Annotated in this window: 89 protein-coding genes and 2 pseudogenes (2 of these 91 only partly in view); 42 read left to right on the top strand and 49 right to left on the bottom strand. The window is 71.9% G+C overall.

Going from position 1 to position 115,343, the window contains the following annotated elements:
* Both F8R89_RS29775 and F8R89_RS29770 read left to right on the top strand, forming a co-directional pair.
* Positions 1-395, top strand: partial view of a hypothetical protein gene (locus tag F8R89_RS29775; protein WP_151786843.1) — the final stretch only. It extends 556 nt beyond the left edge of the window; 395 of the gene's 951 nt are visible here — the last part of the coding sequence; its start codon lies off the left edge, out of view; it ends in the stop codon at positions 393-395.
* A gap of 53 nt (positions 396-448) precedes the next feature.
* Positions 449-829 carry a hypothetical protein gene (locus F8R89_RS29770; protein WP_151786842.1) on the top strand — a complete coding sequence of 127 codons (381 nt, stop codon included), beginning with the start codon at positions 449-451 and terminating at the stop codon, positions 827-829.
* A 191-nt stretch (positions 830-1,020) separates the two neighbouring features.
* Here the strand turns inward: F8R89_RS29770 and F8R89_RS29765 are convergent, their stop codons facing one another.
* Entirely contained in the window at positions 1,021-2,430 is a 1,410-nt protein-coding gene (locus tag F8R89_RS29765; protein ID WP_151786841.1) for a DEAD/DEAH box helicase, read from the bottom strand.
* A gap of 223 nt (positions 2,431-2,653) precedes the next feature.
* On the opposite strand from F8R89_RS29765, the gene F8R89_RS29760 reads away from it, so the two are divergent.
* The 7 genes from F8R89_RS29760 (at position 2,654) to F8R89_RS29735 (ending at position 8,366) form a co-directional block, all read left to right on the top strand.
* Positions 2,654-3,724 carry an aromatic ring-hydroxylating dioxygenase subunit alpha gene (locus F8R89_RS29760; protein WP_151786840.1) on the top strand — a complete coding sequence of 357 codons (1,071 nt, stop codon included), beginning with the start codon at positions 2,654-2,656 and terminating at the stop codon, positions 3,722-3,724.
* On the top strand, positions 3,721-3,891 hold the full coding sequence (locus F8R89_RS36355; protein ID WP_192806270.1) for a hypothetical protein: 171 nt from the start codon (positions 3,721-3,723) through the stop codon (positions 3,889-3,891). The genes F8R89_RS29760 and F8R89_RS36355 overlap by 4 nt, the downstream gene beginning before the upstream one ends.
* Positions 3,888-4,826, top strand: coding sequence for a PDR/VanB family oxidoreductase (locus F8R89_RS29755; RefSeq protein ID WP_151786839.1), 939 nt, complete (start codon positions 3,888-3,890; stop codon positions 4,824-4,826). Before F8R89_RS36355 ends, F8R89_RS29755 begins: the two co-directional genes overlap by 4 nt.
* 163 nt (positions 4,827-4,989) lie before the next feature.
* Positions 4,990-5,958, top strand: coding sequence for an ABC transporter substrate-binding protein (locus tag F8R89_RS29750; RefSeq protein WP_151786838.1), 969 nt, complete (start codon positions 4,990-4,992; stop codon positions 5,956-5,958).
* A 13-nt stretch (positions 5,959-5,971) separates the two neighbouring features.
* Positions 5,972-6,745 carry an ABC transporter permease gene (locus F8R89_RS29745; protein WP_151786837.1) on the top strand — a complete coding sequence of 258 codons (774 nt, stop codon included), beginning with the start codon at positions 5,972-5,974 and terminating at the stop codon, positions 6,743-6,745.
* On the top strand, positions 6,742-7,521 hold the full coding sequence (locus tag F8R89_RS29740; RefSeq protein WP_151786836.1) for an ABC transporter permease: 780 nt from the start codon (positions 6,742-6,744) through the stop codon (positions 7,519-7,521). The genes F8R89_RS29745 and F8R89_RS29740 overlap by 4 nt, the downstream gene beginning before the upstream one ends.
* 20 nt (positions 7,522-7,541) lie before the next feature.
* Entirely contained in the window at positions 7,542-8,366 is an 825-nt protein-coding gene (locus tag F8R89_RS29735; protein WP_151786835.1) for an ABC transporter ATP-binding protein, read from the top strand.
* 203 nt (positions 8,367-8,569) lie between these two features.
* Here F8R89_RS29735 and F8R89_RS29730 read toward each other — a convergent pair whose 3' ends face one another.
* The 13 genes from F8R89_RS29730 to F8R89_RS29675 all read right to left on the bottom strand — a co-directional run bounded on the left by F8R89_RS29730 (position 8,570) and on the right by F8R89_RS29675 (position 21,097).
* The gene (locus tag F8R89_RS29730; protein WP_151786834.1) at positions 8,570-10,171 is read right to left on the bottom strand and encodes an alpha-amylase family glycosyl hydrolase; all 1,602 of its coding nucleotides are present in this window, start codon (positions 10,169-10,171) and stop codon (positions 8,570-8,572) included.
* 54 nt (positions 10,172-10,225) lie between these two features.
* Positions 10,226-11,086, bottom strand: coding sequence for a carbohydrate ABC transporter permease (locus tag F8R89_RS29725; protein ID WP_151786833.1), 861 nt, complete (start codon positions 11,084-11,086; stop codon positions 10,226-10,228).
* Positions 11,083-12,039 carry a carbohydrate ABC transporter permease gene (locus tag F8R89_RS29720; protein ID WP_151786832.1) on the bottom strand — a complete coding sequence of 319 codons (957 nt, stop codon included), beginning with the start codon at positions 12,037-12,039 and terminating at the stop codon, positions 11,083-11,085. Before F8R89_RS29720 ends, F8R89_RS29725 begins: the two co-directional genes overlap by 4 nt.
* A 6-nt stretch (positions 12,040-12,045) precedes the next feature.
* Positions 12,046-13,395, bottom strand: coding sequence for an ABC transporter substrate-binding protein (locus F8R89_RS29715; RefSeq protein WP_151786831.1), 1,350 nt, complete (start codon positions 13,393-13,395; stop codon positions 12,046-12,048).
* A gap of 144 nt (positions 13,396-13,539) precedes the next feature.
* On the bottom strand, positions 13,540-14,538 hold the full coding sequence (locus F8R89_RS29710; protein ID WP_192806269.1) for a LacI family DNA-binding transcriptional regulator: 999 nt from the start codon (positions 14,536-14,538) through the stop codon (positions 13,540-13,542).
* A 44-nt stretch (positions 14,539-14,582) separates the two neighbouring features.
* Complete coding sequence (locus F8R89_RS29705; RefSeq protein ID WP_151786830.1) at positions 14,583-15,287, bottom strand: GntR family transcriptional regulator; 705 nt, start codon at positions 15,285-15,287, stop codon at positions 14,583-14,585.
* Positions 15,288-15,375: 88 nt separating this feature from the next.
* A complete protein-coding gene (locus tag F8R89_RS29700) occupies positions 15,376-16,377 on the bottom strand; it encodes a proline racemase family protein (protein WP_151786829.1) in 1,002 nt (333 codons plus the stop codon).
* A 6-nt stretch (positions 16,378-16,383) separates the two neighbouring features.
* Positions 16,384-17,280 carry a dihydrodipicolinate synthase family protein gene (locus F8R89_RS29695; protein WP_151786828.1) on the bottom strand — a complete coding sequence of 299 codons (897 nt, stop codon included), beginning with the start codon at positions 17,278-17,280 and terminating at the stop codon, positions 16,384-16,386.
* Positions 17,277-18,725, bottom strand: a complete 1,449-nt coding sequence (locus tag F8R89_RS29690) for an NAD(P)/FAD-dependent oxidoreductase (protein WP_151786827.1) — start codon at positions 18,723-18,725, stop codon at positions 17,277-17,279. Before F8R89_RS29690 ends, F8R89_RS29695 begins: the two co-directional genes overlap by 4 nt.
* Complete coding sequence (locus F8R89_RS36350; RefSeq protein ID WP_192806268.1) at positions 18,718-18,858, bottom strand: hypothetical protein; 141 nt, start codon at positions 18,856-18,858, stop codon at positions 18,718-18,720. Before F8R89_RS36350 ends, F8R89_RS29690 begins: the two co-directional genes overlap by 8 nt.
* Positions 18,851-19,153 (bottom strand): (2Fe-2S)-binding protein, encoded by a 303-nt coding sequence (locus tag F8R89_RS29685; RefSeq protein WP_151786826.1) that lies wholly within the window; start codon positions 19,151-19,153, stop codon positions 18,851-18,853. Before F8R89_RS29685 ends, F8R89_RS36350 begins: the two co-directional genes overlap by 8 nt.
* Positions 19,150-20,301, bottom strand: a complete 1,152-nt coding sequence (locus F8R89_RS29680; protein WP_151786825.1) for an NAD(P)/FAD-dependent oxidoreductase — start codon at positions 20,299-20,301, stop codon at positions 19,150-19,152. The genes F8R89_RS29685 and F8R89_RS29680 overlap by 4 nt, the downstream gene beginning before the upstream one ends.
* Before the next feature lie 133 nt (positions 20,302-20,434).
* Complete coding sequence (locus tag F8R89_RS29675; RefSeq protein ID WP_192806267.1) at positions 20,435-21,097, bottom strand: hypothetical protein; 663 nt, start codon at positions 21,095-21,097, stop codon at positions 20,435-20,437.
* A gap of 223 nt (positions 21,098-21,320) precedes the next feature.
* Here F8R89_RS29675 and F8R89_RS29670 point away from each other — a divergent pair, with 223 nt between their 5' ends.
* From F8R89_RS29670 to F8R89_RS29660, 3 genes are all read left to right on the top strand, one after another.
* Positions 21,321-21,971 carry a helix-turn-helix domain-containing protein gene (locus F8R89_RS29670; protein WP_151786823.1) on the top strand — a complete coding sequence of 217 codons (651 nt, stop codon included), beginning with the start codon at positions 21,321-21,323 and terminating at the stop codon, positions 21,969-21,971.
* Positions 21,972-22,009: 38 nt separating this feature from the next.
* The gene (locus tag F8R89_RS29665; protein WP_151786822.1) at positions 22,010-22,534 is read left to right on the top strand and encodes a toxin-antitoxin system, toxin component; all 525 of its coding nucleotides are present in this window, start codon (positions 22,010-22,012) and stop codon (positions 22,532-22,534) included.
* A 129-nt stretch (positions 22,535-22,663) separates the two neighbouring features.
* The gene (locus F8R89_RS29660) at positions 22,664-22,894 is read left to right on the top strand and encodes a hypothetical protein (protein ID WP_151786821.1); all 231 of its coding nucleotides are present in this window, start codon (positions 22,664-22,666) and stop codon (positions 22,892-22,894) included.
* A gap of 20 nt (positions 22,895-22,914) precedes the next feature.
* Here F8R89_RS29660 and F8R89_RS29655 read toward each other — a convergent pair whose 3' ends face one another.
* Entirely contained in the window at positions 22,915-23,589 is a 675-nt protein-coding gene (locus tag F8R89_RS29655; RefSeq protein WP_151786820.1) for a 4'-phosphopantetheinyl transferase family protein, read from the bottom strand.
* Entirely contained in the window at positions 23,586-24,455 is an 870-nt protein-coding gene (locus F8R89_RS29650) for a metallophosphoesterase family protein (protein ID WP_151786819.1), read from the bottom strand. Before F8R89_RS29650 ends, F8R89_RS29655 begins: the two co-directional genes overlap by 4 nt.
* Positions 24,456-24,729: 274 nt before the next feature.
* Between F8R89_RS29650 and F8R89_RS29645 the strand changes: the two genes are divergently transcribed.
* Both F8R89_RS29645 and F8R89_RS29640 read left to right on the top strand, forming a co-directional pair.
* On the top strand, positions 24,730-25,857 hold the full coding sequence (locus F8R89_RS29645; protein WP_151786818.1) for an ATP-grasp domain-containing protein: 1,128 nt from the start codon (positions 24,730-24,732) through the stop codon (positions 25,855-25,857).
* A gap of 158 nt (positions 25,858-26,015) precedes the next feature.
* A complete protein-coding gene (locus F8R89_RS29640; RefSeq protein ID WP_151786817.1) occupies positions 26,016-27,701 on the top strand; it encodes a carbohydrate binding domain-containing protein in 1,686 nt (561 codons plus the stop codon).
* Positions 27,702-27,924: 223 nt separating this feature from the next.
* On the opposite strand, the gene F8R89_RS29635 is transcribed toward F8R89_RS29640, so the two are convergent.
* Genes F8R89_RS29635 through F8R89_RS29625 form a run of 3 tightly spaced genes read right to left on the bottom strand, consistent with a single transcriptional unit; the run spans position 27,925 to position 33,106 of the window.
* Complete coding sequence (locus F8R89_RS29635) at positions 27,925-30,972, bottom strand: alpha-mannosidase (RefSeq protein ID WP_151786816.1); 3,048 nt, start codon at positions 30,970-30,972, stop codon at positions 27,925-27,927.
* Between the two features lie 32 nt (positions 30,973-31,004).
* Positions 31,005-32,345: a 6-phospho-beta-glucosidase gene (locus F8R89_RS29630; RefSeq protein WP_151786815.1), complete on the bottom strand. Its 1,341-nt coding sequence runs from the start codon at positions 32,343-32,345 to the stop codon at positions 31,005-31,007.
* Complete coding sequence (locus F8R89_RS29625) at positions 32,342-33,106, bottom strand: DeoR/GlpR family DNA-binding transcription regulator (protein WP_151786814.1); 765 nt, start codon at positions 33,104-33,106, stop codon at positions 32,342-32,344. Before F8R89_RS29625 ends, F8R89_RS29630 begins: the two co-directional genes overlap by 4 nt.
* A 148-nt stretch (positions 33,107-33,254) precedes the next feature.
* Between F8R89_RS29625 and F8R89_RS29620 the strand changes: the two genes are divergently transcribed.
* The 6 genes from F8R89_RS29620 (at position 33,255) to F8R89_RS29595 (ending at position 41,390) form a co-directional block, all read left to right on the top strand.
* Complete coding sequence (locus F8R89_RS29620) at positions 33,255-34,274, top strand: carbohydrate kinase family protein (protein ID WP_151786813.1); 1,020 nt, start codon at positions 33,255-33,257, stop codon at positions 34,272-34,274.
* A gap of 59 nt (positions 34,275-34,333) precedes the next feature.
* Complete coding sequence (locus F8R89_RS29615) at positions 34,334-35,620, top strand: ABC transporter substrate-binding protein (RefSeq protein WP_151786812.1); 1,287 nt, start codon at positions 34,334-34,336, stop codon at positions 35,618-35,620.
* Positions 35,620-36,579 (top strand): carbohydrate ABC transporter permease, encoded by a 960-nt coding sequence (locus F8R89_RS29610; RefSeq protein WP_151786811.1) that lies wholly within the window; start codon positions 35,620-35,622, stop codon positions 36,577-36,579. Before F8R89_RS29615 ends, F8R89_RS29610 begins: the two co-directional genes overlap by 1 nt.
* A 12-nt stretch (positions 36,580-36,591) precedes the next feature.
* Complete coding sequence (locus tag F8R89_RS29605) at positions 36,592-37,431, top strand: carbohydrate ABC transporter permease (RefSeq protein WP_151786810.1); 840 nt, start codon at positions 36,592-36,594, stop codon at positions 37,429-37,431.
* Positions 37,428-40,373 (top strand): glycoside hydrolase family 2 TIM barrel-domain containing protein, encoded by a 2,946-nt coding sequence (locus tag F8R89_RS29600; protein WP_151786809.1) that lies wholly within the window; start codon positions 37,428-37,430, stop codon positions 40,371-40,373. The genes F8R89_RS29605 and F8R89_RS29600 overlap by 4 nt, the downstream gene beginning before the upstream one ends.
* A gap of 123 nt (positions 40,374-40,496) precedes the next feature.
* Positions 40,497-41,390: an alpha/beta fold hydrolase gene (locus tag F8R89_RS29595; protein WP_151786808.1), complete on the top strand. Its 894-nt coding sequence runs from the start codon at positions 40,497-40,499 to the stop codon at positions 41,388-41,390.
* 12 nt (positions 41,391-41,402) lie between these two features.
* Here F8R89_RS29595 and fxsT read toward each other — a convergent pair whose 3' ends face one another.
* From fxsT to F8R89_RS29575, 4 genes are read right to left on the bottom strand one after another with little or no spacing between them, the layout of a single operon-like run.
* Entirely contained in the window at positions 41,403-45,467 is a 4,065-nt protein-coding gene (gene fxsT / locus F8R89_RS29590; protein ID WP_151786807.1) for an FxSxx-COOH system tetratricopeptide repeat protein, read from the bottom strand.
* Positions 45,454-46,746 (bottom strand): TIR-like protein FxsC, encoded by a 1,293-nt coding sequence (locus tag F8R89_RS29585; RefSeq protein ID WP_225994666.1) that lies wholly within the window; start codon positions 46,744-46,746, stop codon positions 45,454-45,456. The genes fxsT and F8R89_RS29585 overlap by 14 nt, the downstream gene beginning before the upstream one ends.
* Positions 46,747-46,804: 58 nt before the next feature.
* Positions 46,805-47,638: an aminoglycoside N(3)-acetyltransferase gene (locus F8R89_RS29580; RefSeq protein ID WP_225994532.1), complete on the bottom strand. Its 834-nt coding sequence runs from the start codon at positions 47,636-47,638 to the stop codon at positions 46,805-46,807.
* Complete coding sequence (locus F8R89_RS29575; protein ID WP_225994531.1) at positions 47,635-49,773, bottom strand: FxsB family cyclophane-forming radical SAM/SPASM peptide maturase; 2,139 nt, start codon at positions 49,771-49,773, stop codon at positions 47,635-47,637. Before F8R89_RS29575 ends, F8R89_RS29580 begins: the two co-directional genes overlap by 4 nt.
* A gap of 593 nt (positions 49,774-50,366) precedes the next feature.
* Between F8R89_RS29575 and F8R89_RS29570 the strand changes: the two genes are divergently transcribed.
* Together F8R89_RS29570 and F8R89_RS29565 are read left to right on the top strand one after the other, a co-directional pair.
* A complete protein-coding gene (locus F8R89_RS29570) occupies positions 50,367-51,152 on the top strand; it encodes an IclR family transcriptional regulator (RefSeq protein WP_192806401.1) in 786 nt (261 codons plus the stop codon).
* Positions 51,153-51,369: 217 nt separating this feature from the next.
* The gene (locus tag F8R89_RS29565; RefSeq protein WP_151786805.1) at positions 51,370-52,770 is read left to right on the top strand and encodes a glycoside hydrolase family 16 protein; all 1,401 of its coding nucleotides are present in this window, start codon (positions 51,370-51,372) and stop codon (positions 52,768-52,770) included.
* A 75-nt stretch (positions 52,771-52,845) separates the two neighbouring features.
* Here F8R89_RS29565 and F8R89_RS29560 read toward each other — a convergent pair whose 3' ends face one another.
* Both F8R89_RS29560 and F8R89_RS29555 read right to left on the bottom strand, forming a co-directional pair.
* Positions 52,846-53,256 (bottom strand): GerW family sporulation protein, encoded by a 411-nt coding sequence (locus F8R89_RS29560; RefSeq protein WP_151786804.1) that lies wholly within the window; start codon positions 53,254-53,256, stop codon positions 52,846-52,848.
* Between the two features lie 94 nt (positions 53,257-53,350).
* A complete protein-coding gene (locus tag F8R89_RS29555) occupies positions 53,351-54,271 on the bottom strand; it encodes a helix-turn-helix transcriptional regulator (RefSeq protein WP_151786803.1) in 921 nt (306 codons plus the stop codon).
* 177 nt (positions 54,272-54,448) lie between these two features.
* Here F8R89_RS29555 and tkt point away from each other — a divergent pair, with 177 nt between their 5' ends.
* The 7 genes from tkt (at position 54,449) to F8R89_RS29520 (ending at position 64,295) form a co-directional block, all read left to right on the top strand.
* Entirely contained in the window at positions 54,449-56,524 is a 2,076-nt protein-coding gene (gene tkt, locus F8R89_RS29550) for a transketolase (RefSeq protein ID WP_151786802.1), read from the top strand.
* A gap of 18 nt (positions 56,525-56,542) precedes the next feature.
* Positions 56,543-57,688 (top strand): transaldolase, encoded by a 1,146-nt coding sequence (gene tal / locus F8R89_RS29545; RefSeq protein ID WP_151786801.1) that lies wholly within the window; start codon positions 56,543-56,545, stop codon positions 57,686-57,688.
* Positions 57,685-59,214, top strand: coding sequence for a glucose-6-phosphate dehydrogenase (zwf, locus tag F8R89_RS29540; protein ID WP_151786800.1), 1,530 nt, complete (start codon positions 57,685-57,687; stop codon positions 59,212-59,214). The genes tal and zwf overlap by 4 nt, the downstream gene beginning before the upstream one ends.
* Positions 59,211-60,146, top strand: a complete 936-nt coding sequence (opcA, locus tag F8R89_RS29535; protein ID WP_151786799.1) for a glucose-6-phosphate dehydrogenase assembly protein OpcA — start codon at positions 59,211-59,213, stop codon at positions 60,144-60,146. Before zwf ends, opcA begins: the two co-directional genes overlap by 4 nt.
* The gene (gene pgi, locus F8R89_RS29530; RefSeq protein WP_151786798.1) at positions 60,139-61,821 is read left to right on the top strand and encodes a glucose-6-phosphate isomerase; all 1,683 of its coding nucleotides are present in this window, start codon (positions 60,139-60,141) and stop codon (positions 61,819-61,821) included. Before opcA ends, pgi begins: the two co-directional genes overlap by 8 nt.
* 1 nt (position 61,822) lies before the next feature.
* Positions 61,823-62,698, top strand: a complete 876-nt coding sequence (gene gnd / locus F8R89_RS29525; RefSeq protein ID WP_062666305.1) for a phosphogluconate dehydrogenase (NAD(+)-dependent, decarboxylating) — start codon at positions 61,823-61,825, stop codon at positions 62,696-62,698.
* 127 nt (positions 62,699-62,825) lie between these two features.
* Positions 62,826-64,295: a membrane-associated oxidoreductase gene (locus F8R89_RS29520; RefSeq protein ID WP_151786797.1), complete on the top strand. Its 1,470-nt coding sequence runs from the start codon at positions 62,826-62,828 to the stop codon at positions 64,293-64,295.
* Positions 64,296-64,299: 4 nt separating this feature from the next.
* On the opposite strand, the pseudogene F8R89_RS36940 reads toward F8R89_RS29520, so the two are convergent.
* Positions 64,300-64,389: pseudogene (locus F8R89_RS36940) on the bottom strand (VOC family protein); the annotation flags it as partial.
* 390 nt (positions 64,390-64,779) lie between these two features.
* On the opposite strand from F8R89_RS36940, the gene F8R89_RS29505 reads away from it, so the two are divergent.
* Complete coding sequence (locus F8R89_RS29505; RefSeq protein ID WP_151786796.1) at positions 64,780-66,012, top strand: serine hydrolase domain-containing protein; 1,233 nt, start codon at positions 64,780-64,782, stop codon at positions 66,010-66,012.
* A 66-nt stretch (positions 66,013-66,078) separates the two neighbouring features.
* Here F8R89_RS29505 and ribA read toward each other — a convergent pair whose 3' ends face one another.
* Positions 66,079-66,747 (bottom strand): GTP cyclohydrolase II, encoded by a 669-nt coding sequence (gene ribA / locus F8R89_RS29500; RefSeq protein ID WP_151786795.1) that lies wholly within the window; start codon positions 66,745-66,747, stop codon positions 66,079-66,081.
* A gap of 41 nt (positions 66,748-66,788) precedes the next feature.
* Here ribA and F8R89_RS29495 point away from each other — a divergent pair, with 41 nt between their 5' ends.
* Complete coding sequence (locus F8R89_RS29495) at positions 66,789-67,577, top strand: creatininase family protein (protein ID WP_151786794.1); 789 nt, start codon at positions 66,789-66,791, stop codon at positions 67,575-67,577.
* A gap of 146 nt (positions 67,578-67,723) precedes the next feature.
* Here the strand turns inward: F8R89_RS29495 and F8R89_RS29490 are convergent.
* From F8R89_RS29490 to F8R89_RS29470, 5 genes and pseudogenes are all read right to left on the bottom strand, one after another.
* Positions 67,724-68,701 (bottom strand): annotated as a pseudogene (locus tag F8R89_RS29490) (lysylphosphatidylglycerol synthase transmembrane domain-containing protein); the annotation flags it as partial.
* Positions 68,698-69,657 carry a class I SAM-dependent methyltransferase gene (locus tag F8R89_RS29485; RefSeq protein WP_413251275.1) on the bottom strand — a complete coding sequence of 320 codons (960 nt, stop codon included), beginning with the start codon at positions 69,655-69,657 and terminating at the stop codon, positions 68,698-68,700. The gene F8R89_RS29485 and the pseudogene F8R89_RS29490, both read right to left, overlap by 4 nt.
* Positions 69,658-69,773: 116 nt before the next feature.
* Positions 69,774-70,973 carry a glycosyltransferase family 4 protein gene (locus tag F8R89_RS29480; RefSeq protein ID WP_151786792.1) on the bottom strand — a complete coding sequence of 400 codons (1,200 nt, stop codon included), beginning with the start codon at positions 70,971-70,973 and terminating at the stop codon, positions 69,774-69,776.
* Positions 70,970-71,368 (bottom strand): 6-pyruvoyl trahydropterin synthase family protein, encoded by a 399-nt coding sequence (locus F8R89_RS29475; RefSeq protein WP_055619267.1) that lies wholly within the window; start codon positions 71,366-71,368, stop codon positions 70,970-70,972. The genes F8R89_RS29480 and F8R89_RS29475 overlap by 4 nt, the downstream gene beginning before the upstream one ends.
* Before the next feature lie 152 nt (positions 71,369-71,520).
* Positions 71,521-72,501: a zinc-dependent alcohol dehydrogenase gene (locus F8R89_RS29470; RefSeq protein WP_151786791.1), complete on the bottom strand. Its 981-nt coding sequence runs from the start codon at positions 72,499-72,501 to the stop codon at positions 71,521-71,523.
* Between the two features lie 108 nt (positions 72,502-72,609).
* Between F8R89_RS29470 and F8R89_RS29465 the strand changes: the two genes are divergently transcribed.
* A complete protein-coding gene (locus tag F8R89_RS29465) occupies positions 72,610-73,386 on the top strand; it encodes a CDP-alcohol phosphatidyltransferase family protein (protein WP_151788335.1) in 777 nt (258 codons plus the stop codon).
* 46 nt (positions 73,387-73,432) lie between these two features.
* Complete coding sequence (locus F8R89_RS29460) at positions 73,433-74,038, top strand: HD domain-containing protein (RefSeq protein ID WP_151786790.1); 606 nt, start codon at positions 73,433-73,435, stop codon at positions 74,036-74,038.
* Positions 74,039-74,050: 12 nt separating this feature from the next.
* On the opposite strand, the gene betT is transcribed toward F8R89_RS29460, so the two are convergent.
* The 3 genes from betT to F8R89_RS29445 are packed head-to-tail and all read right to left on the bottom strand — an operon-like array spanning position 74,051 to position 79,342.
* Positions 74,051-76,174, bottom strand: a complete 2,124-nt coding sequence (gene betT / locus F8R89_RS29455) for a choline BCCT transporter BetT (protein WP_151786789.1) — start codon at positions 76,172-76,174, stop codon at positions 74,051-74,053.
* Between the two features lie 60 nt (positions 76,175-76,234).
* Entirely contained in the window at positions 76,235-77,806 is a 1,572-nt protein-coding gene (locus F8R89_RS29450) for a GMC family oxidoreductase (protein ID WP_151786788.1), read from the bottom strand.
* 54 nt (positions 77,807-77,860) lie between these two features.
* Positions 77,861-79,342, bottom strand: coding sequence for an aldehyde dehydrogenase family protein (locus F8R89_RS29445; protein WP_151786787.1), 1,482 nt, complete (start codon positions 79,340-79,342; stop codon positions 77,861-77,863).
* A gap of 206 nt (positions 79,343-79,548) precedes the next feature.
* On the opposite strand from F8R89_RS29445, the gene F8R89_RS29440 reads away from it, so the two are divergent.
* From F8R89_RS29440 to F8R89_RS29420, 5 genes are all read left to right on the top strand, one after another.
* Positions 79,549-79,794, top strand: a complete 246-nt coding sequence (locus F8R89_RS29440; protein WP_151786786.1) for a hypothetical protein — start codon at positions 79,549-79,551, stop codon at positions 79,792-79,794.
* 193 nt (positions 79,795-79,987) lie between these two features.
* Positions 79,988-80,380: a WXG100 family type VII secretion target gene (locus F8R89_RS29435; RefSeq protein WP_151786785.1), complete on the top strand. Its 393-nt coding sequence runs from the start codon at positions 79,988-79,990 to the stop codon at positions 80,378-80,380.
* Between the two features lie 106 nt (positions 80,381-80,486).
* Positions 80,487-82,082: a peptidoglycan-binding protein gene (locus F8R89_RS29430; RefSeq protein WP_151786784.1), complete on the top strand. Its 1,596-nt coding sequence runs from the start codon at positions 80,487-80,489 to the stop codon at positions 82,080-82,082.
* A 12-nt stretch (positions 82,083-82,094) separates the two neighbouring features.
* Positions 82,095-82,568 (top strand): protease inhibitor I42 family protein, encoded by a 474-nt coding sequence (locus F8R89_RS29425; RefSeq protein WP_151786783.1) that lies wholly within the window; start codon positions 82,095-82,097, stop codon positions 82,566-82,568.
* Complete coding sequence (locus F8R89_RS29420) at positions 82,565-82,978, top strand: hypothetical protein (RefSeq protein ID WP_151786782.1); 414 nt, start codon at positions 82,565-82,567, stop codon at positions 82,976-82,978. The genes F8R89_RS29425 and F8R89_RS29420 overlap by 4 nt, the downstream gene beginning before the upstream one ends.
* Positions 82,979-83,022: 44 nt before the next feature.
* Here F8R89_RS29420 and F8R89_RS29415 read toward each other — a convergent pair whose 3' ends face one another.
* Genes F8R89_RS29415 through F8R89_RS29400 form a run of 4 tightly spaced genes read right to left on the bottom strand, consistent with a single transcriptional unit; the run spans position 83,023 to position 87,620 of the window.
* Complete coding sequence (locus tag F8R89_RS29415) at positions 83,023-84,387, bottom strand: GH1 family beta-glucosidase (RefSeq protein ID WP_151786781.1); 1,365 nt, start codon at positions 84,385-84,387, stop codon at positions 83,023-83,025.
* A 41-nt stretch (positions 84,388-84,428) separates the two neighbouring features.
* Positions 84,429-85,313 (bottom strand): carbohydrate ABC transporter permease, encoded by an 885-nt coding sequence (locus F8R89_RS29410; RefSeq protein WP_151786780.1) that lies wholly within the window; start codon positions 85,311-85,313, stop codon positions 84,429-84,431.
* Positions 85,306-86,295, bottom strand: coding sequence for a carbohydrate ABC transporter permease (locus tag F8R89_RS29405; RefSeq protein ID WP_151786779.1), 990 nt, complete (start codon positions 86,293-86,295; stop codon positions 85,306-85,308). Before F8R89_RS29405 ends, F8R89_RS29410 begins: the two co-directional genes overlap by 8 nt.
* A gap of 5 nt (positions 86,296-86,300) precedes the next feature.
* Complete coding sequence (locus F8R89_RS29400; protein WP_151786778.1) at positions 86,301-87,620, bottom strand: ABC transporter substrate-binding protein; 1,320 nt, start codon at positions 87,618-87,620, stop codon at positions 86,301-86,303.
* Positions 87,621-87,826: 206 nt separating this feature from the next.
* Between F8R89_RS29400 and F8R89_RS29395 the strand changes: the two genes are divergently transcribed.
* A complete protein-coding gene (locus F8R89_RS29395; RefSeq protein WP_151786777.1) occupies positions 87,827-89,647 on the top strand; it encodes a coagulation factor 5/8 type domain-containing protein in 1,821 nt (606 codons plus the stop codon).
* A gap of 103 nt (positions 89,648-89,750) precedes the next feature.
* Here the strand turns inward: F8R89_RS29395 and F8R89_RS29390 are convergent, their stop codons facing one another.
* Entirely contained in the window at positions 89,751-90,236 is a 486-nt protein-coding gene (locus F8R89_RS29390; protein WP_151786776.1) for a CbrC family protein, read from the bottom strand.
* A 171-nt stretch (positions 90,237-90,407) separates the two neighbouring features.
* Here F8R89_RS29390 and F8R89_RS29385 point away from each other — a divergent pair, with 171 nt between their 5' ends.
* On the top strand, positions 90,408-92,318 hold the full coding sequence (locus F8R89_RS29385; protein WP_151786775.1) for a TerD family protein: 1,911 nt from the start codon (positions 90,408-90,410) through the stop codon (positions 92,316-92,318).
* A 71-nt stretch (positions 92,319-92,389) separates the two neighbouring features.
* On the opposite strand, the gene fusA is transcribed toward F8R89_RS29385, so the two are convergent.
* A complete protein-coding gene (gene fusA, locus F8R89_RS29380) occupies positions 92,390-94,465 on the bottom strand; it encodes an elongation factor G (RefSeq protein ID WP_151786774.1) in 2,076 nt (691 codons plus the stop codon).
* A 605-nt stretch (positions 94,466-95,070) separates the two neighbouring features.
* Here fusA and F8R89_RS29375 point away from each other — a divergent pair.
* Complete coding sequence (locus F8R89_RS29375; RefSeq protein WP_151786773.1) at positions 95,071-96,480, top strand: MFS transporter; 1,410 nt, start codon at positions 95,071-95,073, stop codon at positions 96,478-96,480.
* Positions 96,481-96,641: 161 nt separating this feature from the next.
* Complete coding sequence (locus tag F8R89_RS29370) at positions 96,642-97,520, top strand: ABC transporter substrate-binding protein (protein ID WP_225994529.1); 879 nt, start codon at positions 96,642-96,644, stop codon at positions 97,518-97,520.
* Between the two features lie 18 nt (positions 97,521-97,538).
* Here the strand turns inward: F8R89_RS29370 and F8R89_RS29365 are convergent, their stop codons facing one another.
* From F8R89_RS29365 to F8R89_RS29330, 8 genes are all read right to left on the bottom strand, one after another.
* Positions 97,539-100,340 (bottom strand): SpoIIE family protein phosphatase/ATP-binding protein, encoded by a 2,802-nt coding sequence (locus F8R89_RS29365; protein ID WP_151786771.1) that lies wholly within the window; start codon positions 100,338-100,340, stop codon positions 97,539-97,541.
* Positions 100,341-100,491: 151 nt separating this feature from the next.
* Complete coding sequence (locus F8R89_RS29360) at positions 100,492-102,252, bottom strand: Hsp70 family protein (protein WP_151786770.1); 1,761 nt, start codon at positions 102,250-102,252, stop codon at positions 100,492-100,494.
* A complete protein-coding gene (locus F8R89_RS29355) occupies positions 102,249-103,313 on the bottom strand; it encodes a hypothetical protein (RefSeq protein WP_151786769.1) in 1,065 nt (354 codons plus the stop codon). Before F8R89_RS29355 ends, F8R89_RS29360 begins: the two co-directional genes overlap by 4 nt.
* Positions 103,310-105,052 carry a hypothetical protein gene (locus F8R89_RS29350; protein ID WP_151786768.1) on the bottom strand — a complete coding sequence of 581 codons (1,743 nt, stop codon included), beginning with the start codon at positions 105,050-105,052 and terminating at the stop codon, positions 103,310-103,312. Before F8R89_RS29350 ends, F8R89_RS29355 begins: the two co-directional genes overlap by 4 nt.
* On the bottom strand, positions 105,052-110,517 hold the full coding sequence (locus F8R89_RS29345) for a DEAD/DEAH box helicase (protein WP_151786767.1): 5,466 nt from the start codon (positions 110,515-110,517) through the stop codon (positions 105,052-105,054). The genes F8R89_RS29350 and F8R89_RS29345 overlap by 1 nt, the downstream gene beginning before the upstream one ends.
* Positions 110,514-111,506, bottom strand: coding sequence for a hypothetical protein (locus tag F8R89_RS29340; protein ID WP_151786766.1), 993 nt, complete (start codon positions 111,504-111,506; stop codon positions 110,514-110,516). Before F8R89_RS29340 ends, F8R89_RS29345 begins: the two co-directional genes overlap by 4 nt.
* Positions 111,503-113,563: a hypothetical protein gene (locus F8R89_RS29335; protein ID WP_151786765.1), complete on the bottom strand. Its 2,061-nt coding sequence runs from the start codon at positions 113,561-113,563 to the stop codon at positions 111,503-111,505. The genes F8R89_RS29340 and F8R89_RS29335 overlap by 4 nt, the downstream gene beginning before the upstream one ends.
* 521 nt (positions 113,564-114,084) lie before the next feature.
* Positions 114,085-115,343, bottom strand: partial view of an RNase H family protein gene (locus F8R89_RS29330; RefSeq protein WP_151786764.1) — the 3' portion only. Its footprint extends 361 nt past the window's final position; the window shows 1,259 of its 1,620 coding nt (coding positions 362-1,620); the start codon falls outside the window, past its right edge — the gene reads right to left on this strand; the stop codon is at positions 114,085-114,087.

The raw sequence follows: 115,343 nt of genomic DNA, 5'->3' as shown, positions 1-115,343 counted from the left end.
TCAGCCTCCAGGTCACCGGCGTGGCCGTGCTCGTGGCCTCGCTGGCCGCGGGCGGGCTGCTGCTGTCGCAGACCGCCTACCGGGGCGGCCTCGGCGCCCCGCTCGCGGTCGTCACCCTCGCGAACCCGCTCGCGGCGGCCGTGATCGGCCTGGTCCTGCTCGGCGAACGGCTGCGGGGCGGCCCGGCGGGTGTCCTGGCGGCACTGGCGGGGGCGGGCCTGGCGTCCTGGGGAGTGGTACTCCTCACCCGCGCCACCCCCACGCCGTCCGCACCGGAACCCGCTCCCGAGGCCCACCCGGTGGCCGCCGTCCTGGCCCTGAACCACGAACAGGCGACCCCCGAGCGAGTGGTGGTCCCCCGGCAACGGGACCGGGGACGCCTGACTCGCCTCTGAACCGGGGCCGGCCACGGGGTGAACGTGACCGGGCCGCTCACACCGGGCCGACCGTGATCGGTGCTGCCTCACCACGCCGAGCCCGCGACCGGGCCGGAACCGCGCGGACCTGGCGCACCACGGTGGCCGCCGCCCTGGCCATCGAACGCGGGAAGGCGCTGCCGAGCGCGGGTGGTCGTGCCCGCCGGCCCGCCCCAGGGCACCTCGCTCCCCTGCGAACCGGACGCGGCTACACGGCCGGCGTCGCCGGGGCACCCGTTCCCGGTACTCCTCACCGCGCCGCGCCCGGGTCGGCCGCCCCCGCGACCACGGCGGTGCCCACGGACGACGAGCACCGCGTGGCCGCCGTCCTGGCTCTGGACCGCGAGCAGACGACCCCCGAGCGAGTGGTGGCACCCCGGCAACCCGACCCGGGACGCCTCACTCGCCTCTGAACCCGCCCCGGCCACGGGGTGAGCGTGGCCGGGCCGCTCACCTGGACCCACCCGCGCCCGCGCCGGGCCCCCTGGACCTGGCGCACCGGGGCCGCCGCCCCGCCCCGGAACCCGAGTCCGCTACGCAGTGCGCGTCGCCGGGTCGCTCTCCGGACGGCGCCCCTCCTGAGCGCGGCCCAAAGACTCCGGGCTCAGCCGCCGCGCCGTACCCGGGCGGCCTGCCGGGCCTCCGCCAGCTTGCGGGCCTCGCTGCTCCTGCGGGACGGTCTGCCGCCGGAGCCGCCCTTCGCGTCCTTGGTGGTGCCGAGGCCACGGAACGGGGCGTTGTGGTTCTTGGGGCGTGGCGCGGCCGCCCCGCCGTCGAGAGGCTGTCCGGAGGGGGCCTTGGCGCCGGTGATCCGGCTGAGCTCCGCCTCGCCGGACCGCACCTTGACGACCTTGGGTGCGACGCCGGCGTCCGCCATGACCTGGCTGGTCTCGCGGCGCTGTCCCGACAGGACGAGCGTCACGACGGTGCCGGAGCGGCCGGCCCGCGCCGTCCGGCCCGCCCGGTGCAGATAGTCCTTCGGGTCGGTGGCCGGATCGACGTTGACCACGAGGTCGAGGTCGTCGACGTGCAGGCCGCGTGCGGCGACGTTCGTCGCCACCAGTGCGGTGACCTGCCCGTTCTTGAACTGGGCCAGGGTCCTGGTGCGCTGCGGCTGGGCCTTGCCGCTGTGCAGGGCGGCGGCCGCCACACCGCTGGCGCGCAGATGCCGCGTGAGCTGGTCGACGCCGTGCTTGGTGTCGAGGAACAGCAGGACGCGTCCGTCGCGGGCGGCGATCTCCGTGGTCACGGCGTACTTGTCGGGGCCGTGCACGACGAAGACGTGGTGCCCGATCGTCGAGACCGCGCTGGACGACGGGTCCACGGAGTGGACGGCGGGGTCGCGCAGACGGTCCCGCACCAGCTGGTCGACGTCGCGGTCCAGGGTGGCGGAGAACAGCATGCGCTGCCCGTCGGGACGCACCTGGTCCAGGATCTCCGTGACCTGCGGCAGGAACCCCATGTCACACATCTGGTCGGCCTCGTCCAGCACCGTGATCCGCACCCGTCCCAGCCGGCAGGCCTTGCGGTCGACGAGGTCGTGCAGCCGGCCGGGCGTGGCGACGACGATCTCGGCGCCGTCCCGCAGCTCGGCGGCCTGCCGTCCGAGGGACACTCCGCCCACCACGGTCGTGAGGCGCAGCCGCAGCGCCTCCGCGTACGGGGTGAGCGCCTCACCGACCTGCTGCGCGAGCTCCCTGGTGGGTACCAGCACGAGCGCCAGCGGCTCCTTGGGCAGGGCGCGCCGACCGGCCGTCCGGGCGAGCATCCCCAGGCCGAAGGCGAGCGTCTTGCCGGACCCGGTGCGGCCCCGGCCCAGGACGTCCCGTCCCGCGAGGGCGTGGGGCAGGGCCGCCGCCTGGATCGGGAAGGGGACGGTCACACCCTGCTCGGCGAGCACCCGGAGCATCGCGGCCGGAAGCCCCAGCTCCGCGAAGGACGCCGCCGGGGGCGGCGCCTCGGTGCCGCCCGGCACCTCGTCCTGCCGGGCATCGGCACGTACTGACTCGTTCATGGGAAAGCCTTCCTCGAAAGGGACCGTACCGAGGAAGGCGCGGCAGGGAGGGGGTCGCCGGTCAGGGGCCCCGCACGGGGCACCGACACGGCGACGCTGCAAACGCTCCACGCTAGCACGGAGCCGGTATCCGGCGTCTTCCGTGAGACGGAAGACGTATTGCGCCCCCGGGCGGCCGGTATCGACGATGGGCGCCACTGCCTCGACGTCGGGAGCCGCCGCCATGCCGCACATGACCGCGTTCGCCAGGAACCAGTGGTACGTCGCCGCCTACAGCCACGAGGTGGGGCGGGAGTTGCTCGGGAGGAGTGTCTGCGGGGAGACGCTCGTGCTCTACCGCACCGAGGACGAGGGGACGCCGGTCGTGCTGCACGACCGGTGTGTGCACCGCCGGTATCCGCTCTCCGAGGCGCCGACGCGGCTCGACGGGGACCGGATCGTGTGCGGGTACCACGGGTTCACGTACGACACGACCGGGACGTGCGTGTACGTGCCGGGGCAGAAGCGCGTCCCGCGCACCGCGCGCGTCGCCTCGTACCCGGTGGTCGAGCAGGACTCGCTGATCTGGGTGTGGATCGGCGACCCGGAGCCGGCCGACCCGGCCGGCATCCCGCGCGCCCGGCACCTGGACGCGCCGGGCTGGGTCACCGTGCGCGGGATGGAGCCCATCGCCTGCGACTACGGCCTGCTGGTCGACAACCTCCTCGACCTCTCCCACGAGACGTATCTGCACGGCGGGTACATCGGCACCCCCGAGGTCGCCGAGACGCCGATCACCACCGAGGTGGACGAGGGCGCGGGCATCGTGCGGGTGAGCCGGCACATGGACGACGCCGAGTGCCCCCCGTTCTACGCCCGTTCGACCGGCATCGAGGGCCGCATCACCCGCTGGCAGGACATCGAGTACCGGGCCCCCTGTCTGTACGTGCTGCACAGCCGGGTCGCCCCGGTCGGTGTGCTGCCCCGGCCGGACGGCAGCGACCCGGACGCCTTCCACACCGAGGTCACCTACGCCATCACGCCCTCCGGGGACGGCACGGTGTACGACTTCTGGGCGGTGTCGCGGGACTGGGCGACCGGCGACGAGGAGGTCACCGAGTTCCTGCGCGCCAGCAACCACACCGTGGTGAGGCAGGACGTCGACGCCCTGGACCTGCTGCAGCGCACCCTCGGCACCGAGCGGCACGGCTACCAGGAGCTCAGCATCAACATCGACACCGGCGGGCTGGCCGCGCGCCGCATCCTCGCCCGGCTGGTCGAGGAGGGGGCCAAACCCGAGGAGCAGGTCCGGTGAGCGGGGGCACCGGGGAGGTGTACCGCGTCGACTGGGTGCCGGGCACCGACCTGCTGCACGGCACCTGTCACTGCGGGCGGGAGCACCGGGCCGAGGACCCGGTGCGGATGTGGGAGTGGATGCTCGCCCACCCCCAGGGGCACCGGCTGCCGGAGGACGACGCGTGACGGAGACGTACGAGACCGAACTCGTCGTCGACCGGGCGGAGTTCGCGGCCGACGGCGTGCTCGTCCTCCTCCTGCGCCACCCGCGGGGCGAGGCGCTGCCCGCCTGGGAGCCCGGCGCCCACGTCGATCTGCTGCTCGGGCCGGGGCTCGAGCGGCAGTACTCGCTGTGCGGCGACCCGGCGGACCGGACACGGTGGCGGATCGCCGTCCTGCGGGAGCCCGCCGGGCACGGCGGGTCCGCCCATGTGCACGAGCGGCTGGGAAACGGCGAGAGGGTGCGCGTACGCGGCCCGCGCAACCACTTCCGGCTGGAACCCGCCCGCGCCTACCGGTTCGTCGCGGGCGGCATCGGCATCACCCCGATCCTGCCCATGCTGGCCGCGGCCGAGGCGGCGGGCGCCGAGTGGAGCCTGCTGTACGGCGGACGCACACGCCGTTCCATGGCGTTCACGGCGGAGTTGGCCGCGTACGGCGGACGGGTCACCCTGGCGCCGGAGGACACGTGCGGGCTGCTCGACCTCGGCCCGGTGCTCGACGGGCTCCCCGAGGGCACGCTCGTCTACTGCTGCGGTCCCGGTCCCCTGCTGGACGCCGTCGAGGAGCGTTGCCCGCCGGGCGCCCTGCGCGTCGAGCGTTTCGAGCCGAAGGAGCAACCAGCCACGGTCGATGGGGAGTTCGATGTCGAGCTGGCCCGCAGCGGGCTGACCGTCACGGTCGGGCCCGGCGTCTCCGTGCTGGACGCCGTGCGGGCCGCGGGGGTCGAGGTGCTGTACTCCTGCACCGAGGGCACCTGCGGCACCTGCGAGACCGACGTCCTCGACGGCACACCCGACCACCGGGACTCGGTGCTGACCTCCGAGGAACAGGCGAGCGGCGAGACGATGATGATCTGTGTGTCCCGGTGCCGGGGCCGGCGGCTGCTCCTCGATCTGTGAACTCGCCTGCGAAACAAGGGTGTTCGGATTCCGGCCGCTGACCTGGACGCCGTCGCGATGGTGGAATCTTCTACCTTCCCGCTGGGCGAGGTCGGGCACTACTGTGCGCGGTGCGCACAACCTGTCGGAACACCGTTGCACCGTTGTCTGCACAGGAGGAGCCATGCGTCGTCTGTCCGCCGGTCTCACCGCCGGCGCCCTGCTGCTCGTCGCGACGGCCTGTGGCTCGTCCGGCGACGAACCGTCGAAGGGCGGCGGATCGTCCGGCGGGGTCACCACCGTGAAGGTCGGACTCATCCCCATCGTCGATGTCGCCCCGCTGTACCTCGGTCAGAAGAAGGGCTTCTTCGAGAAGCAGGGGCTGGAGCTGGAGTTCACCACGGCCCAGGGCGGCGCGGCGATCGTGCCGGGGGTGGCGAGCGGTCAGTTCCAGTTCGGGTTCAGCAACGTGACGTCCCTGATGGTCGCGCAGTCCAACGGTGTTCCCGTGCGGGCCGTCGCCAACGGCATCGCCTCCACCGGCAAGGAGGGCGAGGACTTCGGCGCCCTGATGGTCAAGAAGGGCAGCCCGCTGACGTCCCCGAAGGAGCTGGAGGGCAGGAAGGTCGCCATCAACACGCTGAAGAACATCAACGAGACGGCCGTGCGCGCCTCGGTGCGTGACGCGGGCGGCGACCCCGACGAGGTGGAGTTCGTCGAGCTGCCCTTCGACCAGATGCCGGCCGCCCTGGACAAGGGCCAGATCGACGCCGCCATGGTGGTGGAGCCGGCGACGGCCACGATCAGGAACCAGGACGGCGTCGAGATCGCCTCCCCGCTGGTCGACGTGGCGCCCGACCTCACCGTGGCCCTGTACTTCACGTCGGCGCGGTACGCGGACCGCAACCCCGAGATCGTGAAGAAGTTCCAGAAGGCGACCGCGCAGTCCCTGGCCTATGCCGACGCCCACCCGGACGAGGCACGCGAGATCATCACGACGTACACGAAGATCCCGGCGGACGTGCTGGCCAAGGTCACCCTGCCGAAGTGGCCGGCCGAGGCGAACCGGTCCTCCATCATGGCCCTGATGAAACTCGGCCAGTCGGACGGCCTGTTCAAGAACCCGCCGGACCTCGACGAGCTGCTGCCGTGAGGGACGCGGACCGGTGAGGGGCACGAACGCCGCGCTCGGCGTGGCGGGGCTCGCCGGCTTCCTGGCCCTCGCCGAGGCGGTGCCGCGACTCGGCCTGGTGGACGACGACTATCTGCCGCCGGCCGGCCGGATCGCCGTCGCGCTCGGGGACGAGGCCGCCGACCCCGCGTTCTGGACCGCGCTCGGCGACACGCTCACCGGCTGGGCGCTGGGCCTCGCGCTCGCGTCCGGCGCGGGGATCGTGCTCGGCGTCGTCCTGTCGGTCGTGCCGTATCTGCGGCAGGCCACCGCCTCCACCGTCGAGTTCCTGCGGCCCATCCCCTCCGTCGCCCTCATCCCGCTCGCGGTGCTGCTCTACGGCTCCGAACTGCGCTCGGTACTCCTGCTCGTCGTCTACGCGTCCTTCTGGCAGGTGCTCATCCAGGTCCTGTACGGCGTCCAGGACGTCGACCCGGTCGCCGAGGAGACGGCGCGGTCGTACGGTCTGGGCCCCTGGGCGCGCATCCGGTACGTGCTGTGGCCGACCGCGCTGCCCTATGTGATGACGGGCGTGCGGCTCGCGGCGGCCGTCGCGCTGATCCTCGCCGTCACCGCCGAACTCGTCATCGGGGCGCCGGGGCTCGGGCAGCGCATCGGCGTGGCGCAGACCTCGCAGGCGGTGCCCGAGATGTACGCGCTGATCGTGGTGACGGGCCTGCTGGGGCTCGTCATCAACGTGGGGGCGCGTGCGGTGGAGCGCCGGGCGCTGGCCTGGCACCAGTCGGTGCGCGGAGAGGTGACGGTGTGAGACGGGTGCTGCTGCGGCTGGTCCTGGCGTGCGCGCTGCCCGCCGTGCTGGTCACCGTCTGGTGGGTGGCGTCGGCCGGCAGCACGGACGTGTACTGGCCGCCGCTGCGGACGATCCTCACGGCGTTCCCGGACGTGTGGACGGCGGACCGGCTGCGCGGCGACGTCCTGCCGAGCGTGTGGCGGCTGGCGGCCGGTTACGCGCTGGCGGCCGTCGCCGGGGTGGCGCTCGGCACGCTCATCGGCTCCCACCGGCGGGTGCGGGCGGTGTGCGAACCGGTCCTGGAGTTCCTGCGCGCGATACCGCCGCCCGTTCTGGTGCCGGTCATCATGCTGTTCGCGGGGATCGGCGACACGATGAAGGTCGCGGTGATCGCGAGCGGCTGCGTCTGGCCCGTGCTGCTGAACACCGTGGAGGGCGTCCGCGCGGTGGACCCGGTGATGGCGGAGACGGCCCGGTCCTACGGGATCTCGGGGGCGGCCCGGCTGCGGAGCCTGGTGCTGCCCTCGGCGGGCCCGCAGATCTTCGCGGGACTGCGCCAGGCCCTGTCCATCGGCATCATCCTCATGGTGATCAGCGAGATGTTCGCCGCCAGCAACGGGCTCGGCTTCACCATCGTGCAGTTCCAGCGGGGGTTCGCGATCCCCGACATGTGGACCGGCATCCTCCTCCTCGGGACGCTGGGCGTCGTGCTGTCGCTTGTCTTCCGGCTGGTCGAGCGGCGGGTGCTCGGCTGGTACCACGGTCTGCGCGCCTCGGCCCGGCGGTCGCCGTGAACTTGCAGAAAGGGCGTTCCATGCTGGACGTACGGGGTCTGCGGAAGGTCTACGAGGCCTCGGGACGGCGGGTGGAGGCGGTCCGCGACCTGACCTTCACCGTCGACCCGGGCGAACTGGTCTGCCTCGTCGGCCCGTCGGGCTGCGGCAAGACCACCCTGCTGAAGTGCGTGGCCGGGCTGCTCGCGCCGACCGGCGGCGAGGTGCTGCTGGAGGGGCGGCGGGTCGACGGGCCGCCGCCCGCGATGGCGTTCGTCTTCCAGGAGTACGGCCGCAGCCTGTTCCCGTGGATGCGGGTCGGCGAGAACGTCGAACTGCCGTTGCGGCAGAAGAAGGACCTGGGCAGGGCCCGGCGCCGGGCGCTGGTGCGGGACGCCCTGGAGTCGGTGGGTCTCGCGGACGCGGCCGGCGCCTATCCGTGGCAGTTGTCGGGCGGGATGCAGCAGCGGGTCGCGATCGCCCGGGCGCTGGCGTACGAGCCGCGGGTGCTGCTGATGGACGAGCCGTTCGCCGCCGTGGACGCGCAGACCAGGGCCGATCTGGAGGACCTGGTGCGGGGGTTGTGGGGGGAACGCGGCATCACGATCCTCTTCGTCACCCATGACATCGACGAGGCCGTCTATCTCGGGGAACGGGTGATCGTGCTGTCCGCGTCCCCGACGGTCGTCCGGGAGCAGCTCACGGTCGATCTGCCCGCCGGACGCGACCAGTTGCGCACCCGCGTCGACCCGCGCTTCGCCGCCCTGCGCACCCGTGTGTACGAGCAGATCCAGGCGGCGAAGCGCGGGGACGTGCCGAAGGCCCCGGACGCCCTCACGAAGTCGAGTACGCCTCCACCTCGCTGAACTAGTCTTCTGCGGGCCGGTGTTGGCGCTCACCGACAGCCGGGGATGCTGCTGGGTGGTGCCGGCGGTGCTGCCCAGGACGGTGACGGTGAAGGTGCCCGACCCGGCCGACGCCCGCGGCACCCGTATGGGTCGCTGTCACCCTTCGGTGGGGTGCTTGGGCTGATCCCTTCGTGGGGATGGCGGGAGAGCGAGGGGCGGTCTCAGGTGCGCAGCCAGACCGCGGTGTCCTGGGGCAGCCGGCCGTCGGGGTCCAGCGGCCCGCTGCCGAGCAGGAGTTCGGTGTGCGGGGGCAGGTCGGCGGGCGTGCCGGACAGGTTGACCACGCAGAGGGTGCCGGGGGCCCGGGTGAAGGCGAGCACACCGTCGGGCGACGGCACCCAGGTCAACGGCCCTTCGCCGAACTCCGGTCGCAGCGCGATGGCCCGGCGGTACAGGGTGAGCAGGGAGCCGGGGTCGGCGGCCTGCCGGTCGGCGGCGTACGCGGCCCACCCCTCGGGCTGCGGCAGCCAGGGCTCCACCCGGGCGCCGAAGCCGGCGTACGGCTCCCCGGCCGCCCAGGGCAGCGGCACCCGGCAGCCGTCGCGGCCCGGGTCGGTGCCGCCGGAGCGGGCGTGCATGGGGTCCTCGATGCGGTCGAGCGGGATGTCCGCCTCGGGCAGGCCCAGTTCCTCGCCCTGGTAGAGGTAGACGGAGCCGGGCAGCGCCAGGGAGAGCAGCGCGGCGGCGCGGGCGCGGCGGGTACCGAGGGCGAGGTCGGTGGGGGTGCCGAACGCCTTGGTGGCGAAGTCGAAGCCGGTGTCGGCGCGGCCGTACCGGGTGACCGTGCGCGTGACGTCGTGGTTGCACAGCACCCAGGTGGCGGGGGCGCCTACGGGGGCGTGCTCGGCGAGGGTGGTGTCGATCGACGTCCGCAGCCGCTCCGCGTCCCACGGGCAGGACAGGAACGAGAAGTTGAAGGCGGTGTGCAGTTCGTCGGGGCGCAGATAGCGGGCGAACCGCTCGGGGTCGGGCAGCCAGACCTCGCCGACGAAGACGCCGTCGTACTCGTCGGCGACGGCCCGCCAGGAGCGGTAGACGTCGTGGAGTTCGTCGCGGTCGACGTAGGGGTGCGGGTCGGGGGCGGAGGCGAGGTCGGGCAGCTCCGGGTCCTTGGCGAGCAGGGCGGCGGAGTCGATGCGGACGCCGGCGACGCCCCGTTCGAACCAGAAGCGCAGGATGTCCTCGTGTTCCTGGCGGACGGCCGGGTGGGCCCAGTTGAGGTCGGGCTGTTCGGGGGTGAACAGGTGCAGGTACCACTCGCCGTCGGGCAGCCTCGTCCAGACGGGGTCGGTGGAGCCGACGAACTCCGACGGCCAGTCGTTGGGCGGGAGGGAGCCGTCGGGGCCGCGTCCGGGCCGGAAGTGGAACAGTTCGCGCTCGGGGCTGCCGGGTCCGGCCTCGCGGGCGGCGCGGAACCAGGGGTGCTGGTCGGAGACGTGGTTGGGCACGATGTCGACGATCGTGCGGATGCCCAGCTCACCGGCTTCCGCGATCAGCTTCTCCGCCTCGGCGAGGGTGCCGAAGGCCGGGTCGATCGCCCGGTAGTCGGCGACGTCGTAGCCGCCGTCCTTCAGCGGGGAGACGTACCAGGGGGTGAACCACAGGGCGTCCACGCCGAGTTCGGCGAGGTACGGCAGCCGGGCGCGGACGCCCGCGAGGTCGCCGGTGCCGTCGCCGTCGCCGTCCGCGAAGCTGCGGACGTAGACCTGGTAGATGACGGCGGAGCGCCACCACGGTGCGGCGGCAGGACGGGACTGTGCCACGGTGTGGCCCTTTCTGTCGGGAGGGGGAGGGCGTCCGGAGGCGTTCCGGGGACATCAGCCCTTGGTGCTGCCCGCGCCGATGCCCGCGATGATGTGCCGCTGGAAGGCGAGGAACATCGCGACCATGGGGATGCTCGCGATGACCATCGCGGCGATGAGCACGGTCAGCGGGATGTTCTGCGACAGCTGGACGAGCGCGACGCTGATGGGCTGTTTGTCGGTGTCGGAGAACACCATCAGCGGCCAGAGGAAGTCCTGCCAGACGGCGACCAGGGCGAAGATCGACACCACGCCGAGGACCGGCCGGGACATCGGCAGCACGATCGACCACAGGGTGCGCAGCCGGCCGGCGCCGTCCATCTCGGCGGCCTCCAGCACATCGCGCGGGAGCTGGTCGAAGAACCGCTTGAGCAGGTAGAGGTTGAAGGCGTTGGCGACGGCCGGCAGCCAGATCGCCACGGGGTCGTTGAGCAGCCCGAGGTCGGCCACGGTCAGGTACTTCGGCACGACCAGTGCCTGGGCGGGGACCATGAGGGTGGCGAGGATGCCGCCCAGGATCACCTTGCCGAAGGCGGGCCGCAGCTTGGACAGGGCGTAGGCGGCGGCCGTGCAGAACACCAGCTGGCACAGCCAGGCGCCGGCGGCCTGGACGACGGTGTTCCACAGGTGTTCGGGCAGCTGCATCAGGTCCCAGGCGTCGGTGTAGCCGCTGACGTGCCAGCGTTCCGGGACCAGGGTGGGCGGGGTCCTGGCGACCTCGTCCGCCGACTTCATCGCGCCGGTGACCATCCAGTAGACGGGGAAGAGGAACGCGATCACGAACAGCAGGACGGTGCCGGTGAACACGGTCCAGTAGACGGCCTTGCCGCGCGGCCGGGCCAGGGCGGCCGGCGAGAGGAGGGTCCGGGTGCTCATGCGCTCTCCCCTTCCGTGCGGGTCAGTCGCAGGTACGCGGCGGAGAAGGCGCCGAGGAGCACGAGGAGCATCACGCTCAGGGCGCAGGCTCCGCCGAAGTCGTTGTAGAGGAAGGCGTACTTGTAGATCAGGTAGAGGACGGTGACCGTGGCGTTCTCCGGGCCGCCGCCGGTGATCACGAACGGTTCGGTGAACACCTGCATGGTGGCGATGATCTGAAGGAGCATCAGCATCAGGATCACGAACCTGGTCTGCGGGATCGTGACGTGCCGGACGCGCTGGAGCAGGTTCGCGCCGTCGAGTTCGGCCGCCTCGTACAGCTCGCCGGGGATGGACTGGAGCGCCGCGAGGTAGATCAGCACGGTGCCGCCCATGTTGGCCCAGGTGGCGACGATGACGAGGGAGACCAGCGCGGTGTCGGCGCCGTTGGACCAGTTCGAGGTCGGCAGGTGCAGGAAGCGCAGCGCCTCGTTGGCGAGTCCGGTGCCGGGGTCGTAGAACCACTTCCACAGCAGGGCGCTGACCACCGGCGGGATCATCACCGGCAGGTACACCACGACCCGGAAGAACGCCTTGGCGTGCCGGAGTTCGTTGAGGACCAGGGCGAGCACGAAGGGGATCGCGAAGCCGATCAGCAGGGCGAGCAGCGTGAAGGTGAGCGTGTTGCGCCAGGCAGCGCCGAACTCCGGGTCCTGGAAGACGCGGGTGAAGTTGGCGGTGCCGACCCACTCGGGCTCGCCGCCCGGCGTGTACTTCTGGAAGGCGATCACGACCGCGCGGATCGCCGGGTACCAGGAGAACAGGGCGAAGCAGACGAGTCCGCCGACGAGGAAGCCGTAGGCGCGGGCCTGGTCGGCGAGGCGGCGCCGCCTCCGGTCCCCTGCCGGGGGCGGCGCCTGCACGGGGTGTACCGCGACCTTCGCGACGGTCCGTCGCTGAGCCGTGTCGGTCATGACGGGTCAGCCCCGGTCCAGGATTCCGTCGATCTTGCCGGACGCGTCTTTCAGGAGCTGGTCGATGTCGGCGTCCTCCTTGGTGAGGACGGCGGAGACGACACCGTCGAGGACGGAGTAGATCTGCTGGGCGCTCGGCGGCTCGATCTTCATGTCGAGGCTCTGGTTGCCGTCGAGGAACGGCTGGTAGTTCTCCACCGGGACGTTGGCGTTGGCCTTCTTCACCTCCTGGTCCTTGGCGTCGGCGGCGCCGGTGAACAGGCGGGGTTCGGGCAGGCCCACGGGGGCGTCGTTCTTCTTGGCGCGGGCGTAGTCGCCGAGGAAGCCGTCTCCGGGGGTGAGGAACATGTGGTCGAGCCACTTCAGGCCGGCGCGGATCTGCTCGGGACTGGCCTTCTTGTTGAACATGTAGCCGTCGCCGCCGATCAGGGTGCCCTTGCCGCCCGGCATGGGAGCGAGGGCGAGGTCCTTGTAGTTCCCGCCCTTCTCCTTGACGAGGATCGGGATGTTGTCGGGGGCGGCCAGGTACATGCCGAGCTTGCCCGAACCCATCATCTGCTGGACGTCGTTGATGACGAGCAGCTGCTTGCTGCCCATCGAGTCGTCCTTCCAGCGCATGTCGTGGAGGGTCTGCAGGACGGCGCGGCCCTCGGGCGAGTCGACGGTGGCCTTCTTGCCGTCGGGGGCGACGACGTCGCCGCCCCGGGAGTACAGCTCGGCGGTGAAGTGCCAGCCGCCCTGGTTCTGGGCGCTGTAGTCGGCGTACCCGACCGTGCCGCCGCCGAGGCCGGCGATCTTCTTGGCGGCGGTGCGGACCTCGTCCCAGGTGGCCGGGGGCTTGTCGGGGTCGAGGCCCGCCTTGGCGAAGAGCGCCTTGTTGTAGATCAGCCCCATCGAGTAGCCGGTGCGCGGGACGCCGTAGATCTTGCCGTCGACGGTGTAGATGTCGCGCAGTTGCTGCTGGATGGTGCCGTAGCTCTTGAGCTCCTTGACGTACGGCGTGATGTCGGCCGCCTGCTTGATGTCGACGACGTGGCGGGCGTCGGTGAAGTACGTGTAGAAGACGTCCTCCATCTGCCCGCCGGCGAGCTTGGCGTCGAAGGTCTTCGGGTCCTGGCAGGGGAACGCGTCATGGGGCACGACGTCGATGTCCGGGTTCTGCCGCTCGAAGTCGGCGACGTCCTGCTCGAAGAACTGGCGGTCGACCTTGGCGCTCTTGGGCGGCATGCAGTTGACCGTGATGCGGGTCTTGCCGCTCGCCGAGTCGTCGTCGCCCGAACCGCAGGCGGACGCGGCGAGGGCGAGCGAACAGACGCTCAGCGCGGCAAAGGTACGGCGGAACCCGGTGCTTCTCATCGGTGGACCCCTCTGGGCATGGAGCGGTGGGCGCCGCACACTCAAGCACCGACGACATCCGAGCGCAAGATGTCGCGCGAGATTTGCAATTTTTGAACAGCGGATGGGTCGGCGGTGACGGTCCTTTCGCGAGCGGGTCCCGGGTCAGCGGCGAGGCGCCTGCGCCGTGGAGCCGCGCACCACCAGTTCGGGCTCGAAGAGCAGTTCCTCCGCGGGGACGGGGGTGCCCGCGATCTGGGCGTTCAGCAGCTCGACGGCCGCCCGGCCCATGGCCTCGATCGGCTGGCGGACGGTGGTGAGCGGGGGCTCGGTGCAGTTCATGAACGCCGAGTCGTCGTAGCCGACGACGGAGATCTCCGACGGGACGTCGAGTCCCTTGCGGCGGGCGGCCCGTACGGCGCCGAGGGCCAGCGGGTCGCTCGCGCAGATGATGCCGGTGACACCCCGGTCGATGAGCCGGGAGGCGGCCGCGTGCCCGCCCTCGATGGAGAAGATCGCCCGCGCCACGTGCTCGTCGGGCAGCTCGGCGGCGATCTCCCGGGCGGCCGTCAGCTTGCGCGCCGACGGCACGTGGTCGCCCGGCCCCAGCACCAGCCCGATGCGCTCGTGGCCCAGGGAGGCCAGATGCCGCCACGCCTGCTCCACGGCCACCGCGTCGTCGCAGGAGACGGCCGGGAAGCCCAGATGCTCGATGGCCGCGTTGACCAGCACCACCGGGATGTTGCGGTCGGCGAGCTGCCGGTAGTGGTCGTGCGGGGCGTCCGCCTGCGCGTAGAGGCCGCCGGCGAAGACCACCCCGGAGACCTGCTGCTGCAGGAGCAGCGTGACGTAGTCGGCCTCGGAGACCCCGCCCTTGGTCTGTGTGCACAGCACGGGGGTCAGCCCGAGCTGGGCCAGCGCCCCGCCGATCACCTCGGCGAACGCCGGGAAGATCGGGTTCTGCAACTCGGGCAGCACCAGGCCGACCAGACGCGCGCGTTCGCCGCGCAGCTGGGTGGGGCGCTCGTAGCCGAGCACGTCGAGGGCGGAGAGCACCGCCTGCCGGGTGGCCTCGGAGACACCGGGCTTGTCGTTGAGCACCCGGCTGACCGTGGCCTCGCTGACCCCGACCTTCTTCGCCACTTCAGCAAGTCGTCGCGTCATGCACGCAAGAATAGCGCAAGAATTGCAAACTGCTTGCGTACGGGTCAGTCCTCGCCGTGTGCCGCCCACAGGCCCCGGACATGGCCGAGGTGCCGGGTCATGACCTCCCGCACCGCCCGCTCGTCCCGGGCGAGCAGCGCGTCGAGCAGTTCCAGGTGCTCCTCGGCGGAGGCTCGCAGCCGCCCGGCCTCGACCAGTGCGGTCAGCCCGTACAGCCGGGAGCGCCCGCGCAGGTCCCGGACGACCTCGACGAGGTGGGCGTTCCCGGCGAGGGCGAGCAGACCGAGGTGGAAGCGCGTGTCGGCCTCCACGTACGCGATGAGGTCACCGGCGTCCGCCGCCCGGACGATCTCCCGGGCGGCGGGCCGCAGCGCCTCCAGGGACACGGCGTCGGCGGTGGCGGCCAGCCCGGCGACCGTCGGGATCTCCACGAGCGCCCGGACGTGCGTGTACTCGTCGAGCTGCTTCTCGGACACGGCGGTGACCCGGAACCCTTTGTTCGGCACGGTGTCGACCAGCCCCTCCTTGGCGAGGTCGAGCATGGCCTCGCGCACCGGGGTCGCCGAGACGCCGAAGCGGGCGGCGAGCCCGGGCGCCGAGTACACCTCGCCGGGCCGCAGTTCACCGGCGATCAGCGCGGCCCGCAGGGCGTCCGCGACCCGCTCCCGGTAGCTGCTCCTGCGGCCGCCCAGGGAGGGCAGCGCCGGGGCGGCGGCGGTGGACGGGGCGCCGGTGCGCTGGGCGGCCATGCGGTGTCTCCTCGGGTCGTGCCTCTGTGCAATGTCACGCGGTACCGGGCATTATCCTCGCCTCCCGGCCCGCCCGGCCCGCCACCGGTCACAGCACGAACCCCTCCGGGAACGGGTCGGTGGGGTCGAGCAGGTACTGGGCGGTGCCGGTGATCCACGCGCGGCCCGTGAAGCTGGGCAGGACGGCGGTGTGTCCGCCGACCCGCGTGGTGCCGAGGAGGCGCCCGGTGAAGCGGGTGCCGATGAACGACTCGTTCACGAACTCGGTGCGCAACGGCAGTTCGCCGCGCGCGTGCAGTTGCGCCATGCGTGCGCTGGTGCCCGTCCCGCACGGCGAGCGGTCGAACCAGCCGGGGTGGATGGCCATCGCGTGCCGGGAGTGCCGGGCGGTCGAGCCGGGGGCGAGCAGGTGGACGTGGTGGCAGCCGCGGATGGACGGGTCCTCGGGGTGGACGGGCTCGTCCACGGCGTTGACGGCCTCCATCAGGGACAGCCCGGCGGCGAGGATGTCGTCCTTGCGGGACCGGTCGAAGGGCAGCCCGAACCGCTCCAGCGGCAGGATCGCGTAGAAGTTGCCGCCGTAGGCCAGGTCGTAGGTCACCGTCCGTCCGTCCGCGAGGGTGGCCTCGCGGTCCAGGTCGACCGTGAAGGACGGCACGTTGTGCAGGGTGACCTCCTTCGCGGCGCCGTCCTCGACGGCCACCTCGGCGACCACGACACCGGCCGGGGTGTCGAGCCGGATCGTGGTGACCGGCTCGACCACCTCGACCATGCCGGTCTCCACCAGCACGGTCGCCACACCGATGGTGCCGTGCCCGCACATCGGCAGATAGCCGGAGACCTCGATGTAGATCACCCCCCAGTCGCAGTCGGGGCGGGTGGGCGGCTGGAGGATCGCCCCGCTCATGGCGGCGTGCCCGCGCGGCTCGTTCATCAGCAGCCGCTTGATGTGGTCGCGGTGCTCGCGGAAGTACAGGCGCCGCTCGTTCATGGTGGCGCCGGGCACCGGGCCGACCCCACCGGTGACGACCCGGGTGGGCATGCCCTCGGTGTGCGAGTCGACGGCGTGCAGGACGAGTTTGCTGCGCATGGCCGCCTACGCCATTCCGGCCGCGACGGCCTTCTCCGTGGCCGCCCGCACGGCGGCCTCCTGTGCGGGCAGCAGCGGGACGCGCGGCGGGCGCACGGGTCCGCCGTGACGGCCCACGACATCCATCGACAGCTTGATGGCCTGGACGAACTCCACCCGCGAGTCCCAGCGCAGCAACGGGTGCAGCCGGCCGTACAGTTCGCGGGCCGTGGCGATGTCGCCGGCGGTGGCCGCCCGGTACAGCTCGACGCAGGCGCGCGGCAGCGCGTTCGGGTACCCGGCGACCCAGCCCTTGGCGCCGGCCACGGCCAGCTCCAGCAGGACGTCGTCCGCGCCGATCAGCAGGTCGAGGTCCGGGGCGAGTTCGGCGATGCGGTAGGCGCGGCGGACGTCGCCGGAGAACTCCTTGACCGCCTGGACGTAGCCCTCGCCGTGCAGCCGGGCCAGCAGTTCGGGGACCAGGTCGACCTTGGTGTCGATGGGGTTGTTGTACGCGACGACGGGTACGCCGGCCCGCGCGACCTCGGCGTAGTGCGCGAGCACCGAACGCTCGTCGGCACGGTACGCGTTGGGCGGCAGCAGCATCACCGACGCGCAGCCCGCGTCCCTGGCCTGCTCGGCCCAGCGCCGGGCCTCGGCCGAGCCGTACGCGGCGACACCGGGCATCACGCGTGCGCCTCCGACGGCCTTCACCGCCGTCTCGACGACCTTCGCACGCTCTTCGGGGGTCAGCACCTGGTACTCCCCCAGCGAGCCGTTGGGGACGACGCCGTCGCAGCCGTTCTCGACGAGCCAGGCGCAGTGCTCGGCGTAGCGGCCGAGGTCGACGCGCAGGTCGTCGTCGAGCGGCAGCGCGGTGGCGACGAGGACGCCGTGCCAGGGGCGGTGCTCGGTGGCGGTCATCCGGATTCCCTCCCAGTGGGGTGTGCCGTGTCATCGGGGTCGTCCGCCCGCCGGGCGAGCACCCCGAGGGGCACGGGGCGGGCGAACGGCCGGGGGGACGGGCTGAGTCGGCAGCCGGCGAGCGCGGCGACGGCCGGGGCGCACATCCGGCCCTGGCACCAGCCCATCCCGGCCCGGGTCAGCAGTTTCACCGTGCGGTTGTCGCCCGCGCCGAGGTCCGTGACGGCCTCGCGGACGGCACCGGCGGTGACCTCCTCGCAGCGGCAGACGGTCGTGTCGTCGGTGACCTGCTCGGTCCAGTGCGCGGGCGGCGCGTACACGGTGTCCAGGGCGGCGGCGAAGGCCCGCGCCCGGTCCCGCGCTCGGGCGGCCCGCGCCCACGCTGCGGGGTCGGGCCGCCTGCCGTGCAGACGGGCGGCGGCGGACCGGCCCGCGATGTGCCCTTCTGCGAAGGAGAGTTGGGCGCCGCCGATGCCGGTGGCCTCCCCCGCGGCCCATACGCCGGGCACGTCCGTGCGCTGCTCGGCGTCGACGTGCACGGCGAGGCCGTCCGGGCGGCAGCCGAGGGTGCCGGCGAGGTCGGTCTGCGGCAGCATGCCGTGGCCGACGGCGAGGGTCGCGCAGGGAATGCGCCGCGCGGTGCCGGGCCGGACGCGTCCTCCGGCGTCGAGCGCGGCGACGGTGACGGCCTCCAGCCGGTCGGTGCCGTGCGCCTCGACGACCGTGTGCCGGGTGAGGACCGGCACGCGGTGGCGCAGCAACGCGGCCGCGTACCCGGCGCCTTCGGCGAGTTTGGCGGGGTGGGCCGCCCATACGGGCGCGTGCCCCAGGAGGGCCTTCGGGTCGGCGGACTCCACGAGGGCGGCCACGGTGACACCGGCCGCGGCGAGCCCGGCCGCGACCGGGAGCAGCAGCGGGCCGGTGCCGGCCACGACGGCGGTACGGCCGGACACGGCCAGGGTGCCCTTGAGCATGGCCTGCGCGCCGCCCGCGGTGACGACCCCGGGAAGGGTCCAGCCGGGGAAGGGCAGGACCTGCTCATAGCCACCGGTGGCGAGGACGAGACCGTCGGCACACACCTCGACGGGCTCGCGCTGCTCCGGTCCACGCAGGGCGTGCACGGTGAAACCGGTGCCGGGTCCGGGTTCGACTCCCCAGACCTGATGCTCCGTCAGGTGCCGTATCCGGCCCGCCCGTACGTGGACCTCCAGGCCCTTCCTGAGTCGCTCCGCCGTGCGCCACGCGTGGTGCAGCGCCTGGGGCCTGCGGGCGCCGAGCCCTTCGGCGGGCCGCCGGTGGAACTGACCGCCGGCCTGGGGGCCCGCGTCCAGCAGCGTGACCCGCACGCCGCGCGCGGCTGCGGCGAGGGCAGCGGCGAGCCCGGCGGGTCCGGCGCCTACGACGGCGAGGTGCGGGACCGGGGATGCGGGGGCACGGTCAGGCATCGTGGGCCTCCAGCTCCTCGGCAGCCTCCAGAGCCGCGTCCAGCCGCATGACCCGTACGCCCCGTGCGCCGAGCCCGGCGGGTCCCGCACCGGCCACGGCGAGCTGCGGGTCCAGGGGCGCCCCGTCAGGCATCGTGGCCCGTCCCGTCCTGGGTGCTGATCGCGTCGCCGGGGCGCAGCCGCACCAGGCAGGCCCGTTGGTTGGGGCGGTCGTTGACGGTGACCAGGCAGTCGAAGCAGACGCCGATGCCGCAGAACAGCCCGCGCGGGCGGCCCCCGGCGCGGGTGGTGCGCCAGGACGTGACGCCGGCCGTCCAGAGGGCGGCGGCGACGGTGTGGCCGGGCAGCGCCTGGATCTCCCGTCCGTCGAGGGTCACCGTGAAGGCGGGGCCGGGGTGGGCGTCGGCGAGGTCCAGGGGGGTTCTCACGCGGCCTCCTCGGGGAAGCGGTCGGGGCGGAACGGCGTCAGGTCGAGATCGAGGGTGCGCCCGGTCAGGGTCTGGGCGACGAGGTGCCCTGTGGCGGGGGCCAGTCCGATGCCGGCGCCCTCGTGGCCGCAGGCGTGGAACAGTCCGGGGACGCGCGGGTCGGGGCCGACGGCGGGCAGGTGGTCCGGCGTGTACGGGCGGAAGCCGAGGTAGGCGCGCATCGCGTGGACGTCCCGGAGGAACGGGAAGAGCCGGGTGGCGCCGGCGGCCAGCGCCCGGACGACGGGCAGCGAGAACGTCCGGTCGAAGCCGACGCGTTCACGGCTGGCGCCGATCAGCACGGGCCCCGCGGCCGTGCCCTCGACGACCGGGGACGTCTGCAGCGCGGCCGAGTCGCTGGCCACGTCGGCCACGTAGTCGGCGGCGTACACCTTGTGCCGGATCCGGCGCGGCAGCGGCTCGGTGACGAGGACGAAGCCGCGCCGGGGCAGGACGGGGAGGTGCACGCCCGCGAGCGCGGCGAGGTCGCCGCCCCAGGTGCCGGCCGCGTTGACGACGGCGGGGGCGTGCAGGTCGCCCCGGTCGGTGCGGACGCCGCGGACCGCGCCGGCGCGGGTGAGCAGGACGCCGGTGACGGTGACGCCGGTCAGCAGGCGGGCCTTGGCGGCACGGGCCAGGGTGGCGGCGGCGAGGGCGGGCATGACCTGGCTGTCCTGCGGGTAGTGGACGCCGCCGGGGAGGCCGGGGGCCAGGTCGGGTTCGAGGTCGTGCAGGCCGGTGCCGGTGACGGGTTCGGCGGTGACCCCGGCGGCGCGCTGCGCGGCGGCGAACCGTTCCAGGGCGGTGAGCCCGTCCGGGGAGGACGCGACGACGAGGCCGCCCTTCGCCTCGTACTCGACGGCCGGCCCGAACTCCTCGGCGAGGGACCGCCACAGGCGCGCGGAGAGCAGGGCGAGGGCCAGCTCGGGTCCCGGTTCCTTGTCGGAGACGAGGATGTTGCCCTCGCCGGCGCCCGTGGTGCCGCCGGCGACCGGGCCGCGGTCGACGAGGATCACGTCGAGTCCGGCCCGTGCGGCGTACAGGGCGCAGGCCGCGCCCGTGATCCCGGCTCCCACGACCACGACGTCGCAGGTCAGTCCCTCGCTCACGTCAGTAATATGTCACACACCACTGGGAGACGGAACAGTGCGGAAGCAGTGTGAACGAGCAGGAGGGGAACCACCCCCGGCGATGCGTGCTGACGGGGCGCCGTCGGCGACCTGAACGCCGACGGTGCCCCGTTCAGTCCTCGGGTGGACGCACCACGCGTAGATACGAGGCGTCACGACGCGCCCCGCGCGCCCTGCCCCGCTCGCGGCGCGCCTCGCGCAGCACCAGCGTCAGCCGGGTGTAGCCCAACTCCCGCAGGGTGGCGGGCGTCTCGTCGACCACCCTGCACTCGGTGGCGCCCCAGCGCGGGTCGGGGTGGTGGAGGGGGCGCACCGCGCCGTCCTCCTCGACGGCCCGCTCCCCCACCGCGCGGATCCAGTGCGGCAGACCCTGCCGGTAGGCGGCCTCCATGAGCGGGTCCTGGGCGATGTCCCGGCGGACGGCCTGGAGCGCGTGGTCGTGGCCGTGCCGCTCCAACGCGTCGGCGAAGTGCGCCAGCATCGGCAGGCACCAGCTGGACTCGTGGTCGCCGAGGACGGCGGCGGCGTCCGGGTGGAAGAGGACGAACCGCAGGAGGTTGTCGTGCGGCATCGCGGTGGGGTGCGGTCCCACGGCGCTGAAAAGTGACGCGAAAGCGGTGTTCGCCAGGACGACGTCCCAGCGGTGGTCGACGACGACGGACGGGAAGGGCACGGCCTCCACGAGGACGGCGTAGTCCCTCAGGTACGCCTGGGCCTCGGGTCGTTCGGGGACGGGCCGCGGTACGGACCGCTGCCCACCTGCCTGATATGCCATCGGGAGGTCACCCCTCTTGCCTATGCGGCCTTCACGCGGCGCCCTGATCCTGGTGCCCCCGCCCGAGCCATGTCAACTATCGTGGCATTCCCTGCGTGTTGACGGCTGAAATTGGCCACAGTTGTGGCGGAACCTGGATGCGCGTTCGAACCACCCGGTAATCTTCGTCGAGTTCACGGCAACAGGTTGTGATGAGCCTGTGAGAGACGTAGGAGATCTGTCGGTGACGGATGGCTTTGAGGGCCCTGGCGCCACGGTGACGGCCGCGCTGCCCGCCGTCGTCGCCCGCGTCACCGCGCTCGCCGACCGGCTCGACGTGCCGCACACGGAGGTGTTCGACACCGGCCGGCTCTCCGTCGCCTCCGGTGTCCCGGAGTCCGTCGTCAAGGCCCTGCTGAGCGGCCGGCCCGCGGGCGAGCCGGACGTCCAGGCCCGCTTCCTCCAGCGGCTCGACCTTCTGCGCCGCACCCGCCTGAAGCCGAACGGCCGCAGGTACACCCAGCAGGAGATCGCCGACGGCGCCGGCATGTCCCGTCAGCAGGCGGGCGCGCTCATCAACGGCGACCGGCGGCCCACCATGGAGCACTGCGACGCCATCCAGCGCTTCTTCCGGGTGCACGCCGGCTTCCTGACCGCCGAGGACCCCGAGGCGCTGGCCGGCGCGCTCCAGCGCACCGAGCAGGACCTGCTGCAGAGACTCGCGGAGCGCGAGGCGGCCCAGACCGCCGAGGATCCGCTGGAGCGGCTCCTGCAGGACCACGGTGTGCGCGGCATCGCCTGGCGGGCCGCCCAGCTCCCCACCGACCAGCACCGCGACAAGGTCGCCGAGTGGCTGGACATGCTCCTGGAGAGCGTCAAGCGGCCCGAGTCGTGACCGGGAGGAACGGGAGACCATTGGGCATCGGTAGGGAAATGCGCCGCCTGTGCAGCGAGTTGGTCGCGGAGCTCAGGCTTCCCGCACCCGCGGCGCCCGAGACGCTGTACGGCGCGCTGTGCGACGCGATGGGCAGACGCCGGGGCCGCCCCGTCCACTTCCGTACGGCCGCCTTCCCGCCGGGCACCGCGAGCGGGCTGTGGCTCGACATGGCCGACCAGGACCTCGTGGTGATCGAGGAACGCACCGCGCCCGACCACCAGCTGGTGATCCTCGGCCACGAGCTGTGGCACATGAAGGCCGGTCACTGCAGCCACAGCATCGAGGGCGCCTCGGTGGCGGCCCGGATGCTCGGCAGCGAGGCGGATCTGCGCTCGGCGGTCCTGAAGGTCGCCGCCCGCAACCACTTCGACCAGGCGGAGGAGAAGGAGGCCGAGAGCTTCGGCCTGCTGCTGGCCAGCAAGTGCCGCGCCTGGCTGGCGGATTCCTCGGCGCGGGGCCGGCGCGACCATCTCGCGGGCCGTATCGAGGCCTCGCTCGGCTACCTGGGCCCGCAGAAGTGACCCCCTGACCTGCGGCGACGGGGCGAACGGACGGCCGGTGCGGACCCGTTGTCAGTGGTGGACGGCAAGCTGGTGGGTGGCGCCCCGCCGTGCGGGGCGCGACGACACCGACCCGGGGAGAGCCGACCGATGCCCACCGCCGTACTGACCGACCGCGAGCGCACCGCCGTCCAGGCCTACCTGCGGCTCCTGCACACCGTGCGAGCCGCGTTCGACGGTGCCCCAGGACCGGGCCGGCCACCCGTCGTGCCGCCCGCCGTCCTCGCCGAGGCCGAACAGGCGCTGGCCGACGCGGGGCTGACGGGCCACGAGGAGGAGTTCTTCCATCTGCTGCGCACCTGGTGCCCGGCCGAGCCCTGACGCCGCCCGCGCGCGGGGGCTCAGGTGTGCGGCACGCTCACGGCGGTCGCCACCAGCCCCCGCCCGACCGTCCAGCGCCCCTCGAACCGGTCGAGCCGGCGCCCGCCGACCACCGGGCCGGGCACGAGCAGCCGGGCGCTGAACAGGCCGCCGGGCGGATCGCCGTCACCGGCGAGGACGGCGATGTCGGCCTCGGAGAAGTCCAGCCACTTCCCGGTGAGGGGGAACCACGCCTTGTAGACGGACTCCTTGGCGCTGAACAGGAGCCGGTCCCAGTGGACCGAGGGGTGTGTGGCCGCCAGCAGCCGCAGCCGCTCCGCCTCGGCGGGCAGCGCGACGGCGTCCAGCACCCCGTCCGGGAGCGGCTCGTGGGTCTCCGCGTCGATGCCGAGCGACGCCAGGTCGCCGGCGCGGGCCAGCGCGGCGGCGGCGTACCCGTCGCAGTGGGTCATGCTGCCGATCAGGCCGGGCGGCCAGCCGGGGGCGCCGCGCTCGCCCGGCAGCACGGCCCGCGGGGGCACCCCGAGCTTCTCCATGGCGCGGCGCGCGCAGCCGCGTACGGCGGCGAACTCGCGGCGCCGCTTGGGCACCGCCCGGGCCACGACCGCCTCCTCCTCGGGGAAGAGCGGCGGGTGCTCCTCGTCGCCGTACGCCTCGACGCTCACGGTGGCCGGTGGCAGCAGGTCCTCGATCAACGGGCGGTGTCCTTCGTGGTGTCGTGGGGCAGCACGTTCCGCAGGCGGCCCGGGGGTTCCGGGCGCCGGCGCCATTCGCGGGGGTAGCCGACGGAGACCTCCTCGAAGCGGACGCCTTCGTGCCAGGTGGTCCGCGGGATGTGGAGGTGGCCGTACACCATGGCCTCGACGCGGAAGCGGCGGTGCCAGTCGTCGGTCAGGGCGGTGCCGCACCACATCGCGAACTCGGGGTACCAGAGCACGTCGGTCGGGTGCCGGTGCAGCGGCCAGTGGTTGACGAGGACGGTGGGCAGGTCCTCGGGGAGGGCGGCGAGCCGGCGCTCGGTGGCGGCGACCCGGGCCGCGCACCAGGCGTCGCGGGTCGGGTACGGGTCGGGGTGCAGCAGGTACTCGTCGGTGCAGACGACGCCGGTCCCGTGCGCGTATGTGAGGCCCTCCTCCTTGGTGGCGCAGCCCGCGGGGAGGAAGGAGTAGTCGTAGAGGAGGAAGAGCGGGGCGACGGCGACCGGGCCGCCGGGGCCGTCCCACACGGGGTAGGGATCCTCAGGGGTGAGCACGCCGAGGTCCCGGCACACCTCGACCAGATGGTCGTAGCGGGCGGCGCCGCGCAGGGTGACGGAGTCCTTGGGGTGGGTCCACAGCTCGTGGTTGCCGGGGACCCAGACGACCTGGCGGAAGCGGCCGGCGAGGGTCTTGAGCGCCCACGTGACGTCGGCGACGGTCTCGGCCACGTCACCGGCCACGAGCAGCCAGTCGTCGTCGGAGCCGGGGCGCATCGCCTCCACGAGGGCGCGGTTCTCGTCGTACCCGATGTGCAGGTCGCTGACGGCCAGCAGCCGCCCGGTCCGCGCGGCCGTCGACGTCACCCTCGCCCCTCCCGATCACCCGAAGGACACCACGAGAACACAGGGCGTGCACCCGCCACAAGGGCGGGCCGTCCGCCCCGCTCCCGCTCGGGTGCGGGGCGGGGAAATCCGTAACACGTACGTTGCACGCGGCACCCTTTGAAAGTCGTATGATCGCCCCGACACCACCGCCTCGAACCCCTTCGCCAGGGGCGGTTCGGTGTACCTCCAACCTCCCCTGCCCGGGCACGGGCTGCTTCGCCGTGCCCGCGAACCCCCGAAAGGACGGCCCTGCATGGTCTCTCGCGTACGCGTCTGGCTCAACCGCACGTACGCGGAGAACGTGTTCTTCATGGATCAGCTCCGCAGAAATCCCAGCGACCGGGCGGTGGAGATCCATGCGACGCACGGGGACGCCGACTCCCCCGTGCTGGCCGCCGCCGACACGGCGGAGCTGGAGCCCGAGGGCCTGTCCCCCGCCGGGTACGTGGAGTACGCCCTCGCGCAGTGCCGGCGCCGCGGGATCGACGTCTTCGTGCCCCGGCTGCACCAGGCGGCGATCGTCGCGCACCGCGCGGAGTTCGAGGCGGCCGGTACGGCGCTGCTGGCGCCGCCGCCCGAGGCCGTGGCCGTCTTCCAGGACAAGGTGATCGCGTACGAGGCCGTGCAGGCGATCGGTGTGCCGGTGCCGCCGTGGTTCCGGGTCCGTGACGCGGACGAACTGCTCGCCGCCGTCGAGGAGTTGGAGGCGGGTGGACACCGGGCGTGCTTCAAGCCGGCGTCCGGCGCGGGCGGGGTCGGCTTCCGGATGATCACCCGCTCGCCGTTCTCGCTGACGCACCTCAGCGGCTTCCCGTCGCCCTACGTCCAGCTCGACCTGGTCCTGGACGCGCTGCGGCGGACCGAGGAGCCGGTGGACTGGCTGGTGATGCCGCGCCTGGAGCAGCCGGAGGTGTCGGTGGACTGCCTCACCGGCCCGGACAACCGGGTGCGGCTGGCGATCGGCCGGGTCAAGAACGGGCGCCGGCGCGGGTTCACGCTCCAGGAGCAGTGGCTGGAGCCGGCGCGGCTGGTCGCGGAGGGCTTCGGGCTGCACCACCTGTCCAACATCCAGTTCCGGATGTTCGGCGACACCCCGGTCCTGATGGACGTCAACACCCGTCCGGCGGGCGGTCTGCACCAGCTGTCGCTGTGCGGGGTGAACGTGCCGTGGCTCGCCGTGCGGCTGGCGCTCGGCGAGGACCCGGGCGTCGTCACCCCGCCGTTCCTGGGGCAGGACTACACGGTGGTCGCGGGTCCGCGTCCGCTGCGCCCGGTGTCGATCCCGCAGCAGCGCAACGAGCCGGAGACGCCCCTGCTCCCGGCGGTGCCCGCACCGGCACAGTCCGGCTCGGTCGGGACCGGTGCGGCCCTGCCCCTGTAGGAGACCGGCGGCAGCGGCACCGCCTCCCCCGTACACCATCGGTATGGACCAATCCCTGCGGCAGTCCTTGACAGGTGAATTGGTCCATACCAACTTGGTCAGCGCACCTCTCAGCATCTGTGCACTCCCGAACACCCCACTCTCTTCAGGGAGATGACGTGCGCAACCGACCTCTCGCACGGCTCAGACGCCGTTTCCTCGCCCTCGTCGGCACGGCGGCCCTCGCGGTCGCCGGGGCCGTCGCCCTGCCCGGCACCGCTCACGCGGCCAACGTCCTGGCCAACCCCGGCTTCGAGTCGGGCGGACTCTCCCCGTGGTCCTGCACCGGCAACCTCGGCTCCGTCGTCTCCTCACCCGTGCACGGCGGCTCCAAGGCGCTGTCCGGGGCGGCGAGCGCGAGCGACAACGCCCGCTGCTCGCAGAGCGTCGCCGTGCAGCCGAACACGACGTACTCCCTCAGCGGCTGGGTGCGCGGCTCCTACGTCTACCTCGGCGTGGACGGCGGTGCCTCCACCTGGACGTCGTCGCCGTCGGCGTACGCCAAGCTGTCGCTCACCTTCACGACCGGCGCCTCGCAGACCAGCGCCACGGTGTATCTGCACGGCTGGTACGGGCAGGGCACCTACCAGGCCGACGACATCAGCCTCGACGGGCCCGGAGGCGGCGGCTCGGACGGGCAGGCGCCGAGCGCCCCCGGCAATCTGCGCTCCACCGGCAAGTCCTCGACGAGTGTGTCGCTGGCCTGGAACGCCTCGACCGACAACGTCGGCGTGACCGGCTACGACGTGTTCCGCGGCTCGACCCAGGTGCTCAGCGTATCCGGGACGAGCGCCACGGTCGGCGGCCTGTCGCCCAGCACCGCCTACACGTTCACGGTGAAGGCACGGGACGCGGCCGGGAACGTCTCCGCGGCCTCCAACTCCGTCTCGGTCACGACCGATTCGGGCGGCGGGGGCGGCACCGGCTTCAAGCAGGCCGCGCCCTATCTGTACCTCGGCTGGGGCGATCCGCCGAGCGCCACCTCGGTGATGAGCGCGACCGGGATCAAGTGGTACACCCTGGCGTTCATCCTGTCCTCCGGCGGCTGCAACCCCTCCTGGGACGGGCAGCGGGCGCTGACCGGCGGCAACGACCAGAGCGTCATCAACTCCATCCGGGCCGCCGGCGGTGACGTCGTCCCGTCGATCGGCGGCTGGAGCGGCAACAAGCTCGGGCCGAACTGCTCGACCGCCGAGGCGCTGGCGGGCGCGTACCAGAAGGTCATCGACGCCTACGGGCTGAAGGCGATCGACGTCGACATCGAGAACACCGACGAGTTCGAGAACGCGACCGTGCAGGACCGGATCCTGAACGCCCTGAAGATCGTCAAGGCGAACAACCCGGGTCTGCGGACGATCATCACCTTCGGCACCTCCACCACCGGGCCGACCTACTGGGGCAACCGGCTGATCGAGCAGGCCAAGGCGCTGAACGCGGGCATCGACGTCTTCACGATCATGCCGTTCGACTTCGGCGGCGGCGCCGACATGTACGGCAGCACCGTGAGCGCGGCCGAGGGCCTGAAGACCAAGCTGAGGTCGACGTTCGGCTGGGACGACGCCACCGCCTACGCGCACCTCGGCATCTCCGGCATGAACGGCCTCTCCGACCAGCAGGAGCTCACCTCGCCCGGGACCTGGACGCAGATCCGGGACTGGGCGAACTCCCGGCACATCGCCCGGCTGGCCTTCTGGTCGGTCAACCGCGACCGGCCCTGCGCGGGCGGCGGAGTGACGAGCAACTGCTCCGGAATCAGCCAGAACACCTGGCAGTTCACGTCCATCACGGCCGGCTTCACCGGCTGAGTCCACCCCCACCCGAGCCACCACCCACGCCGATCGCCCACGCCGGGGAAAAAATCTTCCGGCGTGGGTGTATCAGACGGCCCCCCGCGCGCTCATGACACTGAGCAAGGCGAACGGGGGGTCCGTACGGGGGGAAGCACGGGGGACCTACGGGGGGCACGGGGGCTTCGGGCCGGCCGGCGCTGTCACGGGGGTGGCGGCCGGCCGGCCCGAAGGCGTGTTCTCAGCTCCCCGCGGCGCGCCGCAGACGCAGGGTCAGCACCTGGAAGGGGCGCAGCGAGACCGGCACCCCGCCGTCCACGGCGACCGGTTCCAGCGGCCGTTCCAGCAGGTCGGTGATCTCGGCACCGGCCAGCGGGAACCCGGTGCGCAGCACGGCCCGCGCCCGTCCGCCCCGGGACTCGTAGAGGCGTACGACGACGTCGCCGGAGCGGTCGTCGGCCAGCTTGACGGCCTCGACCGTCACCCCGTCGCCGTCGACGGACACGACGGGCGCGGGTGCGCCCGCGGCGTCGGCCACCCGCAGCGGCAGATTGAGGGCGTAGCCCTCGGCGACGGCGTCCTCGATGCTCGCGCCGGGCAGCAGCGCGTAGGTGAGCCGGTGGGTGCCCTGGTCGGCCTCGGGGTCGGGGACGCGGGGGGCGCGGACCAGGCTGAGGCCGACCCGGGTCGTCGTGCCGCCGTCCTCGCGGACCGTGCGGGTCACATCGTGGCCGTACGTGGAGTCGTTGACGACGGCGACTCCGTAGCCGGGCTCGGCCAGGTGCACCCAGCGGTGCCCCGAGACCTCGAAACGGGCCGCCTCCCAGGTGGTGTTGGTGTGGGTGGGGCGCTGGACGTGCCCGAACTGGATCTCGGCCGACGAGTGCGGGGCGCGGATGTCCACCGGGAAGCCGGCCTTGAGGATCTTCTCGGCCTCGTGCCAGTCGATCTCGGTGGCGAAGTCGATCCGGGGGCTGCCGGCCCGCAGCGTGATCGTCTGGGTGATCGTGGAGCCCTGGCCGAAGGCGCGGGTGACCCGGATCGCGGCGACGAGCGGGCCGTCCTCGACGACGGTGACCGACTCGGTGTCGCGCAGCTCGCGGTAGCGGTTGCGGTAGTGCTTGTCGATGTCCCAGGCGTCCCAGTAGTTGGGCAGGTCGGTGTGCAGGCGCAGCAGGTTGCCGGCGCCGGCGAGCACCTCGCGGTTCGCCCGCAGGTCGAACACCGAGGCCATAGTGCCGTCCTCGGCGACCTCGACGCGGACCAGTCCGTTGTCGAGGACGCGTCCGGAGACGGTGACGGGTGCCTCGGGCTCGGTGGCGGCGAGGGGCGCGCTGCCGTTCGCGGGGACGGTGACGTAGGCGGGGGTGCCGTCGGGGGTGCGGACGACCTCGGTACGGTCGAACGGGCTGGTGTTGAAGACGCGGGCCCCTCCGCCGCCGAGCGCGGCCACCGCCTCGGCGGTCAGCTCCTCCAGCTCGCGGGCGACCCGGGCGTACTCGGCCTCGGCCTCGCGGTGCACCCAGGCGATCGAGGAGCCCGGCAGGATGTCGTGGAACTGGTGCAGCAGGACCGTCTTCCACAGCCGGTCCAGCCTCTCGTACGGGTAGGTGTAGCCCGGCGCGTGGAGCGCGGCCGTCGTCGCCCACAACTCGGCCTCGCGCAGCAGGTGTTCGCTGCGCCGGTTGCCCTGCTTGGTGCGGGCCTGGGAGGTGTAGGTGGCGCGGTGCAGCTCCAGGTAGAGCTCGCCGTTCCAGACGGGGGCGTCCTCGTACTCGGCGCGGGCCTTGGCGAAGAACGCGTCCGGGTGCTCGACGACGACCTTCGGTGAGCCCTCCAGGTCGGCGAGCCGGCGGGCGCGTTCCATGATCTCGCGGGTGGGGCCGCCGCCGCCGTCGCCCCAGCCGAACGGGGCGAGGGAGCGCGTACCGCCGCCCTTCTCCTGGTAGTTGCGGACGGCGCGGTCCATCTCCTCGCCGCTGAAGCAGGCGTTGTAGGTGTCGACGGGCGGGAAGTGCGTGAAGATGCGGGTGCCGTCGATGCCCTCCCACCAGAAGGTGTGGTGGGGGAACTTGTTCGTCTGGTTCCAGGAGATCTTCTGGGTGAGGAACCACTCGTTGCCGGCGAGCTTGGCGAGCTGCGGGTAGGCGGCGGTGTAGCCGAAGGAGTCCGGCAGCCAGACGCCCTTGGTCTCGACGCCGAAGTGCTCGATGAAGAACCGCTTGCCGTGGATCAGCTGGCGGGCGAGCGCCTCGCCGCCGGGCAGGTTGCCGTCGGCCTCGACCCACATGCCGCCGACCGGCGCCCACTGCCCCTTCTTCACCGACTCCTGGATCCGGGCCCACACGTGCGGGTAGTGGTCGCGCACCCACTCGTACTGCTGGGCCTGCGAGCAGGCGAAGACGAACTCCTCGTACTCGTCGGCCAGCGACGTGACGTTGGAGAAGGTGCGGGACGTCTTGCGCTTGGTCTCGCGGATGGGCCAGAGCCAGGCGGAGTCGATGTGGGCGTGCCCGACGCCGGAGATGGTGTGCGCGCTGGCGTGGGCGGGCTTGGCGAGGACGGGCGCGAGCACTTCGCGGACGGCGGGGGCGCTGCCGGAGACGTCGTCGAGGTCGAGGGTGTCCATGGCGCGGTCGAGGGCGTGCAGGATCTCGTGCCGGCGCGGCTCGTGCTCGCCGAGGTGCACCATGAGTTCGCGCAGCACCGCGAGGTCGAGGTCGAGGTGCCAGACCTCCTCGTCGAGGACGGCGAGGTCGGCGCGCCGGAAGGTGTAGAGCGGCCGGTCGCCGGCGGTGAGGACGTCGCCGAGCGGGGTGGGGTGGGCGAAGCCGTCGGCCAGGATGTCCGGGTTGGAGGCGGCCTCGACCAGGTAGTGGACGTCCTCGCCGCCCGCCACGGGGTTGCCGACGGGCACGTACTGGTTGAGCGGGTTGACGGCCTTCAGGGGGCGGCCGTCGGCGAGGTGCACGAGGCCCTCGGCCTGGTTGCCGGGCCAGTCGCCGACGAAGCCGAGGTCGATGACCGCCTCGACGCGCCGCCCGGCCCACTCGGCGGGCACCTGCCCGCGCATCCGGAACCAGGTGGTGCCCCACGGCGGGCCCCACGGGGTGCCCGTCGCGAAGGGCGTGTAGGGGGCGGCCGCCGCCTCCTCGAAGGGGACCGGCTCGCCCGGGGCCTGCCAGGCCTCGACCTCGAACGGGACGGTGGCGGCGTAGATCGCGGGCTTGACGCGCTGGGTGTGGACGCGCTCGACGCGCTCCTCGATCCGGCGGCGTTCGTCGTGCATCGGGGTCTCCAGGGAGGCAGAGAGCGGGGGTGTCAGGTGAGGTAGGCGAGACCGGGGTGGACGGAGGTGTAGCCCTCGACCAGCCGGCGGGCCACGCCGACCGAGTCGACCAGCGGATGCAGCGCGAACGCCTTGACGGCGGTGGTGCGCGAGCCGGACTCGGCGGCGGCCAGCACCTCGCGTTCGACGGCCTTGACCGAGCAGACGAGCCCGGTGGCGTGGTCGGGCAGCGGGGCGACGGCGACCGGGTGGGCGCCGTTGGCGTCGACCAGGCAGGGCACCTCGATGACGGCGTCGGTGTCGAGCACCGACAGGGTGTGCCGGTTGCGGACGTTGAGGATCAGGGTGGTGCGTTCGTCGCGGGCGATGGCCCGCATCAGCGCCAGCGCCACCTTCTCGTAGCCGCCGGACAGGTCGTCGGCGTCGCGTTCGCCGGCGCCGGCGGTCTCCCGGTTCTCGGACATGTAGGTGGCCTCGCGCTCGGCGCGGGTGCGGTCCCAGATCTCCAGGGCGGGGGCGTCCGGGTCGCGCAGCCGGTCGTAGAAGCCGGCCTGCTGGTCGCGCAGGAAGGCGCCGCGGGTGCGCTCGGCCTCCTGGTAGGCGCGTACGGCCTCCCGGTTGAAGTAGTAGTAGTGCAGGTACTCGTTGGGGATGGCGCCGAGGGAGCGCAGCCAGTCGGTGCCGAACAGCTTGCCCTCCTCGAAGGAGCCGAGCAGTTCGGGGTCGGCGAGCAGCCGCGGGAGTTCGTCCCGCCCGGCCACGCGCAGGCCGCGGACCCAGCCGAGGTGGTTGAGGCCGACGTAGTCGATCCACGCCTCGGCGGGGTTGTTCACCCCGAGCACGCGGGCGATACGGCGGCCGAGGCCGACCGGTGAGTCGCAGATGCCGATGACGCGGTCGCCGAGGTGGCGGGACATGGCCTCGGTGACCAGTCCGGCGGGGTTGGTGAAGTTGATGACCCAGGCGTCGGGGGCGAGCCGGGCGACGCGGCGGGCGATGTCCTCGGCGACCGGCACGGTGCGCAGGCCGTAGGCGATGCCGCCCGCGCCGACGGTCTCCTGGCCGAGGACGCCCTCGGCGAGCGCGACCCGTTCGTCGTCGGCCCGGCCCTGGAGGCCGCCGACGCGGATCGCGGAGAACACGAAGTCGGCGCCGCGCAGGGCCTCGTCGAGGTCGGTGGTGGCGGTGACCTCGGGGGCGTCGGGCACCCCGGCGGCCTGCTCGGCGAGCACCCGGGTCACGGCGTCGAGCCGGCCGGCGTCCAGGTCGTGCAGCACGACCCGGGTCACCCGGCCCTCGGCGTGGTCCGTCAGGAGCGCGCCGTACACGAGCGGTACGCGGAATCCTCCGCCGCCGAGAATCGTCAGCCTCACGTCTGCACCTTTCCCGCCACGACGACCTCGACGCCGGCCTCCTCGAAGGAGGTCCGTGTCGCCGTGTCGACCGGCGCGTTCGTCACCACCACGTCCAGGTCCTCGGGACCGCACACCTTGGCCATGCCGTGGCCGGGGAACTTCGCCGCGTCCGCGAGCAGGACGACCTTGGCGCCGGCCTTGATCATGGCCCGTTTCACCGGTACCTCGACGACCGTCGTGTCCATCACCTGCCCGCCCGGCCGCACTCCGCTGGTGCCGAGGAAGACCCAGTCGGCGTGCAGCTGGCGCAGGTTGTCCTCGGTGAGGAAGCCGACCAGGGAGCGGTACTCGCGGCGCACCATGCCGCCGAGCAGCACCAGTTCGATGCCCTCGTCGTCGGCGAGTTCCTCGTAGACCACCAGGTTGCTGGTGATCACGGTGAGCCGGCGGCCGTGCAGCTGCCGGGCCAGCCTGAAGGCCGTGGTGCCGATGTCCAGCAGCACCGACTGGCCGTCCTCGACCAGCGCGGCGGCGTACGCCGCTATGGCGTCCTTCTCGGGCACCCGTACCCCGGCGACCTCGGCGAAGGGCTGGTCGCCCTCGTCGGCCACGGCGCCGCCGTGCACCCGGGTGAGGAGTCCGTCCTCCTCCAGCTTGACCAGGTCGCGCCTGATCGTGGCGGGGCTGACGCCCAGCTGCTCGGAGAGGTCGGTGACGGCCGCGGGCCCGCCGGAGCGCAGGGCCCGCAGGATGAGTTGGTGTCGTCGTTCTGCCAGCACGCCGTGAACACTACTCGTCATTTTCAATCATCGCCATGCTCATTTCTGCTCGGGTATTGACCAATCCCGTCGGGCGGCGCACGATTCCGGTCACCGAAGTGAAGAGTTCTGACGATCTCCGGCGGGACCCGAGCGAGAGGACGCACCCGTGGACGACGACCGGCCCGATGTGCTGCTGACCGGGCTGCTCTTCTACGACCTCGTCCTCACCGGGCTCGGCGGACCGCCCACCCCCGGCGAGGAGATCTGGACGGACGGCATGGGCTGCGGCCCCGGCGGCATCGCCAACCTCGCGGTCGCCGCCGCCCGCCTCGGCCTGCGCACCTCGCTCGCCACCGTCCTCGGCGACGACCTGTACGGCGCGTACTGCCGGGACGTCCTCGCCGGCCAGGAGGGCGTCGACCTCTCGCTGTCCCGCACGGCGAGCGGCTGGCCCACCCCGGTCACCGTCTCCCTGGCGTACGGCCGCGACCGCGCCCTGGTCACCCACGGCCAGGAGCCCCCGTACAGCCAGGACACGCTGATGGCCGGCCCGCCCCCGGCGCGCACGGCCCTCGTGCACCTGGAGCCGGAGCCCCGCGCCTGGCTCGCCGAGGCCGCCGCGAACGGCACCCAGGTGTACGCCGACGTCGGCTGGGACGCCACCGGGCGGTGGCCCCGCGACCTCCTCGACCAGCTCTCCCTGTGCCACGCCTTCCTCCCCAACGAGGCCGAGGCCATGGCCTACACCCGCACCGGCAGCGCGTCCGAGGCGCTGCGCGCCCTCGCCGGGCTGGTGCCGGTGGCCGTGGTCACCCGAGGCGGGCGGGGCGCGCTCGCCGTGGACCAGACGACCGGCGAGTACGCCGAGGTGCCCGCTCTTGACATCGATGTCCTCGACCCGACGGGTGCCGGGGACGTCTTCGGGGCGAGCTTCGTCGCCGCCTCGCTCGGCGGCTGGCCACTCGAGGAGCGCCTGCGGTTCGCGGTCCTCGCCGCCGGCCTCTCGGTCGCCCACCCCGGCGGGGCGCTCGCCGCCCCCGGCTGGTACGGCGTCGACCGCTGGTGGCGCTCCCTGACCGACCCCGGCCTGCGGCGGGCGTACGGCTTCCTCGCGGACCGGCTCCCGGCCGACCCGGGGCCGCCCGTCGCGTACCCGCCCGTCACGCCGCCCGCACCGCGGCGGTGACCCACCCCCACACCCCCTCCCCGCGAAGATTCGAACAGATCCGAAAGGCGGTGGGAGCTGTGCGGCTCTCACGAAGAGGCCTGCTGCGCGCGGGCCTGGCCGGTACGGCCGCCACCGCGCTCGGCGGCCTGGCGTCCGGCTGTGCCGTCCCGACCGGCTCCACCGGCCGGAACATGGTGCTGTGGTACTGGAGCGGCGGTCTGAGCGACACGGTCGTGAAGAACGCCAAGGCGCGCTACGGCGGCTCCGTCGACCTCGACGCCATCCAGATCGGCGGCTACTACCGCTCCAAGCTGATCACCACCCTGGCCGGCCGGGCCCACATCCCGGACATCGCCGGGCTGCGGGGCGAGGACATGGCGTCCTACCTCCCGAACGCCGACCAGTTCGTGGACCTGCGCACACTCGGCGCGGACAGGCTCAAGAGCCGCTATCTGGACTGGAAGTGGGAGCAGGCCGTCGCCCCGGACGGCAGCGTCGTCGGCCTGCCGATCGACGTCGGCCCGGTCGTGCACTACTACCAGCCCGCCGTCTACGAGAAGGCCGGGCTGCCCCACGAGCCCGCGGACGTCTCGCGGGAGCTGGACACCTGGGAGAAGTTCTTCGCGGCCGGTGAGCGGCTGAGGAAGCGGCTGCCCGGCACGTACATCCTGACCGACGTCGTCAGCGTCTTCGAGATGTCGATCGGGCAGGGCACCAGCCGGTTCGTCGACGAGGAGCGGCGGTTCATCGGCGACGGCCCGCATGTGCGCGCCTGCTGGGACCGGGCCGTGGAGGCGAAGCGGCGCGGCATCGTGTCGGACATCGTGTCCGGCACCCCCGACTCCATCTCGGCCACCGAGAAGGGCAAGCTGCCCAGCCAGCTCAACGCCTCCTGGGCGGCGGGCGACCTCAAGCTCGCCTACCCGAAGACCAAGGGCCGGTGGCGGGTGGCGGACTGCCCGGGCGGTCCCTCCAACGTCGGCGGCTCCTTCCTGGCGATCACGAAGGCCTGCCGGGAGCCCGAGCGGGCGTTCGAGATCATCAGCTGGATGCTCGACGCCGGCAACCAGGCGCAGGGGTTCGTCGACGCCGGCCTGTTCCCGTCGACCCCGGCGTCGTACGCGCTGCCGAAGCTGCGTGAGCCGGACCCGTTCTTCGGCGGCCAGATCACGATGGACGTCTTCGGGCCGGCCGCCGAGAAGATCCCGGTCGCCTTCAACAGCCCCTACGACATCGCGCTCGGGCAGCCGATCCGGGACGAGATCAAGAACGTCGGCGTCCTCGGCAAGGACCCCGCGAAAGCCTGGGAGGACGCCATGGTCTCGTGCCGGCGCATCGCCAAACACCTGGGGGTGGCGTTCTGATGGCCGTCGCCGAACAGACCCCGCCGGCCGTGGACCGGATACGGCCCGCCTCGGCCCCGCCCCGCGCGGGGTGGCGCAGGCACTGGCACCTGTACGCCGCGATCTCCCCGTTCTACCTGCTCTTCCTGGCCTTCGGCCTGATCCCGGTCGGCTTCTCGCTCTATCTCTCGTTCCACCGCTGGGACGGGCTCGGCTCGATGGAGTGGGCGGGCCTGACGCAGTATCAGTACCTGTTCACCGACGCCGACTTCTGGCAGTCGATCGGGACCACCCTGATCATCTGGGCGCTGGCCACCTTCCCCATGATCTTCCTGGCGATGGTGACGGCCGTGATGCTCAACTCGGCGGTCCGCTTCAAGAACGCCTACCGGTTCGCGTACTTCCTGCCGAACGTCACGTCCGTCGTCGCGATCGCCATCGTCTTCGGGTCGGTCTTCTCCACCAACTTCGGCCTGGTGAACGCCCTGCTGCAGGCGGTCGGCCTGGACCAGGTGGCCTGGCTGAACACCCCGTGGGGCATCAAAATCGCCATCGCCACCCTGATGACCTGGCAGTGGACCGGCTACAACGCGATCATCTTCCTCGCCGGGCTCCAGACCATCCCCGGCGACCTGTACGAGGCGGCGCGGATCGACGGCGCCGGTCCCGTGCAGACCTTCTTCCGGATCACGCTGCCGCTGCTGCGGCCGACCCTGCTGTTCGTGCTCGTCGTCTCGACGGTCACCGGACTGCAGAGCTTCTCCGAACCGCAGGTCCTGCTCCAGACCACCGCCAACGAGTCCACGTTCTCCGGCGGCCCGGACCACGCCGGCCGCACGATGGTCCTCTACTTCTTCCAGCAGACCTTCGACAACAACGACTTCGGGTACGGCGCCGCCGTGGCGTGGGGCATCTTCCTGGTCGTCGTCCTCTTCTCCCTCATCAACTGGCGCCTGGTGCAGCGCCGGGGCGAACAGTAGGAAGGCCGCGACATGGCATCCATCAAGGGCTCCGGACGCCGGGGCATCGCGCTGCACGCGTCCCTGATCATCGGTGTGCTGCTCTCGGCCTTCCCGTTCTACTGGGCCGTGATCATGTCGACGCACACCTCGTCGGAGATCTTCTCCTACCCGCCGAACCTGCTGCCGGGCTCGCACTTCACGGAGAACGTCCGGCACCTGTTCGACACGGTCGACTTCTTCGGGTCGATGGCGAACTCGCTGCTCGTCGCGACGGCGGTGACGTTCCTCGTGCTGTTCCTCGACTCGCTCGCGGCCTTCGTGTTCGCGAAGTTCGCCTTCCCCGGCCGGAACGCGCTGTTCGCGCTGCTCATGCTGATCTTCATGGTCCCGGCCCAGATGGCCGCGATCCCACAGTTCGTGATCATGGCGAAGATCGGCTGGATCGGTTCGATGACCTCGCTGATCGTGCCGGCCGCCGCCAACGCCTTCGGCATCTTCTGGATGCGCCAGTACATGCGCAGCGCCATCCACGACGAACTGCTCGACGCCTCCCGCCTGGACGGCGCGAACTTCCTGCGCCAGTACTGGCACGTCGCCCTCCCGGTCGTCCGCCCCGGGCTCGCCTTCCTCGGCATCTTCACGTTCATGGGCCAGTGGAACGACTACGCGTGGCCGCTGATCGCCCTGACCAACCCCGACAACGTCACCCTCCAGGTCGCGCTGTCCCAGCTCAACGGCACCCACGGCACCACCGACTACGGCATGGTGATGACCGGTGCCGTCCTCGCCCTGATCCCGCTGCTGATCGTCTTCGCGATCGGCGCCCGGCAGATCATCGGCGACCTCGCCAAAGGAGCCGTCCGCGGATGACCCTCTCCCCCGACTCCCCCAGCTCCCCCGACCCGCTGATCGCGCTGCGCCCCTGGGAGGCGCCCGAGCTGACCTCCTGGAACCGCCTCCCCATGAACGCCGTCGACCGGCGCTCCGGAGCCATCCCCTTGGACGGCGACTGGCGTTTCCAGTTGCTGCCGGCTCCGGACGCGCCGGTCGGCGGTGCCTGGTCGACGGCGTACGTCCCCGGCGCCTGGACCCTCCAGGACAGCGGCGACCTGCCGCAGTACACCAACGTCACGATGCCGTTCCCCGACATCCCGCCGCACTCCCCCGCCGCCAACCCGACCGGCGTGTACGAACGGGAGGTGGACGTGCCCGCCGGCTGGGCCGGACACCGGATCGTGCTCCAGGTCGGGGCGGCCGAGAGCGTCCTGCTGGTCCACGTCGACGGCCGCCCCGTGGGTATCTCCAAGGACTCGCACCTGGCCGCCGAGTTCGACCTGACGAAGGCGGTCCGGCCGGGCGGGCGGGCCACCGTCCGGCTGACCGTCGTCAAGTGGTCCGACGCCTCCCACATCGAGGACCAGGACCAGTGGTGGCACGGCGGCCTCACCCGCTCCGTCCTGCTGTACGCGACGGACCCGCTGCACCTGGCCGACGTGACCGTCCGCGCGCGGCGCGACGGCGAGCTGCGGGTCGACTGCCAGGTACGGGACGCGCTTGGTGCGCTCCCGGAGGGCTGGTACCTGACCGGGGACCTCGACGGCCTTCCCCTCGCCCAGGACACCGCGCTCGACGCGGCCAACGCCGAGGACGAGCGGGTCTCGACGTTCCTGGGCGAGGCCCGCCTGACGACGACGGTGCCGGAGGTACGCCCCTGGACGGCGGAAACCCCTGCCCTGTACCCCCTGACCATCCGGCTGCACCGCGCCGACGGCACGGTCGCCGACACCTCCCGGCACCGGGTCGGCTTCCGGGACGTGGAGATCACGGGCAGGGACCTCCTGGTCAACGGGGAACGGATCTACATCCGAGGCGTGAACCGGCACGACTTCCACCCCCTGACCGGCCGGACCGTGACCGCCGAGGACATGCGCGCCGACCTGGTCCTCCTCAAGCGCTTCGGCTTCAACGCGATCCGCACCGCCCACTACCCGAACGACCCCGCGCTGTACGACCTGGCCGACGAACTCGGCTTCTACGTCGTCGACGAGGCCGACATCGAGTCCCACGACCACGCCCACGAGATCGCCGACGACCCGCGCTACCTCAACGCCTTCGTGGACCGGGTGTCGCGCATGGTGCTGCGCGACAAGAACCACCCGTCGGTGATCGTCTGGTCGCTGGGCAACGAGTCCGACTACGGCGCCCACCACGACGCGGCGGCCGGCTGGGTCCGCCACCACGACCCGACGCGCCCGATCCAGTACGAGGGGGCGGCGAAGCTGGACTGGGCGGCGACGGACGACGCCTCCGACATCGCCTGCCCGATGTACGCGCCGATCGAGGAGTGCGTGGCACACGCCCTGTCGGGCCGCCAGACCCGGCCGCTCATCCAGTGCGAGTACTCGCACGCGATGGGCAACAGCAACGGCACACTCGCCGACTTCTGGACGGCCGTGGAGTCCACACCGGGCCTCCAGGGCGGCTTCATCTGGGAGTTGTGGGACCACGGCATCCTGCAACGCCTGAGCGACGGCCACCCGGCCGGCCGCACCGGCCCCGCCCTCCGGGGCGACGGCATCGCCCCGCCCGGCCACCGCTGGGCGTACGGCGGCGACTTCGGCGAGCGCGTGCACGACGGGGCGTTCATCGCGGACGGCGTGGTGTTCCCGGACCGGGCGCCCAAGCCGGCTCTGTACGAGCACCGCGAGATCGCGGCGCCGGTACGGATCGAGGGCGTAGAGCAGGGGGGCGTCCTGCTCACCAATCACCAGCACTTCCGAACCCTGGACTGGCTGACGGGCGAGTGGCGCCTGGACCTGGCCGACGGCAGGACGTTGCACGCCCCCGCCGACCTGCCCGATCTGCGCCCCGGCCGAACGGCCGCCGTACCGCTGCCCTTCGAGCTGCCGGAGGAGGGCGGCGAGGCGTGGCTGACGCTGCGGGTGACGGTGGCGGAGGCCCAGCCGTGGGCGCCACGCGGCACGGAACTGTGCGTACCGCAGGTGCGCCTGCGCGGCCCGTCCCCGGTGCCCGTGCAACCGGTGAGCGGCGCGGTGCAGGTGGACGCCGAAGGCCTCCTCCGCCACTCTCTGCTGACGGCACCCCCCACCCTCACCCTCTGGCGGGCGCCCACCGACAACGACGAGATCGGCGGCATGGCCGGCCGCTGGCGGGACTGGGGCCTGGACACGCTCACCCGCGAGGTCGTGTCCGTCCGGGAGGAGCCCGGCCGCACCACTGTGGAGGCGGTCTACACGGCAGGGTCGGCCGTCGTACGGCACCGGCAGGTGCTGACGCCCGTCGAGGGCGGGGTGCGGATCGAGGAGGAGGCCGAGCTGCCGGCGGAGTTCGACGACGTGGCGAGGGTCGGCACGGTCTTCGAGACGGTCGCCGGTCTCGACCGTATGGACTGGTTCGGCCAGGGCCCGTGGGAGTCCTACCCCGACCGCGCGGCCGGCGCCCCAGTCGGCCACCACACCGGCCCGGTGGACGAGTTGTTCACGCCGTACCTGCGCCCCCAGGAGAGCGGCGGCCGGCACGGGGTGCGCCACTTCACGCTGTCCGGTGCGGCTGGACGCGCTCTACGCGTCACGCTGGACGAACCACGCCAGGTATCGGTGACCCGCTTCCGCCCCGAGGACCTCACCAGGGCCCGCCACCACGCCGAACTGGTCCCCCGCCCCAGCTGCGTGATCCATGTCGACGCGGTCCACCGCGGCTTGGGGACGGCATCGTGCGGGCCCGATACGTCGCCTGGGTACCTCGTGGGGCCGGGGGTGCATCGGTGGAGCTGGACGTTGGGGGTGGTCTGAGAGCCGTTCGCGGCGGGCCGGAAACACGCGCACACCAGGATGATCTGGGGCACGATGGGGAATGGCCGATGCACGACCACACGGCATGCCGCAGCGGGCGGGGGCGTCGAGAGGGGGCCGCGCATGCTCAGAGAGGTGCACACGGGGGACGGGAGACGATTAGCCGTCGAGATCAGCGGAGATCCCGGCGGCTCACCCGTGTTCCTGCTGCACGGCACACCCGGCAGCCGGCTGGGGCCGGCGCCCCGGCCGATGCTGCTCTACCACCAGCGGGTCCGGCTCATCACCTACGACCGCCCCGGATACGGCCCCTCGGACCGGCTTCCGGGCCGCCGGGTCGCGCATGTCTCGCAGGACGTCGCGGCCATCGCGGACGCCCTGGGCGTGGAGCGTTTCGCGGTGGTCGGCCGCTCCGGCGGCGGCCCGCACGCCCTCGCCTGCGCGGCCCTGCTGCCGGATCGGGTGACCCGGGCCGCCGTCCTGGTCAGCCTCGCCCCACGGGACGCGGACGGCCTCGACTGGTTCGCGGGCATGACCGCCTCCAACGTCAACGAGTACTCCAAGGCCGAGGACGGTCCCGACGAGCTGGCGGACAGCCTGCGCAAACGGTCCGCCGACATCCGGTCCGATCCCCGCAAACTCCTGGCGCAACTCCGCTGGGAACTCACCGAGTCGGATCTGCGGGTGATCGCCGACGCGGGGATCCGGGCGATGCTGCTGCGCAACTACCAGGAGGCACTCAGCGTCTCCGCGGACGGCTGGGTGGACGACGCCCTGTCCTTCTGCGCGCCCTGGGGTTTCTCGCCGGCGGACATCACCGTGCCGGTGCTGCTGTGGCACGGTGAACGGGACGGTTTCTCCCCGGCCAGCCACACCAAGTGGCTGGCCGAGCGCATTCCCGGAGGGCGGGCCGTCCTGCACCCGGAGGAGGCGCACTTCGCCTCTCTGCGGGTCCTGCCGGACGTGTTCACCTGGCTGGTCGGCGGACGCTCCCGGCTGGCCGCCGACCCCGTCTGACCACGCCGCCGGTCACACGGCCGGCGGCTCCAGGTCCCGGTGGATGCGCTTGCCCTCCCGGACGCTGACCGTGTGGGGATGGTTCTCGCCGAGCAGCCGGACGAACTCCTCGAGGCTGCTCTTGCGGAGCTGGTCGGCCTCCGGCTCCCGGTGCAGGGCGCGTAAGGTCACGCCCAGGTTGGCACGGGAGACGATGGTGTCCGGGTGCTGGTCGCCGAGGGTCGGCTGGAAGCCCGCCACCGCCATCCGCTCCAACTCCTCCGTCGCGCCGAGTTCGTTCAGCTCCGCCAGCACGTTGGCGAGGTTCACGGCGCAGGCCAGAGTGTGCGGGTGCCGGTCGCCGAGGACCTCCCTGAAGGTGGCGAGGTTCTTCTCCAGCAGCGCCCGCGCCCGGCTCACCTCGCCGGAACCCCGCAGGAAGATCCCGAGGTTGTTGACGGCGGCGAGTGTCGCCGGGTGCCGCTCGCCGGGCGCCGTGCGGTATTGGCGCACGATGTCCACCGCCAGCGAGAGCGCCTCCTCGCGCGCGCCGGTGGCGTACAGGTCGGTGGCGTAGTTCAGGGTGCAGTCCAGCACGTCGGGTGTGGTCGCGGGGGTGTCCCGCAACCGGTACTGCTCCCGCGTCTGCTGGGTCAGTGCCCGCGCCTCGTCCACCCGCCCCGCCTTGCGCAACGACACGGCGAGGCTCTTGGCGCTGCGCAGGGTTTCCGGGTACAGGTCGCCGAACAACTGCCGGTACGCGTCGTAACTGCTGCGCAGCAGGGACATGGACGGCTCGTACTGGCCGGTCTCGCGCAGGTCGCGCCCCAGGTTGCTGATGCTGATCAGGGTGTGGGGGTGCGTGGCGCCGAGGTCGTTGCGCCGCAGGTCGTAGATCTCCTGGTCGACGTCCCGGGCCTCGGTGTACCGGCCGAGCAGCCGCAGGCACACCGCGCGGTTGTTGTTGGCCGCGAGGGTGCGCGGGTGGTCGTCGCCGAAGTTCTCCTTGAAGCCGTCGTACGCCTCGGTCGCCAGCTCCAGGGCCTCCTCGAACCGGCCGATGCTGCCGAGGTCGGTGGCGAGGCCGCTGGCCGTCATCAGGATGTGCGGGTGTCCTGGCAGCAGCAGGGCACGCTGCTGGGTGAGGGTGTCGGAGCCCAGTTCCTCGGCCTCGACGTACTTGCCCAGGGAGCGCAGGACGTTCGCGACGTGGAAGCGCAGGTGGAGCAGCTGGGTGTGGAGTTCCGCCGCGTACCGCCGTTCCTCTGCGAGGGTGCGCGGGGCGCGGGGGTCGACGGAACGGCCCCCGTCGGATGCGGGTCCTCCGTTCCGGCGCGCCTCCAGGTCGGCGATCCGGGCCCGGCTGTCGGCCAGTTGCTGCTCCCACAGGCTGCGCAGGGAGCCCGCGAAGGACAGCGCGGCGTTCAGGTCGCCGCGTTTCCACAGGTAGCGCACGCGGTCGATGAGGAGCTGTCGGGTCTTCGGCTCGTCGCAGGTGCTGGCCTCGGACGCCTCCAGGTGCGGCCAGATCGCGGCGAAGGTGGGCTGGTTCTTGGGGTCGTCGATGGGTTCCTCACCGGACGGGCGTGCGCCTGCCAGGATGCGGTGCACGACGTGCTGGGCGTCCTCCTGCTCCCGTGCGGTCAGTTGCGAACGGATCACCGACTGCACCAGCCGATGCACCTGGATCGACTCGGTCGCCCGGTCCACCTTGGCGAGGGCGAACCGCCCGATCTCGCGGATCACCCGGCCGAGCACCATCTTCTCCTGGAGGGAGGGGTCCAGCTCGGACAGGACGCTGGTCATCTCGTCGCCGTACAGCAGCTCCATGGAGATGGGTTCGGCCGCGAAGAAGGCGCACAGCTGGAGCAGGCGTACGGCCGCCGGGGAGCGCTCCTTGAGCCGTTCGATGGAGACGTTCCAGGTGGCGCCGACGGGCTCCGGGTAGTTGGCGGGCTGGCTGAGGGACAGCACTCTCGCCGCCTGGTGCTCGAGTTCGGCGAGGTAGGTGTCGACGGGGGTGCCGGTCTCGGCGAGCCAGGCACCGGCCTGGTCGAGCGCGAGCGGCAGGTCGCCGACGGCGGCGGCCACCCGGTCGGCCTCCTCGGTGGTGAGGTCGGCGGCCCGGCGCAGCAGGTGCTCGACGCTTTCCTCGCGCAGGAACGGGTCGATCTCCAGGGCCTCGCCGAAGTGCAGCCAGGTCTGGTTGCGGGAGGTGACCAGGACATGGCCGGTGCCGCCGGGGAAGTGCCGGCTGACCTCCTGTGGTTCGTCGGCGTTGTCGAAGACGAGCAGCCAGCGCAGCGCCGAGGACTGGCGCAAGTGGTCGCAGACCTCGAGGGCGGCCTGGGCGGCGTCGTCACCGACGCGCAGGCCCAGCCGGCGGGCGAGGTCGGTGAGCGAGGAGACGACCAGTTCGTTCTGCTCGGAGGGGATCCACCACACCAGGTCGTAGTCGGCGGCGAAGCGGTGCACGTACTCCAGCGCGATCTGCGTCTTGCCGACACCGCCCAGTCCGTAGAGGGCGTACGGCGCCGGAGCGCCCCCCGAGGTGCTGCTGCCGAGCCCGTCGCGGAGCCTCTCCAGCAGGGCGCTGCGGCCGGTGAAGGACGCGTTGCGCGGGGAGACGTTCCAGAACTTGGGCACGGTGTCCGGGAAGCGGGCGTCCCGGAGCGCGACCTCGTCGGTCAGCTCGGCGGGCAGCGGCGGCTTGCCGAGGGCTCTCAGCAGCGCGGACGCGGCGACCTTCTCGCTGGTGCGCACCAGGTCGATGGCGGGCCGCTCGCCGAACGTGGGCGCGGGCCGCAGGTCGCCGACGCGGACGGCGACCACCTGGCGGCGGCCCGCGAGGTCTCCGCCGGTGGCCGCGTCCCACACCTGGCGGGCCCGCGCCGAGCGCTGGAAGGCCGGGGAGAGCACGAACACGGTCCGGTCGGCGGGCTTCTCGGCGCCGTCCCCCTCACTGCCGACGTACCGGCGGGACACCTTGAACCCGGCACGGGACAGCTGGGAGGTGATCCAGTCGGCCCACATCCGGTCCTCGGAGACGTAGCTGAGGTGCAGGTCGACGGGGAGGGTAAGCCGGGGCCGGGTGAACTTGGCGGTGACGGTCTCGCGCAGTTCCTTCGGCATCCGGGGCAGGGCGACCACGGCCTGGCCGCTGATCACCCCGGTGAGCCGCTCGAACGCGGACAGCAGGGAGGTGGCGTTGCCGGTCTCGTCGCCGAAGGTGGCCAGTGTCTCCTCGTAGGCGTAGTACGGCCGGTACGGCACCTCCACCGAGCCCCAGTAGTCGGTGAGTTCGTCCTCGGTCAGACCGGAGGGGAACCCGTCGAACTTGGCGCGGGCCAGGGCGCGACCGGCGTCCGCCTTCTCCTTCTCGCCCTCGTCGATACGCATGGGGACGGGCAGGATGCGGATACGGCGGCTGCGGAACCGGTCGCGGATGTCGTGGGCGACGGCAGCCGCGCCGTCGATGCTCTGGTCGCTGAGGGTGAAGCAGTCGACGAGCACGTCGGGCAGGTGGGCGGTGCAGATGTCGGCGATGTCGGAGAGCCCGGTGCGGCTGTCGACGAGGACGTAGTCGTAGTTGTGGCGCATGTCCTCGCGCAGCGCGTCGAAGAACAGGCCGCCGCCGAGCTCGTCGTAGAAGTGGTCCCAGTCGAAGGTGCTGACGAGCCCCGAGTAGTCGCGGTCCTGCCGCCCGGCCGACACCAGGTCGAGGGTGCCGGGCTCGGGGAACGACCAGTCCAGGGAGACGGCGTGGCGCTGGATACGGGCGTAGTCGAGGTGCCAGTCCGGCGGCCGGCTGTCGGCGCCACCGGGGTCGGTGTCGTCGGTGGCGGCCCAGGCGTAGTCCTTGAGCATGTCGATGACGCCGGTGGTGGCGCCGACGGTGGCCGGGTCGAGGAACGGGTGGAAGAAGCGGTGCAGGCCCGGCGCCTCCAGGTCCCAGTCCACGGCGAGGACGCGTTTGCCGTTGGCGGCCAGGATCCACGCCACGTTGGCGAGGGCCATCGTCCGTCCGGTGCCGCCTTTGTAAGAGTAGAACGTGACGATGCGGCCGGACCGGCCGTCCTGTTCGTCAAGGCTGCTCATCGCGGTCTTCCTCCTCGGCGTTCCGGCGGTGTCCCTGGGGTCGGCTGTCGGCGTGGTCCTTCCCGCACAGCCGGAATCGCTCGGTGCCCTGTCCGGCCGGCGGCCGGGCCTGGGCCCTCTTGCGGTACTCGCCCTCCGCCCAGTGCACGACGTCGGGCAGCACGGCGGCGAAGGAATGCTGGTCCGGGACGCCCCGGACGGCGGGTCTGCACACCTGCCGGCCCAGCCTGATACGGCGGGGCAGGGTGGCCTCGGCCTCCATGCCGAGTTCGTGCTCGGCGTCGTCGCTGTCGGGGTCGTGCTCGTTCCACGGCACGACCAGTCCGGTCGGTGGCAGGTCGGAGGCGTCGAACGCGGCCAGGGCGGCGCGGCGTTCGGGGTCGCGGAGCACCCAGCGGTCGAGGAGCACGACCTCGGGTCCCTCGGCCGGCCCGGCGGTGTGGTCGAACTCGCGTATGTCGGGCCGGAACGCGAGTCCTTCCGCGATGTCTGCGGCGACCTGCGCGAGGGGCTGCTCCGAGGCCGGGCGGTAGGGCGTCCAGTCGACGGCGGAGTCGCCGTAGTAGTCGGGGCTGCGGCCTTCGGGGAGCCGGTCGCGGGTGGGGGCCGCCACGCTGATGCGCAGGGTGCGGCCGGTGGTCGACGTGGTGGCGGGGGTGGCCGCGAACGCGTCGGGTCCTCCGCTGAGTTCGACGCGTTCGGCGTGGTCGACGACGATGCTCTCGCCGATGTCGACGATGCGGCGGGCGAGATGCAGGACGGCCTTCTCGTAGTCGTTGCGGAAGGCTCTCAGCTTGGCCAGTCCGTACAGCCCGAACGTGCGGTACCTCTGCCCGAGTTCGGGGTGGACGTACTGCACGTCCTTGACGGCGTCGGGCAGCCGGTGGTCGGGCACCGGCGACCACAGGGCGGGCACCACGGCGCTGGGGACGCCCGGCTGTCCGGCCTCGCGATGCCGGGCGGGCCGGCTGCCGAAGGCGGCCCACTCCCTGCCGCACCACGTACTGATGAAGTACCGCGGCGAGTACAGCGGCACGAACACCCGGCAGCGGGCGAGCGAGTCGCACAGCTCCTGCGGCCAGATCTGGCCCACCCGCATCGTGCCGTCCATGAATCCGGGGGCGCCCCGGTGGTCCGTCATGTTCTGGATGTGCTCGCAGAGTTCGTCGTAGAGACGGTGGACCCACAGATCGGGGTTGGTCGAACCGGAGCCGTCCTGCGGCATACGGGCGTAACTGAGGAAGAAATAGGGGGCGGCGGCATCCCCCGGTTGTTCCATCGGCACCAAGCGATCCCCCGATCCCGTCCCCCTCCCCCGGCCCCGTGGGGGTGGACACTCAGTGTAGGAACACCGCGCCGTTTTGTGACGGGTCCGCGGGAACGCGACGGGATCGATTTCCGGCCAGCCAACCGGCGGCGAAGTCGACGGCCCGTGCGAGTGGGAACAGCCGGGCATGGGAATCGCCGACGCGACCGCCGCGCACCACGGGGTCGGGGTGGGCCGCGTCGTCCTTCTCGAAGTCGGCGCCGAGCACCCCGAAGTCGCCGTCGTCCAGATCGACGTCCTCGTAGGCGATCCAGCGGCGTGCCCCGTCGCGCAGGACCACGCAGCGGTACGTCCGCCGCGGCGGGTCGGGGACGCGGTACTCGGCGAGATGGAAGGCACTGCACACCTCGAAGCCGACCCCGAGCAGCAGGACGTGGGCGTCTGCCTCGTACAGACCGCGCAGCGGGGAGCGCTCGCCCAGGTGGCAGTTCTCCGCGTGCCCGGCGAGCAGTTCTGTGGCCCGCGCGCCCAGGGCGGCGAACGAGGTCTGTGGGTGGGCGCTGCGCACCGCTCCACCGGACCGCCGCACGGCCTCGGCGAGCCGCCCGACGCCTTCGGACGGCGTGCTCGCCGGGTCGAACGGAGGCATCCGTCCCTTGAACGACCGGATCTGATCGGTGCTCAGGCCGCGCACACGGTCCCGGTACGCCGGGGAGGTGTCGGAGTTGCCGGCGGTGAACGCCGGGACGACGAGCGTGCCTCGGGGCCCGAGGACGTCCAGCAGCGCGGCCAGCAGGTCCTCGTCCGCCGCGCCGACTCTGCGCAGGGAGGCGTGGGCCAGGACGGTGGTTCCGGGCCGCAGGCCCAGGTCCACCAGATCCCTGGCGAGCGAGGAGGAGGTCACAGGCCGCGTCCGACCCCGTCGACGAATCGGCGGCCGAGCGGCGTGAGTGACCCCGACCGTGTCAGCCGCTCCCACTGGTCCCGGGTACGCCGGGCCTCCTCCTCGTTGTCCCGCAGCACGTCGGTGGCGGCGCGCGCGAAGGTGTCGCCGAGCAGCTCGCCGGTGCGGGTGTCCGCCTCGTCGTAGAGGTCGCACACGTCGAGGAGGGCGTCCAGCACACCGAGCCGGAAGCCTCGCACGATCTCGACGGCGACCGCCTCCGGGCCGGGGTGCAGATGGACGCCGAGGGCACCGATGCCACCGCCGGGCACATGGCGCCGGGGGTCGTGCGGGACGGCGAGCGGGGTGATCACGCGCACGCTCCGCTCGATGCCGCGGGCCACCGTCGGCAGCGTCTTGCGGATCAACGCCCAGGCCTGCGGCAGCACATGGCACCACGACTCCTCGGTCCGCACGTCGGTCAGCGGACCTTCGACGGGGAGGCCGTAGCAGTCGCGATGAGGGTCGGTGTCGTCCAGGGCGATGTCGAGCCCGTCGGCGCGGATGCGCCGCAGCGGCTCCCACCCGGGCCCGGACAGGTCCGCGCCCGTCAACTCCACCGTGTGCAGGGCGCTTTGGACGGCAAGGCTGCCGAGTCCGGGAAGGTGCGCCACGCCGTCGCGCACGGGCACCCGGACGGGCTCGGCGGGCCGGGTGGTCAGGCTCGCGGACGCGACGAGGGAGGCCAGGTGTGCGGGCGGCGCCTCTCCGGCGAGGCAGCGCACGGCCCAGCCTCGGGTGTACGGGTACGACAGCAGCGCCTCGGTGACCGCGGCGTCCCGCCGCCCCAGGTCGACGGCGAGCCGCCAGGGCTCCGTCCAGACGGGGCCGGCGTCGGCGCCGATCTCCTCGTGGACGGCGGTGAGCAGGCTCCGGGTGACGTCCCGTCGTACCCGGGCCAACTCCCCTACGCCTCGGCCGTCGTCACTGCCGTCGGCGAGGGCGTCGAAGCCGTCGATCGGGCGGGTCGCGCCGGCGCCGGTCCGCGCGTCGATCGTGTGGATCAGCTGCTTCAGATCCGCGCAGAAGACGGACGGGTTCCGGAAGCCGGTGCCGTCGGACCGGTAGCGGTGGGCGAACAGGCCGCCGCCGCAGGAGCGCACCACGGGGCACTCCCTGCACTGTGCGCACAGGTCGTCCAGGCCGTGCTGCCGGGCGCTGATGCCCGGGTGGCGGGCCACCTCGTCGAGGGTGTGCCGGAAGACGTCCGTGCCGGTGGCCGGCGCTCCGTCGTAGGCGGTCTTGAGGGAGTCGGCCTGTTCGTAGGTGCCGTCGGTCTCGACGACGACGACGTCGGCGGCGTCCAGTCCCATCGCCTCGGTGAGGCCGGGTCCGCCGCCGAGCGTGCTGACCACCGAGTCGAACAGTCGCACCGGCATCGGCCGGCCGGCCCGAGTCCACCGCTCATGCACGGTGAGCAGCCAGTCGGCGTACGGGGTGGTGCCTTCGCCGTCGGGGCGCAGGGGCGGCTCGTCCCAGGTCGCGTGCGGCAGGAGGAAGTCGATGCGCGGGGGCCGCAGGGCGACGAGGGCGTCGTACACGGCGCCGGGGTCGTTGCGGACGTCGATGGTGCACAGGATGCCGGCGTAGAGGTGGCGGTACCGGTCCTGGTCGAGCAGGGCGATCGCCCGCAGGACCTTGTCGTGGCTGCTGCGCCCGTCGACATAGAGCCGGTGGCGGTCGTTGGCGGCGCGGTCACCGTCGAGGGAGACCCCGACCCGGACGCCGTACTCCAGGAACAGGTCGAGGTGGCGCTGGTTCAGCTGGACGGCGTTGGTGTGGATGCGCAGGTCGAGGTCGCAGATGCCGTCGAGGGCGCCGGTCAGTGCCTCGCAGACGGCCCGTAAGCGGGCGGGGCCCGCGAGCAGCGGCTCGCCTCCGTGCAGGATGACCTGGACGGAGGCGAGTCGGTGACTCTTGGCATGCTCGGCCAGCCGGAGGGCGGTCCAGGAGATCGTTTCCGGTGAGATCACCTTGGGCCGGGAACTCCAGCTCTGGTCTGCGTGCTCGTAGATGTAGCAGTGCCGGCAGGCGAGGTCGCATCTGCTGTGCACTTTCAGTACGAGCTGCCCCAGCGGGACGGTCGGACCGGTCATGACGGTATGGGTGGTTGTCCTCAGATGGACGACTGGAAGGTGACCCCTGCCCCCTTGCGTGTCGGCGTGGCCGCGCGTGCTCGACGTACGCCGCGGACGCTCCTCGGGTCGTGCGGAGCGTCGAGACGCGGCGCGGTGGTCCGAGCGTCGGCGGCCGATGGCCGCGGCTCGCTGCCGACAGTGGCTCTGGTGCGAGTGGTCACGGTATTCCCTGATCAGAAGGGTAGGGTGAAGTGAGTGTCGGGGCACTCTGTCTGCACGGTACAGCGGCGGGCGCATACGTACCCGCCGATCCAAAAATCATGCCTCCGTTGGAGGGATTTCGGTACCGTTTCGGGGTAATCGAGTGCCCCAGCTGTTGAAGCGTGCGGAGTTGTCACCCTCGTCGCCCGCTCGGTCCCGGTCTCGATCGGCCTTCCCCTCGATCGCCACTGCGCCCGGAACCGTCTTCACCCGCTTGTCAGCTTAGCGGCGGCGCGGGTCCGCGAACCGGGTTTCGGGACAGTCTGTCAACGGGCATCGTCCCGGCGGCAGTTGATTCGCCGACCCGCGTGCCGTGCGGTCCCGTGGCCCCGCCAGGGAGGGAGCCCGCCATCGCCACCCCTTCCTCCTCCCCACCCCCCGGCACCCCCCGCTCGGCCCCCGGCCGTCTCCTCGCCGCGCTCGGGGCGTTCGACCTGGAGCACCCCGCGTTGAGTCTCACCGAGATCGGGCGGCGGGCCGGGCTGAGTCTCAGTACAGCGCATCGGCTGGTGGGGGCGCTCCGGGAGTGGGGTGCGCTGGAGCGGGACGAGCGCGGGCTCTATCACGTGGGGCTGCGGTTGTGGGAGCTGGCGGCGCTCGCTCCGCGCGGGCCCGCGTTGCGGCAGATCGCGTTGCCGTATCTGGAGGACCTGTACGAGGCGACGCACGAGAACGTGCAGTTGGCGGTGCGGGACGGGGCCGAGGTCGTCTACATCGAGTGGCTGTCGGGGCGTTCGGCGGTCGGGGTGCACATACGGGTCGGTGCGCGCTGGCCGCTGCACGCCACCGGGGTCGGGCTCGTGCTGCTCGCGCACTGCGGGATGGAGGAGCAGGAGTCGTACTGTGCCGGGGCGCTCGCCTCGTTCACGCCGTACACGGTGACGGATACGGCCAGGCTGCGCCGCATGCTCGCCGAGGTGCGGCGCACCGGGGTGGCGGTGAGCAGCCGGCAGGTCACCGAGGACGCCCTCTCCGTGGCCGCCCCGGTCCGTGACGCGGCGGGTGCGGTCGTCGCCGCCGTGTCGGTCGTCGTGCCCTACGCCGACGCAGGGGTTCCGGTGCTGGCCCCCGCCGTACGGCTCGCGGCGCGGGGGATATCCCGGGGGCTGGGGTGGCGGCCGGGGCACCAGGCGTAGGGCTCTCGGAGCCAACTGCCCCGCGGTTCGCGGCCCGGACGCTTCAGCCCATCAACCCGCCCATCACCCACGGGAATTATTTGCTTCACCTCTTGACGATCGGCACGCCGGAGAGCACATTGACCTCGGATTGAGAGCGCTCTCAGGCAAGCGGTCACCCCTCGCGCAGCCCCCTCCCCCCCTCCCCCCCACCTCCCACTCCCCGAGAGGCACCCCCATGAGCGAACTCACCGGCATGCCCCCAAGACGCCGCTCCGTCCGGCGCGTGTTCGTCGCCGTGCTCGGCACCCTCGGTCTGGCGGCGGCCGCCGCCGGTGTCGTCGTCCCGTCCGCCAGCGCCTCCGCGCCCACGCCCCCGTCGGGCTGGACCCAGGTCTTCCTCGACGACTTCACCGGCTCCGCGGGCGCCGGCGTGAACACCTCGAACTGGCGCTACGACACCGGCAAGGGCTACCCCGGCGGCCCCGGCAACTGGGGCACCGGCGAGATCGAGACGATGACGAGCAGCACCGACAACGTCTCCCTCGACGGCAACGGCAATCTGCGCATCACCCCCCGCCGGGACGGGTCCGGCAACTGGACGTCGGGCCGTATCGAGACCAACCGCACCGACTTCCAGCCCCCGGCCGGCGGCAAGCTCCGTGTGGAGGCCCGCATCCAGGTGCCGAACGTGACCGGGGCCGCCGCCAAGGGGTACTGGCCCGCCTTCTGGATGCTGGGCGCGCCGTACCGGGGCAACTACTGGAACTGGCCCGGCGTCGGCGAGCTGGACATCATGGAGAACACCCAGGGCATGAACACGGTGTTCGCCACCATGCACTGCGGCACCGCGCCGGGCGGCCCCTGCAACGAGAACAACGGGATCGGGAGCAACACCAGCTGTTCCAGTACGACCTGCCAGGCCGGCTTCCACACCTACCGGCTGGAGTGGGACCGCTCGACCGGCGTGGAGGAGATCCGCTTCTACCTGGACGGCGTCAACTACCACACCGTGCGGGCCAACCAGGTCGACGCGACGACCTGGGCCAACGCGACCAACCACGGCTACTTCATCATCCTCAACGTGGCCATGGGCGGCGGCTTCCCGGACGCCTTCGGCGGAGGCCCCGACGGCGGGACGCAGCCTGGGCACTCCATGCTCGTGGACTACGTCCAGGTGCTGACGTCCGGCGGGGGCGGCGGCACGACACCTCCGCCGACGGGCAACCGTGACGCCTACAGCGCCATCCAGGCCGAGTCGTTCGACGGGCAGAGCGGCGTCTACACCGAGTCGACGTCGGACACGGGCGGCGGGCAGAACATCGGCGCCCTCGCCAACGGGGACTGGGCGCTCTACAGGGGCGTCAACTTCGGCTCCACGGCGGCCCGTCAGTTCGTCGCGCGGGTGGCGAGCGGCGCGGCGAGCGGAGTCAGCGGACTGGTGGAGGTACGGCTGGACAGCCGCGGCAACGCGCCGATCGGCAGTTTCGCGCTGGCCAACACCGGCGGCTGGCAGTCGTGGCGGACGGTCCCCGCGAACATCGGCGCGGTGACCGGCACGCACGACGTCTATCTCACCTTCACCAGCGGCCAGCCCGCCGACTTCGTGAACGTGAACTGGTTCAACTTCGGTCATTGATCCGGCACTTGTCCGTGAGTCTGCGCCGCCCCGCCCGGTCCCTTCCGGCCTCGCGGGGCGGCGGTGCGTGTGTGCTCAGGGGCGCCGGCGTCGTAGCGCCCTGATCGCCGCGGGGAGGGCGGCGCCCAGCACCAGGCCAGCCAGGGGGGCCGCCCTGCCCCAGGTGCCGTGGATGGGGCGGTAGGTGGTGACGCCGTCGCGGATCTCGATGTAGCCGAGGGGGCGGGCCTCCACCCCTCCCCCGCCGCCTCCGCCGTCGTTCGTCCTGGCGCCCTCCACGGTGTGGCCCGTGCCGCCACCGAGGCCGAAGGCGACCCGGGCGACGGGGACGACGGTGACGCCTTCGGCGGTGACGGGCTCGCCGTAGACGGCGGTGACGGACGCCCGGCCGCCCAGCTTCTCGGCGAGGCGTTCCAGGAGGCGGACGGTGGCGTGGGAGGCGGGGTCGGGGGCCGGTTCCGGTGGGGTCGCGTGAGGGTCGCTCATGCAGGACTCGTAGGCGCGGAGGACGGCCGCGTCAACCCGGCCCGCCGGGAGGACGGGCGGGACCACCCCCTGGGACGTGTCCTGAGCCGCCCGCCTACCGGAGTTCCGCCCGGAACGCCGCCGGTGTCATGTCCGTGTGCTGCTGGAAGTACTTGGAGAAGTTGGCGGCGTCCGTGAAGCCGACGGCCGCGCCGATCCGGCCGATCGGCATGTCCGTGTGGGCCAGGAGCCGTTTCGCCTCCAGGACCACGCGCCGGTCGATGAAGCCCTTCGGTGTCTGGCCGGTCGCGGCGCGGACCGCGCGCACGAGGGTGCGGCGGGAGTAGCCGAGCTGGTCGGCGTAGGCGCTGACGCTGTGGTTGGTGGCGAAGCCGCGTTCCACGGCGTCCCGGAAGAGCGTGAACGTGGTGTCGCCCTGCCGGGGCGTGGCCGCCGAGCTGACGGCGAGGTGGGCGAGGCGCAGCAGGAGCGCGGTCAGGGAGTGGCGCAGCACGGCGGTGTGCAGGCTGAGCGGCAGGGTGGTGGAGTCCTCGTACTCGCGCCGCAGCTGGGCGAGGGCGGCGCGCAGGGCGGCGAGCTGGGGCTCGTCGGGGTGCAGCAGGGGCGGCAGGTCGTAGCGGTACAGGCCGGTGGCCTCGACGGTGGCGCGGGGCAGGAAGCCGGGCTGCATCGTGAGGACGGTGCCGCGGTAGCCGGCGTCCGCCGCGAACCGGTGGACCTGGCCGGGGCGGATCCACAGCAGGTCGCCGGCGTGAGCCTCGTACTCGGTGAAGTCGACCATGTGCCGGACGGGGCCCTCGTCGAAGAGCATCACGACGTGGAAGTCGATGCGGTGGACCCGGCCCAGGGGTGCTTCGGAGTGCCAGGTGCGGCCGGGGCCCATGGGGCCGACGCGCATGCCGACGCCGAGGACGCTCAGATCCACCGGGAAGGGGAAGGTGCGGATCGCGTCGCCGTCGCCGTCCGGGGCCGGTCTTCCGGGGCCTGTTCCGTCTTCGGCCGTTGTGTCCACCATGTCCGTCTCATGCCGTCTCAGTCGTGCGGGGCGGCCGCTCAGCCGTGCGCCGCGTCCCGCGCGGTGTCCCACTTTCACCACAGCGTGACACACGCCGACCTTCCCAGCGAAAAGTCAGACTTTTAGTTTTGAACGCGTTGGACCAGCTACTTCACCGCGATCGAGGACTTCTTGAAGATGAGCACGCAGACACCGGACAGCTTCGAATGGACCAAACTCGACCGGCGTGCCGTCGACACGGCGCGTCTGCTCGCGGCGGACGCCGTGCAGAAGGTCGGCAACGGGCACCCGGGCACGGCGATGAGCCTGGCCCCGGCCGCCTACACGCTCTTTCAGAAGGTGATGCGTCATGACCCGGCCGACCCGGAGTGGACGGGCCGGGACCGCTTCGTCCTGTCCCCCGGGCACACCTCGCTGACCCTGTACACCCAGCTCTTCCTGGCCGGGTACGAGGTGAGTCTCGACGACCTCAAGTCGTTCCGTACGCACGGGTCGAAGACGCCGGGGCACCCCGAGTACGGGCACACGGCGGGCGTTGAGACGACGACCGGGCCGCTCGGCCAGGGGGTCGCCAACGCCGTGGGGATGGCGATGGCCGCCCGCTACGAGCGCGGCCTGTTCGACCCGGAGGCCGCCGAGGGCGAGTCGCCGTTCGACCACATGATCTGGGCGATCGTCTCCGACGGCGACCTCCAGGAGGGCGTGTCCGCCGAGGCGTCCTCGCTCGCCGGCCACCAGCGGCTCGGCAACCTCGTCTTCCTGTACGACGACAACCACATCTCCATCGAGGGCGACACCGCGACCGCCTTCTCCGAGGACGTCCTCAAGCGCTACGAGGCGTACGGCTGGCACGTGCAGCGCATCGAGCCGGCCGCGAACGGCGACATCGACGTGGCCGCCCTGTACGGGGCGCTGAAGGCGGCGCAGGCCGAGACGGGCCGCCCCTCGATCATCGCGATGCGCACGATCATCGCCTGGCCCGCCCCGAACGCCCAGAACACCGAGGCGTCCCACGGCTCCGCGCTCGGCGCCGAGGAGATCGCCGCCACCAAGCGCGTCCTCGGCTTCGACCCCGAGAAGTCCTTCGAGGTCGCCGACGACGTCCTCGCGCACACCCGCCGGGCCCTGGACCGGGGCGCCGAGGCGCACACCGCCTGGGACAAGCGGATCGGCGCCTGGCGCACCGCGTCGCCGGAGCGCGCCGAACTGTTCGACCGGATCGTCTCCGGCCGGCTGCCCGAGGGCTGGGAGGACGCGCTCCCGGTGTTCGAGGAGGGAAAGGCCGTCGCCACGCGGGCCGCGTCCGGCAAGGTGCTCCAGGCGCTCGGCCCGGTGCTGCCGGAGCTGTGGGGCGGCTCGGCGGACCTGGCGGGGTCCAACAACACGACCATCGACAAGACCAGTTCGTTCCTGCCGGTGGGCAACCCGCTGCCGGAGGCCGACCCTTACGGCCGTACCGTTCACTTCGGCATCCGCGAGTTCTCGATGGCCGCGGAGATGAACGGCATCGCGCTGCACGGCAACACCCGTGTCTACGGCGGCACGTTCCTGGTGTTCTCGGACTACATGCGCAACGCCGTGCGGATGTCCGCGCTGATGCAGCTGCCGGTGACGTACGTGTGGACGCACGACTCCATCGGTCTGGGCGAGGACGGCCCGACCCACCAGCCGGTCGAGCACCTGGCCGCGCTGCGCGCCATCCCGGGCCTGAACGTGGTCCGTCCGGCCGACGCCAACGAGACCTCGGTCGTGTGGGCGGAGATCCTGCGCCGCCACTCCACCGACCCGGCGCCGCACGGCCTCGCGCTGACCCGTCAGGGCGTGCCGACGTACGCCCTCAACGAGGATGCCGCCAAGGGTGGTTACGTCCTGCGGGACGCCTCCACCGGGACGCCCGAGGTGGTCCTGGTCGCCACCGGCTCCGAGGTGCAGCTCGCCGTGGCCGCGCGGGATCTGCTGGAGGCGGAGGGGGTCGGCACCCGGGTGGTGTCGATGCCGTCCGTGGAGTGGTTCGAGCAGCAGCCGCGCGAGTACCGCGACAGCGTGCTGCCGCCGGCCGTGAGGGCCCGGGTCGCCGTCGAGGCCGGGATCGGCCTGACCTGGTACCGGTTCGTCGGGGACGCCGGCCGCATCGTCTCCCTGGAGCACTTCGGCGCCTCCGCCGACGCCACGACCCTGTTCGCCGAGTACGGCTTCACCCCGGAGCGCGTGGCCGCCGCCGCCCGGGAATCCCTCGCCGCCGCCCGCGGTTGATCCACACGCAGAAAGAAGATGATCGCAGTGACCACTGAAGCAACCGCCGCCGGCAACCTCAAGCGCCTGTCCGACGAGGGCGTCTCCATCTGGCTGGACGACCTGTCGCGCCGCCGTATCGAGTCCGGCAACCTCGCCGCGCTCGTCGCGGAGAAGAACGTCGTGGGCGTCACCACCAACCCGTCCATCTTCCAGGCCGCGATCGGCTCCGGTGAGGGGTACGAGGAGCAGCTGGCCGACCTCGCGGTGCGCGGCGTCACGGTCGACGAGGCCGTACGGATGATGACCACCGCCGACGTGCGGGCCGCCGCGGACGTGCTGCGGCCCGTGTACGACGCCGCGGAGGGCCGGGACGGCCGGGTCTCCATCGAGGTCGACCCGCGGCTCGCGCACGACACCGCGGCCACCGTCGCCGAGGCCAGGCAGCTGGCCTGGCTGGTCGACCGCCCCAACGTGATGATCAAGATCCCGGCGACGAAGGCCGGGCTCCCCGCCATCACCGAGGTCGTCGCGGCGGGCATCAGCGTCAACGTCACGCTGATCTTCTCCCTGGCCCGCTACCGCGAGGTCATGGACGCCTACCTGGCCGGTCTGGAGAAGGCGGCCGCGAAGGGCCTGGACCTGTCCGCCGTGCACTCGGTGGCGTCGTTCTTCGTCTCCCGCGTCGACGCCGACATCGACAAGCGGCTCGCGGAGATCGGCACGGACGAGGCCCTCGCGCTGAAGGGCCGGGCGGCGCTCGCCAACGCGCGGCTGGCCTACGAGGCGTACGAGCAGGTGTTCGCCTCGGAGCGCTGGACGGCCCTGGAGAGTGCCGGCGCGAACCGGCAGCGCCCGCTGTGGGCGTCCACGGGCGTTAAGGATCCCTCGTACAGGGACACCCTGTACGTGGACCAGCTGGTCGCGCCGGGCACCGTGAACACGATGCCCGAGGCCACGCTCGACGCCACCGCCGACCACGGGGAGATCACCGGGGACACGGTGACCGGCGGTTATGAGCGGGCCCGCGCCGATCTGGCCGCGGTGGAGGCCCTCGGGGTCTCGTACGACGACGTCGTCACCCGGTTGGAGGACGAGGGCGTCGCCAAGTTCGAGGTGGCGTGGCAGGACCTGTTGGACGCCGTGAAGAAGTCGCTCGGCAGCAAGGGAGCTGACGCAGAATGACCTCCGACTGGGACAACCCGCTTCGCGATCCCCGCGACCGCCGCCTCCCCCGGATCGCGGGCCCGTCCGGGCTCGTCATCTTCGGGGTCACCGGCGACCTGTCCCGCAAGAAACTGATGCCGGCCGTGTACGACCTCGCCAACCGCGGCCTGCTGCCGCCGGGCTTCTCCCTGGTCGGGTTCGCCCGGCGGGACTGGGAGGACCAGGACTTCGCGCAGGTCGTGCACGACTCGGTGCGCGAGCACGCCCGGACCGAGTTCCGTGAGGAGGTCTGGCAGCAGCTCGCCGAGGGCATGCGGTTCATCCCGGGTGACTTCGACGACGACACCGCGTTCAAGCAGCTGCGGGACACCGTCCACGAACTGGACACGGCACGCGGGACCAGCGGGAACTACGCCTTCTACCTGTCCGTGCCGCCGAAGTTCTTCCCGAAGGTCGTGCAGCAGCTCAAGCGGCACGGCCTGGCGGACGCCCCGGAGGGGTCGTGGCGGCGCGCGGTCATCGAAAAGCCGTTCGGACGCGATCTGGCGAGCGCCCGGGAGCTGAACGCGATCGTGCACGACGTGTTCGACCCGGAGCAGGTCTTCCGTATCGACCACTACCTGGGCAAGGAGACCGTCCAGAACATCCTGGCGCTCCGCTTCGCCAACCAGATGTTCGAACCGATCTGGAACCGCTCGTACGTCGACCACGTGCAGATCACGATGGCCGAGGACATCGGCATCGGCGGCCGCGCGGGCTACTACGACGGCATCGGATCGGCCCGGGACGTCATCCAGAACCACCTGCTGCAGCTGATGGCGCTCACCGCGATGGAGGAACCCGCCGCGTTCGACGCCGCGTCGCTGCTCACCGAGAAGCTGAAGGTCCTCAAGGCGGTCAAGCTGCCCGAGGACCTGGGCCTGCACACCGTGCGCGGCCAGTACGCGGCGGCCTGGCAGGGCGGCGCGAAGGTGCGCGGCTACCTCGAGGAGGACGGCATCGACCCCGCCTCGAAGACGGACACGTACGCCGCCATCCGGCTGAACGTCGACAACCGGCGCTGGGCCGGGGTGCCGTTCTACCTGCGCACCGGCAAGCGGCTGGGGCGGCGGGTCACGGAGATCGCGGTCGTCTTCCAGCGGGCCCCGCACTCCCCCTTCGACTCCACGGCCACCGAGGAGCTGGGGCAGAACGCCATCGTCATCCGCGTCCAGCCGGACGAGGGCATGACGGTCCGCTTTGGTTCCAAGGTGCCGGGGACGTCGATGGAGATCCGGGACGTCACGATGGACTTCGCGTACGGCGAGTCCTTCACGGAGTCCTCGCCGGAGGCGTACGAGCGGCTCATCCTGGACGTCCTCCTCGGGGACGCCAACCTGTTCCCCCGTCACCAGGAAGTGGAAGAGTCCTGGAAGATCCTCGATCCGATCGAGGAGTTCTGGGAGACGCACGGCAGGCCGGCGCGGTACGCGGCCGGCAGCTGGGGACCCGAGGAGGCGGACGAGATGCTCGCACGAGACGGACGGAGCTGGCGCAGGCCATGAAGATCGACCTGACCGACACCACGGCAAGCAAGATCAACAAGGCGCTGGTCCAGGGCCGCCGGGCGATCGGCACCCCGGCCGTGGGCATGGTCCTGACGATGGTCATCGTCACGGACGAGGAGAACGCCTACGACTCCATCAAGGCGGCCGAGGAGGCCTCGCACGAGCACCCCTCCCGCACCCTGGTCGTGATCAAGCGCCACGCCCGCACCCCGCGCGACCGCACCCGCTCCCACCTCGACGCCGAGGTCCGGGTGGGCGCCGACGCGGGCACCGGGGAGACGGTGATCCTGCGGATGTACGGCGAGGTGTCCGAGCACGCCGACTCGGTGGTGCTGCCGCTGCTGCTGCCGGACGCCCCGGTCGTCGTGTGGTGGCCGGTGGACGCGCCGGAGAACCCGGCGAAGGACCCGCTGGGCGCGCTCGCCCAGCGCCGGATCACCGACCTGTACACGTCCGAGAACCCGCTGGCCGACCTGGAGGCCCGCGCCCGCAACTACGCGCCCGGCGACACGGACCTGGCCTGGACCCGGCTCACGCCGTGGCGTTCCATGCTGGCCGCCGCCCTGGACCAGGCGCGGGTGCCGATCGTGTCCGCGGTCGTGGAGGCCGAGGCCGACAACCCGGCGGCGGAGCTGCTGGCCCGCTGGCTGGAGGCCCGGCTGAAGGTGACCGCCGAGCGGGTCGTCACGGCCGGCCCGGTCGTCACGGGCGTCCGGCTGGGCACCGAGAACGGCGAGATCGTCATCGACCGCCCGGAGGGCCCGCTGGCCACCCTGCACCTGCCGGGCCAGCCGTCGCGCACCCTGGCACTGAAGGTCCGCACCACCTCCGAACTCATCGCCGAGGAGCTGCGGCGCCTCGACGCCGACGAGATGTACGCCATCGCCCTGCGGGGCGAGGCCGGCAAGGAGACCCCCTCCCATGTCTGAGACCCCCCGGCTGACCCGGCGCCCCGAGTGGGTGGCCCTGGAGGACCACCGCGCGGACGCCTTCCAGCAGCCGAGCCTGCGGGAGCTGTTCGCCGCGGACCCCGCGCGCGCCGAGCGGTACGTCCTGCGCGTGGGCGACCTGCGCATCGACTACTCCAAGCACCTGGTGAACGACGAGACGCTCGCCCTGCTGCGCGAGCTCGCCGCCGCCACCGACGTGTTCGGGCTGCGGGACGCCATGTTCCGCGGCGAGCGGATCAACGTCACCGAGGACCGGGCGGTGCTGCACACCGCGCTGCGGGCCCCGCGGGACGCGGTCGTCGAGGTCGACGGCGAGAACGTCGTGCCGAAGGTGCACGCCGTGCTCGACAAGATGGCGGACTTCGCCGGACGGGTCCGCTCCGGCGCCTGGACCGGCCACACCGGCAAGCTGATCAGGAACGTCGTCAACATCGGCATCGGCGGCTCCGACCTGGGGCCTGCCATGGCGTACGAGGCCCTGCGCCCGTTCACCGCCCGGGAGTTGACGTTCCGGTTCGTGTCCAACGTCGACGGCTCCGATCTGCACGAGGCGATCCGGGACCTGGACCCGGCCGAGACGCTGTTCATCGTCGCGTCGAAGACGTTCACCACGATCGAGACGATCACCAACGCCACCTCGGCCCGCTCCTGGCTGCTCGCCGGTCTGGGAGGCGATGAGAAGGCCGTCGCGAAGCACTTCGTGGCGCTGTCCACGAACGCCGAGAAGGTGACCGCCTTCGGCATCGACCCGGACAACATGTTCGAGTTCTGGGACTGGGTCGGCGGCCGCTACTCGTACGACTCCGCGATCGGGCTGTCCCTGATGATCGCGATCGGTGAGGAGCACTTCCGGGAGATGCTCGACGGCTTCCACACCGTCGACGAGCACTTCCGCACCGCGCCCGCCGAGGCCAACGCCCCGCTGACGCTGGGCCTGCTGGGCATCTGGTACGGCAACTTCTTCCACGCCGAGTCCCACGCGGTGCTGCCGTACTCGCACTACCTGTCGAAGTTCACGGCGTATCTGCAGCAGCTGGACATGGAGTCCAACGGCAAGTCCGTCGACCGGGACGGGCACGTCGTGGGCTGGGAGACCGGCCCCGTGGTGTGGGGCACGCCCGGCACCAACGGGCAGCACGCCTACTACCAGCTGATCCACCAGGGCACCCGGCTCATCCCGGCCGACCTGATCGGCTTCGCCCGCCCCGTCGCCGAGCTCAGCGACGAACTCAAGGCGCAGCACGACCTGCTGATGGCCAACATGTTCGCGCAGGGGCAGGCGCTCGCGTTCGGCAAGACGGCGGACGAGGTCCGCGCGGAGGGGGTGCCCGAGGAGCAGGTCCCGCACCGCACCTTCCAGGGCAACCACCCCACGACCACGATCCTCGCCCCCGAGCTGACCCCGTCGGTCCTCGGTCAGCTCGTCGCCCTCTACGAGCACAAGGTGTTCACGCAGGGCGCCGTGTGGAACATCGACTCCTTCGACCAGTGGGGCGTCGAGCTCGGCAAGGTCCTCGCCAAGCGCGTCGAGCCCGCCCTCACCGAGGGCGCCGAGGTCCCCGGCCTCGACCCGTCCACCGCCGCCCTCGTGGCCGCGTACCGCTCACTCAAGACCGCGTCGGACGCGCAGGGCGTCCAGGAGGAAGTGAACTGACATGCAGATCGGCCTTGTTGGTCTCGGCAAGATGGGCGGCAACATGCGCGAGCGTCTGCGCAACGCCGGCCACACCGTCATCGGCTACGACACCAACCCCGACGTGTCCGACGTGTCCAGCCTGGCCGACCTCGTCGACCAGCTCGACGCGCCGCGCACGGTGTGGGTGATGGTGCCGGCCGGGCACGCCACGCAGACGGTCATCGACCAGCTGGGGAGCCTCCTCAAGCCCTACGACACGGTCGTCGACGGCGGCAACTCCCGCTGGACGGACGACGAGAAGCACGCCAAGGAGCTCGGCGCGCACGGCATCGGGTTCGTCGACGCCGGTGTGTCCGGCGGCGTGTGGGGCCTGCAGAACGGCTACGCCCTGATGGTGGGCGGCGAGAAGGAGCACGTGGACCGGCTCCGGCCGATCTTCGAGGCGCTCAAGCCGGAGGGCCCGTACGGCTTCGTCCACGCGGGCAAGGTCGGCGCCGGGCACTTCTCGAAGATGGTCCACAACGGCATCGAGTACGCCATGATGCAGGCGTACGCCGAGGGCTGGGAGCTGCTGGAGAAGGTGGACTCGGTGGACAACGTCCGCGAGGTCTATCGCTCCTGGCAGGACGGCACCGTCATCCGCTCGTGGCTGCTGGACCTCGCGGTGGCCGCGCTGGACGAGGACGAGCACCTGGAGAAGCTGAAGGGCTTCGCGCAGGACTCCGGTGAGGGCCGCTGGACCGTGGAGGCGGCCATCGACAACGCGGTGCCGCTGCCCGCGATCACCTCCTCCCTGTTCGCGCGGTTCGCGTCCCGGCAGGACGACTCCCCGCAGATGAAGATGATCGCCGCGCTGCGCAACCAGTTCGGTGGGCACGCGGTCGAGTCGAAGTAGCGTCCGGCGCACGCCCCTCGGGCCGGGACGGCGTACCAGCCGTCCCGGCCCGAGCCGTCTCCCGCACAACACCCGTGGTGAGGAAGCCGGTTGACAGCGGCGGGGTCCCGCGTCAGAGTCGCCGCTGATGGAGATCGACGAGCTGACACCGGCCGAGCGCACCGTGTGGGAGGCCTTCCCCAAGGGGCGGCCCGTGGACTTCCGGGGGACGCCGGACGAGAGCGCGGCGGACGGCGCCGGCTGGGGACCGGAGCGGACCGTGCGGGCCGAGGTGCTCAGGGCCCTGCTGCTCGACGGGCCCGAGGAGCGCGGTGAGGTGGCGGCGCTGAAGGTGGCGGGCGCCCGGATCACCGGCGTGACGGACCTGCGGTACGCGACCGTCGACCGGGTGGTCCGGCTGAGCGACTGCTCCTTCGACGAGGTCCTCGACGTCTCGGGCACCCAGCTGAAGTACCTCAACCTGTCCGGCTCGCACCTGCCCGGACTGACCGGCGCGCGCGTCCGGGTCGACGGCGGACTGCGGCTGACGCGCTGCCGGTTCCGTGGGCGCGTACGGCTCGGCGGGGCGCAGATCGCGGGCGCGCTCTACCTGGAGGACGCCGAGATCACGGCGGAGGGCGGCGGCCGGGGGGAACCGGTCCTCCAGCTCCACCAGGTCACCATCGGCGAGGACCTGTGCGCGAGCCGGCTGCGCACCCGGGGCGAGATCAGGCTCAACGGGGCCTCGATCAGCGGTTCGCTCCGCCTGGAGGAGGCACGGCTGACCAGTCCCGGCGACTTCGTGCTCGACGCCGAGGCGCTGGAGGTCGGCGCCAACGTCCTCGGCCGCAGGCTGACGACGGACGGCCGGATCGACCTGCGCGGCGCCCGCATACCGGGCCGGCTCGACCTGCTGTACTGCCGTCTGTCCAACCCGGGCGGCACCGCCCTGCGCGCGAGCAGCTGTGTCATCGGCGAGGTGTGGCTGCGCGAGGGCGAGCGGATGCGGGGCCGGCTGAATCTGCGCCGCTCCCAGATCGAACACCTCGACCTGGCACCGGAGATGCTCCCCGACCAGGTCCGGCTCCTCGACCTCACCTACACGTCGCTGACCCCGCACGAGCCCCCGGAACGGCGGCTGCCCATGCTGGAACGGGACGAGGACACCTTCGACCCGCACGGCTACGAGCAGTTGACGGCCGTATACCGCCGCACCGGCGACGACCACGCGGCCCGGCTCGTCCAGCTCGCCAAGCAGCGCCACCACCGCACGACCCTGCCCTGGTACGGCCGGCTGTGGGGCCGTGTGCAGGACGCGACCGTCGGCTACGGGTTCCGGCCGATGCGGGCGCTGGGCTGGCTGCTCTCCCTGCTGGCGGCCGGCTCGGTGGCGTTCGCGCTGGACGCGCCGCCCCCGCTGAAGGCGGACGAGGCGCCGCCGTTCGACGCGGTCTTCTACACGCTGGACCTGCTGCTGCCGGTGATCTCCTTCGGCCAGGAGGCGGCGTTCGCCCCGCGGGGCTGGCAGCAGGCCGTCGCCTACGTCCTGGTGCTGACCGGCTGGATCCTCGCGACGACGGTCATCGCGGGCGTGACGCGGACGGTCTCCCGCCAGTAGCCGCTCACGCGTTGGACCAGGTCCGGGTGCACAGCACCAGCCGGTACCCGTCGGGGTCCTCGACCGTGACGCCCCACTTGTTCCAGTACGGGTTCGACCATCGTCCGTTGGAAGGGGGACCCTCGGTCCTGGTCCCCGGCCATCCGCACCCCGTAGACACTGTCTACCAGCGAGGATCTGCTGTCGGCGGTCGCCCGCCGCGGCTTCGAGGAACTCGCCCGGCGGGTCGAGGCGGTGGGAGAAGACGGTACGGCGCGGACGCGGATCGCCGCGTCGGCCCGCGTGTACTGCTGGCCGGTGCCTGCCTCGGCCGGCTCCTCCCAGGTCCGGGGGACGGCGACGGGGGTGACGGGGACGCCGGGGAGCGGAGTGATCATCGCCGTTCGGAGGACCGGCCGCCGGTTCCTGAGCGACGATGAGGGCGGAGGACGCCGCGGTGGGTACACCGGAGCGCACCTCGTCGTACGGATGTGGAAGGAACGCGATGGCACTGCTGACACAACAGGTCGACCCGGGTGAGGCCGGGCTGGACGCCAAGGCGCTGGACCGCCTCGACCAGCATTTCGCCCACCAGGTCGACGAGGGGCGGCTGCCCGGCTTTCTCGTGTCCGTCGCCCGCGGCGGCCGCGTCGCGCACCTCACCACGTACGGGATGCGGGACATCGCCGCCGGTCTGCCCGTCGGGGCCGACACCCTGTGGCGCGTCTACTCCATGACCAAGCCGATGACCTCGGTCGCGGCCCTGATGCTCGTGGAGGAGGGGAGACTCTCCCTCGACGACCCGGTCGGCCGCCACCTCCCGGCGTTCGCCGAACCCCGTGTGTATGTCGGTGGATCGGGCGCCGACGTGGAGACCCGTCCCGCCGAGGGGCCGTTGACGGTACGGCATCTGATGACGCACACCGCCGGCCTCACCTTCGCCTTCTACCACCAGCATCCCGTCGACGCCCTCTACCGGGACGCCGACCTGCACTCCGCGGTCCTGCCGGGCTCGGACCTGGCCACCACGGTCGACGTGTACGCGGGTCTGCCGCTCCAGTTCGAGCCCGGCACGCAGTGGAACTACTCGGTGGCGACCAACGTCCTCGGCCGGGTCCTCGAGGTGGTGTCCGGGCAGCCGCTGGACGCGTTCCTCGCCGAGCGTGTCTTCGGCCCGCTCGGGATGACCGACGCCGGGTTCTGCGTGAGCGGCGAACAGGGGGACCGGCTGGCCGAGTTGTACGGGCAGACCGAGGCCGGCGGCATCGAGCCGATCGCCGGTCTGCCGCTGCACGGGCGCCCCCGGTTCCTGTCCGGCAGCGGCGGTGTGGTGGCGTCCGCGCACGACGTGCACCGCTTCATGGAGATGCTGCGCCGCCGCGGCGAACTGGGCGGCGCCCGGCTGCTGAGTCCCGAGACGGTCGCCCTGATGACGTCCAATCACCTTCCCGGCGGCGCCGATCTGCGGTCCTTCGGCAGCCGGCCCGCGCACGACGAGCCCGGCAACGACGGCGTCGGCTTCGGCCTCGGGGTGTCCGTGGTGATCGACCCCGACCGCACTCGCGACCCGTCGGTGCGGGGCGCCTTCGGCTGGAGCGGGGTCGCGACCACGACGTTCTGGGTCGACCCGCGCAACGACCTCACCGTGCAGTTCATGACGCAGGTGCGGCACCGCACGTCCCACACGGTGTTCCAGGACCTGAAGCGGTTCGTGCACGAGGCCGTCACCGGCGCCTGACCCGGGCCGGTCAGGAAGAGGCCGTGGGGGTGTCCTCTTCCTGACCTGGCGGGCGGGTCCCGTGCGTCAGGTCAGCTGGCCGACGGCGTCCAGGTGGGGCAGGTGGTGGTCCATGCGCTCCCGCTTGGTGCGCAGGTAGGTGATGTTGCTCTCGCAGGGCTGGATGAGCAGCGGGACCTGTTCGGCCACCTCGATGCCGTGCTCCACGAGCGCCTCGCGCTTGCGCGGGTTGTTCGACATCAGCCGGACGCTGCGGACGTTCAGGTCGCGCAGGATGCCGGCGGCGGCACCGTAGTCACGGGCGTCGACGGGCAGCCCGAGCGCGAGGTTCGCCTCGACGGTGTCCAGGCCCTCCGCCTGCAGGGCCATGGCGCGCAGCTTGGCGAGCAGGCCGATGCCGCGGCCCTCGTGTCCCCGGAGGTAGACGACGATCCCGCTGCCCTCGGCGACGACGGCGCGCAGGGCGGAGGCCAGCTGGTCGCCGCACTCGCAGTGCTGGGAGCCGAACGCGTCACCGGTCAGGCACTCGGAGTGCAGCCGGGTCAGGACGCCGTCGGTGCCCGGTTCGCCGTGGACGAGCGCCACCTGCTCGTCGCCGCTGTCGTGGTCCATGTAACCGATCGCCCGGAATTGCCCGTAGACGGTCGGCAGGGGGGCGTTCACCACGCGTTCCACTCCGGAACGCTGCGTCCGCTGGCCGGACTTCTCGCCGAGCACGCCAATCTTGTCTGTCATGATTCTTCAGTTCCTATGCAGAGACGAAAGGCCGGTAAAAGATGAGTGATGCGCAGACGCGGCCGGCGGCACACTCGCTGGTGCCGGCGGACACCACGGAGGACGTACGGGCGCGGGGAGCGGACGTCTCACGACAGGTGGCGGTCCTTCCCGTCGGGAGCTTCGAGCAGCACGGCGCGTTCCTGCCGCTGGCCACCGACACCCTCGTGGCCTGCGCGATCGCGCGCGAGGTGGCCGCGGTGCACCCCGTGCACCTGCTGCCGCCGGTGACGATCTCGTGCTCGCACGAGCACGCGGCCTGGCCGGGGACCGTCAGCATCTCTTCGGTGACCCTTCATGCGGTGGTACGGGACATCGCGGATTCGCTGCGCCGTTCGGGCGTCGACGCCCTGGTGCTGGTCAACGGGCACGGCGGCAACTACGTACTGGGCAACGTCGTTCAGGAGTCCTCCGCGCGCGGCGAGCGGATGGCGCTGTTCCCGGCCGCGGAGGACTGGGAGACGGCGCTGGTGCGGGCGGGCGTGGAGACCTCGCTCCTCACCGACATGCACGCGGGGGAAATCGAGACCTCCATCCTTCTGCACGCTCATCCCGAAGTGATCCGCCCCGGTTTTGAGACGGCCGATTTCGTCGCGGACGACCGGCGTCATCTGCTCACCCTCGGCATGTCCGGCTACACCGATTCGGGGGTCATCGGCCGTCCGTCGCTGGGTTCCGCGGAGAAGGGGAAGCGGCTGCTGGAGAGCCTCGCGGATTCCTTCGGCGCGTATGTGTCACTGCTGACCTCCGCGGGCGACTCCGTCGCGGACACGACGGACGGACGAAAATAGCCGCTGTCCCCCGGGTCCGCCACGGTGTCGGCGGATCCGGTGCGGGCCCGTGGCCCGGTGCACCAGCGGGCGACGAGGACGAGCGCGCCCGGCAGGGCGGCCACGAAGCTGAGGACGCCGTACACGACGGCGACGGCGAGCCCTGTGTCGGCGCCGAGCCCGGCGGCGGCGAACGCCCAGGCGGTGACGCCTTCCCGGGGCCCGAACCCGCCGACGTTCAGGGGCAGTCCCATGGCGAGCAGCGCCAGGACGGCGAGCGGCAGCAGGACGCTGACGGAGGCCCCGGAGCCGGCGATCCGCGCGGCGAGCACGAACATCGCGACGTGACCGGCGAGGACGACCAGCGAGGAGACGGCGACGCCCGGTCCGTTGCGCCGGGACAGCAGGCTCTCGCGTGCCTGCGCGAGAGCGGTGCGCACGGCCGAGGGCCGCTCCCCGGACCGGCGGGAGGGCGCCCGGTTCATGCGGACGGCGGCCACGACGGCGACCGTGCCGGCGGCGGCGAACAGCAGCAGCGGCGTGAGGTCGCGGGCCTGGTCGAGCACCGGCGACGGCATGGTCAGCAGGACGACGGCGCCGACCGCGGCGAGCGCGACCTGCCCGGCGGTGCGCTCCAGCACGACCGCGCGGACGCCGCGCCCGAGGTCACCGGCGCTCTGCCCGTGCCGTACGGCCCGGTGGACGTCGCCGAGGACACCGCCGGGCAGCGCCGCGTTGAGGAACAGCGCCCGGTAGTAGTCGGCGACGGCAGCCCCGATCGGCAGGCGGATGCGCAGGCCACGGGCCACCAACTGCCAGCGCCAGGCGCTGAACACGGTGGTGACGAGCCCGATGCCGAGCGCGCCGAGCAGCGCGGGTCCGTCGATCCGCCGCAGCCCGTCGAGGAACACGCCGGTGCCGAGCCGCCAGAACAGCACGCCGAGGATGACGACTCCGGCGACCGTGCCCAGATGGGTGCGGACCTTCGGGCTGCGCAGGAGGGCCTTGGCGCGGGAGACGGGGGCGTCCGCGGTCCCCGCCCCGGCCGGGGCGTCCGCGGTCTCCCCCGTACGGTCCGCCCGCCGGGCGCGCGGGGTGGGGCCCGCCCGCCCGGAGTGCGGCCTCGACACCGTCTCCACGGTCATGACGCCCCGCCCGTCGGCCGGCTCAGCGCCAGCAGGTCGGTGTGGTGGACGACGACCCGCAGCTCACCGGCCGCGCAGGCGTCGAGGCGGTCGCGCAGATAGCGGTCGGCGCGCTCGCGGAGTTCCGGGCACTGCTCGACCGCCGCGCCGACCCAGCCGCGCAGCCACTGCGCGGTGAGCGCGGCCTCGTCGGGGCCGAGCCGCCAGGGGCTCGGGTGCAGCTGGACGGTCGCGCCGTGCTCGGAGAAGATCTCGGCGGCCACCGTGGCGGCGTCGGGGCCGAGCAGTCCGGTGCGCTTCTGGTGCGCGTTGAACGCCTCGGTGATCTCCTCGTCCAGCGGGTCGGACGGGGTGAGTTCGACGCGGCCGGCGACCGACAGGGTGAGCAGCGCGGTGCAGCCCGCGCCCGCGCAGGCGGCGGCGAGGGTGTCGATCTCGTCGCGGGTGAGGACGTCGAGCAGCGCGGACGCCGTCACCAGGGAGGCGCCGTGCAGGGCGTCCGGGGTGAGCCGGCCGACGTCGCCGCGCCGCGTCTCGACGGTGACGCGGCTGCCGTCGGCGGAGGAGCGCGGGGAGGCGACGGCGGCGAAGTGCAGCAGGTAGGGGTCGCGGTCGTGCAGGACCCAGTGCTGGGCGCCGTCCAGGTGGGGGGCGAGCCAGCGGCCCATGGAGCCGGTGCCGCAGCCCAGGTCGTGGATGACCAGCCCGCCGGAGCGGTGGCCCGGCAGGTTGGCGAGCCGGATCCGCAGCGGGTCGAGCAGGTCGTGCGCCCGGGCGGCGGCGTCCGCGCCCTCGCGCAGCTCCAGCCACTCGGGGGCGTAGCGCGGCGGGTCGTCGGGCGCGGCCTCCCGCAGCCGTACGGTGGCCCGTTCGCCGGGCCGGCCGGTGGGGCCGGCGCCGAGGATCACGACGTCGGAGCCGGCGTCGTGCGCCTCGGGTACGGACGCGTCGCTCATGTCACCCTCCGCCGGGCCGGTCCCGTCCTCCGGTCGCCGGCGGGTCGGGCCGGCCGCGTCCCTGGGTCCCGGCTGGGCGGGGATCGTGCCCCCGCCCTGTGTCGTCGCCGCCTTGCTCATGCCGCCCTCCGCGGTTCGTCAGGCAGTCGGCCCAGTACCGCGGCCAGGCTGCGGGCCGTGCCGGCCCAGCCGTTCAGAGCGGCCCGGCGTCCCCGGGCCGCCGCCTTCAGCCGGCGTCGTACGTCCGCCTCGCCGAACCAGCCGCGCAGTTCGGCGGCGATCGCGGCGGGGTTCTCCGGCGGCACGAGGATGCCGGGGACACCGCCGTCGGGTGCCCGGCCGACGGCCTCCGGCACCCCGCCGACGTCGGTGGCGAGCACCGGGATGCCGCGTGCGAGGGCCTCGGTGACCGCCATGCCGTACGTCTCGGCGTAGGAGGTGAGGACCATCAGGTCGGCGGCGTGGTAGCTGGCGTCGAGTTCCGCGCCGGCCTGCGGGCCCGCCAGGACCAGCCGGTCGGTGAGACCGTGCCGGGCGATCTGGGAGCGCAGTCCGGCGACGTACTCGGGGTCGTGGGTGAGGCCGCCGACGAAGGAGCAGCGCCACGGCAGGTCGGTGACCGTCGCCAGTGCCTCGATCAGCCGGTGCTGGCCCTTGCGCGGGGTCACGGCGGCCACGCACAGCAGCTGGGACACGCCGTCCGTGCCGGAGGCGAGGGGCGCGATGTCGGCGCCGGGGGCGGCGACATGGACCCGCTCGGGGGCGAGGCCGTGGTGGGAGACGAGCCGGCGGACCGCCCAGTCGCTGGTGGCGACGACCGCGTCGACGGCGCGCAGCACGGTGCGTTCCCGGGCGTCCAGGTCGGCCGCGACGGACGGTTCGAGGCCGGTCTCGTCGCCGAGCGGCAGATGGACGAGGACGGCGAGCCGCAGCCGTTCGGCCTCCGGGACGATGATCTCGGGCACTCCGCAGGCGACCAGGCCGTCCAGCAGGACGACGGTCCCGTCCGGGAACTCCCGCAGAACGCGAGCGAGTTCGGCGCGCTCCGCCCCGTCGGGGCGGGGCCAGGCGCCGGCGACGGCGTGCTTGTGGACCTGCCAGCCGAAGCCGGGCAGGTCCAGGCTGACCCGGCGGTCGTAGGCGTTGCCGCCGCTGGGGGCCGCCGGGTCGTCGACGCCGCCCGGCATGACGAACTGCACGGAGCGCAGGGACATCGGGATGATCTCCGCGTTCTTCAGGACGGAGTGCTGCGCCGGCACATAGCCGAGCGTGACCTTCTCCGGCCGCGGCTGCTTCTCCAGGGTCACGTCGGTCACAGGGCACGCTCGTAACTCGCCCACGCGACGTGCGACTCGTGCAGCGTGACGGTGATCCCGGCGAGGCCCCGCGCGCCCTCGCCGAGCGCGCCCTTCTCGACGCGCTCCGCGAGCCGGTCGGCGATGACCTTGGCCAGGAACTCGGTGGAGGTGTTGATCCCGGCGAAGTCGGGTTCGTTGTCGAGGTTGCGGTAGTTCAGCTCGGCGACGACGGCGCCGAGCTCCTGGGTGGCCAGTCCGATGTCGACGACGATGTTGTCGTCGTCCAGCTGCTCACGCCGGAACGTGGCGTCCACGAGGAACGTCGCCCCGTGCAGACGCTGCGCGGGCCCGAAGACCTCGCCGTGGAAGCTGTGGGCGATCATGATGTGATCGCGGACGGTGATGCTGAACAACGGACGACCCTCCAGGTGCGGTGCGCCTAGTCCCCGGCCGATCGCCGCCGGGGATGCCGTGTAGTACGGCTCTTCGGTTCCCCGTGTTCAGCGCTTCCTCACTCTTTTCTCAGGTCAGGCGCTCTTGCGTCCCAGGGGCCTCGATCGGCGCCTCAGGACGCGTCGGGGTAGCTGACGCGGTGGCAGAGGGCCGGGACCCGCCCGGACGCCAGCTTCGGCAGCAGCTCGGGCAGCTCCTCGAAGGGGCTCTCCCCGGTGACGAGGGCGTCGAGCGCGGGGTCGGCGAGCAGGTCGAGGGCGAGCGCGAGACGGTCGGCGTAGCTGCGGCCGGCGCGGGCCGGTGAGACGGTCCCGACCTGGCTGCTGCGCAGGACGAGGCGCCGTGAGTGGAACGCCTCGCCGAGCGGGACGGCCACCTGCCGGTCGCCGTACCAGCTGAGTTCGAGGACGGTGCCCTCGGGGCGCAGCAGTTCCAGGGAGCGGGCGAGTCCCTGTTCGCTCGCGCTGGCGTGCACCACGAGGTCGCAGTCGCCGAGGGCGTCCCCGGGGGGCGCGAAGGCGACGCCGAGGGCCTTCGCCACCTCGGCGCGGGACGGGTCGGCGTCGACCAACTGGAGCCGCACGCCGGGGAAGCGGGCCAGCAGCGCGGCGACCGAGCAGCCCACCATGCCGCCGCCGACCACGGCGATCCGGTCGCCGACCAGGGGCGCCGCGTCCCACAGGGCGTTGACGGCGGTCTCGACGGTGCCGGCGAGGACGGCCCGCGCGGCGGGCACGGTGTCCGGTACGACGGTGACGGCGCTCGCGGGGACGACGTACCGCGTCTGATGCGGGTACAGGCAGAAGACCGTACGGCCGGCCAGCGCGTCCGGCCCCTCCTCGACCACCCCGACGCTGAGGTAGCCGTACTTCACCGGGGCGGGGAAGTCCCCCTCCTGGAACGGCGCCCGCATGGCCGCGTGCTGGCTCCGCGGGACGCCGCCGCGGAACACGAGGGTCTCCGTGCCCCTGCTGACCCCCGAGTACAGCGACCGCACCAGCACGTCCCCCTCGCCGGGCTCCGGCAGGGCGACCTCCCGGATCTCGCCCTGTCCCGGAGCGCTGAGCCAGAACGCCCGTGCGGTGCGGTTCATCGGGATCCTCCTGAACGATCGGCGACCTGTCCACGTACCGAGGTGTGCACAGGCCGCGCACAGTACGCGGCCTTGATCGACTCTGTCATCTGGCCGGAGGAATGCGCGGTGGCCCTGAACAACACGTATGAGGCAAGGCTGGTCCAGCAGGAGACCGCGGTGGGAGCGGGCGTTCAGATCCTGTTGCTGGCCCTGCTGGGATCGGCGATCGGCATGGGTCCGGCGGGCTGGCTGACCGGCCTCGCGTTCGCCGTCGCCTCCTGGGCGCTGCTCTCCCTGGCCCTGCACCGGTCCGGGCTCCGCTCGTTCGGCCCGGCGAACCGGGTCACGCTGGGCCGGGCCACCCTGGTCGGCGGGGTGACGGCCCTGGTCGCCGACTCCTTCCAGGACGCGCCGCCCGTCACGCTGTTCGTGGGTCTCACGGCGGTCGCCCTGATCCTCGACGGTGTGGACGGCAAGGTGGCCCGCCGCACCAACACCTCGACGGCGCTGGGCGCCCGCTTCGACATGGAGGTGGACGCGTTCCTGATCCTGGTGCTCAGCGTGTACGTCTCGATGGCGCTGGGTCCGTGGGTCCTGCTGATCGGCGGCATGCGCTACGCCTTCGTCGCCGCCGCCCGGGTGTGGCCCTGGCTGAACGCCCCGCTGCCGCCGAGCACGGCCCGCAAGACGGTCGCCGCGATGCAGGGCGTCTTCCTGCTGCTGGCCGCGTCCGGCCTGCTCCCCCACGCGGCCACCCTCGCCGTCACGGCCTCGGCGCTGGGCGCCCTGGTGTGGTCGTTCGGCCGGGACGTGCTGTGGCTGTGGCGCACGCACCGGGCGACGACGCGGGTGGCGCCGGCGGCGGCCGGGCGCAGGGCGCGGCCGGAACTGGTCACGAGCTGACGTCCGGGGACCGTCCACGCGCCCACCTGCTTGTTACGCTCGCCGGATGCACATACCGGGACCGGGAGAGATCCGCGCGCTGCACGAGGAACACGCGCCGACGGCCGAGGCGTTCGCCTCCGTCCACCGCCACTGCGAGATCGTCTGGAGCGTCGCCGCGCACCTGCTGGCGTCGCCGCGCCTCGCCCACCTCGACGCGGAACTGGTCCGGGCCGGCTGCCTGCTGCACGACATCGGCGTCTACCGCCTCTACGACGCCGACGGGCGGCTGGACCACAAGAACTACATCCGCCACGGCCTGCTCGGTCAGGAACTGCTGGAGAGCGTGGGCCTCCCCGCCGTCCTGTGCCGTTTCTGCTCCCACCACACCGGCGTCGGAGTGACCCGGCAGGACGTGGTGCGCCAGAACCTCCCCGTGCCGCCCGCCGACTATCTGGCGGAGACTCCGGAGGAGCGGCTGGTGATGTACGCGGACAAGTTCCACTCGAAGTCGCGGCCCGACCGGCTCCTGGCCCCCGACGCCTACGCCGCCCGTGTCCGCCGCTTCGGCGAGGAGAAGGCGACCGCCTTCCAGGCCCTGCGCGACGAGTTCGGCGACCCGGACCTGACCGTGCTCGCACCGGAGGTGACACGGCCGCCCGTCACCGGCTGAGGGTTGCTCCCCTCATTCCGCCGGCAGGTGCGCGTCCGGGGCGTCCGGACGGTGGTCGGGCAGGTTCGAGCGGGTGGTCGCGTCGTGGCGGACCCGGAGGAACTCCAGGTACCGCTCGTACTGGTCGAGGGCGTCGGCGATGAGCTGCTCCTTGGTGTAGCCCATCACGTCGTAGTCCTGGTTCCCCTCGGCGAGCCGCACCTCGTAGCGCACGTAGGTGTCCCGCCGCTCGACCGAGCGGGTGGCGAACGCGGGGGTGGGCCGCTCCACGGGCCAGACCTCGTAGACGAAGACATCGCCCTCGCCGACCGGCACGCGCAGCCCGACGTGCGTGAGGCCGTTCTCCTCGACGATGCCCTCTAGCACCTCCGCCTCGGCTCCCTGCTGCCGCAGTTCGGACGCCACCTCCTGGAACGCGGGCCGGGCCGCGTGGTCCACGAAGCGCTCCGCCGCCCGCCGGCCGGGGAACGACATCGCCCGCGCCAGCCGGTGCCGCCAGTTGGGCGCTCCCGGAAGCCCCGCGTTGAGGGTGCGCCCGGAGAGCGAGCCGGGCAGGGTGGTGGCCCGCGCCTCGACCTTCATCCGCTCGGTCCGCAGGGCCAGGAAGAGCCCCGCCATGATCAGGAACATCACGAACGAGAAGGGCAGGCCCATGATGATGGTGGCGTTGGTGAGCGCCTGCACGCCGCCCACGATGAGCATCGCGAGGGTCAGCAGCCCGGTCGCCACCGCCCAGAAGATGCGCAGATAGGTCGGCGCGTCGGTCATCGGGGTGGGCAGGTCGGCGCTGAGGTTGCCCATCACCAGCGCGCCGGAGTCGGCGGACGTGACGTACAGCAGCAGGCCGACGAACGTGGCGAGTCCGGCGCTGAACCAGAAGCCGGGGAAGTGTTCGAGCAGGGTGTAGAAGCCCTGCTCGGGGACGTTCATCGCGGTCTCGCCGAACTTCTTGTCGCCGTCGCGCACCAGGAACAGGGCGCTGTTGCCGAAGATCGCCAGGAACAGCCCGGTGAAGAGGAACGGGATGACCAGCGTCGCCGCGACGAACTCCCGCAGGGTGCGCCCCCGTGAGATGCGCGCCAGGAACAGGCCGACGAACGGCGCCCAGGCCACCCACCACGCCCAGAAGAACAGGGTCCACGCGTCGAGCCACTCGGTGGGCTGGTCGTAGGCGAAGGTGTTCAGGGTCATCGACGGGAAGCGGCTGACGTAGTCCCCGACGTTCTGCACGACGGCGTTGAGCAGCCGGAACGGATGGCCCACGACGAGGATGTAGAACATCAGCAGGGCGGCGAGCAGGATGTTGAGCTGCGACAGCCGGCGGATGCCCTTGTCGACGCCGGACACCGCCGAGATGGTCGCCATGCACACCGCGACGACGATGAGCGCGATCTGCGCGGTCAGCCCCTCGGGGATGCCGAAGAGCGCCTTCAGGCCGTAGTTGAGCTGCACCACGCCGATGCCCAGGGTGACGCCGATGCCGAAGACGGTGCCGATGATGGCGGCGAGGTCGACGGTGTCGCCGATCCGGCCGTGGATGCGGCGCCCGATGATCGGGTACAGCGCGGAGCGGATGGCGAGCGGCAGCCGGTACCGGAAGGAGAAGTAGCCGAGCGCCATGCCCATCAGGGCGTACATGCCCCAGCCGGTGATGCCGTAGTGGAACAGCGTCCAGACGACGGCCTGGCGGGCGGCCGCCAGTGTCTCCGGCTTACCCTCGGGCGGCGCGAGGTAGTGGCTGACCGGACCCGACACCGAGAAGAACATCAGGTCGATGCCGATGCCGGCCGCGAACAGCATCGACCCCCAGGTGAACAGACCGTAGTCCGGCTTGGAGTGCTTGGGGCCGAGCTTGATGGCGCCGTACTTGGACGCGGCGATGAACACGACGAACAGCAGGTACAGGGTGGCCGCGACGAAGTAGTACCAGCCGAACCAGTGGGAGATCCTGCCGACCACCACGCCGATGGTGTCCTCGGCCCCCGAGGGGGTGATGATCGCCCACAGGGAGATCGCGAGGACGAAGAGGGCGGACCCGAAGAAGACCACGGGCTTGAGCCGCACCCGGTCCGGCGTCTCGTCGCCGGGCGGCGGCTCCCCGGGCGTCGTGGTGCCCTGGTCGTCAACGATCGACACCGCGCACACCTCCTCGGCCCCGGCCGGCGCCGGCCGCCGTCGCGGCGGGCCGCGGAACGGTCACCGCGTCGCCGCCCGGCCGGCCGGACCGGGGCGCCCGGTGATGAGATCGGCGGCGCGTTCGGCGGCGAGCAGCACCGTCACCATGGGGTTGATGGTGGGCATCGTCGGGAACACCGAGGCGTCCACGACGCGCACGCCCTCGGCGCCGCGCAGCCGCATCTCCGGGTCGCACACCGCCATCGGGTCGTCGGCGGCGCCCATCCTGCAGGTGCCCGCCGGGTGGTAGACGGTGTGCGCGACGCGGCGGCCGTACTCCGACAGGTCGGCGTCGGAGGTGACGTCCGGGCCGGGCGCCACCTCCCGGACCAGCCACTCCTTCAGCGGATCGGTGGCGGCGACCTCGCGGGCCACCTTGAGCCCCTCGACGATCGTGCGCTCGTCGTGCCCGTCGGGATCGGTGAAGTAGCGGAAGTCCAGGGCGGGTTTCTCGGACGGGTCGGAACTGCGCAGCCACATACGGCCGGTGGAGCGGGCGCGGGGCACGTTCGGCGTCATGCAGACCCCGTGCTCGGGGACCGGGTAGCCGAGCCGTTCGGTGTTGACGGTGAACGGCACCTGGTAGAAGTGGAACATCAGGTCGGGCCGCGGCTGGCTCCGGTCCATGCGCAGGAACAGCCCGGCGTCGGAATCCATCGCGGAGTTGGGCGGCAGCGGGCCGCGGGTCTCCCAGACGATCACCGACTCGGGGTGGTCCAGCAGGTTCTCCCCCACGCCGGGCAGGTCGAGGTGGACGTCGATGCCGAGGCGGCGCAGGTCGTCGGCCGGGCCGATACCGGACAGCATCAGCAGCCGCGGGGTGTCGATCGCCCCGGCGCACAGCAGCAGTTCACGGTTGGCGCGTACGGCGGCGGGCTCGCCGTCGGCGCCGCGCACCGCGACCCGGGTGAGCCGTCCCTCCTCGTCGGTGAGCAGCCGGTGCGCCCAGGTCTCCAGCTTCAGCGTGAGGTTGGGACGGTCGAGGACGGGGTGCAGATAGGCGACGGAGGCGGACGAGCGCAGGTTGCCCTCGGGCTGGTAGGCGAGGGAGAAGAAGCCGGTGCCGTCGGCGAAGGGCTCGGCGTTGAAGTCGTCGACGACGGGGACGCCGGTGGCGCGGGCGGCGGCGGTGACGAAGTCCTTGGCGATGGGGTTACGGTCGGCCTCCGCCACCGGGACGATGTTCGTCTGCAGCCGGTCGCGGTACGGCAGGATCGTGCCCGGGTCCCAGCCGGCGCAGCCCGCGGCCACCCAGTCGTCGAGGTCCTGCGGCAGCGGAAGGAAGCTGATCAGGGTGTTGTGGGAGGAGCAGCCGCCGAGGACGCGGGCCCGCGAGTGCAGGATGTGCGAGTTGCCGCGGGGCTGTTCGACGGTGGTGTAGCCGTAGTCGAACTCCGAGCCCAGCAGGTTGATCCAGTTGCGCAGATGCAGGATGCGTTCGTCGCCGACGTCGCTGGGTCCGCCCTCGATGACGCAGACACGGCAGTCGGGGTCCTCGCTGAGGCGGGCGGCGAGCACACAGCCGGCGGTGCCGCCGCCGACGATGACGTAGTCGTAGTCGGACTCCGGGCCGTGAGGGGTGGTGGAGGCCATGGGCTGCCTTTCTTCGGAACCGGGGGGTCGGGGGGCCGCTGTGGTGCGGGAGGCTCAGCCGCCGCCGCTCTCGCCCTTGAACCAGCCGGAGGGGCCCGGGTCGAGGTTCTGGTAGATGTGCTTGGCCTCCTGGTACTCGCGCAGGCCCGTCGGCCCGAGTTCGCGCCCGACGCCGGAGCGTCCGAAGCCGCCCCACTCGGCCTGCGGCACATAGGGGTGGAAGTCGTTGATCCACACGGTGCCGTGCCGCAGCCGCTGCGCGACCCGCTGGGCGCGGCTCGCCTCGGAGGTCCAGACGCCGCCGGCGAGTCCGTAGCGGGTGTCGTTGGCGAGTTCCACGGCCTCGTCCTCGGTGCGGAACCGTTCGACGGTGACGACCGGCCCGAACACCTCCTCCTGCACGATCCGCATGGAGCGGTCGCAGTCGGCGAAGATCGTCGGCAGCAGGAAGTAGCCCTTGCGCAGGGCGGGGTCGTCGGGCCGGGTGCCGCCGGTGACGAGCCGGGCGCCCTCCTCCTTGCCGAGGGCGATGTAGCTCTCGACCTTCTCCCGGTGCTGCGCGGAGCTGAGCGGCCCGCTCTCGGTGCCCTCCTCCAGCCCGTTGCCGAGCCGGATGTGCCGGGCGCGTTCGGCGAAGGCCTCGACGAACCGGTCGTGGATCGAGTCCTCCACGAGCAGCCGTGACCCGGCGGAGCAGACCTGCCCGGCGTGCAGGAAGGACGCGTCGAGGGCGTAGTCGACGGCGGCCTCGAAGTCGGCGTCCGCGAAGACGATGTTGGGGTTCTTGCCGCCGAGTTCCAGGGCGATGTTCTTCGGCCCCTCCGCGGCGGCGGCCATGATGGCGCGTCCGGTGGCCAGGCCGCCGGTGAAGGACACCAGGTCGACCTCGGGGTGGGAGGTCATGGCCGCGCCGACGGTCGCGCCCGAGCCGAGGACGAGGTTGGCGACGCCGCGCGGGGCACCGGCCTCCTCGATCAGCCGGAACAGGGCGATGGTGGTGAGCGGGGTGATCTCGCTGGGCTTGAGGACGATGGTGTTGCCGGCCGCCAGCGCGGGCGCCACCTTCCAGGAGGCCTGCAGCAGCGGGTAGTTCCAGGGCGCGATGAGCGCGCACACCCCGACGGGGTGGTAGACGACGCGGCTGAGCACGCCGGGGCCGACGTCCACGACCCGCCCGCCGTCCTTGCCGGCCAGCTCGGCGAAGTAGCGGAAGGCGTTGGCGACGTCCTCGACGTCGAAGCGGCCCTCGGCCAGCGTCTTGCCGGTGTCGAGGGTCTCGGTGCGGGCGATCTCGTCGATGTCCTGCAGCAGCAGGTCGTGCACCCGCATCAGCAGGTCGGCACGCTGCCGGGTCGGCGCGTTCGCCCAGTCCTCCTCGTCGAAGGCCCGGCGGGCGGCCCGTACCGCCTTGTCCACGTCGGCGGCGTCGGCCTCGTCGACGGTGGTGATCACGGAGGCGTCGTACGGATTGATCACCTCCCGCCGCTCTCCGCCGGCGGCGTTCGTCCACTCCCCGTCGATGTACAGCTCACCCACGCTGGGTGCCTCCTTCGCATCCGACCGGTACCGGCTCGGGCTGCCGGCCGGCAGCACGCCCATGGTGCGGGGGACGCGGCACGACCGCGCGGTGACCGTCGCGTACGGGTGGCGGAGTGGGCGGAGCGGGTGACACGGGCGTGCCTCGACGGGTCGCTGTTAGGGTGCTGAGCCGCGCGGAGCGTAGAAGGACGGGGGAAGCCAGGGTGACCATCCGGGAGAGGATCGAGGACGTCGGCGACCTGCCGCCCGCGCTGGCCGCGGTGCTCGGGATCGTCGTGATCGCCCTGCTCGTCGGAGTGGTGTGGGGACTGCTGTGGCTGCCGGACCACACGAAGCTACGAAGCCCGGAGGCCCGCGAGCGGGCGCGCCGCCGCAAGGAGAGCCAGAAGCGGCAGAGGGCACTGCGCCGGCGTCGGGAGTCGTTGCAGCGCAAGAAGGGCCGTGGCTGACGTGCCAGGCCGCAGGGACGCGACCGTGTAGGGGACGAGGCGGTGCGTGCGGAGGCGGGGCACCCCGCCGGGGCCCGGGTGACGAACCGTTATCCCGGCACCGTGCTCATGACACACGTTCGGTAGGGTCCTGACCCAGCGGCTCCGGATCGCCACGGGGGTGTTCGGCCGTGCGGAACAGGGGGCGACCAGCATGACCGGTGCGGGATCGGGCGGTTACCGGGTCCAGGCGAGCGGCATGGGCGGCGAGGCCGGAAAGCTCGACCGGGCGGCGGAGGACGTCGGCGGCATACGCAAGGCCGTCGAGGACCAGATGTGCTACACGCAGGACACGCTCGGCGGTTCGGACTCCGGCCCCGCCTACGACAACTTCGCCGCCGCGTGGCAGGCCGAGGCGAAGACACTGGAAGCCGCGCTGCACGAACTCGCCGACAAGGTCGGCGTCTCCCAGCAGAGGTACGAGGGCGCCGAGCACGAGACCGTCCTGTCCCTGCACTCCGCGGGCGCGAACGCCGGCCTCACGACCATGCCCGCACCCGCCGCCCGCCCCGGCACGCCGGGCGCCGGCCTCGCCGACTTCGACTGACCCACCGGCACACCCTCCGGCGCCGCACCCGGTGACCGCGCGCATCAGGATGCCCTCGTGCGCGCCTCCCACGACCCCGAACGAGCAAGGACGGCGGGACTCCCCCATGGCCGACGCAAGCGGATCCACCACCGACCGCAAGGAAGAGATCGACCGGTACACCGGCGACCTCGCGAGAGCCGACAGCAAGAACGAGGTCCTCGCGGCCATCGGCCGTCTGCTCGGTGTGCCCGCGCCCGTCGGTTCCCCGGGCACGCTCGACGCCATCGCCCGGCGTTACCAGAGCCAGGCCGACGACGCGGCGGACGTGCAGGACCGCGTCGAGAAGATCGCGGCATCGGGGCTTCCGTCGGTGTGGGTGGGCAGCACCGGCGCCAAGGCCGCCGAGGTGGTGGGGGCGGCCGGCCGGTCCGCCGGGCAGATGGCCGAGGCGTTCCGCAAGGCGGCCAAGGCTCTCTTCGCCCTCGCCGACGCGATCACCTCCGCCCGGAGCACGGACAAAGAGGGACGCCGGCACCTGCGCAAGGCCCGCGACATGCTCGGCGGCGAGGACGGCTTCTTCGACGACCTGGTCGAGAAGGACGCCGAGGAGGCCGAACGGCGACGCGCCCAGGACACCGCGGGCGCGGGAGCCAACCTGCTGTACGCCGCCGCGCAGGAGGTCGACGACGCGGCGCGGACGGCGGCCCGGGAGCTGAACAAGTACGCGGCCGAGGCCCGTGCGGGGCAGATGCACACCGACACCATCTCCGCGGCCGACCGCCTCGTGCTCGCCGACGTCGGCGTGTACGGAGGGCCGCAGGAGCAGAACGAACTCCTCACCGCCAACGACCTCGAGCGGGCCGGCCGGTTCATGGAGAGGATGAACGCCGAGGACGAGGCCCGTTTCGAGCGGATGCTCGCGGACGCCAAGTCCCCGCAGGAGCGGGCCTATCTGGTCAAGGCTCTGGCAGCGGGTTACGACGTGGACGAGGTCGGCAGCTTCCGCGACAAGATCCACGGCAAGGACCCGGCCTGGCTCCAGCAGCACCTCAGCCCGGTGGTCACCGCCGGCGACAGCAAGAAGGACGAGGGGCTCAACGCGGACGGTTCGAACCGCAACACCGACTACCAGTGGTTCGGCGACGAGAAGTGGTCCCAGGAGGGCAGCACCTGTGTGCCCTCCAGCACGGTGACGGCCCGTGCCATGGTCGACCCCGTCTACGCACTGGAGTTGACCGGCGGCCCCTCCGGTCAGGAGGACGACCCCGACGCCTTCCGTGACCGCATGCACGACGAGCAGCTGCGCCTGCACGAGGAGGGCGACGGCGCCTACACGCACTGGTGGTCCGACGTCCCGGACGGCATGGACAGCGACGGGCAGAACAAGATCGCCAACTCCGAGATCAGCCCTCACACGGGCAGTTCGTACGAGTACCAGCAGGTCAGGGACGCGGACGCGCGCCGTGACGTGCTGCCGGACATCGAGAAGTCCGTCGCCGAGGGCAAGCCGGTCCCCATCGAGGTGGAGGGGTACGACAAGGACGGCCGGCACGGGCACCAGATGATGGTGATCGGCCAGGAGGGCGACATGCTGCAGATCTACAACCCGTGGGGTCAGACGACGTGGGTCAGCGAGGACGACTTCGTCAACGGGCACATGGACAAGGCCTCCGACTCCCGTATGCCGGACGCCTTCGCCGTCCACCTGCCCGCCGAGTGAGAAGTGGACGCCATGACCAGCACCTTGCGCCGACTCGCCCTCCCCGCCCTGCTGACGACCGTGCTCGCGGGCTGCGGGGACCCGGGGCCCGACACCTACGAGCTGGGTGAGAACCGCATACAGGTCGACGTGGGCGAGGAGTTCACGCTGTCCGTCCCGGTCGACACCGCGATGGGCGAATGGTGGTACACGACGACGCCCGAGCCCGATCCCGACGTGGTCCGCAGGACGGACAAGCGGGAGGAGATCGAGGCCGACGACGACGCCGTGGGCAGCGGGAGCGGAACGGACCTGTTCGACTTCAAGGCCGTCGGCCCCGGCACCACGCGGATCAGGCTCATCCAGTGCCCGCGGGGCGCCTGCGCCGGCGGGGGAAGCGCCGGCGGTCCGGTCACCCCCTCCCCCGTCCCGAGCGGCAGCCCCACACCCGGCGAGAAGTACCGCGCCACCATCCACACCTACACCGTCACCGTGAGGACGTCATGAACCCCGCGCCGCCGACCCCGCCCACCGGCCGCACCGACGACGAGCTGGCGCGGCAGGACATCCCGTCGATGCTGCGCTACGGCCTCTCCTTCGCCGGACCGCACCGCGGCGCCCTCTTCGGCGACGGCGCGGTGGGCGCCGCCGTCCTGCTGGACCGGCTCGGCGTGCAACCGCGTGCGGTGGCGTTCCTCGCCGAGGTGGTCCGCAGCGGGGGCGCCCGGTACGCGGCCGACCTGCCTGAACCGGTACCGGGCGCCGAGGCGGTGACCGTGGTGCGCTCCTGGCTGGAGGCGGCGGCCACCACCACCCGCGGGATCGACGGCGACGAGGAGACCGCCCGCTGGCTGGACGCGGTGGCGGAACTGCTGGGCCTGCGGCACGTGTACCGGTTCCGCTCCGCGGGGGAGTGAGGGGGCACGGGCGCGGGAGCCCGCCCCGTCTCACACGGCCGGCCTCACGCCGCCCGCCTCCCCCTCCCCCCATACGCCCGCACGATGTCCGCGTACAGATGCCCGGTGCCCTTGATCGTCCGCACCTGCGTGTCGTAGTCCACGTGGATCAGGCCGAAGCGCTTCGCGTAGCCGTACGCCCACTCGAAGTTGTCCAGGAGGGACCAGGCGAAGTAGCCGGCCAGGGGGGCGCCCTTGCGGGCGGCCGAGGCGCAGGCCGCCAGGTGCTGGACCAGGTAGTCCTGGCGTTCGGGGTCGTCGACCGTGCCGTCGGGGCGGACGGCGTCCGGGAAGGCGGAGCCGTTCTCGGTGACGTAGATCTTGCGGGCGCCGTACTCCTCGGTGAGGCGCAGCAGCAGGGTCTCGATGCCGCTCGCGTCGATCTCCCAGTCCATGCCGGTGCGCGGCACGTCGGGGCGGCGGACCGCGCGGGCGTACGGGGCCGGGCCCTCGGGGTCGTCGACGACGTACGCCGGGAAGTAGTAGTTCAGGCCGAGCCAGTCCAGCGGGGCGGCGATCGTCTCCAGGTCGCCGGGTCGTGACGGGAGTTCGACGCCGTACGTCTCGACCATGTCGGACGGGAAGCCGCGGCCGTGGATCGGGTCGAGCCACCAGCGGTTGACGTGGCCGTCCTGGCGGCGGGCGGCGGCCTGGTCCTCGGGGCGGTCGCCGGCCGCGTGGACGGTGGAGAGGTTGTTGACGATGCCGACCTCGACCCCGGGGGCGGCCGCGCGGATCGCCTGGGTGGCGAGGCCGTGGCCGAGGAGGAGGTGGTAGGAGGCGCGGACCGCGGCCGTGAGGTCGGTCAGGCCCGGGGCCATCGTGCCCTCCAGGTGCCCGATCCAGGCCGAGCAGGACGGCTCGTTGAGCGTGGCGAAGTGGCGGACGCGGTCGCCGAGCCGGGCGGCGACCACCGAGGCGTACTCGGCGAAGTGCTCGGCCGTCTCCCGCTCGGGCCAGCCGCCCCGGTCCTGGAGGGCCTGCGGGAGGTCCCAGTGGTAGAGGGTGACGGACGGGGTGATGCCCGCCTCCAGCAGGGCGTCCACCACCTCGTCGTAGAAGGCCAGTCCCTTGGGGTTCACGGGGCCGTCGCCGCCGGGCAGGACGCGAGGCCAGGCGACGGACAGGCGGTAGGCGTTGGTGCCGAGCGTGCGCATGAGGGCGATGTCCTCGCGCCAGCGGTGGTAGTGGTCGCAGGCGACGTCGCCGGTGTCGCCGCCTGCGATCTTTCCCGGGGTGTGCGAGAACGTGTCCCAGATCGACGGGGCGCGGCCGTCCTCCGCCACGGCTCCCTCGATCTGGTACGCCGCTGTGGCGGTGCCCCACAGGAAGTCGTTCGGGAGTGCGGCGAGGTCGATGCGGTCGGGCACGGAGTTCCTTTCGGGGAAGGGGTGTTCGCGGCGGGGCTCGGTCACTTGACGGCGCCCGCGGTCAGGCCGGCGACGAGGTAGCGCTGGAGGAGGAGGAAGCCGGCCACCACGGGGACGCTCACGACCAGCGAGGCGGCCATGATCTGGTTCCAGTACACGTCGTTGAGGGTGGAGTAGCCCTGGAGGCCGACGGCGAGGGTGCGGGTCGTGTCGTTGGTCATGACGGACGCGAACAGCACTTCGCCCCACGCGGTCATGAAGGCGTAGACGGCGACGGCGACGATGCCGGGGACGGCGGCCGGGACGACGACCCGGAACAGCGCGCCGAGCGGGCCGCAGCCGTCGACCAGCGCCGCCTCGTCCAGGTCGCGCGGCACCGAGTCGAAGTACCCGATGAGCATCCAGATCGAGAACGGCAGGGAGAAGGTCAGGTACGTCAGGATCAGGCCGCCGCGGCTGCCGAACAGAGCGATGCCGGTGGCGTTGCCGATGTTGACGTAGAGGAGGAACAGCGGGAGCAGGAAGAGGATGCCCGGGAACATCTGCGTGGACAGCACGGTGACCGTGAAGACCCGCTTGCCGCGGAACTCGTAGCGGCTGACGGCGTACGCGGCGAAGACCGCGATCACCACCGAACAGACGGTGGCCGCGCCCGCCACGATCAGCGAGTTCACGAAGTACGTCGCGAGCGGCACCGTCGACCAGATGTCGATGTAGGGGCGGATCGTCAGTCCGCTGGGCAGCCAGCGGAAGCTACCCGACACGTCGGCCAGCGGTTTGAGCGAGCTGGAGACCATGACGTAGACGGGGACCAGCACGAAACCGGTGAGCAGGGTGAGGAAGATCCGCCGGGACCAGAGGAAGGACCGGGGCGGTGCCATCGGGGACCTGTGCGCCCCGGTGAGAGAGGGTGCGGACTCAGACATCGGCGGTCCTCCGTCCGCGCGAGGTGATCACGAGGTAGACGCCGGTGACCACGAGCAGGAACAGCAGCAGGAGCACGGACATCGCCGAACCGGTGCCGAAGTTCCAGGTGACGAAGGACGCCTGGTAGATGTGCACGGAGATGAGGTCGGCGGCCTCGGGCGCGGTCTTGCCGAAGAGGACGTACGGCGTGTTGAAGTCGTTGAACGTCCACAGGAACAGGACGAGGACCAGCACCTGGTTGACGGGGCGCAGCGACGGCAGGGTGATCCGGCGGATCTGCTGCCACAGGCCGGCGCCGTCGAGGGAGGCGGCCTCGTACAGTTCCTTCGGGATGTTCTGCAGGCCGGCCATGACGATGAGGAAGGCGAACGGCCAGCCCTTCCACACGGACACGGTCAGCAGCGCGAAGAAGCTGTTGTCGCCGATGAGCCAGAACGTGGGTTTGTCGGTGATGCCGAGCTGGTCGTGCAGGACGTGGTTCACCAGGCCGTTGTCGTGCTGGAACATGAAGACCCAGGTGATGACGGCGGTGTAGACGGGCAGCGCGTACGGCACCAGGAACAGGGCGCGCAGCAGGCCCCGGCCGCGGAACGTGTCCTGCATGAAGATCGCGGCGGCGGTGCCGATGCCCCAGCACAGGGCGACGGACAGCAGGGTGAAGGCGACCGTGACCAGGAACGAGTGGAGCAGCGCCTCGCCGACCGGGGCGTCGAAGTCCACGGAGATCGTGTAGTTGTCGAGGCCGTTCCAGGGCGCGGTGGTCCAGTCGCGGATGTAGAACTGCGTGAGTTCCTTGAAGCTCATCACCATGCCGACGGCCATCGGCACGAGATGGACGAGGAGTTCGAGGAGCAGGGCGGGCAGGAGGAGCAGGTAGGGCAGGCCGATGCGGCGGATCCGCCCGGGACGGCGGCGGGGTCCGCTCGCCGTCCCGGGGGAACTCGGACGCACCGCGGCCTTGGTGGGGACCGTGGTCGTCATCGTGCTCACTTCGCCGGCATCTGCTGCTGGGCCTTCTCGAGGGCGGCCTTCACCGAGTCCTCCGTGACCTTGCGTCCGGCGGCCGCGTCGGCGAACAGTCCCTTGATGGCCGTGCCGACGGCGGTCTCGAACTGCGACTCGTCGGCGACCTGCGGGGCGGCGACGGCGCTCTTGGCGAGGGTGTCCTTGAGGACGGCGTTCGCCGGGGTGTTGAAGGCGGCGTCGGCCTGGGCGCCCTTGACGGGCGGTATGGAGCTGTAGGCCTCGTTGAGGATCTTCTGCTCGGCGTCGCTCGTCATGAACTTCACGAACTTCGTGGCGCCGTCGATGTTGTCGGTGTTCTTGAAGACGGCCATGTTGATGCCCATGACCATGGAGTTGACGCCGGTACCGGTGCCGGGGGCGCCGGACTGGACGGGCACCGGGGCGATGCCGTAGTCGTCCTCGCTCATGCCCTGGGACTTGAGGTTGGCGGAGGCCGACTGCCACAGCAGCATGGCCGTCTTGCCCTTGGCGAAGTCGCTGACGGACTGGTTCTGGGCGTACTCGGCGTTGCCGGGCGCGACGATCTTGTCCTTGGCCATCAGGTCGACGAACCGCTTGACGCCGGCGACGGCCTTGTCGGAGGTGAAGTCGGGCTTGCCGTCGGCGGTGAAGAAGTCGGCGCCGTGCTGCTTGGCGAAGACGACGGCGTGGTGGATGTTCTCGGAGGGGTTGGAGCCCTCGACGCCGAGCGCCCACTTGCCGTCGCCGGTGAGCTTCTTGCCGTCGGCGACGAGTTGGTCCCAGGTGGCCGGCGGCTTCGCGATGCCGGCGTCGGCGAACGCCTTCTTGTTGTAGTAGAGCGCGTACGCCATCGAGTACAGCGGGACGGCGGCCGGGTCCTTGCCCTCGGCGCCGGTGGAGCCGAGCGCGGAGTCGACGAAGCGGTCCTTGCCGCCGATCTTGTCGAACTGCGCCTTGTCCCAGGGGAGCAGGGCGCCGGTGGCCTGGAGCGAGGCGGACCAGGTGTTGCCGATGTTGAGCACGTCCGGGCCCTGGCCGGAGGTGGTGGCGGTGAGGATGCGGTTGAGCAGGTCGGACCAGGGCACGACCTCCAGCTTCACCTCGATGCCGGTCTCCTTCTCGAACTTGTCGAGTTCGGGCTGGAGGACCTTCTTGTCGACCTCGATGCTGGCGCCCTGGTTCGAGGCCCAGTAGGTGAGGGTCTTCGGGGAGTCGTTCGACCCCCCGCCGTCCGTCGACGAACCGCCTCCGCAGGCCGTGGCGGCCAGGGCGAGAGACATGGTGACGGCAGCTACGGCCGCGGCTCGCGTTGTGCGCATGGCTCCGGTGTCCCTTCCGGGGGTACTGCTGCTTAATTTAGAGCGTGAGTTAAGCCCCTGGGCGGGACGGCGTCAAGGCTTTGGACGCACTTCCCGGACTCTTGTCCAACCCCTTGACCTTTTCATTTCGCGGTTGAACCATTCAGCGGCAAGAGAGCGCTCCCAGACCCCACTTCGTTCACTTCCTGAACCAGGAGAGCCGCCCCATGCCTGACCCCTCCCCGTCCGCCGCCAGGCGAGACGCGCAGCCCGACTCCCGTCCCACGGTGGGCCGCCGCACCCTGCTGGGCGCCGCCGCCGCGGCCACCGCCGCACCCGTGGTACTGGGTGCGGCGGCCCGCGCCTCCGCCGCGCCGGCGCCCTGCGGCAAGCCGCGCGCCCTGCCCGGCGGTGGCGACCTCGGCCCGAACGTCCTCGTCTTCGACCCGTCGACCCCCGGCATCCAGGCCCGCCTCGACGAGGTGTTCCGGCAGCAGGAGTCCGCCCAGTTCGGCACCGGCCGCTACGCCCTGCTGTTCAAGCCCGGCACCTATCACGGCCTCAACGCCCAGCTCGGCTTCTACACCTCCATCGCGGGCCTCGGCCTCTCCCCCGACGACACCACCATCAACGGGGACGTCACCGTCGACGCCGGCTGGTTCGACGGCAACGCGACGCAGAACTTCTGGCGTTCGGCGGAGAACCTCGCCCTGGTGCCGGCCGACGGCACCAACCGCTGGGCGGTCGCACAGGCGGCACCGTTCCGCCGGATGCACGTCCGCGGCGGCCTCAACCTCGCCCCCAGCGGCTACGGTTGGGCCAGCGGCGGCTATATCGCGGACAGCCGGATCGACGGCCAGATCGGGCCCTACTCGCAGCAGCAGTGGTACACCCGCGACAGCGCGATCGGCAGCTGGCTCAACGGCGTCTGGAACATGGTGTTCTCGGGTGTCGAGGGTGCGCCCGCGCAGAGCTTCCCCGACCCGCCGTACACCACCCTGACCACCACACCGGTCTCCCGCGAGAAGCCGTTCCTGTACCTCCAGGGCAGCGAGTACCGGGTCTTCCTCCCCGAGAAGCGCACGAACGCACGGGGGGTGACCTGGGGCAACGGCACCCCGCGCGGCACGTCACTGCCGCTCACCCGCTTCTACGTGGCCCGCCCCGGCGTGACGGCGGCGACGCTCAACCAGGCGTTGGAGCAGGGCCTGCACCTCCTCCTGACCCCCGGCATCTACCACCTGTCGGAGCCCCTGCGGATCAACCGGGCGAACACGGTCGTCCTCGGCCTCGGCTACGCGACCCTCATCCCCGACGGCGGCGTGACGGCGGTCAAGGTCGCCGACGTGGACGGGGTGCGACTCGCGGGTTTCCTCGTGGACGCGGGACCGGTCAACTCCCCGACCCTGCTGGAGATAGGCCCGCGCGGCGCCTCCCGCGACCACTCCGCGAACCCGACCACCGTCCAGGACGTGTTCATCCGCATCGGCGGCGCGGGCCCCGGCAAGGCCACCACCAGCATGGTGATCAACAACCGGCACACGATCATCGACCACACGTGGGTGTGGCGCGCCGACCACGGCGACGGCGTCGGCTGGGAGACCAACCGGGCCGACTACGGCGTGGTCGTCAACGGCGACGACGTCCTGGCGACAGGCCTGTTCGTGGAGCACTTCAACAAGTACGACGTGCAGTGGTTCGGCCAGCGGGGCCGCACGATCTTCTTCCAGAACGAGAAGGCGTACGACGCCCCGAACCAGGCTGCCATCCAGAACGGCTCGGTCAAGGGCTACGCCGCCTACCGGGTCGGTGACGCGGTGACCTCGCACGAGGGCTGGGGCCTGGGCAGTTACTGCTACTACAACGTCGACCCGACGATCGTCCAGCACCACGGCTTCGCCGCCCCGACCCGCCCGAACGTCCGCTTCCACAACCTCCTGGTGGTCTCCCTGGGCGGCCAGGGCCAGTACGAACACGTCATCAACGACACGGGCGCCCCGACGTCGGGGACGTCCACGGTGCCGTCGACGGTGGTGTCGTATCCCTGACCGGCGGAGGTGACCCGCTGCCGGCGGGCGCCGGTACACCCGGAACTCGCGATGTGGTCGGAAGGCGACCACATCGCGGGCTCCGGCTACCGGCACAGGCGGCTCAGGAGGCGTCCACGTAGGCGAGGTGGGTTCCACAGCGGGTGCGGCGGAAGAGCATGGCGGTCGCGCCCTGGCCCATGCCGGCCAAGGGTTGCAGCTGGTCGAGGACTTCGGGATGCTCCGCCAGCCGGGCGTATCCGGCTTCGCCCACGAAGGCGGCCGCGTCCCCGCAGTGGACGAGCCAGTGCGGATCCTGCCAGGCGCGAAATCCAGGGGTGCGCCGGGTGACCTCATGCAGGACGGCCTCACCGACACCCTCGAGCCCATAGGAGTCCGAGAATTCGCCCGCGAACCGCTCGGCCGCGCTTCCATCCGCGATGCACCACGGGCAGAAACTCCCCCCGACGTCCTGAACGGAGTAGAAGGGACCTGCGTAGATCCACCCTCTGTCCCGCTCGCAGCAGACGCATGTCTCGGTGGCCGCGCGGACGGCACCCGTCGTCAACGGATCCGGGTGATAACGGAACAAGGGCAGGCTGCCACTCATCGCGCTCCGTCGGTGGTTCCCACTGATCCCATGGAGAGCAGTCTGGCCTGCGGCCATGCCGTCGATCAAACGCTTGCTGCGTTCGGCCACGGCACAGCCGGCGACCCCGTTGGGAAGGAAAATAGCGATCTAGGTTGAATGGAGACCGTATATCGGATCATCCTGGCCCCCATGAGTCTCGCTTCTCCCTTCCTGGACGTTTCGGCCGCGCGTGATGACGCCTATGACTGGGCCCTGGTCGATGTCGAGACCTCGGGACTCGTGGCCCGGCGGGACCGTGTGCTGTCCGTCGCGGTGATCACGCTCGGTCCGGACGGTGAGCAGACCGGGGAGTTCTCGACGCTCCTCAACCCCGGCTGCGATCCCGGGCCGGTCGATGTCCACGGACTCACCTCCGAGCGGCTGAAAGGCGCGCCCACCTTCGACCAGGTGGCCGGACGGATCGGCGCGATGCTCCAGGACCGTGTTCTGGTGGCCCACAACGCCCAGTTCGACTACGACTTCCTCGCCCACGAGTTCGCCCGGGCACGGATGTGGCTGCCGGTGTCGCAGCGACTGTGCACCCTGGCTCTGAACCGCCAGGTGGACCCGCCCACGGACGACATGAAGCTGGGCACGCTCGCCGCCCACTACGGCATCCCCCAGCAGCGGGCGCACGACGCGCTGGACGACACCCGCGTACTCGCCGGCGTCCTGCGGGCCTCACTGCGCGAAGCGGCCCGGCTGGATCTGCCCCTGCCCCTGGTGACCTGCCCACCCCGGGCGGAATCCCAGTTCACCCCGAGTCCGCCGAAGACCCCCTGCGCCTACCGCAATCCGGGACGTCTGGCACCCGGCGGGCCGCTCCGGCAGGGCATGAAGGTCGCGATCACCGGCGACACCGCTCACGCCCGGGCGGAGTTGGTCGGCCGGGCGGTGGCCGCCGGGCTGAACATGATGACCTCCGTCAGCCGGCACACCAGCGTGCTGGTCACCAACGACACGGCGTCCCGTTCGACGAAAGCCCGGCGGGCCGTTGCCGAAGGCGTACCCGTCATCGACGAGCAGACCTTCCTGCGGCTGCTGACCGACGTAAGGCCGGGAACAGCACATGAGGTGCCGGCCGCCAGGACCGTCCCGGTGGCCGCCGAGCCCGAAGCAGAACAGATCGAGCCCGTGAAGCCGGCGCCCACCGCGGCCCCGGTAGCGCCCACTCCGGAGGCGACGGCCGTCCCCGAGCCCTCCCCTCCTGTATCGGTCCCGTCGCCGCGGCGACCGGTGCCCGTCACCGACACCGTGGACAAGCCGCTGTCCGGGCGGCGGGTGCTGGTACTCGGAGGCGTCCATGCCGATGCCGCGGCAGCTCGTCTTCGCGTCGTGGAGCTGGGCGGCTCCGCGGCGATCAACCTGTCCGCCAGCGTCACCGACGTCGTCCTCCTGTCCGGAGGGGAACGCGACCGGCGCATAAAGCGCATCACCGCTCTCGAACTTCCCGTGCACGACCTCCACTGGCTGACGTCTCCGACCACCACGGATCGGCAGCCGTCGACGCTCCGGGCCCAGGAGCCGCACGTGATGCCGAGGGGCGGCGTCATCGACCTGCCCGTGCCGCACAGTGGGCCCACGCCGGAGTGGTACGTGACCGCCGGCTGGGCCCCCCGGCCCGACTGCGAGATCGACGTCGTCGCCTTCCTCCTCGACGAGGACGAACAGGTCGGCTTCGACGAGGACTTCATCTTCTACGGAGCCCCGGAGAACCCGGCCGGAACGGCGCGCCTGCTGACCGGTGGTCCGGCCGAACAGACCATCGCCCTGAACCTGGCGTCCCTGCCACCCTCGACACGGAAGATCGTCGTCGCCGCGGCCATCGACGGCGCCACCACGTTCGGGACCGTCGGCGCCGTCCAGATCGGTGCGGCCCCCGGCAGCAGTGGCGCACCCTTCGCCCGGGCCACCCTCGACGCCGCCACCACCGAGCGCACGATGCTGCTCGCGGAGATCTACCGCCGGGGGCCACTGTGGCGCCTGCGTGCCGTCGGTCAGGGCTACGACCACGGCCTCGACGCCCTCGCACGGGGGTACGGGGTCGACGTCGCCGACTGAACGACCCCGTCCTCTTGCCGAAGCAGCAAGTGCGGCCCCACCCCGAGTACGAGGTGAGGCCGCCCCCTCCCTCACCCGGCGGACGGTGCCGTCGGGGCCGGGGCGTAGCCCGTCGGGCGGGTGGTGAAGGTGCCTCGGCCCTGGGTGCGGCTGCGCAACCGGGTCGCGTAGCCGAACAGTTCGGCCAGGGGCACCGTCGCCGTGACGACCGCCGCGCCCGCCCGGGTGACCGAACCCGAGACGCGGCCGCGGCGTGCCGCCAGGTCGCCGAGGACGGTGCCGACGGCGTCCTCCGGCACGGTGACGGTCACCTCGGCGACCGGCTCCAGCAGGACCATCGCGCAGGAGCGCAGGGCGTCGCGCAGCCCGAGGCGGCCGGCGGTGCGGAACGCGGTGTCGGACGAGTCCTTCACATGCGTCGCCCCGTCGGTGAGGGTGACGCGCACCCCCGTCACCTGGTGCCCGCCGAGCGGCCCCTCGCCGAGGGCGTCGCGGCAGCCTGCCTCCACGGCACGGACGTACTCCTGCGGCACCCGCCCGCCGACCACGGCCGAGCGGAACTCGAAGCCGGAACCCGCCTCCAGCGGCTCGACGTCGAGCACGACGTGCGCGAACTGGCCCGCGCCGCCGTCCTGTTTGACGTGCCGGAAGACGAAGCCGCGCACGCCGCTGCCGACGGTCTCGCGGTACGACACCCTCGGCCGTCCGACGGCGACGTCCAGGCCGGTCTCGCGCCTGATCCTCTCCACCGCGACCTCCAGATGCAGTTCGCCCATCCCGGACAGCAGCGTCTGCCCGGTCTCCGCGTCGGTGCGCACGACCAGCGACGGGTCCTCCTCGGCGAGCCGGGCCAGCGCGGCGGCCAGCCGGTCCGTGTCGGTGGACCTGCGTGCCTCCACGGCGACCGACACCACCGGCTCGGCCACACCGGGGGGTTCCAGGACGAGGGGGGCGTCCGGCGCGCACAGCGTGGCGCCCGCGCTGGCCGACTTCAGGCCGACGACGGCGACGATGTCCCCGGCGACCGCCTCGTCGACCTGCGCGTGCCGGTCGGCCTGCACCCGCAGGATCCGCCCGATCCGCTCGGTGCGCCCGGCGCCCGTGTCCAGCACGGTGTCCCCCTTCCCGATCGTTCCCGAATACACCCGTACGTAGGTCAGCCGGCCGGTCGGCGTGGCGCTCACCTTGAACGCGAGCCCGGCGAAGGGCGCGCCGGGGTCGGCCGGACGCCGTTCGTCCGGGTCCTGCGCGTCGTGGACCGGCGGTACGTCCAGCGGCGACGGCAGGTACGCCACCACCGCGTCGAGCAGCGGCTCCACACCGCGGTCGCGGTACGCCGAGCCGCACAGCACGACGACGCCCTCCCCGGTGCGGGTGACCTCCCGCAGCGCGGCCGTCAGCGTCCCGGGCGACACGGTCCCCCGCGCACAGAACTCCTCCAGCGCCTCGGCGTGCAGCTCGGCCACGGCCTCCTCCAGCAGACGCCGGCGCCGCAGGGCCTCCGCCCGCAGTTCCTCCGGCACGTCCCCGGCCGTGCGGGTGCCGTCGTCGGCCCAGACCAGCGCCCGCATCCGTACGAGGTCGACGACCCCGCGGAAGCCGTCCTCCGTGCCGATCGGCAGCTGCACGGCCAGCGGCACCGGGTGCAGCCGTTCCCGGATCGACGCCACGGCCCGGTCGAGGTCCGCGCCCGCGCGGTCCAGCTTGTTGACGAAGGCGATCCTCGGCACGCCGTGCCGGTCCGCCTGCCGCCACACCGACTCGCTCTGCGGCTCGACGCCCGCGACGGCGTCGAACACGGCGACCGCGCCGTCGAGCACGCGCAGCGCCCGCTCGACCTCGTCGGCGAAGTCGACGTGGCCGGGGGTGTCGATGAGGTTGACGCGATGCCCGTCCCAGTCGCAGCTCACGGCGGCGGCGAAGATCGTGATGCCCCGGTCGCGCTCCTGCGGGTCGAAGTCGGTGACGGTCGTGCCGTCGTGGACCTCGCCCCGCTTGTGGGTGGCGCCGGTGGCGTACAGGATCCGCTCGGTGACGGTGGTCTTGCCGGCGTCGACGTGGGCGAGGACGCCGAGGTTGCGGACGGCGGCGAGGGCCTGGGCAGGGGTGTGGGACGGCCTGTGGTGGAAGTGGGTGTGCGTGCGCACGGCCGGGGGCCTTTCGGATGGTCCGGAAGAGGGCGGCGCGATGTCCCGGCGCACGGCAGCGCGGGCCCACGGCAGGCGGGGGCGCTGGGTCAGACGTGCGTCACGGGGTCCGGTGCCGGGCGCGCAGCGGGCACCGGGCGGCCGGGGACACCAGGATCACCTCGGCCCGGCGGGACCGGGAACGGGAGCGGGACCGGGAACGGGAACGGGAAAGGGGCGCGGCGGTGGCGGTGTGCGCACGCACGGCCTGTCTCCCCTCGTCGTCGGTCGTGACGGCGCCGCCCGTCGCGGGCGGCGTCCTGCGGCGAGTCTAGGGAGCGCCGCTCGCCCCGTGCCACGGGTTTTCGCCGAGGCGCGGGCCTGGCTTCCCGGCCCGACAGCAACCCCAGTTCCCGCCTGACAGGAGCCCCGGCTGTCGGCCCGACAGCAGCCCAGCAACCGCACAGCCGTCTCACATCACGAGATCAGCTTCCTGCTGCATGAGATGTCTGAGAGTCTTCGATCTACCTGCACTGTGCACCTATCCCCATGACGGGGGCCGAGTGCCGCCGTGCGGGTCCGTCGGCACGCGCCGCCGCGACCGTCCCCCCTCGAAAGACCGAGAGATGTCCGCACCCACCAGCAGTCCCGCAGGCACCCCCGTCAATTCGCGGTCCCGCGTCCTCGTCGCCAGCCTCATCGGGACGACGATCGAGTTCTACGACTTCTACATCTACGCGACCGCGGCCGTCCTGGTGTTCCCGAAGCTGTTCTTCCCGAGCAGCGACCCGACCACGGCCCTGCTGTCGTCGTTCGCCGTGTTCGGCGCGGCGATGGTCGCGCGCCCGATCGGCGCCGTCGTCTTCGGACACCTCGGTGACCGCCTGGGCCGCAAGGGCACGCTGGTGACCTCGCTGCTCACCATGGGCATCGCCACCTTCCTCATCGGCGTGCTGCCCACCTACGCGCAGGCCGGCTGGGTCGCCACCGCACTGCTGGTGCTGATGCGCCTGGCGCAGGGCTTCGCGCTCGGCGGCGAGTGGAGCGGCGCGGCGCTGGTCGCGACGGAGAACGCCCCGAGCGGCAAACGCGCGCTGTTCGGCACGTTCCCGCAGTTGGGGGCGCCGCTCGGCTTCATCATCGGCAACGGGCTGTTCCTGATCATGGGCGCCCTGATGCCGTCCGCGGCGGGCGCCGACCCGTCCCAGCCCTCGGACGCCTTCCTGAGCTGGGGATGGCGGGTGCCGTTCCTCTTCTCGGCCGTGATGGTCGCGATCGGCCTGTGGGTGCGGATGCGCCTGGTCGAGTCGCCGGTGTTCGCGAAGACCCGGGAGGCCGGGCTGGTGCGCAAGCTGCCGCTGGCGGCCGTGGCCCGCACCCACTGGAAGCAGCTGATCCTCGGCACCTTCTTCATGCTGGCGACGTACGTGCTCTTCTACCTGATGACCACGTTCTCGCTGAGCTACGGCCGGACCGCGACGGACGCCGCCGTGCCCGGACTGGGCTACAGCTACACCACCTTCGTACTGATGATGATCTTCGGAGTACTGTTCTTCGCGGTGTTCACCCTGGTCTCCGGCCCGCTCGCCGACCGCTACGGCCGCCGCACCACCCTGGCCTGGGTCACCGCGGGCATCGTCGTCTTCGGGCTGGTGTGGGTGCCGCTGATCGGCCTGGGCACGCTCGGCGTGGTGCTGTGGCTGGTGCTCGGCTTCACCCTGATGGGCATGACGTTCGGCCCGATGGGCGCGCTGCTGCCGGAGCTGTTCCCGACGAGCATGCGCTACACCGGGTCCGGCATCTCGTACAACGTCAGTTCGATCCTCGGCGCCGCGGTCGCCCCGTTCATCGCGGTGGCCCTGTGGGAGGCGGGCGACGGCTCGCCGTGGCTGGTCGGCGTCTACCTGTCCTCGATGGCGGTGCTGACGCTGATCGCCCTGCTGGTGGGCAAGGAGACGAAGGACGTGCGGCTGGAGGAGGACGAGTCCGCGACGGCTCCCGCCCCCGAAGAGGTCGCCGCCACCGCCGCCCGCTGAACCCACCTCGCACCGAACGCCGCCGAGGCCCCCACGTCCGTCACCGGGCCGGGGGCCTCGGCGCGCGTCCGCCATGGCACCCCTGTGGCTCGCCCCCGTACAGCCCCGCCCTGGTTGATTTATGGTGATTCCAGCAGTTTGCCCCTACCGGAGGTGCAATGATGCGCGCCGCGGCAGCGATCGTCTCTCTGGCTGTCAGCGGGGCGCTCATCGTCGTGACCTCGGCCTGCGACCAGGACGGGTCGAAGGCGTCGAAGGTCCGCTACGGCGACTGCGACGTCTCGGGGCGGCACGGCGAGTTCCATCTGACCCCGGAGACGGCCGGGGCCCTCACGGTCAAGACGACCCTGCCGGCGCCGGGCTGGTGGAACGGTGACACGCCGGACTCCGTCAAGAGCGGCTACGAGTACTGCATGGCCGCCAACATCGCCTACCGCTCCGGACTCGACCGGGTCGACGTGAAGAACGCCCCGTTCCCGGAGGTCGTGTCCGGCCGGACCGAGGACTTCGACCTGGCCCTGGCCCAGATCACGATCACACCGGAACGCAGCAAGGTCGCCGAGTTCTCCCCGCCCTACCTCTCCTCCACCCTCGGCCTGCTGATCAGGGACGGTGAGCGGATCGACGAGGACAACATCAGCGATGTACGCATCGGGGTCGCCGAGGGCACCACGGGCGAGCAGTTCGTGGAGGACCGCATCAAGCCGGTCAAGCCGGTCACGGCCTACGCCAACGACCCCGAGATGATCAGGGCACTGGAGGACGGCCGGATCGACGCGGTCGTCCATGACACGACGATCCTGCTGCCGTACGCCCAGAAGGAGGGCAGCCAGGTGAGCCTCGTCGGCCAGTACCGCACCGACCAGGGCTACGGCGCCCTCTACCCGATGGGCTCGCGCAACCGGGCCGAACTGGACCGGGTGATCAGGCAGCTCATCGACGACGGGACACTCGCCAAGCTGTCGGCCGTCTACCTCGGGGCCGCCTTCGGCCGGGACCCGGCCAAGATCCCGTTCCTCACGGTCGACGAAGGCTCCTGACCCCGGGTTCTCACCGCGTCACAGGTCGAGGAGGCCACTCAGGTCCCCGGTGGCCTCGCCGTCGAGCGCCAGCTCCGCCCAGATGATCTTGCCCCGGTCGGTGTACCGGGTCCCCCAGCGACGGGACATCTGCGCCACGAGGAACAGACCGCGACCCCCCTCGTCGGTGAAGGTGGCCCGGCGCAGATGCGGGGAGGTGCTGGTGCCGTCGGCGACCTCGCAGATCAGTCCGTCGTGGTCGCGCAGCAACCGCAGGCCGATGGGGCTCCGGCCGTACCGGATGGCGTTCGTCACCAGCTCGCTGAGGATCAGCTCGGTGGTGAAGGCGGCCTCGCCGAGCCCCCAGGACTCCAGCCTGCGGCCGGCCTCGGCACGGATCCGGGGGACGGCGGCGGGGTCGTCGGGCACGTCCCACTCCGCGACCTGGTCGGGGTCGAGCAGCCGGGTACGCGCGACGAGCAGGGCGACGTCGTCGCTCGGCTTGGTCCGCAGCATCGCGTCGAGCACGGCCTGGCACGTGGCGTCCAGGCTGGCGCCGTGCGTGGCGGCCAGCGCTTCCCGCAGCATGCCGAGCCCGACGTCGATGTCCCGGTCCCGGGCCTCGACCAGGCCGTCGGTGTAGAGGACCAGCCGGCTGCCGGCGGCCAGCCGGAGCTCGGCGGTCTCGACCGGCAGCCCCGCGCCCACGCCGAGCGGCGGGGCGACGGGGATGTCGGGGAAGGTCACGGCCCCGTCGGGCGAGACGAGCGCCGGTCCGGGGTGACCGGCCCGCGCGAGGACGCACAGTCCGGAGACCGGGTCGTAGACCGCGTACAGGCAGGTGGCCCCGGTGATGGCCTCGGTGTCGCCCTCGGCGGCCGCGTCATGGTCGATCCGGGCGATGAGGTCGTCCAGGTGGGCGAGGAGCTCGTCCGGCGGCAGGTCGAGCGCGGCGAAGTTGTGCACGGCGGTCCTGAGGCGGCCCATGGTCGCGGCGGCGTGGAGCCCGTGTCCGACGACGTCGCCCACGACGAGGGCCACGCGGGCGCCGGGCAGCGGGATGACGTCGTACCAGTCGCCGCCCACCCCGGCCTGCGCGGGCAGGTACCGGTGCCCGACCTCCAGCGCGGACAGCTCGGGGAGCGTGCCGGGCAGCAGGCTGCGCTGGAGGGTGACGGCCGTGGTGTGCTCGCGGGTGTAGCGGCGCGCGTTGTCGATGCAGACGGCGGCGCGGGTGGCTAGTTCCTCCGCCGGGGACAGGTCGTCGTCCTCGAAGGGGGCCTGCTCCGAGCGCCAGAACTGCACGACCCCCAGCAGCTGGCCCCGGGCCCGCAGCGGCACCGAGATCATGGAGTGCATCCCGTACACGATGAGCCGCCCCGCGCGTCCCGGGTCCTGGGCCTTCCAGCCGTCGGAGGCGGCGAGGTCGGCCACCAGGACCGGACGGCCGGTGGTGACCCCGGTGGTGACGGGGTTGCCGGGCTGGTAGCGGATCAGGGTGCCGACGGGCCGGAAGGGCGGGTCGTCCCGGATGCCCGCGACCGCGACGCGACGCATCTCCGTGCTCGCGCCGGTGGGCTCGTCGCCGTGCAGCACGGACTTCACGAGTTCGACGGTGGCGAAGTCGGCGAAGCGTGGGACGGTGACCTCGGTCAGCTCCTCGGCGGTGCGTCCGATGTCGAGGGTGGTGCCGATCCGGGTGCCGGCCTCGTAGAGCAGTTGCAGGCGCCCGCCCGCCACGTCGGCGCGGCCGGCGAGCGCGCGCAGCTCGGTGGTGTCCCGCAGGGTGGCCACGCAGCCCGCGCGAGGGCCCACGGGTCGTACGTTGACCGCGAGCAGGGTGTCGCCGGCCAGGAAGACGAGGTCTGTGACGGCCCGGCCCGATCGCAGCAGGTCGGCCAGGGCCGGGCTCAGACCGAGTTCGCCGACGCGTCTGCCCTCGGCGTCCGCGGGCAGGGCGAGCAGCCGGCGTGCCTCGTCGTTGGCCAGCAGCAGTCCGCCGTCGCCGTCGAGGATGAGCACACCTTCGCGGACGGCGTGCAGCACGGCGTCGTGGTGCTCGTACATCCGGGTCATCTCGACGGGCCCGAGGCCCCGGGTCTGCCGCCGCAGACGCCCGCTGACCAGCGCGGATCCACCCGCGGCCAGCAGCAGCGCGACACCGCCGGCGGCGAAGATCACGGGCAGCTGCTCCTGCACGACCCCGGTCACCTTGTCGACCGTGACGCCCACGGTGACGAGGCCGACGGCGTCGCCCTTGTCGTTGAAGACGGCCACCGTCGAGTCGACGGCCTTCCCCAGGCTGCTGTCGAAGGTGGTCTGGTGGGGCTCGCCCTCGAGCGCGTTGCCGTAGGAGGTGGAGACGTGCTTGCCGATCTGGTCCTTGTCGGGGTGGGTCCACCGGAAGCCGTACGGGCTCAGCGCCACGACGTAGTCGACGCCGGTCTTCTTGCGCACCGCCTCGGCGTGGGGCTGCAGCTCGGCCGTCGGGTCGTCGCTCTCCATGGCGTCGGCGGTGCCCCGGGCGTTCGCGAACGCCTCGGCGGTCACCAGGGACCGGTCCTTGGCCTCCTGGAGGGCCCGGTTGCGGTCCTGGATCACGAGGGCCGTCACGGCGGTGGCGATGAGCAGCAGGACCACGACGAACTGGAGCAGGAAGACCTGACCGGCGACGCTGCGCGGCTTGCGCCACGACAGCAGGCGCCGGCCCGCCGATCGGTGCCGGGCCTTCGGGGTGGCCACCGGCACCCCACCCCCGTGCGGCACACGGCCGCCCCCGCCCTCCGGGGGCACACGGTCGCCCTGTCGGCGCGCTGGGGCGTATCGCCCTAGTTTGCCCATTTCCTCAGTATCAGTGAACGGGGAAGCGGGCGCGGCTCAGAGCGGGCCCACTCGGCGGGCTGGGTGTGCCACGAAGGCGTGACGAGGGCCCCGACCATCAGGTCGTGACCCTCGTGCACCTGCCTGGTGCGAGGTCTCGACTCCCAGCGGGTCAGAGCCCTCCCGTGACCACTCCCTGCGGTTCCCCGTTGACCGTCACCGCGGGATCCGCCTCCACGACGCGCACGGACACGTCGATCGGCGCGGGACGGGCGTTCGCCGCCTCGGCCGCCGAGAGGTGCCGGGCAGGGGAGGAACCGTCGGCGAACGGGCGAACGGTGTGGGCCAGGAGGCGGGTCAGTTCGTCCTCGAGACCGTGTTGAAGCGGCGTACCGTCTGGACCGAAGGAGTCGATCTCGCGCTCGGCGAGCAGCTTGCCCGTGGCCGCGTGGGTGGCGGTGAAGTGCAGGATGCCGCTCTCGTTGTAGCGGAATCTCACCTCGATCTTGTTCCTCGCGGCGTCCTGCTCCCGGCTCGGAAGCGGGACCTCGATGTTGGCCAGCGGAAAGGACCGCTCGCTGTCTGCCGGGTAGCCGATCTCGCCCTCGATGACCGGGACGCGGACGGTGGAGGCGCCGGGCTTGTCCGGGAAGAAGGTGCCCGAGCCCTCGGCGGGGAGGGTGGCGTTGCGCCGGATGATCGCGCGGAAGCCCTTCTGGCCCCCGGCGCTCACGGCGGTGCCCAGGTCGTAACTGGTCACCAGGGAGAAGTCGCTCTCGTCCCCGAGCTCTCCGTCCAGGGACGCCGCGTAGATGGCCGCGCCCCGGGCCACGGCTGTCATGGGCCGGCACAGGCCGCTGTCGACGATGCGGTCGTGCCCCAGCAGTTCGCCGACGGCATGGCGCACCTGGGGAATCTGCGAGGTGCCGCCGATCATCAGCACCGAGTCGATGGCCTCCGGGGTGATCGCCAGGTCCTCCAGCGCCTGCCGGACCGGCTCCAGAGCGCGGGTGATCAGCGGGGTGATCGCCTCGGTGTACTCCGCCGCGGTGATCTTGACCTCGCGCTTGGAGATCGACGGGGCGAGGCCGACCGGGAGGTCGAAGAAGATCGCACCGTCCGCCGGCACGGAGGACAGGGCGATTTTCGTCAGCTCCACCGACCGCCGCCACCGGCGTCGTTCCGCCTTGGTGAGGTGCTCCGCGCTCAGACCGATCTTCCGCTGGATCAGCCGGGCCAGCGCGTTGTCGAACTCCAGACCACCGAGGGCGGTGATGCCTCGGGACGTCTGCTCCTCGAAGAGGCCGTCGTCGTACTCGAGGACGGTGACGTCGATGGTGCCGCCGCCCCAGTCGAAGACGAGGAAACGGCCGGGAACCGGCACGTCGTGGGCGTACGAGATCGCCGCCGCCGTGGGTTCGTTGAGCAGGGCCCTGACTTTCACTCCGCCGAGCGCCGCGGCGGCACGCGTGCGGTAGCGGGCGCCGCCCGTCGCGTTGGCGGGGACGGTGACGACCGCGTCCGCGAGGTCGAGCAGCTGGCCGGACACACCTTCCTTCATACAGCTGAAGAGAGAGGCGGCCGCGACCGTGCTGTGGTATTTCTCCGAGCCGACCCAGACGTGATGCTCCTCGAGCTGGGCGGCGACCTCGAGTCCGTCGGTGTCACCGTCCTTCTCTGCACCGGATCGCGTGCCGAGCATGCGCTTCACGGCGTCGAGCGGCTCGCTGGTGCCGGTCTTCGCTTCCCAGCCGAAGCAGAGGGTGCGCTGGAGGTCGCGAACGGACAGCGCCGAGGGGAAGAGCTGCTGGAACTCCGGCATCTGCCACTGGGCGGGCACGTTGTCGCCGTCCACGGGCAGCACCTCGACGCCGTGACCGTTCCAACGGGCGACCACCGAGTTGCTCGTACCGAAGTCGATACCGAATGTCATCGCGTGCCCCTCTGCATCCGCTGCTTGCCGACCGCTGCCCGCAGCGCCTTCTTGAAACCCTGCTCCTGCGGCGCACGGCCGTCTGTCTTCACGCGCCGCGGTGCGGCAGTGCCGCCCGGTACACCCTCGCGGGCCGGCTGACCTTCCGCCGCCTTGGATCCGGCAGAAGTCGTCGCTCTGTCTGTTTCGGAGCGGCTCGTCGTGCGCCGTGTCTCCGTGCGTTCCCGCGACGGGCCGCCAGCCCCTTGCCCCCTATGGGGCCTCTTCCTGGGTTGGGCATCGCCAGCGCTCTCCTTGGCGTCCCTTTTCTGCTTGCTGCTCGTCTCGGTGTGCGTGGCCCTGCGCTTCTGACCGGGCTTCGTCTTGTCCGCCGTCGGCACCGGTGGTGGCGTCTCGGAGACGGCTCGGAGCCATCCTCGTTCGACGAGCTTCCCGGACTCCTTGTCCACGTACGCCGGGACCACGAGTTCGAAGGTGACCGGCCCTTTGTTCATCACGCCTTGCTGTTCCTCCACCACGTTGAACAGCGAGTGGTCACCCTCGTCGCCGACGATCTGCAAGCCCGCCCTCGCCGCCTCGTGCTCCAGGCGGGTCAGGACGACCTGCATCGTCTTCGCTTCCAGTCCTTGCCTGTGCAGCACGGCGAGTTGAGCCAGGTGCATCTGCCGCGTGCGGATGCCCTCCATCACACCCGCACGCACCGCTTCCGTGAACTGGGGAAGCACCCGGCGCATCAACTCCGCCCGGAACACCGAGATCAGGTCGGCCCCGGTCCCGTGCTCGGCGAGAGTCGCTCCGAGTCGCTCCGAGGCCTCCCCCAACTCCTTTTCCACCACGGGCAAGAGCGCCTCGTTGACCGCTTTCAGAATCGCGGCGGCATCCAGTGCCCCAGGCTCGAACTCGGGCAGACCGCTCCCCTGGCTCCGCCACGGAGCAGCCTCGACAGCCCGGCGCTCACCGCGGCTCCGCGCGCTCCCGCTGTTCGGTCCTCGCCCACGCCTCTCCGGGGATCCGTCACGGGCTCCTGAATCCCTGCGGGCTCGACCGGCCTTGTTGCTCACGATGTGCTGCTCTCTGCATCTTCAGGGGCTGCGACGTCATCGGCAGCCGGGGAAAGGCGTTCTGTCGCCTTGGTGATTATTTCTCGCGCCGCCTCGGTGCGAGACCACTCGCGGTCGCTGTCCGTCGGCTCCCCGGTGAGCCTCTGCAGGGGCTCGGGTGGGAGCTCCAGACGGTGGCTCGTGGCGGTGGGGTCCTGCCAGCGGTGCGGGGTGAGCGGCACGGCGAACCAGGGCTCCTCGCGCTGCCTGCGGGCCGCCTCCTCGATCATGTCCTTGGCACGGTTGATCTGGGCACGCCCGGCGTCGTCGAGTTCCTTCCTCAGCCCGCGCCAGGTCCTCTTCCAGTCCTCCGCTCCGTCCGGCACGCCGAGCGTCAGGTACGGGTTGAGCGGCGGCAGTTCGCGGTCCGTGCGGCGCTGCAGAGCCTCAAGCAGGCTCCGGTTCCTCCGCAGAGCGGTCAGGGCGCTCTGGCCGAGCTGCTCCGCCACCGGAGGACGTCCCTCGGCGTCCCGCTCCAGAAGACCGAGGGACTCCGCCACGCCCTGCCCGACGCACAGGTACGCCTGGATGTTCTGCGCCTCCCAGCGGGCGGGCTGAGGGTGGTGCCGCAGTCTCCCGGCCACGGCGAGCGCGGCCGTCCGCCGCTGTTCCGCCGTCTCCACGTCACCGCGGAGAGCGGCATGGTGCATCTGCCGGACCGCCCTCAGCATGGTCCGTACACCGATCCAGCTGTTGAACCGCTTGTTGCCCCGGCTGTACACCTGCGGACGGAGCCGCTCGAGCAGAAGCCACAGCCCGTCGTCGGCGACGAGGTCGTCCGGGACCTCGCCGGTCCGCTGTACCTCGCGCAGGGCGGTGAGGAGTCTCCGCGTCGGCGGGAGGATGTCGGTCCATTCCTCGGCCACCGCCCTGGCGTCGTTGGCCTGCAACCTCACCAGGAGACGCCAGTCCTCGGGCCATCCGGGTCCCGGCTCCGTTCCGGGACCCGCTTCCCGGCGCTCCCTCTCCAGGGGCCACGCCAGCAGGTCCATCTCCTCATCGCTGAGGGAGGCCGGGTCCAGGCGGGCCCGGAAATAGGCGGCGCGGGAGGTGCCGTCACGTTCGGGGACCGCGCTGATCCACTCCTCGTCGATGTAGTCGTCGAGCAGCGGCCGGGGAAGCGTCGCCAGCAGAACCCGCTGCCGGGGTGCGGGCAGGTTGACGTCCATGAGGCGACGGTCGTCCTGGTAGGTCTGCCACATGCCGCCCGGCTCACCGGGGAGGGGCAGCGGCTTGTCCGCCAGCAGGGCCCGCGCACGCTCGTCGAGCCGGCTGCTGAGGACGTCCAGCCCATGGTCCTGGGCCATGGTCAGCAGCGAGACGCCGCCGACGGGGTCGTCCATCCGCGAGGCGGCTCCGGCGGCTGCCAGGGCGAGACTCCGTGCGGTGACGGCTCCGGCCTCCCCCTTCAGCACGTCGGGCATCGTGATCTCGGCGAAGGATCGGGCGCGTTCCCACGCCGCCCGGTCGGCGAATCCCTCAGGAACGGGCGGTTCGGCCGTCACCGGAATACTCGGCTGCGGCGGCGGGGCGACCGGGGCGGGGACGTCGGTGGCTTCCGCGGCCTGCGGGGCCGCCGCACCGAGTGGCCCTTGCCCACGGGCCCGGCGCAGCGCGAGGCGGCGGGCGATCTCACGCTGCCGCAGTTCCTCCCGCAACGCCTGCTCGTCCTGGCTCCCGCCGAGGGTGCCTGTGGTCATCAGAATTCCTCCGCGAAGGTGCGCACCTGCTCGATCACCGCGGCAGGCGTCCGGTCGAGGGTGTAGGAGTCGGCGAAGACAACTCGGTCGGCGAGTCCGTCGGCCCGTACTTCTCCCCTCAGCTTCTGAAGCCGTTCGGTCCCGCATTCCTCGGTGGCGGACTCCAGCGGGTGCTTCACGACCACCGCGACGGGCTCGCCGGTGAACTCGGAGGTGAAGAGCGCCACCGGCCCTGCGGCCGTCTCCGTCACCTCGACCGTGGCGTCCTCGCTCGCCCAGCCCTTCAGCAGCCCGGCGTGCTCGTCCAGGGGGATCCGCAGTTCCCGGCCCCGCAGGGCGTCGGTGAGGTCCCGGGCGAGCCGCCAGTCGTACAGCGGGTGGAGCCGCATGTTCGAGTAGTCGCGCAGACAGGCGTAGCAGGAGCTGCGGCAGTGCAGTGCGTGGTGATCGGCCTCCAGATCCTGGACGTACCGGTCGACCGCCTGGAGGAACTCCTCGATGTGCTGCTCCGAACCGAGGTGGGTGCTGAAACCGGCTCCATTGTCGAGGCTGTCGGCCAGGTACGCCATGACGGGGGCGGCCACCGGAGCGTCGGAGCCGTGGATGCCGCTGAGGAGTTCTTCCGGCTGCACGTCGAGGTGCGGCGCGGCGGCACGGCGGAGCAACGCCGCGAGCGAGTACCAGGCGGCGCGCCGGCCGTGGTACGCCTCGGGGAAGCCGTCGATCTGCTGGGACTTGGAGATGTCGAAGCGCAGTCCTCTGCCGGCGTCGAGTGCGCCCTTGGCTCCGATGAACAGCATGTCGGTGTGCTGGGTGGCGCCGAGGGCGATCTCCAGGTCGGCGTCCGCCTTCGGGTTCTCCACGGCCCGGTACCCGAACCAGGGCGCCTGGCTCTTGGCGAACCGGAAGAGCTTGCCCGCGTTGGTGTTGACGATGTAGCGGTCACCGCTGCCGGTGTGGACGACCATCCAGTCGTCGGCGGCCCGGTGGATGCGCGGTGCGGTCCTCTCCAGGTCCGTGGCGGTCCGCGCGCTGGTGGCGTGGGAGCCGAACTCCCGGTAGCCGTCGTAGTCGCGTGCTTCGGGCGCGGCCCGGAACCCGGCGGGCTCCCTGAACGGCACGGCCTTGTAGTACTTGCTCTCGGCGCCGCAGGCCGGGCAGGAGCCCGCGCTTCCGCTCTCGGGGTCGATGACGGCCGTCGGGTCGACGTGCGAGCAGATCCGGCACATGGCGACGAGCCGTTCCGGTCCGAAGGGTTCCTCGGCCGCCTTCACACCACGGCCGCTCGGGACGAGGGAGACCACGCCCATGGAACGCAGCAGGCGGCCGTCCTGAGGCGTCTCGCTGCCCGGCGCGAACTTGGAGAGGGCGACGGCCAGGTCCCGGTTGACGGAGTCGGCCGGCGGCCACGGGAAGGTCTTCTTCGGGATGCTCCGGTAGAGGAGCCGGGAGCGGGTGGGGAACCCGAACATGGGCAGGAGGCCCGCCTCCGCCAGGCGCTGGCTGAGGTCGGAGTGCCCTACGGCCTCGTCTGCCACGGCGTCGATCTGGTCCAGCAGTTCGTCGACGGTGGCCACGGGGTCGATGGCGGTGATGTTCTCCGGTGTGCCGGCCTGGAGCGCCGAGGCGGCGGCCGTGATCAGGTGCGGGTGGTCCGCGACCCAGCGGCGGACCGAGGGACGGTGTGTCGGCCAGTCCGCGGCGAGACCGAACTGGCCGTGCACGTTGCTCGTCATGTCCGGGCCCTTCCTGCGGTCCTCCGGCTGCAGGGGCGCGAAGGCCTGGCGGAGGACCTCACCCAGCAGGACCCGCCGGAACACGGAGGCCATGCCGAGGACGAGGTACGGCGGCGGCGTCGGATCGTTGGTGATCGCTTCGGGACGGGCGAAGTAGTGCTCGTCGTGGCTGCGTCCACGGCAGACGGTGAGGGCCACGGCGACCGGGCTGTTCCGGCGGCCCGCGCGGCCCACCCGCTGCTGGTAGTTGAATCGGGTGGGCGGCATGTTGGCCATGATCACGGTGTTGAGCGGCCCGATGTCGACGCCGGCCTCCATGGTCGTGGTCACGGAGAGCAGTTCCAGCCCGTCCGCCTGCGGAACGTCGTCGTCGCCGAGGAAGACGTCCTGGAAGAGGCTCTGCCGGCGCTGGGCCTCCAGGCGGTCCGTCTGTCCGGTCAGTTCCGCGGTGCGCAGAGGGAAGTCCCCGGTGCGGTGGGCGGCCTTCCAGGCGTAGTAGTCTTCCTCGAAGACTCCGCTGTACTGCTGGGGCTCGGCAGGCAGGACGGTCAGGCACTTGGTGCACAGCCCCACGCCCGGGTGGAGGTGCGGCCGGTGGCAGGCAGGGCATGTCCAGGTCTTGTTGTCCGCCGGACGCAGTGCCACCTTCTCCGGCTTGATGACGTACTCGACCACGGCGTCCTTCCAGACGCCGAGCACCCGGTCCATGACCGTGTCCATGTCGATGCCCTGACGGTCGGCGACCTTCTGCCAGAAGCGCTTCAGGGGCGCCGGGGGCTTCTGAACGGGTCCGCGCATTCTGCTGAATCGGCGCATCAGGCCGAGGATCCGAAGACTCGCCCGGGCGACGGCCAGGTCGCTGTCCGGGCTGATCCCGGTGGGCGAGCGGTCGTCACGCAGACAGAGCCAGCCGAGCCCGAGCGACTCGAAGTCACGGCCGCCGCCGGAGAACAGGCTGCCGACGGTCTCCTGGCGCAGACGCATGCGGAGGCGGTCGAGCAGTTCCTGCTGCGCCTGGGTCTCCGCGACGGCTTCCCGGTCCCGCTCCCAGTTGAAGAGCGTGGTCCAGGGCTGCTCCGCCGAGGTCTGCTGAAGTGAGGCGAAGGGGCCGGCGGGGTTCGTGCCGTGCTGCAGCAACCTGCCTTCCAGGTCGGTGGCCAGGTCGTCGAGTGACGGCAGCGCGGAGAATTTCCGCTCGAGATCGGGCAGGAGCTCCGGTTCGGCGTCGAGGTCGTCGGTGAGGATGGCTTTCAGGCGGCCCCAGTTCGCCGGATCGCGGTCCCGCGTCCGCTGCATGGCGGCGCGCACGCTGTCGGAATCCACGGGTTCTTTCGCGTAGTACGCCTTCACCAGCTGGAGGTCCGCGAACGGGTCGCCCTGGCCGGCGACTGCTTCGGCGCTGAGCAGGCGAAGGAGGTCCTGGTAGTGACGGAGGGCGAGGCCACTGGCGAGTTCGGAGGCGTCGTCGCGGCTGTCGGAGAAGGCGATGGCCTTGCGCTGTCCGTCGGGCAGGTGGCCCAGCGCCTCGGTCACCAGCACTTGGTTGATCTTGTAGAAACCGGTGCGCATCCTGCGGACGGGGGCGTTGCGCAGCCGGTCGGGCGACTCGAGCGGCACGAAGCGGCCGTCCCGGTCGTACTTGATCTCCCAGTCGTCGCCGCAGGCGGGGCAGCGGGTGGGAAACGCCTGCAGCCGGGCCGGGTCGTAGGCGGGCTTCTTCCCCTCCTTGTCCATGGGCACGGTGATGTGGAACGACCAGCCGGTGTGCTGGACGTCGCGGTTCACCAGACGGCCGGTGACCGGCTGGTAGGCGCTGCGACGGAACGCGAACTCGACCTGGGGTCCACCGTCGGACAGGCCCGCGTGCCAGGCGGCGTCGTCGAGACCGAGTCCCTTGGGGCGCGGCCAGTACACGACGTAGTTCGCCGCGGTGGGCGCGCCGCTGTCCTCGTCCGGCAACAGGTCGAGATCCGGGAAGTCGGTGTGCAGGGCGCCGGTGAACTTGCGTTTGCGGGTGTCCTTGGGGCTGGCGTAGCCGCCGAGCATGAGGTCGCCGCAGGCCTGGCAGGAGAGGAGCTCCAGCACGCGGGCCCCGCAGGTGCACCGGGAGGTGGGTTCGGCGAAGAGCCGGCCCACTCTGCGTTCGGGCCCGTGCTCCACGGGAATGTGGGGGCACCGGGGGTCGGAGCAGGCCCAGATGCCTTCGATGTTCCGGAAGAAGAAATGCGCCCGCAGCTGCGGGAGTTCGGGGTCCAGGGCGATGCCGAGTATCCGCAGTACGCCGTGGAGGGCGTGCTGGCGCCGCTCGGCGGGGGCGTCCGGGAAGAGGTCCTTCGCCAGGTCCGGGGCGGGCAGTGCGCGCGGCTTCCCGCCGGGGGTCAGGGCCCGCTGGAGCGCCGGGCCGAGCCCCGTCTCACGGGCCAGGGCGGCGGCGTCCTCCTGGGTGACGGACTCCTCGGCCGTGCGGGCGAATCGCTCGGCGTGTGCGGCGAGGTCGCCCTCGCCGGGGATCTCCTTGGCCTTCCCGGGGATGATCACGCGACGGGACCCGGAGAGGGCGAAGAATCCGTCGAGGAACTCGTCGTCGCGTCCGGCCTCCAACGACGCGGAGGCCGCCATCACGCGGAATTTCTCGGGTGTCCGGTCCAGACCGAGGCGGTGACGCAGGTTGCGCAGCAGGTAGGACACCTCGGTGCCGGCCGTGCCGCGATACATGTGGAGCTCGTCGAGGATCAGGGTGAACCGGGCGCCGGGGGTCTCCTCCAGCCATTTCCGGGTCGCGCTGAAGATGTGCTCCTCCTGCTTGCGGAGCAGCATGATGTTCAGCATCGAGTAGTTGGTGACCATGATGTCCGGCGGCGCGGCCTGCATGTCCCAGCGGGCGTGCATCTCGGCTCCGCCGAGGCGCGGGATGAACGCCCGCAGCTCCTCGCCGAGCTTTGCGTCGGCCTTGCGCTGCCGGTCCTGGACCTCGCGCAGGTACTGCCGGAGACGGAAGTTCGCCGGTTCGGAGTCGAGGCTGCCGGAGACCGGGGTGGCTCCCGTGTAGCGGCCGAAGTAGAAGCGGTGGCCGTGGCGCTTCCGGTCCAGCCACGCGTGCGCCTCGCTGCTGTCGAGGGCCTTCCGGAGGCGCACCAGTTGGTCGTCGGCCAGGGCGTTGGTGGGGTAGAGGATCAGCACCCGCATGGCGGCGGGGTGGCCGTGCTCACCGTGCCGGCTCGGCACGAAGTCGGCTTCTCCCTTCCACCACTCCGTCTGCGCCGCGCGGGTGCCTGTCCACTGGGAGGACTCCTTGACGAGGTCGGCCAGGACCGGCAGCAGGAAGGACTCCGTCTTGCCGGACCCGGTCCCCGCCGTGACCACGAAGTCCTTGCCCTGGCCGGCGGCGACCAGCGCGTCGTGCTGGTGCTGGTAGAGGCTCGTGACACCCTCGGGGAGCGTGAACCGGGCGAACTCGGCGGCGTCCGGGTGCGCCCCCGCCTCGGCGAAGGACTCGGCGATGCCGATGCCCCGCGAGGCGTACTGGGGGCGCAGCTCGATCAGAGGGTCCCGCCAGGCCCCGTTGTCCCGGTTCAGCAGACCGCGCCGCTCCGCCATGACGGAGGGGTCGTCGACCCAGAACGGGGTGTCGTAGTACCGGAAGAGGGCGCTGCGCAGGTCGTCGAAGGTGCCCAGGACGTCCTGGACGTCGATGCCCGTCGTCGCCGCTGCCTTCTCGTCGTCGCTCACTTGGTCCTCCCGCCGGCGGTCGCCACCGGTCGCGGCATGATCTCCAGGTGCTGGCACAGTGAGGCGGCGATCGCCTCGGCGAGCGCCCTCGGCACGTTGTCGTAGGCGCGGGTCTGCGCCTGCCGGCTCGACGAGGGCGGGAAGCCGCTGCACAGGACGGCCGCACGCTCGTGCAGCGCGGGCAGGGGTGCGTACCGGTCGACGAAGAGCCTGCCGACGCCCGCCCGGCCCCGACCGGACTCGGCGCGCCAGCGCACGGCCCCGATGCGATGACGGGCGAGCTCGAGGTAGATGCCGGTCTCGCGTTCCACCGCGTGGAAGACACCGTCGCGGCGGACGCGGGTCAGCCGCGCGTAGTCGGCGCCACGCCAGCGGTACAGGCCGTCCTCACCGTCGCGGTCCACGGGCACGAACCGCTGATGGCGCGGTTCGTACTTCTCCAGCGTGTTGGCGGTGCTCCCGCCCGGCGGCGCGGCCTCCGGTCCCAGCTTCGCCTGGGGAAGCAGTCCGGCCAGCTGCCGGGCGGCGCACGGCACGTAGCGGGCGCCGAGAAGTCCGGCGGTCTCCGGCAGAGTGCGCACGTCGTCGTACTGGACGAGCAGGGTGTCCGGCAGCGGCACTTCACCGGCGTGCGGCCGGTGAGGGGCTGTGATCAGTTCCATCCACTCCCCCGCCGCCTCGGCGACGCGGGCGCTGATCCGCGCGGTGCGCGCGCCGGTCAGGAGAGCGAGACCGTCGGTGTGGGGCAGCCGGGTCAGCACCGGCGGGGCCACCGACCAGCGGTCCGCGCGCAGGTCCAGGTCGATGAAGCCGAGGGCGGCGGCCCCGCGCATCCAGTCCCACTCGGCGTACTCCTTCGGCTCCAGGCCACGTGCCCGTGCCTGTCCGCGCACACCGTCGCGCAGCACGGACGCCCTGCCGCTGCGGCTCTCGCTCAGCCAGCGCAGCAGAAGGCCGCCCAGTCCGCCGCCGTTCATGGGTTCCGTCATCGGTCGAGCTCCTTCGCGGCCTGCACGTAACCGGCCCACGCGGGATCGTCGGACACCTGCTGGGCGTTGAGGACGGCGCGGGCCCACGCCCGCGCGTTGGCTGTGGGCGCCGGGTTCGCCGCACTGGGGTCGACAGGGGTTCCCCGCCATCGCCCGCTGCGGCGCTCCAGGAGCCAGCCGCCGATGCCGTGGAAGTCGGCCTCGAAGCGGAGGGGGGCCGGAGTGTCGGGAAGCCGCTCGGTCCACCAGTCGGGCTTTTCCGGGGTTTCCAGCGTCCACAGCCGTCCGTCGGCCGCCGCGAACAGCACCTCGTCCGCGTCCCGGCGGCACAACTCCGTACGATCGGCTGCGTGGTCGGACGCCGCACCCGTGCAGTCGGCGCCGACGATGCCGGTGGGCAGAGCGCGCTCCTCCAGGAGCGCGGGCGACTCGGACGCCTTGCCGTCCACCACGGTGAAACCGCAGACCTTGGTGATCCTCGGCTCGACGTCGGCCTGGTCGGCGGTGGCGAACTCGACCTCCACGCCCGCGTAGCTCACGGTGTGACGTCCCGGCTCCAGCCCGAGGCCTGTCAGGGGAACGGCACGACCGGTGGCGATCGCCTTCCGCAGCTCGCTCCGCTCCTTGCCGTCGACCAGGAGGAGGCCCGTGCCCTCCACCTCGTCCGGGAGGACGACCTGCGGCTCTCCCCCTGTCAGGTACAGGTGGGGGTCGAGCGAAGGCGCCAGCTTCAGCCCGCCCTCCAGGCGGAGCTTGAACTGGGCCGGCGGCTGCAGCAGGCCAACGGCTCCCTGGACCTCGTGGAGCGCCCTGCGCAGCGTGACCGCGTCGTCGAACGTGACGGGCTTGTGCAGGGACCAGCCCTGCGGCACCCAGCTCAGCTTGCTCGTGTCGGCGCTGCGGCCCGTGGTCGCGGCCTTGTCCAGCAGTCGCTGCACATCCCGCTGTGCGGTCGGCGCGGCGAGTACGACGTGTGGTTCTCCTGGGCGGAAGCCGTCGGTCGTGGCCCAGACTCCGAGTACGTCATCGCGTGCGAGCACCAGGACGGGGGACGGCGGACGGCTGAGCACCAGGCGGTCGCCATCGCGTCTGATGCCCTTGGTCAGGGTGCCCGCGCCGGGCTCGGGCAGCCCCGTCACCTCGTAGTAGGCGGTGTCGCCGAGTTGTTCGAGAACGACGCCGCCTCTCAGTTCGACGCGGCTCTTCCGCTCGGGGGACCGCAGGCGCGCCACCCATCCCAGACGCCCCGCGTCCAGTCGTACGAGGAGTTCGGCCCGGACGACCTCGGTCGGTACCAGCTCGTCCGAACCGTCCCAGGACGCCGCGTAGTTGCCCATGAGCTTGGCGAGCAGCGGGCGGAACTCCTCTTCCTGGAGGGCGTTGCGGAAACCCTTGGAGAAGTGCCGTTCCATGCCCCGGATCTCGATCTGGGCGAGCAGCGTCTCTCCCGGCAGCGGCCAGGTCGTACCGTGCTCGCGCAGCGAGCGGAAGAACCGCGGCATGAAGGACCGGTCCCTGCCGCTGATGAGGGCCTGGGACTGGGCGAATCCGATCATGCTCCGGTTGGACGGCAGGTCCGTCGGAAGCGGAATGGTGCACAGGCCCCGGGCACCGTGCTGTTCTCGCTGCCAGGCGGCCAGCACCTGCCACATGCGGGACACGGGCTCGTAGTGGGCGCTGCCCAGTTGCCTCTCGTCACCGGTCAGCAGGGTCGAGAAGCGGGCGTGGTAGGCGGTGGCCCGGTGGTTCCGGTCGTTCACCATCCGGGACGCGGCCACGACCGAGCAGGCCAGCAACGGCAGGAACGCGGGTATGTCGTCCTTGTCCTGCTGACGCCTGCGCCAGCGGTAGGCCTCCAGCGCTTCGTACGGTTCGGCCGTCCCCAACCGCAGGAACCTGCCGACACACTCGGCGAGCGGCTCCTCCAGGCCGTAGCCCTGCCTGAGCTCCTGCTCCACGTCGTCATCGACGTAGAACACCGTGGGGTGACCGGCGTGCTGCCGTCCGAAGAACTCCTCGGCCAGCACGTCCTGCCACACCTGATAAGAATGATCCACTCTGTCCCCAAAAGAGTTGTTCCGATGCCCTGTTGACGCAGCCCCCGGCATGGAACGGTCTTCCGTGTCACTCTGAACGGCCGTCAAGCGCGCCGTTCCTGACACCCCTCGGCCTCAGCCCTCGATCGCGCCACCCAGACGTGACGCCACGGCACGCAACGCGCGCGGCCCCCCCACCCATCCCCCCACCATTTCTTACCGGCACCCCGTGGATGCTCGAGGAATCATCCGAAAGATATGGCCATAGCCTCACCATCGGTGATTCCCCCGCATCAGCCGCAGAGCTCCGCCGACCCGCAGGACGCGGAGATCGGTGCACCCTGAAATCAAAGATTACCTGTGTAGATGATGTGGTTGAAGTATGGAGTACGTCAATCGTTGTGCTGGTAGGCAGCGTGCCGGGGCACACGGGTCGGCATTGCCGTGGCGTGCGCGGGGCGACGAGGAACATGAACGCGGGACGCCTTTCCTCCGGGAAGTCCGTCAATGACTCGGGGCAACCGCCGTGCCGGATAGCGAACTTATGCGGCGGACGACGACTGGCGCTGCGCGGAACCGAACGTGCGCAGAATCCGCGCCGCCTCCTTTCTTGCCATAGAGGCAGGAATGCGCCCCGTGGCACGGCGAAGGGCAAGACGGGCGCAGGCATCCGCGATCTCGTTGAGGTCGTGCCCGACATGCCCCTTCAGCCAGCGCACCTGGACGCGGTCACGGTGGCGCACCAGGCGAGCCATCAGCTCCCGGCTCTCCGGGAACAGAAGGGTGCGGTGGGCGGCGCCGGGATCGGCGGCCGTCAGGGCGGAGTCGACCGCGTCGACGGCCTCGGTGCTGTCGCACAGAAGGACCACCAGCGCTTCCTGGTGGTGTTCGAGGAGGCTGAGAGCGGCGGCGCAGATACCGATGACCTCCGCTTCACCGCTGCTCGCGGCCATGGAGTCCCCGTGCCCGGTGCTCCCCGTCTCCGAGGCCCAGCCGTAGCCGCACACGGCGGAGTCCTCCCCCAGGGCGGCGTCGGCGACGGCCACGACGGCGGTGTCGGGAAGGTCGGCGAGCAGGGCGTACCGGTCGTCGTGAGCCGAGGCCGACGCCACCGAGAACTCGCCCTCCCCGCCCTCGTCCCGGCCGGTGAGTTCGTCGGCCATCACCTGGGCGAGACTCCCGTGACAACGCCGGCAGCCGTCGGCCTGTTCGGAGCAGTCCGCCTGGTGCTTCGCGGTGAGGTCCCGAACCCGCCGCCAGGCCTCGGGCTGGGCGTCCCGGAAACGCGCCAACGCACCGGTACGACAGTGGGCCACGACCTCCGCGAAGGGTGCCGACGCCACACAGGCCTGCATCCGTTCATGGAGATCGGCCACCCGAAGGTGCGCTTCACGCGAGCGAGCGGCGAGCACCGCGGCGTCCTGGTACGCATCGTCCAGCGCGTCAAGTCGTGTACGCCGAGCGGTCGGGAGGCAGGCGAGCACGTCCCGTTCCGCCTGCCCGATCGCGTAGCGTCCCCATGCGGATGCCGTGCGGCTGTGGCGGCTCCACCGCTCGACCACCGCGTCGTGCGGGAGAAGCGGGTTCTCCTCCTCCCTGGCGTCGAGCAGGAGCGCCTGGACGAACGCCTCGTCGTCACGGTCCAGGAGTTCGCGTACCGCCGCCGGCACCTCCCCGCCGCCCCTCGCCCGCTCCCAGGCCCATCGGGCGAGGTCGCTTTCCGGAGCGTGCGGCGAGCCGTCCGGCAGCCCCCTGCCACGGAGTTCCTGCCGCAGGAACTCATGGAACGACGAGGGGAAGG

The organism is Streptomyces sp. SS1-1, from assembly GCF_008973465.1.
Lineage (GTDB): Bacteria > Actinomycetota > Actinomycetes > Streptomycetales > Streptomycetaceae > Streptomyces.
This window is presented reverse-complemented; position numbering and strand designations above follow the sequence as displayed.

What these genes read in the sequence shown, in the direction of transcription:
- F8R89_RS29765 (WP_151786841.1), bottom strand. Translation starts at nt 2,430, where the DNA reads ATGAACGAGTCAGTACGTGCCGATGCCCGGCAGGACGAGGTGCCGGGC.
- F8R89_RS29760 (WP_151786840.1), top strand. Translation starts at nt 2,654, where the DNA reads ATGCCGCACATGACCGCGTTCGCCAGGAACCAGTGGTACGTCGCCGCC.
- F8R89_RS29750 (WP_151786838.1), top strand. Translation starts at nt 4,990, where the DNA reads ATGCGTCGTCTGTCCGCCGGTCTCACCGCCGGCGCCCTGCTGCTCGTC.
- F8R89_RS29735 (WP_151786835.1), top strand. Translation starts at nt 7,542, where the DNA reads ATGCTGGACGTACGGGGTCTGCGGAAGGTCTACGAGGCCTCGGGACGG.
- F8R89_RS29725 (WP_151786833.1), bottom strand. Translation starts at nt 11,086, where the DNA reads ATGAGCACCCGGACCCTCCTCTCGCCGGCCGCCCTGGCCCGGCCGCGC.
- F8R89_RS29720 (WP_151786832.1), bottom strand. Translation starts at nt 12,039, where the DNA reads ATGACCGACACGGCTCAGCGACGGACCGTCGCGAAGGTCGCGGTACAC.
- F8R89_RS29715 (WP_151786831.1), bottom strand. Translation starts at nt 13,395, where the DNA reads ATGAGAAGCACCGGGTTCCGCCGTACCTTTGCCGCGCTGAGCGTCTGT.
- F8R89_RS29710 (WP_192806269.1), bottom strand. Translation starts at nt 14,538, where the DNA reads ATGACGCGACGACTTGCTGAAGTGGCGAAGAAGGTCGGGGTCAGCGAG.
- F8R89_RS29705 (WP_151786830.1), bottom strand. Translation starts at nt 15,287, where the DNA reads ATGGCCGCCCAGCGCACCGGCGCCCCGTCCACCGCCGCCGCCCCGGCG.
- F8R89_RS29700 (WP_151786829.1), bottom strand. Translation starts at nt 16,377, where the DNA reads ATGCGCAGCAAACTCGTCCTGCACGCCGTCGACTCGCACACCGAGGGC.
- F8R89_RS29695 (WP_151786828.1), bottom strand. Translation starts at nt 17,280, where the DNA reads ATGACCGCCACCGAGCACCGCCCCTGGCACGGCGTCCTCGTCGCCACC.
- F8R89_RS29690 (WP_151786827.1), bottom strand. Translation starts at nt 18,725, where the DNA reads ATGCCTGACCGTGCCCCCGCATCCCCGGTCCCGCACCTCGCCGTCGTA.
- F8R89_RS36350 (WP_192806268.1), bottom strand. Translation starts at nt 18,858, where the DNA reads ATGCCTGACGGGGCGCCCCTGGACCCGCAGCTCGCCGTGGCCGGTGCG.
- F8R89_RS29675 (WP_192806267.1), bottom strand. Translation starts at nt 21,097, where the DNA reads ATGGCATATCAGGCAGGTGGGCAGCGGTCCGTACCGCGGCCCGTCCCC.
- F8R89_RS29665 (WP_151786822.1), top strand. Translation starts at nt 22,010, where the DNA reads ATGCGCCGCCTGTGCAGCGAGTTGGTCGCGGAGCTCAGGCTTCCCGCA.
- F8R89_RS29660 (WP_151786821.1), top strand. Translation starts at nt 22,664, where the DNA reads ATGCCCACCGCCGTACTGACCGACCGCGAGCGCACCGCCGTCCAGGCC.
- F8R89_RS29645 (WP_151786818.1), top strand. Translation starts at nt 24,730, where the DNA reads ATGGTCTCTCGCGTACGCGTCTGGCTCAACCGCACGTACGCGGAGAAC.
- F8R89_RS29635 (WP_151786816.1), bottom strand. Translation starts at nt 30,972, where the DNA reads ATGCACGACGAACGCCGCCGGATCGAGGAGCGCGTCGAGCGCGTCCAC.
- F8R89_RS29610 (WP_151786811.1), top strand. Translation starts at nt 35,620, where the DNA reads ATGGCCGTCGCCGAACAGACCCCGCCGGCCGTGGACCGGATACGGCCC.
- F8R89_RS29605 (WP_151786810.1), top strand. Translation starts at nt 36,592, where the DNA reads ATGGCATCCATCAAGGGCTCCGGACGCCGGGGCATCGCGCTGCACGCG.
- F8R89_RS29600 (WP_151786809.1), top strand. Translation starts at nt 37,428, where the DNA reads ATGACCCTCTCCCCCGACTCCCCCAGCTCCCCCGACCCGCTGATCGCG.
- F8R89_RS29595 (WP_151786808.1), top strand. Translation starts at nt 40,497, where the DNA reads ATGCTCAGAGAGGTGCACACGGGGGACGGGAGACGATTAGCCGTCGAG.
- fxsT (WP_151786807.1), bottom strand. Translation starts at nt 45,467, where the DNA reads ATGAGCAGCCTTGACGAACAGGACGGCCGGTCCGGCCGCATCGTCACG.
- F8R89_RS29585 (WP_225994666.1), bottom strand. Translation starts at nt 46,746, where the DNA reads ATGGAACAACCGGGGGATGCCGCCGCCCCCTATTTCTTCCTCAGTTAC.
- F8R89_RS29575 (WP_225994531.1), bottom strand. Translation starts at nt 49,773, where the DNA reads ATGACCGGTCCGACCGTCCCGCTGGGGCAGCTCGTACTGAAAGTGCAC.
- F8R89_RS29565 (WP_151786805.1), top strand. Translation starts at nt 51,370, where the DNA reads ATGAGCGAACTCACCGGCATGCCCCCAAGACGCCGCTCCGTCCGGCGC.
- F8R89_RS29560 (WP_151786804.1), bottom strand. Translation starts at nt 53,256, where the DNA reads ATGAGCGACCCTCACGCGACCCCACCGGAACCGGCCCCCGACCCCGCC.
- F8R89_RS29555 (WP_151786803.1), bottom strand. Translation starts at nt 54,271, where the DNA reads ATGGTGGACACAACGGCCGAAGACGGAACAGGCCCCGGAAGACCGGCC.
- tkt (WP_151786802.1), top strand. Translation starts at nt 54,449, where the DNA reads ATGAGCACGCAGACACCGGACAGCTTCGAATGGACCAAACTCGACCGG.
- tal (WP_151786801.1), top strand. Translation starts at nt 56,543, where the DNA reads ATGATCGCAGTGACCACTGAAGCAACCGCCGCCGGCAACCTCAAGCGC.
- zwf (WP_151786800.1), top strand. Translation starts at nt 57,685, where the DNA reads ATGACCTCCGACTGGGACAACCCGCTTCGCGATCCCCGCGACCGCCGC.
- opcA (WP_151786799.1), top strand. Translation starts at nt 59,211, where the DNA reads ATGAAGATCGACCTGACCGACACCACGGCAAGCAAGATCAACAAGGCG.
- pgi (WP_151786798.1), top strand. Translation starts at nt 60,139, where the DNA reads ATGTCTGAGACCCCCCGGCTGACCCGGCGCCCCGAGTGGGTGGCCCTG.
- gnd (WP_062666305.1), top strand. Translation starts at nt 61,823, where the DNA reads ATGCAGATCGGCCTTGTTGGTCTCGGCAAGATGGGCGGCAACATGCGC.
- F8R89_RS29520 (WP_151786797.1), top strand. Translation starts at nt 62,826, where the DNA reads ATGGAGATCGACGAGCTGACACCGGCCGAGCGCACCGTGTGGGAGGCC.
- F8R89_RS29505 (WP_151786796.1), top strand. Translation starts at nt 64,780, where the DNA reads ATGGCACTGCTGACACAACAGGTCGACCCGGGTGAGGCCGGGCTGGAC.
- ribA (WP_151786795.1), bottom strand. Translation starts at nt 66,747, where the DNA reads ATGACAGACAAGATTGGCGTGCTCGGCGAGAAGTCCGGCCAGCGGACG.
- F8R89_RS29495 (WP_151786794.1), top strand. Translation starts at nt 66,789, where the DNA reads ATGAGTGATGCGCAGACGCGGCCGGCGGCACACTCGCTGGTGCCGGCG.
- F8R89_RS29485 (WP_413251275.1), bottom strand. Translation starts at nt 69,657, where the DNA reads ATGAGCGACGCGTCCGTACCCGAGGCGCACGACGCCGGCTCCGACGTC.
- F8R89_RS29470 (WP_151786791.1), bottom strand. Translation starts at nt 72,501, where the DNA reads ATGAACCGCACCGCACGGGCGTTCTGGCTCAGCGCTCCGGGACAGGGC.
- F8R89_RS29460 (WP_151786790.1), top strand. Translation starts at nt 73,433, where the DNA reads ATGCACATACCGGGACCGGGAGAGATCCGCGCGCTGCACGAGGAACAC.
- F8R89_RS29450 (WP_151786788.1), bottom strand. Translation starts at nt 77,806, where the DNA reads ATGGCCTCCACCACCCCTCACGGCCCGGAGTCCGACTACGACTACGTC.
- F8R89_RS29435 (WP_151786785.1), top strand. Translation starts at nt 79,988, where the DNA reads ATGACCGGTGCGGGATCGGGCGGTTACCGGGTCCAGGCGAGCGGCATG.
- F8R89_RS29430 (WP_151786784.1), top strand. Translation starts at nt 80,487, where the DNA reads ATGGCCGACGCAAGCGGATCCACCACCGACCGCAAGGAAGAGATCGAC.
- F8R89_RS29425 (WP_151786783.1), top strand. Translation starts at nt 82,095, where the DNA reads ATGACCAGCACCTTGCGCCGACTCGCCCTCCCCGCCCTGCTGACGACC.
- F8R89_RS29420 (WP_151786782.1), top strand. Translation starts at nt 82,565, where the DNA reads ATGAACCCCGCGCCGCCGACCCCGCCCACCGGCCGCACCGACGACGAG.
- F8R89_RS29410 (WP_151786780.1), bottom strand. Translation starts at nt 85,313, where the DNA reads ATGTCTGAGTCCGCACCCTCTCTCACCGGGGCGCACAGGTCCCCGATG.
- F8R89_RS29405 (WP_151786779.1), bottom strand. Translation starts at nt 86,295, where the DNA reads ATGACGACCACGGTCCCCACCAAGGCCGCGGTGCGTCCGAGTTCCCCC.
- F8R89_RS29400 (WP_151786778.1), bottom strand. Translation starts at nt 87,620, where the DNA reads ATGCGCACAACGCGAGCCGCGGCCGTAGCTGCCGTCACCATGTCTCTC.
- F8R89_RS29395 (WP_151786777.1), top strand. Translation starts at nt 87,827, where the DNA reads ATGCCTGACCCCTCCCCGTCCGCCGCCAGGCGAGACGCGCAGCCCGAC.
- F8R89_RS29390 (WP_151786776.1), bottom strand. Translation starts at nt 90,236, where the DNA reads ATGAGTGGCAGCCTGCCCTTGTTCCGTTATCACCCGGATCCGTTGACG.
- F8R89_RS29385 (WP_151786775.1), top strand. Translation starts at nt 90,408, where the DNA reads ATGAGTCTCGCTTCTCCCTTCCTGGACGTTTCGGCCGCGCGTGATGAC.
- F8R89_RS29375 (WP_151786773.1), top strand. Translation starts at nt 95,071, where the DNA reads ATGTCCGCACCCACCAGCAGTCCCGCAGGCACCCCCGTCAATTCGCGG.
- F8R89_RS29370 (WP_225994529.1), top strand. Translation starts at nt 96,642, where the DNA reads ATGCGCGCCGCGGCAGCGATCGTCTCTCTGGCTGTCAGCGGGGCGCTC.
- F8R89_RS29365 (WP_151786771.1), bottom strand. Translation starts at nt 100,340, where the DNA reads ATGGGCAAACTAGGGCGATACGCCCCAGCGCGCCGACAGGGCGACCGT.
- F8R89_RS29360 (WP_151786770.1), bottom strand. Translation starts at nt 102,252, where the DNA reads ATGACATTCGGTATCGACTTCGGTACGAGCAACTCGGTGGTCGCCCGT.
- F8R89_RS29350 (WP_151786768.1), bottom strand. Translation starts at nt 105,052, where the DNA reads ATGACCACAGGCACCCTCGGCGGGAGCCAGGACGAGCAGGCGTTGCGG.
- F8R89_RS29340 (WP_151786766.1), bottom strand. Translation starts at nt 111,506, where the DNA reads ATGACGGAACCCATGAACGGCGGCGGACTGGGCGGCCTTCTGCTGCGC.